This window comes from Maribacter flavus, assembly GCF_008386635.1.
GTDB lineage: Bacteria > Bacteroidota > Bacteroidia > Flavobacteriales > Flavobacteriaceae > Maribacter > Maribacter flavus.
In genome coordinates, this window is the sequence record NZ_VUOE01000001.1 from 1 (window position 1) to 115,343 (window position 115,343).

At 42.2% G+C, this 115,343-nt stretch carries 108 protein-coding genes and 2 tRNA genes (1 of these 110 running past the window's edge); 59 read left to right on the top strand and 51 right to left on the bottom strand.

Going from position 1 to position 115,343, the window contains the following annotated elements; genetic code table 11:
• The first annotated feature begins 658 nt into the window (after positions 1–658).
• The 4 genes from thrS to rplT all read left to right on the top strand — a co-directional run bounded on the left by thrS (position 659) and on the right by rplT (position 4,027).
• A complete protein-coding gene (gene thrS, locus F0361_RS00005; RefSeq protein WP_154916612.1) occupies positions 659–2,605 on the top strand; it encodes a threonine--tRNA ligase in 1,947 nt (648 codons plus the stop codon).
• A gap of 24 nt (positions 2,606–2,629) precedes the next feature.
• Positions 2,630–3,184, top strand: a complete 555-nt coding sequence (infC, locus tag F0361_RS00010; RefSeq protein ID WP_394347770.1) for a translation initiation factor IF-3 — start codon at positions 2,630–2,632, stop codon at positions 3,182–3,184.
• A 156-nt stretch (positions 3,185–3,340) separates the two neighbouring features.
• Positions 3,341–3,538, top strand: coding sequence for a 50S ribosomal protein L35 (gene rpmI, locus F0361_RS00015; protein ID WP_099543236.1), 198 nt, complete (start codon positions 3,341–3,343; stop codon positions 3,536–3,538).
• A 144-nt stretch (positions 3,539–3,682) separates the two neighbouring features.
• Entirely contained in the window at positions 3,683–4,027 is a 345-nt protein-coding gene (rplT, locus tag F0361_RS00020) for a 50S ribosomal protein L20 (RefSeq protein WP_138257704.1), read from the top strand.
• Between the two features lie 65 nt (positions 4,028–4,092).
• Here rplT and F0361_RS00025 read toward each other — a convergent pair whose 3' ends face one another.
• Together F0361_RS00025 and F0361_RS00030 are read right to left on the bottom strand one after the other, a co-directional pair.
• The gene (locus F0361_RS00025) at positions 4,093–4,362 is read right to left on the bottom strand and encodes an EF-hand domain-containing protein (RefSeq protein WP_154916613.1); all 270 of its coding nucleotides are present in this window, start codon (positions 4,360–4,362) and stop codon (positions 4,093–4,095) included.
• 27 nt (positions 4,363–4,389) lie between these two features.
• Positions 4,390–4,812: a secondary thiamine-phosphate synthase enzyme YjbQ gene (locus tag F0361_RS00030; protein WP_154916614.1), complete on the bottom strand. Its 423-nt coding sequence runs from the start codon at positions 4,810–4,812 to the stop codon at positions 4,390–4,392.
• 88 nt (positions 4,813–4,900) lie between these two features.
• On the opposite strand from F0361_RS00030, the gene F0361_RS00035 reads away from it, so the two are divergent.
• Complete coding sequence (locus tag F0361_RS00035) at positions 4,901–5,716, top strand: HAD family hydrolase (protein WP_154916616.1); 816 nt, start codon at positions 4,901–4,903, stop codon at positions 5,714–5,716.
• Positions 5,717–5,935: 219 nt separating this feature from the next.
• Here F0361_RS00035 and F0361_RS00040 read toward each other — a convergent pair whose 3' ends face one another.
• The 6 genes from F0361_RS00040 to tgt form a co-directional block, all read right to left on the bottom strand.
• Positions 5,936–7,198, bottom strand: coding sequence for an asparagine synthetase B (locus F0361_RS00040; protein WP_154916618.1), 1,263 nt, complete (start codon positions 7,196–7,198; stop codon positions 5,936–5,938).
• A 122-nt stretch (positions 7,199–7,320) separates the two neighbouring features.
• Entirely contained in the window at positions 7,321–8,871 is a 1,551-nt protein-coding gene (gene dnaB / locus F0361_RS00045) for a replicative DNA helicase (protein ID WP_138257699.1), read from the bottom strand.
• A 166-nt stretch (positions 8,872–9,037) separates the two neighbouring features.
• On the bottom strand, positions 9,038–9,991 hold the full coding sequence (locus F0361_RS00050) for an acetyl-CoA carboxylase carboxyltransferase subunit alpha (RefSeq protein WP_138257698.1): 954 nt from the start codon (positions 9,989–9,991) through the stop codon (positions 9,038–9,040).
• 89 nt (positions 9,992–10,080) lie between these two features.
• Positions 10,081–11,037, bottom strand: a complete 957-nt coding sequence (locus F0361_RS00055) for a DMT family transporter (protein ID WP_154916620.1) — start codon at positions 11,035–11,037, stop codon at positions 10,081–10,083.
• Positions 11,024–12,106 carry an LptF/LptG family permease gene (locus F0361_RS00060; RefSeq protein WP_154916622.1) on the bottom strand — a complete coding sequence of 361 codons (1,083 nt, stop codon included), beginning with the start codon at positions 12,104–12,106 and terminating at the stop codon, positions 11,024–11,026. The genes F0361_RS00055 and F0361_RS00060 overlap by 14 nt, the downstream gene beginning before the upstream one ends.
• Positions 12,106–13,236: a tRNA guanosine(34) transglycosylase Tgt gene (gene tgt / locus F0361_RS00065; protein ID WP_154916623.1), complete on the bottom strand. Its 1,131-nt coding sequence runs from the start codon at positions 13,234–13,236 to the stop codon at positions 12,106–12,108. The genes F0361_RS00060 and tgt overlap by 1 nt, the downstream gene beginning before the upstream one ends.
• Positions 13,237–13,473: 237 nt before the next feature.
• On the opposite strand from tgt, the gene F0361_RS00070 reads away from it, so the two are divergent.
• Positions 13,474–14,061, top strand: coding sequence for an outer membrane beta-barrel protein (locus F0361_RS00070; protein ID WP_154916625.1), 588 nt, complete (start codon positions 13,474–13,476; stop codon positions 14,059–14,061).
• A 74-nt stretch (positions 14,062–14,135) separates the two neighbouring features.
• Here the strand turns inward: F0361_RS00070 and F0361_RS00075 are convergent, their stop codons facing one another.
• Positions 14,136–15,104, bottom strand: coding sequence for an FKBP-type peptidyl-prolyl cis-trans isomerase (locus F0361_RS00075; protein ID WP_154916627.1), 969 nt, complete (start codon positions 15,102–15,104; stop codon positions 14,136–14,138).
• 76 nt (positions 15,105–15,180) lie between these two features.
• Here F0361_RS00075 and F0361_RS00080 point away from each other — a divergent pair, with 76 nt between their 5' ends.
• On the top strand, positions 15,181–15,564 hold the full coding sequence (locus tag F0361_RS00080) for an RNA-binding S4 domain-containing protein (RefSeq protein ID WP_138257692.1): 384 nt from the start codon (positions 15,181–15,183) through the stop codon (positions 15,562–15,564).
• Between the two features lie 443 nt (positions 15,565–16,007).
• Positions 16,008–16,505, top strand: coding sequence for a phosphoribosyltransferase domain-containing protein (locus tag F0361_RS00085; RefSeq protein WP_154916629.1), 498 nt, complete (start codon positions 16,008–16,010; stop codon positions 16,503–16,505).
• Here the strand turns inward: F0361_RS00085 and F0361_RS00090 are convergent.
• Entirely contained in the window at positions 16,497–17,012 is a 516-nt protein-coding gene (locus F0361_RS00090) for a shikimate kinase (protein ID WP_154916631.1), read from the bottom strand. The genes F0361_RS00085 and F0361_RS00090 overlap by 9 nt on opposite strands.
• A 138-nt stretch (positions 17,013–17,150) precedes the next feature.
• On the opposite strand from F0361_RS00090, the gene F0361_RS00095 reads away from it, so the two are divergent.
• A tRNA-Lys gene (locus F0361_RS00095) sits at positions 17,151–17,223 on the top strand.
• Between the two features lie 220 nt (positions 17,224–17,443).
• On the opposite strand, the gene F0361_RS00100 is transcribed toward F0361_RS00095, so the two are convergent.
• Positions 17,444–19,270 carry a glycoside hydrolase family 2 protein gene (locus F0361_RS00100; RefSeq protein ID WP_154916634.1) on the bottom strand — a complete coding sequence of 609 codons (1,827 nt, stop codon included), beginning with the start codon at positions 19,268–19,270 and terminating at the stop codon, positions 17,444–17,446.
• Between the two features lie 203 nt (positions 19,271–19,473).
• Between F0361_RS00100 and F0361_RS00105 the strand changes: the two genes are divergently transcribed.
• From F0361_RS00105 to F0361_RS00135, 7 genes are all read left to right on the top strand, one after another.
• Positions 19,474–19,557, top strand: a tRNA-Leu gene (locus F0361_RS00105).
• A gap of 113 nt (positions 19,558–19,670) precedes the next feature.
• Positions 19,671–20,570 (top strand): MerR family transcriptional regulator, encoded by a 900-nt coding sequence (locus F0361_RS00110; protein ID WP_154916635.1) that lies wholly within the window; start codon positions 19,671–19,673, stop codon positions 20,568–20,570.
• Positions 20,571–20,573: 3 nt separating this feature from the next.
• Entirely contained in the window at positions 20,574–22,031 is a 1,458-nt protein-coding gene (locus tag F0361_RS00115; protein ID WP_154916637.1) for a phytoene desaturase family protein, read from the top strand.
• An 86-nt stretch (positions 22,032–22,117) separates the two neighbouring features.
• Entirely contained in the window at positions 22,118–22,957 is an 840-nt protein-coding gene (locus F0361_RS00120) for a phytoene/squalene synthase family protein (RefSeq protein WP_138257661.1), read from the top strand.
• A complete protein-coding gene (locus F0361_RS00125) occupies positions 22,958–23,404 on the top strand; it encodes a sterol desaturase family protein (protein WP_154916639.1) in 447 nt (148 codons plus the stop codon). It abuts the gene before it with no gap.
• Between the two features lie 3 nt (positions 23,405–23,407).
• Positions 23,408–24,886 (top strand): 1-hydroxycarotenoid 3,4-desaturase CrtD, encoded by a 1,479-nt coding sequence (crtD, locus tag F0361_RS00130; protein WP_154916641.1) that lies wholly within the window; start codon positions 23,408–23,410, stop codon positions 24,884–24,886.
• On the top strand, positions 24,879–25,514 hold the full coding sequence (locus tag F0361_RS00135) for a carotenoid biosynthesis protein (RefSeq protein WP_154916643.1): 636 nt from the start codon (positions 24,879–24,881) through the stop codon (positions 25,512–25,514). Before crtD ends, F0361_RS00135 begins: the two co-directional genes overlap by 8 nt.
• Before the next feature lie 2 nt (positions 25,515–25,516).
• Here the strand turns inward: F0361_RS00135 and F0361_RS00140 are convergent, their stop codons facing one another.
• From F0361_RS00140 to F0361_RS00165, 6 genes are all read right to left on the bottom strand, one after another.
• Positions 25,517–26,218: a DUF3291 domain-containing protein gene (locus F0361_RS00140; protein ID WP_154916645.1), complete on the bottom strand. Its 702-nt coding sequence runs from the start codon at positions 26,216–26,218 to the stop codon at positions 25,517–25,519.
• 86 nt (positions 26,219–26,304) lie between these two features.
• Positions 26,305–26,859, bottom strand: a complete 555-nt coding sequence (locus F0361_RS00145) for a TlpA family protein disulfide reductase (protein ID WP_317129169.1) — start codon at positions 26,857–26,859, stop codon at positions 26,305–26,307.
• A gap of 198 nt (positions 26,860–27,057) precedes the next feature.
• Positions 27,058–29,331, bottom strand: a complete 2,274-nt coding sequence (locus F0361_RS00150) for an aconitate hydratase (protein WP_154916647.1) — start codon at positions 29,329–29,331, stop codon at positions 27,058–27,060.
• Positions 29,332–29,513: 182 nt separating this feature from the next.
• The gene (locus tag F0361_RS00155; protein WP_154916649.1) at positions 29,514–30,467 is read right to left on the bottom strand and encodes an AAA family ATPase; all 954 of its coding nucleotides are present in this window, start codon (positions 30,465–30,467) and stop codon (positions 29,514–29,516) included.
• A 2-nt stretch (positions 30,468–30,469) separates the two neighbouring features.
• Entirely contained in the window at positions 30,470–31,897 is a 1,428-nt protein-coding gene (locus F0361_RS00160; RefSeq protein WP_138257653.1) for a peptidylprolyl isomerase, read from the bottom strand.
• Positions 31,884–32,762: a peptidyl-prolyl cis-trans isomerase gene (locus F0361_RS00165; RefSeq protein WP_154916652.1), complete on the bottom strand. Its 879-nt coding sequence runs from the start codon at positions 32,760–32,762 to the stop codon at positions 31,884–31,886. Before F0361_RS00165 ends, F0361_RS00160 begins: the two co-directional genes overlap by 14 nt.
• A 192-nt stretch (positions 32,763–32,954) precedes the next feature.
• On the opposite strand from F0361_RS00165, the gene F0361_RS00170 reads away from it, so the two are divergent.
• The 4 genes from F0361_RS00170 to F0361_RS00185 all read left to right on the top strand — a co-directional run bounded on the left by F0361_RS00170 (position 32,955) and on the right by F0361_RS00185 (position 36,538).
• The gene (locus F0361_RS00170) at positions 32,955–33,197 is read left to right on the top strand and encodes a hypothetical protein (RefSeq protein ID WP_154916654.1); all 243 of its coding nucleotides are present in this window, start codon (positions 32,955–32,957) and stop codon (positions 33,195–33,197) included.
• Between the two features lie 136 nt (positions 33,198–33,333).
• Entirely contained in the window at positions 33,334–34,344 is a 1,011-nt protein-coding gene (locus tag F0361_RS00175) for a serine hydrolase (protein WP_246160776.1), read from the top strand.
• Positions 34,345–35,082 carry a 23S rRNA pseudouridine(2604) synthase RluF gene (gene rluF / locus F0361_RS00180; protein WP_154916658.1) on the top strand — a complete coding sequence of 246 codons (738 nt, stop codon included), beginning with the start codon at positions 34,345–34,347 and terminating at the stop codon, positions 35,080–35,082.
• 139 nt (positions 35,083–35,221) lie between these two features.
• Entirely contained in the window at positions 35,222–36,538 is a 1,317-nt protein-coding gene (locus F0361_RS00185; protein WP_246160777.1) for a carboxypeptidase-like regulatory domain-containing protein, read from the top strand.
• A gap of 69 nt (positions 36,539–36,607) precedes the next feature.
• Here F0361_RS00185 and F0361_RS00190 read toward each other — a convergent pair whose 3' ends face one another.
• Positions 36,608–37,120, bottom strand: a complete 513-nt coding sequence (locus tag F0361_RS00190) for a fasciclin domain-containing protein (RefSeq protein WP_138257647.1) — start codon at positions 37,118–37,120, stop codon at positions 36,608–36,610.
• A 118-nt stretch (positions 37,121–37,238) separates the two neighbouring features.
• On the opposite strand from F0361_RS00190, the gene F0361_RS00195 reads away from it, so the two are divergent.
• The gene (locus F0361_RS00195) at positions 37,239–38,294 is read left to right on the top strand and encodes a S66 peptidase family protein (RefSeq protein WP_154916660.1); all 1,056 of its coding nucleotides are present in this window, start codon (positions 37,239–37,241) and stop codon (positions 38,292–38,294) included.
• Positions 38,295–38,299: 5 nt separating this feature from the next.
• Here the strand turns inward: F0361_RS00195 and recQ are convergent, their stop codons facing one another.
• Positions 38,300–40,498, bottom strand: a complete 2,199-nt coding sequence (gene recQ / locus F0361_RS00200; protein WP_154918454.1) for a DNA helicase RecQ — start codon at positions 40,496–40,498, stop codon at positions 38,300–38,302.
• Positions 40,499–40,695: 197 nt separating this feature from the next.
• On the opposite strand from recQ, the gene F0361_RS00205 reads away from it, so the two are divergent.
• The 4 genes from F0361_RS00205 to lptB are packed head-to-tail and all read left to right on the top strand — an operon-like array spanning position 40,696 to position 43,638.
• Complete coding sequence (locus tag F0361_RS00205; protein ID WP_138257645.1) at positions 40,696–41,661, top strand: KpsF/GutQ family sugar-phosphate isomerase; 966 nt, start codon at positions 40,696–40,698, stop codon at positions 41,659–41,661.
• Positions 41,661–42,512: a twin-arginine translocase subunit TatC gene (gene tatC / locus F0361_RS00210; protein ID WP_138257644.1), complete on the top strand. Its 852-nt coding sequence runs from the start codon at positions 41,661–41,663 to the stop codon at positions 42,510–42,512. The genes F0361_RS00205 and tatC overlap by 1 nt, the downstream gene beginning before the upstream one ends.
• Positions 42,496–42,846 carry a carboxymuconolactone decarboxylase family protein gene (locus tag F0361_RS00215; RefSeq protein WP_154916662.1) on the top strand — a complete coding sequence of 117 codons (351 nt, stop codon included), beginning with the start codon at positions 42,496–42,498 and terminating at the stop codon, positions 42,844–42,846. The genes tatC and F0361_RS00215 overlap by 17 nt, the downstream gene beginning before the upstream one ends.
• Positions 42,847–42,897: 51 nt before the next feature.
• A complete protein-coding gene (gene lptB, locus F0361_RS00220) occupies positions 42,898–43,638 on the top strand; it encodes an LPS export ABC transporter ATP-binding protein (RefSeq protein ID WP_138257642.1) in 741 nt (246 codons plus the stop codon).
• Between the two features lie 19 nt (positions 43,639–43,657).
• Here the strand turns inward: lptB and F0361_RS00225 are convergent, their stop codons facing one another.
• The 9 genes from F0361_RS00225 to F0361_RS00265 all read right to left on the bottom strand — a co-directional run bounded on the left by F0361_RS00225 (position 43,658) and on the right by F0361_RS00265 (position 53,833).
• Positions 43,658–45,886 carry a hypothetical protein gene (locus tag F0361_RS00225; protein WP_154916664.1) on the bottom strand — a complete coding sequence of 743 codons (2,229 nt, stop codon included), beginning with the start codon at positions 45,884–45,886 and terminating at the stop codon, positions 43,658–43,660.
• Between the two features lie 397 nt (positions 45,887–46,283).
• Positions 46,284–48,650: a hypothetical protein gene (locus F0361_RS00230; RefSeq protein ID WP_154916666.1), complete on the bottom strand. Its 2,367-nt coding sequence runs from the start codon at positions 48,648–48,650 to the stop codon at positions 46,284–46,286.
• Between the two features lie 200 nt (positions 48,651–48,850).
• On the bottom strand, positions 48,851–49,459 hold the full coding sequence (locus F0361_RS00235) for an arsenate-mycothiol transferase ArsC (RefSeq protein ID WP_154916668.1): 609 nt from the start codon (positions 49,457–49,459) through the stop codon (positions 48,851–48,853).
• 74 nt (positions 49,460–49,533) lie between these two features.
• Positions 49,534–50,340 (bottom strand): DUF4198 domain-containing protein, encoded by an 807-nt coding sequence (locus tag F0361_RS00240; RefSeq protein ID WP_154916670.1) that lies wholly within the window; start codon positions 50,338–50,340, stop codon positions 49,534–49,536.
• 56 nt (positions 50,341–50,396) lie between these two features.
• Positions 50,397–50,795 carry a DUF4345 domain-containing protein gene (locus F0361_RS00245; protein ID WP_154916672.1) on the bottom strand — a complete coding sequence of 133 codons (399 nt, stop codon included), beginning with the start codon at positions 50,793–50,795 and terminating at the stop codon, positions 50,397–50,399.
• Positions 50,776–52,050 carry an MFS transporter gene (locus F0361_RS00250; RefSeq protein ID WP_154916674.1) on the bottom strand — a complete coding sequence of 425 codons (1,275 nt, stop codon included), beginning with the start codon at positions 52,048–52,050 and terminating at the stop codon, positions 50,776–50,778. The genes F0361_RS00245 and F0361_RS00250 overlap by 20 nt, the downstream gene beginning before the upstream one ends.
• Positions 52,050–52,532 carry a GyrI-like domain-containing protein gene (locus F0361_RS00255; protein ID WP_211361128.1) on the bottom strand — a complete coding sequence of 161 codons (483 nt, stop codon included), beginning with the start codon at positions 52,530–52,532 and terminating at the stop codon, positions 52,050–52,052. The genes F0361_RS00250 and F0361_RS00255 overlap by 1 nt, the downstream gene beginning before the upstream one ends.
• Positions 52,533–52,547: 15 nt before the next feature.
• A complete protein-coding gene (locus F0361_RS00260; RefSeq protein WP_154916676.1) occupies positions 52,548–53,084 on the bottom strand; it encodes a DinB family protein in 537 nt (178 codons plus the stop codon).
• A 5-nt stretch (positions 53,085–53,089) separates the two neighbouring features.
• Positions 53,090–53,833, bottom strand: a complete 744-nt coding sequence (locus F0361_RS00265) for a CDP-alcohol phosphatidyltransferase family protein (protein ID WP_211361129.1) — start codon at positions 53,831–53,833, stop codon at positions 53,090–53,092.
• Between the two features lie 135 nt (positions 53,834–53,968).
• On the opposite strand from F0361_RS00265, the gene F0361_RS00270 reads away from it, so the two are divergent.
• The 10 genes from F0361_RS00270 to F0361_RS00315 all read left to right on the top strand — a co-directional run bounded on the left by F0361_RS00270 (position 53,969) and on the right by F0361_RS00315 (position 67,689).
• Complete coding sequence (locus F0361_RS00270; protein ID WP_246160778.1) at positions 53,969–55,114, top strand: lipoprotein N-acyltransferase Lnb domain-containing protein; 1,146 nt, start codon at positions 53,969–53,971, stop codon at positions 55,112–55,114.
• Positions 55,115–55,158: 44 nt separating this feature from the next.
• Positions 55,159–57,024 (top strand): ABC-F family ATP-binding cassette domain-containing protein, encoded by a 1,866-nt coding sequence (locus F0361_RS00275; protein ID WP_154916682.1) that lies wholly within the window; start codon positions 55,159–55,161, stop codon positions 57,022–57,024.
• Between the two features lie 222 nt (positions 57,025–57,246).
• Positions 57,247–57,483 (top strand): hypothetical protein, encoded by a 237-nt coding sequence (locus F0361_RS00280; protein ID WP_154916683.1) that lies wholly within the window; start codon positions 57,247–57,249, stop codon positions 57,481–57,483.
• A gap of 145 nt (positions 57,484–57,628) precedes the next feature.
• Positions 57,629–58,135, top strand: a complete 507-nt coding sequence (locus tag F0361_RS00285; RefSeq protein ID WP_154916685.1) for a hypothetical protein — start codon at positions 57,629–57,631, stop codon at positions 58,133–58,135.
• 457 nt (positions 58,136–58,592) lie between these two features.
• Entirely contained in the window at positions 58,593–59,168 is a 576-nt protein-coding gene (locus F0361_RS00290; protein ID WP_154916687.1) for a cob(I)yrinic acid a,c-diamide adenosyltransferase, read from the top strand.
• Between the two features lie 137 nt (positions 59,169–59,305).
• On the top strand, positions 59,306–59,530 hold the full coding sequence (locus tag F0361_RS00295) for a DUF2795 domain-containing protein (protein WP_027064442.1): 225 nt from the start codon (positions 59,306–59,308) through the stop codon (positions 59,528–59,530).
• A gap of 214 nt (positions 59,531–59,744) precedes the next feature.
• Positions 59,745–63,107 carry a preprotein translocase subunit SecA gene (gene secA / locus F0361_RS00300; protein WP_154916689.1) on the top strand — a complete coding sequence of 1,121 codons (3,363 nt, stop codon included), beginning with the start codon at positions 59,745–59,747 and terminating at the stop codon, positions 63,105–63,107.
• Positions 63,108–63,254: 147 nt separating this feature from the next.
• Entirely contained in the window at positions 63,255–64,649 is a 1,395-nt protein-coding gene (locus F0361_RS00305; protein ID WP_154916690.1) for a Gfo/Idh/MocA family protein, read from the top strand.
• A 108-nt stretch (positions 64,650–64,757) separates the two neighbouring features.
• Positions 64,758–65,972 (top strand): sensor histidine kinase, encoded by a 1,215-nt coding sequence (locus F0361_RS00310; protein ID WP_154916692.1) that lies wholly within the window; start codon positions 64,758–64,760, stop codon positions 65,970–65,972.
• Between the two features lie 130 nt (positions 65,973–66,102).
• Positions 66,103–67,689, top strand: a complete 1,587-nt coding sequence (locus F0361_RS00315; protein ID WP_154916694.1) for an amidohydrolase family protein — start codon at positions 66,103–66,105, stop codon at positions 67,687–67,689.
• A gap of 213 nt (positions 67,690–67,902) precedes the next feature.
• Here F0361_RS00315 and F0361_RS00320 read toward each other — a convergent pair whose 3' ends face one another.
• From F0361_RS00320 to F0361_RS00330, 3 genes are all read right to left on the bottom strand, one after another.
• Positions 67,903–68,160 (bottom strand): hypothetical protein, encoded by a 258-nt coding sequence (locus tag F0361_RS00320; RefSeq protein WP_154916696.1) that lies wholly within the window; start codon positions 68,158–68,160, stop codon positions 67,903–67,905.
• Between the two features lie 226 nt (positions 68,161–68,386).
• Positions 68,387–70,885: an ABC transporter permease gene (locus F0361_RS00325; protein ID WP_154918456.1), complete on the bottom strand. Its 2,499-nt coding sequence runs from the start codon at positions 70,883–70,885 to the stop codon at positions 68,387–68,389.
• A gap of 47 nt (positions 70,886–70,932) precedes the next feature.
• Positions 70,933–71,622 (bottom strand): ABC transporter ATP-binding protein, encoded by a 690-nt coding sequence (locus F0361_RS00330; RefSeq protein ID WP_154916698.1) that lies wholly within the window; start codon positions 71,620–71,622, stop codon positions 70,933–70,935.
• A 58-nt stretch (positions 71,623–71,680) separates the two neighbouring features.
• Between F0361_RS00330 and F0361_RS00335 the strand changes: the two genes are divergently transcribed.
• Positions 71,681–72,406, top strand: coding sequence for an arylesterase (locus F0361_RS00335; protein ID WP_394349860.1), 726 nt, complete (start codon positions 71,681–71,683; stop codon positions 72,404–72,406).
• Here the strand turns inward: F0361_RS00335 and F0361_RS00340 are convergent.
• The 3 genes from F0361_RS00340 to F0361_RS00350 form a co-directional block, all read right to left on the bottom strand.
• Positions 72,403–72,639: a hypothetical protein gene (locus F0361_RS00340; protein WP_154916700.1), complete on the bottom strand. Its 237-nt coding sequence runs from the start codon at positions 72,637–72,639 to the stop codon at positions 72,403–72,405. The genes F0361_RS00335 and F0361_RS00340 overlap by 4 nt on opposite strands.
• Positions 72,640–72,947: 308 nt before the next feature.
• Entirely contained in the window at positions 72,948–73,184 is a 237-nt protein-coding gene (locus tag F0361_RS00345; protein WP_154916702.1) for a hypothetical protein, read from the bottom strand.
• A 387-nt stretch (positions 73,185–73,571) separates the two neighbouring features.
• Positions 73,572–74,252 carry a peptidoglycan DD-metalloendopeptidase family protein gene (locus F0361_RS00350; RefSeq protein ID WP_154916704.1) on the bottom strand — a complete coding sequence of 227 codons (681 nt, stop codon included), beginning with the start codon at positions 74,250–74,252 and terminating at the stop codon, positions 73,572–73,574.
• A gap of 198 nt (positions 74,253–74,450) precedes the next feature.
• Between F0361_RS00350 and msrA the strand changes: the two genes are divergently transcribed.
• The 3 genes from msrA (at position 74,451) to F0361_RS00365 (ending at position 77,943) form a co-directional block, all read left to right on the top strand.
• A complete protein-coding gene (gene msrA, locus F0361_RS00355; RefSeq protein WP_211361130.1) occupies positions 74,451–75,149 on the top strand; it encodes a peptide-methionine (S)-S-oxide reductase MsrA in 699 nt (232 codons plus the stop codon).
• Positions 75,150–75,285: 136 nt separating this feature from the next.
• Positions 75,286–76,611: a 3-keto-disaccharide hydrolase gene (locus F0361_RS00360; RefSeq protein ID WP_246160857.1), complete on the top strand. Its 1,326-nt coding sequence runs from the start codon at positions 75,286–75,288 to the stop codon at positions 76,609–76,611.
• Between the two features lie 3 nt (positions 76,612–76,614).
• On the top strand, positions 76,615–77,943 hold the full coding sequence (locus tag F0361_RS00365; protein ID WP_154916707.1) for a Gfo/Idh/MocA family protein: 1,329 nt from the start codon (positions 76,615–76,617) through the stop codon (positions 77,941–77,943).
• Positions 77,944–77,960: 17 nt separating this feature from the next.
• Here F0361_RS00365 and F0361_RS00370 read toward each other — a convergent pair whose 3' ends face one another.
• The 3 genes from F0361_RS00370 to F0361_RS00380 are packed head-to-tail and all read right to left on the bottom strand — an operon-like array spanning position 77,961 to position 80,494.
• Positions 77,961–79,400: a hypothetical protein gene (locus tag F0361_RS00370; RefSeq protein ID WP_154916709.1), complete on the bottom strand. Its 1,440-nt coding sequence runs from the start codon at positions 79,398–79,400 to the stop codon at positions 77,961–77,963.
• Positions 79,372–79,965: a hypothetical protein gene (locus F0361_RS00375; RefSeq protein WP_154916711.1), complete on the bottom strand. Its 594-nt coding sequence runs from the start codon at positions 79,963–79,965 to the stop codon at positions 79,372–79,374. Before F0361_RS00375 ends, F0361_RS00370 begins: the two co-directional genes overlap by 29 nt.
• Positions 79,949–80,494: an RNA polymerase sigma factor gene (locus F0361_RS00380; protein ID WP_154916712.1), complete on the bottom strand. Its 546-nt coding sequence runs from the start codon at positions 80,492–80,494 to the stop codon at positions 79,949–79,951. The genes F0361_RS00375 and F0361_RS00380 overlap by 17 nt, the downstream gene beginning before the upstream one ends.
• Positions 80,495–80,600: 106 nt before the next feature.
• On the opposite strand from F0361_RS00380, the gene F0361_RS00385 reads away from it, so the two are divergent.
• The 5 genes from F0361_RS00385 (at position 80,601) to F0361_RS00405 (ending at position 84,989) form a co-directional block, all read left to right on the top strand.
• Positions 80,601–81,509 carry an aldose epimerase family protein gene (locus F0361_RS00385; protein ID WP_154916714.1) on the top strand — a complete coding sequence of 303 codons (909 nt, stop codon included), beginning with the start codon at positions 80,601–80,603 and terminating at the stop codon, positions 81,507–81,509.
• A gap of 23 nt (positions 81,510–81,532) precedes the next feature.
• Entirely contained in the window at positions 81,533–82,093 is a 561-nt protein-coding gene (locus tag F0361_RS00390) for a DUF2911 domain-containing protein (protein ID WP_154916716.1), read from the top strand.
• A gap of 36 nt (positions 82,094–82,129) precedes the next feature.
• A complete protein-coding gene (meaB, locus tag F0361_RS00395) occupies positions 82,130–83,119 on the top strand; it encodes a methylmalonyl Co-A mutase-associated GTPase MeaB (protein WP_154916718.1) in 990 nt (329 codons plus the stop codon).
• Positions 83,120–83,188: 69 nt separating this feature from the next.
• Positions 83,189–84,148, top strand: a complete 960-nt coding sequence (locus tag F0361_RS00400) for a glycosyltransferase family 2 protein (protein ID WP_154916720.1) — start codon at positions 83,189–83,191, stop codon at positions 84,146–84,148.
• The gene (locus F0361_RS00405) at positions 84,132–84,989 is read left to right on the top strand and encodes a lysylphosphatidylglycerol synthase transmembrane domain-containing protein (protein ID WP_154916722.1); all 858 of its coding nucleotides are present in this window, start codon (positions 84,132–84,134) and stop codon (positions 84,987–84,989) included. Before F0361_RS00400 ends, F0361_RS00405 begins: the two co-directional genes overlap by 17 nt.
• A 107-nt stretch (positions 84,990–85,096) precedes the next feature.
• Here F0361_RS00405 and F0361_RS00410 read toward each other — a convergent pair whose 3' ends face one another.
• From F0361_RS00410 to mazG, 9 genes are all read right to left on the bottom strand, one after another.
• Positions 85,097–85,849: a LytR/AlgR family response regulator transcription factor gene (locus F0361_RS00410; protein ID WP_154916724.1), complete on the bottom strand. Its 753-nt coding sequence runs from the start codon at positions 85,847–85,849 to the stop codon at positions 85,097–85,099.
• A complete protein-coding gene (locus F0361_RS00415; RefSeq protein ID WP_154916726.1) occupies positions 85,830–86,915 on the bottom strand; it encodes a sensor histidine kinase in 1,086 nt (361 codons plus the stop codon). Before F0361_RS00415 ends, F0361_RS00410 begins: the two co-directional genes overlap by 20 nt.
• Positions 86,916–86,925: 10 nt before the next feature.
• The gene (locus F0361_RS00420; RefSeq protein WP_154916728.1) at positions 86,926–87,801 is read right to left on the bottom strand and encodes a hypothetical protein; all 876 of its coding nucleotides are present in this window, start codon (positions 87,799–87,801) and stop codon (positions 86,926–86,928) included.
• A 40-nt stretch (positions 87,802–87,841) separates the two neighbouring features.
• On the bottom strand, positions 87,842–88,264 hold the full coding sequence (locus F0361_RS00425; RefSeq protein ID WP_154916730.1) for an ABA4-like family protein: 423 nt from the start codon (positions 88,262–88,264) through the stop codon (positions 87,842–87,844).
• Between the two features lie 240 nt (positions 88,265–88,504).
• Positions 88,505–90,169 (bottom strand): ArnT family glycosyltransferase, encoded by a 1,665-nt coding sequence (locus F0361_RS00430; RefSeq protein ID WP_154916732.1) that lies wholly within the window; start codon positions 90,167–90,169, stop codon positions 88,505–88,507.
• Positions 90,166–90,735: a phosphatase PAP2 family protein gene (locus tag F0361_RS00435; RefSeq protein WP_138257605.1), complete on the bottom strand. Its 570-nt coding sequence runs from the start codon at positions 90,733–90,735 to the stop codon at positions 90,166–90,168. The genes F0361_RS00430 and F0361_RS00435 overlap by 4 nt, the downstream gene beginning before the upstream one ends.
• A gap of 2 nt (positions 90,736–90,737) precedes the next feature.
• On the bottom strand, positions 90,738–90,965 hold the full coding sequence (locus F0361_RS00440; RefSeq protein WP_154916734.1) for a hypothetical protein: 228 nt from the start codon (positions 90,963–90,965) through the stop codon (positions 90,738–90,740).
• Between the two features lie 43 nt (positions 90,966–91,008).
• Positions 91,009–92,379 carry an MATE family efflux transporter gene (locus F0361_RS00445; protein ID WP_154916736.1) on the bottom strand — a complete coding sequence of 457 codons (1,371 nt, stop codon included), beginning with the start codon at positions 92,377–92,379 and terminating at the stop codon, positions 91,009–91,011.
• Between the two features lie 57 nt (positions 92,380–92,436).
• Positions 92,437–93,213: a nucleoside triphosphate pyrophosphohydrolase gene (mazG, locus tag F0361_RS00450; protein WP_154916738.1), complete on the bottom strand. Its 777-nt coding sequence runs from the start codon at positions 93,211–93,213 to the stop codon at positions 92,437–92,439.
• A gap of 116 nt (positions 93,214–93,329) precedes the next feature.
• On the opposite strand from mazG, the gene F0361_RS00455 reads away from it, so the two are divergent.
• Genes F0361_RS00455 through F0361_RS00490 form a run of 8 tightly spaced genes read left to right on the top strand, consistent with a single transcriptional unit; the run spans position 93,330 to position 101,202 of the window.
• Positions 93,330–94,160 carry a sugar phosphate isomerase/epimerase family protein gene (locus F0361_RS00455; RefSeq protein WP_154916740.1) on the top strand — a complete coding sequence of 277 codons (831 nt, stop codon included), beginning with the start codon at positions 93,330–93,332 and terminating at the stop codon, positions 94,158–94,160.
• Positions 94,161–95,813, top strand: coding sequence for an N-acyl-D-amino-acid deacylase family protein (locus F0361_RS00460; RefSeq protein ID WP_154916742.1), 1,653 nt, complete (start codon positions 94,161–94,163; stop codon positions 95,811–95,813). It begins immediately after the preceding gene.
• Positions 95,814–95,848: 35 nt separating this feature from the next.
• Positions 95,849–96,733 carry an SMP-30/gluconolactonase/LRE family protein gene (locus tag F0361_RS00465; RefSeq protein WP_154916744.1) on the top strand — a complete coding sequence of 295 codons (885 nt, stop codon included), beginning with the start codon at positions 95,849–95,851 and terminating at the stop codon, positions 96,731–96,733.
• 11 nt (positions 96,734–96,744) lie between these two features.
• A complete protein-coding gene (locus F0361_RS00470) occupies positions 96,745–97,203 on the top strand; it encodes a DUF1569 domain-containing protein (protein WP_154916747.1) in 459 nt (152 codons plus the stop codon).
• A gap of 48 nt (positions 97,204–97,251) precedes the next feature.
• Entirely contained in the window at positions 97,252–97,974 is a 723-nt protein-coding gene (locus F0361_RS00475; protein WP_154916748.1) for an MIP/aquaporin family protein, read from the top strand.
• Positions 97,975–97,984: 10 nt separating this feature from the next.
• Positions 97,985–98,866, top strand: coding sequence for an alpha/beta hydrolase (locus F0361_RS00480; RefSeq protein WP_154916750.1), 882 nt, complete (start codon positions 97,985–97,987; stop codon positions 98,864–98,866).
• Between the two features lie 29 nt (positions 98,867–98,895).
• Positions 98,896–99,576: a GDSL-type esterase/lipase family protein gene (locus F0361_RS00485; protein WP_246160779.1), complete on the top strand. Its 681-nt coding sequence runs from the start codon at positions 98,896–98,898 to the stop codon at positions 99,574–99,576.
• 9 nt (positions 99,577–99,585) lie between these two features.
• On the top strand, positions 99,586–101,202 hold the full coding sequence (locus F0361_RS00490) for a beta-N-acetylhexosaminidase (protein ID WP_154916752.1): 1,617 nt from the start codon (positions 99,586–99,588) through the stop codon (positions 101,200–101,202).
• Positions 101,203–101,681: 479 nt separating this feature from the next.
• On the opposite strand, the gene F0361_RS00495 is transcribed toward F0361_RS00490, so the two are convergent.
• The 4 genes from F0361_RS00495 to ruvX form a co-directional block, all read right to left on the bottom strand.
• Complete coding sequence (locus F0361_RS00495; protein ID WP_154916754.1) at positions 101,682–101,927, bottom strand: hypothetical protein; 246 nt, start codon at positions 101,925–101,927, stop codon at positions 101,682–101,684.
• A gap of 262 nt (positions 101,928–102,189) precedes the next feature.
• Positions 102,190–102,621 (bottom strand): DUF5606 family protein, encoded by a 432-nt coding sequence (locus F0361_RS00500; RefSeq protein WP_154916756.1) that lies wholly within the window; start codon positions 102,619–102,621, stop codon positions 102,190–102,192.
• Positions 102,622–102,685: 64 nt separating this feature from the next.
• Positions 102,686–103,276 carry a peptide deformylase gene (gene def / locus F0361_RS00505; RefSeq protein ID WP_154916758.1) on the bottom strand — a complete coding sequence of 197 codons (591 nt, stop codon included), beginning with the start codon at positions 103,274–103,276 and terminating at the stop codon, positions 102,686–102,688.
• Positions 103,277–103,687, bottom strand: coding sequence for a Holliday junction resolvase RuvX (gene ruvX, locus F0361_RS00510; protein ID WP_154916760.1), 411 nt, complete (start codon positions 103,685–103,687; stop codon positions 103,277–103,279).
• 100 nt (positions 103,688–103,787) lie between these two features.
• Between ruvX and F0361_RS00515 the strand changes: the two genes are divergently transcribed.
• Positions 103,788–104,603: a 2,3,4,5-tetrahydropyridine-2,6-dicarboxylate N-succinyltransferase gene (locus tag F0361_RS00515; protein ID WP_138257591.1), complete on the top strand. Its 816-nt coding sequence runs from the start codon at positions 103,788–103,790 to the stop codon at positions 104,601–104,603.
• Positions 104,604–104,885: 282 nt separating this feature from the next.
• On the top strand, positions 104,886–105,680 hold the full coding sequence (locus F0361_RS00520) for a glycosyltransferase family 2 protein (RefSeq protein ID WP_154916762.1): 795 nt from the start codon (positions 104,886–104,888) through the stop codon (positions 105,678–105,680).
• Here F0361_RS00520 and F0361_RS00525 read toward each other — a convergent pair.
• Positions 105,662–106,492: a glycosyltransferase family 2 protein gene (locus F0361_RS00525; protein WP_154916764.1), complete on the bottom strand. Its 831-nt coding sequence runs from the start codon at positions 106,490–106,492 to the stop codon at positions 105,662–105,664. The genes F0361_RS00520 and F0361_RS00525 overlap by 19 nt on opposite strands.
• A gap of 57 nt (positions 106,493–106,549) precedes the next feature.
• On the opposite strand from F0361_RS00525, the gene F0361_RS00530 reads away from it, so the two are divergent.
• The 5 genes from F0361_RS00530 to F0361_RS00550 all read left to right on the top strand — a co-directional run.
• Positions 106,550–107,632: a glycosyltransferase family protein gene (locus F0361_RS00530; protein WP_154916766.1), complete on the top strand. Its 1,083-nt coding sequence runs from the start codon at positions 106,550–106,552 to the stop codon at positions 107,630–107,632.
• Between the two features lie 3 nt (positions 107,633–107,635).
• Positions 107,636–108,199 (top strand): L-threonylcarbamoyladenylate synthase, encoded by a 564-nt coding sequence (locus F0361_RS00535; RefSeq protein ID WP_154916768.1) that lies wholly within the window; start codon positions 107,636–107,638, stop codon positions 108,197–108,199.
• Positions 108,200–108,215: 16 nt separating this feature from the next.
• The gene (locus F0361_RS00540; RefSeq protein ID WP_154916771.1) at positions 108,216–109,631 is read left to right on the top strand and encodes a CCA tRNA nucleotidyltransferase; all 1,416 of its coding nucleotides are present in this window, start codon (positions 108,216–108,218) and stop codon (positions 109,629–109,631) included.
• 210 nt (positions 109,632–109,841) lie between these two features.
• Positions 109,842–115,304: a T9SS type B sorting domain-containing protein gene (locus tag F0361_RS00545; protein ID WP_154916773.1), complete on the top strand. Its 5,463-nt coding sequence runs from the start codon at positions 109,842–109,844 to the stop codon at positions 115,302–115,304.
• A 2-nt stretch (positions 115,305–115,306) separates the two neighbouring features.
• A protein-coding gene (locus tag F0361_RS00550; RefSeq protein WP_154916775.1) for a PorP/SprF family type IX secretion system membrane protein crosses the window boundary here: on the top strand, positions 115,307–115,343 show its 5' portion. The gene runs 911 nt beyond the window's last position; 37 of the gene's 948 nt are visible here — the first part of the coding sequence; its start codon is at positions 115,307–115,309; its stop codon lies beyond the right edge, outside the window.

Sequence of the window (115,343 nt, forward strand, 5' to 3'; positions counted from 1 at the left end):
CTCGTCCCAACGACCTCCGAAATATGACTCCCCGGCCCCGATTCTCTCGATCTAATTCTTTATATTCTCTACCATCGCACCCCCTTAAAAGGACGCGATTCTCTCCACAATATTTCAATGAACAATTCTGTAACTAGGCCGGCCCCCCGACCCCGTCATCGCCCAGTGTCTCACTAAGCGGGTGCAAATATACAACTGTTTTTTTACCTGACAACTTTTTTAAAAAGAAAAAAATATTTTTTTCAAACCATCAGAAAAAACAAAAAAACAATGAACGTTTTGCACTTTAATCTCATTAATCTTGCTTGAAAAATCCTGCTCGATTAACGGGCTGCAAATGTAAGCCTGTTTTTTAAATAACAAAGAAAAATATGCAGCTTTTTTAAACTTTTTCAACCTTAAACCATCAACCATCTTAAAATGAGATAATTGTGCAGTTTAAAAAAAAGGAAATTCAAATTAATTAAAAAATCAATTCGAAGCAATAAAAAACAAGAATGTTTACAGCCGGCATATACTATAAGGAAGTGCAACCTCTGCTCTTAACTTACTTTTAGTGAAATTGCAAAGAAGATAAGTAGCATTGAAACATTATATAAAGTACTATTGTGGGCATAACCACAACATATTATCTTTGCTGCCCGTATAAAACCAGATTATGATAGAGATTACCTTGCCAGATGGCTCCATTAAGGAATTTGAAAAGGGTGCCACCCCAATGGAAGTGGCAAAAAGCATCAGTGAAGGACTCGCAAGGAACGTAATTTCCGCAAAATTCAATGATATCACCGTTGAATGTTCTACTCCCTTAACCAAAAACGGATCTCTCACTTTATATACTTGGAACGATAAAGAAGGTAAAAAGGCTTTCTGGCACTCTACTTCGCATATCGTGGCCCAAGCTCTGGAGGAATTATATCCTGGAGTCAAACTAACGATTGGACCAGCAATAGAAAATGGGTTTTATTACGATGTTGATTTGCCCGAAGGCAATATATCCGAAAAAGACTTTCCAACAATAGAACAAAAGGCCCTTGAAATAGCTAGAGGAAAGCACGATTTTGAAATGAGAGACGTGTCAAAATCCGATGCTTTAAAATTCTATAAAGAACAAGGGAACGAATATAAGGTGGAATTGATTGAAAACTTGGAAGATGGCTCCATTACCTTTTGCGACCATGATACCTTCACCGACTTATGCCGTGGTGGGCATATCCCCAATACCGGTATAGTCAAAGCTATAAAAATATTAAGTGTAGCGGGTGCTTATTGGAGAGGTGACGAAAACAAGCCCCAGTTGACTAGGGTCTATGGTATTTCCTTTCCAAAACAGAAAGACCTTACTGAATATCTGGAACTATTGGAAGAAGCCAAAAAGAGAGACCATAGAAAATTGGGGAAAGAGTTGGAGCTTTTTACTTTTTCCCAGAAAGTTGGCCAAGGACTTCCTTTATGGTTACCTAAAGGTGCAGCACTTCGGGAGAGACTCGAACAATTCCTAAAAAAGGCCCAAAAGAAAGCGGGTTATGAAATGGTCGTCACCCCGCATATTGGTCAAAAGGAACTTTATGTTACTTCTGGGCATTATGCTAAATATGGCGAAGATAGTTTTCAACCCATACGCACTCCCAAGGAGGACGAAGAGTTTCTATTGAAACCCATGAACTGTCCCCACCATTGCGAAATTTATAATACACGTCCTTTTAGCTACAAAGAATTACCCAAAAGATATGCGGAATTTGGAACCGTATATAGATATGAGCAAAGTGGTGAATTGCACGGACTTACAAGAGTTCGAGGTTTTACCCAAGATGATGCCCATATTTTTTGCACCCCAGACCAGTTAGACCAAGAGTTCAAGGAGGTAATCGATTTATCACTATATGTGTTAGGTTCCTTAGGTTTTGAGGATTTCACTGCTCAAGTATCCGTTAGGGATTTGGAAAATCCCGAAAAATATATAGGCTCCGTAGAGAATTGGGAAAAAGCCGAACAAGCCATTATAAACGCCGCCAAGGAAAAGGGACTCGACTATGTTATTGAAAGTGGAGAAGCTGCCTTTTATGGTCCAAAATTAGATTTTATGGTGAAGGACGCCCTTGGCAGGCATTGGCAATTGGGCACGATACAGGTAGATTATAATTTACCGGAACGATTTGAGCTAACCTATAAGGGAAGTGACAACGAAATGCATAGACCGGTAATGATTCACCGTGCTCCATTTGGTAGTATGGAGCGATTCATCGCCTTATTGCTGGAACATACAGGAGGTAATTTTCCGTTGTGGTTAATCCCCGATCAAGCTATTGTATTGCCTGTAAGCGAGAAACACGAAAAATATGCTGAAAAAGTTTTAAAATCGCTAGAAAATAACGAAATTCGCGCCCTTATTGACAACAGAAACGAAACTGTTGGCAAAAAGATACGTGAGGCAGAAATGAAAAAGATTCCATTTATGCTTATCGTTGGCGAAAACGATGAAAGCTCCACTACGGTTTCCGTTAGAAGGCACGGAGGCGAGGATTTAGGAGCTATATCTATCGAAAATTTTTGTGACTTGGTATCTACAGAAATAAATAGTACCTTAAAGTCGTTTAAAGAGTAATGTTTAATTAAAAAAGAATAAGTCATAGCAATACGTAAAAGATTCAGGCCTCAACCAAGAAGGGAAAATAAAAACCCTCATAATATTAATGAAAAAATTCTTGCTCCAGAAGTAAGATTAGTTGGTGATAATGTAGAAGTTGGTGTATATCCGATAAGAAAAGCTTTGGACATTTCTAAAGAACTCGAATTGGATTTAGTTGAAATTTCACCCAAGGCGGATCCACCTGTTTGTAAGATAATCGATTATAAGAAATTCCTTTACGAACAGAAAAAAAGAGAGAAGGCCATGAAGGCCAAAGCCTCAAAAGTTGTTGTAAAGGAAATAAGGTTTGGTCCAAATACGGATGACCATGACTACGAGTTTAAAAAGAAACATGCGGAAAAATTCCTGAAAGATGGAGCAAAATTGAAAGCCTATGTTTTTTTTAAAGGCCGTTCCATAGTTTATAAGGACCAAGGTGAAATTCTACTATTAAAATTAGCTTCCGAGTTGGAAGAGTTTGGAAAAGTGGAACAGATGCCAAAATTGGAAGGTAAGCGAATGACAATGTTCATCGCTCCAAAAACAAAGAAATAAGGAGTATCGTTCTTTTAGAAAAAACGATGCATTATAATAAGAAACGCTATTAGTTATAAAACTGGTAGCGTTTGACATAAAAGTGACCCTTCTGCTCCGCTCAGGGTTTTACAAATGGAGCGTTGTAAGTGAGATTAATTAAATAAATAGGAGAAAATGCCTAAACAAAAAACAAAATCCAGTGCCAAAAAGCGTTTCAAGCTTACGGGTACCGGTAAAATTAAAAGAAAGCATGCGTTTAAGAGCCATATTCTTACGAAGAAATCTAAAAAACGTAAGCTCGCGTTGACACATGACACATTGGTACACCCAAATGATGTCAACAGTATTAAAGAACAATTACGACTAAAGTAAAAGTTCAAAGGTAGAATTATTAACCATGGAGTTAGGCCAATCAAAAAGAGTTAAAAGTTAAAGTTAAAAGTTAAGAGCCTCTAGAAAAACCTTGACATACTACGGATAACTATTTAATCGCCTACTACAAAAAAACAAGAAGAAATGCCAAGATCAGTAAATGCAGTCGCTTCCAGAGCCAGAAGAAAAAAGGTTATGAAGCAAGCCAAAGGTTACTTTGGAAGACGTAAAAATGTTTGGACAGTAGCCAAAAATGCGGTTGAAAAAGCAATGTTATATGCTTACAGAGACCGTAAAAACAAAAAAAGAACATTCCGTTCTTTGTGGATTACCCGTATCAATGCCGGTGCCAGACAGCATGGAATGTCCTATTCTCAATTCATGGGAAAAATCAAAGCCAATGGCATAGAGCTCAACAGAAAAGTTCTAGCCGATTTGGCAATGAATCACCCGGATGCCTTTAAAGCAATTGTAGAGCAGGTAAAATAAGTCAAAACAAATCTCACTTAAGAAAATCCGACCTCCAAAAGGGTCGGATTTTTTCATTTTAGATATCAAGCTTTAATCTTGGCAATGGCAGCCTTAAATTCTTCCCAATCTATAAGATCATCCCCATTTTTATCGTATCCTTCTATTAGTTTGGTTGATACGATACCCCTTAAAAAACCACTTATCTCTGCATCCTTTAATAATTGGACAATCTCTCCTTTGGTAAGTTTTCCATCACTATCAGTATCAAAAAATTCAAAAGCCTTCTGAGGTGTCTCGAAATGGTTGGTTATTAAAATCTGGATTTTATTTAAAATTGATTCTTCGGTGGTCATACTATTTTATTTTTTAAGAATTTGTATTTATATCCCAAAAATGGTGACAACCAACTTTCTAACGGAAGCACGGTTCCTATGCTCACAAAGGTATATCCCCTGCCAAATTCCCAGATTTAAACGCCCGTTTGAAATGGGAACTTGTACAGATGCCCCCATCAAGGAAGCTTTAATATGGGCCGGCATATCATCGGGACCTTCATAGGTATGTATGTAATATGGTGCATTTTCGGGCACTATTTTATTCAAATGACTTTCAAAATCGGTCCTTACAGTAGGGTCGGCGTTCTCGTTAATCGTCAAGCTTGCGGAGGTATGTTTTATAAAAATATGGCACAATCCTTTCTCAATATTTTGTATTTCGGGACAATTATCCAATACCAAATCCGTAATTAAATGAAAACCTCTAGGATAGGAGGGTAATTTGAACTCCTTCTGAAACCACTGCATGCTAAATTCTTATTAAATAAAGGTAAAACTTTACCCTTTGTCCATTAAATAGATATCATTGAAATATCTTTGTTCCTTACTCAATATTATGGATTTATCTAAGATACGGATGGTGGTTACCGATATGGACGGAACCCTATTGAACTCCAATCACCAGGTAAGCAATCGATTTTTCAAACTATTTGAAGGATTAAGATCCAAAGGGATTCTTTTTGTTGCCGCCAGTGGCCGACAATACAACAGCATCGTGGAGAAGCTTTATCCCATTAAGGACGATATCATTGTCATTGCCGAGAATGGCGGTTTTGCCAAACAAAAGGAAAGAGAAATAATTTCTACTCCTTTGAATAGCGATTATATCTTGGAAGTCCTTAAAACGCTTAAAGAAGTTCCCAATACGCATCCCGTACTTTGTGGAAAGCATATGGCCTACATTTCCGGGGAATCCGATGCCTTTGTAAAAAAACTAAAGGAATATTATACCGAGTTCGATATCTTGGAAGAGCTGACAATTGTTGACTCGGAAATCATAAAAATCGCTATCTATCATTTTGAGAGTTCAGAACAACATATTTATCCACATGTAAAGCATTTTGAGGATATACTGAAAGTGAAAATATCCGGGGAAAATTGGGTGGATATATCGAGTCCTAAAGCCCACAAGGGTTTCGCCCTTGAAAATGTGATGGAACGTTACAGCATAAAACCGGACGAAATTATGGTGTTTGGCGACTACAACAATGATTTGGAAATGTTGGCGCTTTCTGAATTTAGTTTTGCTATGGAAAATGCCCATCCCAATGTAAAAAAGGCCGCTAAATATAGCACTCGCAGTAATGATGAAATGGGGGTGGAAATTGTTTTGGAACAGTTACTCACAGAAAGGTGCAGGGAAATGCATTAGGGGCTGCACGGAAAAGTGAAAGGGTGAATTAGTGTGTTAGCGAAATAGTGGTTTAGTGCTTGCTTGATAATCACTTTTCGTTGCTCGCTAATCGTTGTTCGAAACCGACGAGCAGCCCAGTACTATATATTTCGCCTGCTCAGCATGAATTACTGGTTCTTACTGTGTTTCATTTTGCACTTAAACTTGTATTTGTATTTGAGCTTGTATTTGAACTTATCAAGTTTTCTGCTTTTTCTTTCGTGCAGCGGGGAAGAGGACATTGTTCAAAATCAATCGATAACCCGGTGAGGTTGGATGTAGCTCCAGTTCCGTTTTTGGGTCCCCTACCCTATGCTGGTAATCCTCCGGGTCATGACCCCCGTAAAACGTAAAAAAACCTTTTCCTTTAATACCATGGATGTAGCGGGCCTCCCCGTTCAACTTGTTCTCCCCAAGTACCAGGACCGTTGGTTTGATTTCAGACCGATTAAAGGCGGTGGTCTGGCCCATGAAACCCTTTACCAAGGAAGTATGGTTCTGACATAGCATAGTAGGTACGGCATCCCATTTGGCGGAAAAATCCATCAAGGAAAAGTAGTCCTGCTCCTTGGGAACATTCCCCCTTTTTGAGGTCATATCAATGGACGAAAACTCATATTTAACCGGACTTCTTTCCAAGGTAAAGTCCGTAAAGGCGAAAGTCTTATCAAAATCCAAACTCGCCTGATAATTAGGATCCGATGGATCGCCATCGAACATAGGCTCACAAATATCCACACCATCGGCTGCAAGGGCGATGTCAAAACTATCAGTTGCGGAGCACATGGCGAACATAAAACCTCCACCAATTACGTAATTCCTAATTTTAAGGGCAACTGCCAACTTTTCATCGGAAACCTTATCAAATCCCAATTTACGGGCCAACTTCTCCGCCTCCTTCTTACCTTCAATATACCACGGGGTAGCCCTGTAGGCACCATAGAATTTACCATATTGCCCTGTGAAATCCTCATGATGCAAATGCAGCCAATCGTATAAGGCGAGCTTATCGTCCAAAACCTCTTCATCATATACGGTTACGTAGGGTATTTCCGCATAGGTAAGGGCCATGGTAACCGCATCGTCCCAAGGCTGGTTCTCTTTGGGAGAATACACCGCAATTTTGGGAGCTTTTTCCAATATTACGGCATCCTGATTTTTGGAAGGACTGCTTATTTCATCCAGAATGGAATTTGCCTGATCATCCGAAAGTATTTCAAAAGAAACGCCCCTAATCTGGCACTCCTTGCGTATAAGCTCACCATCGGGCAACAAAAAGGAGCCGCCCCTATAATTGAGCAACCATTGCACTTTTTGCTGCTTGGAAAGTACCCAATACGTTATTCCATAGGCTTTTAAATGGTTCTTTTGGGTGTCCGCATCCATGGGTATCAAAATGGAAGAGGCATACCCAAGATGAGTGATTAAAAATAAAACCAGTAAAAGAAAAATTCTATGCATACCTCATAATTCAATTGGCCTTCTCTCAAAAATAAACGAAAAAAAACGCTCCTAAGTTTTCAGGAGCGTTAAAGATTTTAAAAATAAAGTGTTTGGACAGATACCTTTTAGTACCCTGAACTTTAAAATGGCACATCGTCATCATCATCTATACCCGTTCCTTGATTCATGGAACTACCAAAGGCATCGTCCGCACTTGGAAGGTTCTTTGTAGTGAAAGGGTTCTCCTCATTATCGTTCATTTTGGACTGGAACTCGAAGGGCGAATCGAAATCGTCCAAATTATCGAACTTACCTTGGCTACCAATAAATTTAAGCCTGATGTTGTCCAGCCCTCCGTTCCTGTGCTTGGCCACAATGAATTCTGCTTGGCCTTGGGTTGGGGTGCGTTCCTCATCGTCCCACTCCTCTATTTTATAATATTCAGGTCGGTATATAAAGGAAACGATATCCGCATCTTGCTCAATAGCACCTGATTCCCTCAAATCTGAAAGAATAGGTCGCTTACTACCTCCCCTGGTCTCAACGGCCCTGGAAAGCTGTGAAAGTGCAATCACGGGAACATTCAGTTCCTTTGCCAAGGCCTTTAGGTTCCTCGAAATCGTTGAAATTTCCTGCTCCCTGTTACCCCCTTTTTGACTACCTCCAGCGGTCATCAATTGCAAATAATCTATCATGATCATCTTAATGCCATGCTGAGAAGCCAAACGCCTTGCTTTTGCGCGCAGGTCAAAAATGGACAATGAAGGGGTGTCATCAATGAACAATGGCGCTTTTTCCAATGTTTTTACCTTTACGTTCAATTGCTCCCATTCATGCTTTTCCAATTTTCCGGTCCTTAACTTTTCAGAGGACAACCCCGTCTCAGAGGAAATCAACCTCGTAATCAACTGTACCGATGACATTTCCAAGGAGAAAAAAGCTACTGGCGTATTGGAATTGACCGCCATATTCCGGGCCATGGACAAAGTCAATGCCGTTTTACCCATACCAGGTCGTGCCGCTACTATGATCAAATCACTGGGCTGCCAACCGGAAGTCAATTTGTCCAACTTATCAAAACCTGAAGGAATTCCGCTCAAACCTTCCCTATTGGCAATTTCCTCGATTTTCTTCTTGGCCTGGATTACCAAATTCTGGGCGGTTTCCGCCGATCGCTTTAAATTCCCTTGGGTAACGTCGTACAATTTCGCTTCGGCATTATCAAGAAGGTCAAAAACGTCCGTACTTTCATCGTAGGCATCCTCAATAATTTCGTTGGAAATTTTAATGAGGCTACGCTGAATATATTTTTGAAGAATGATACGGGCATGGAATTCAATATGCGCCGATGATGCTACTTTTTGGGTCAATTTGATCAGGTAAAAATCGCCTCCAACGGCCTCCAATTTACCGGCCTTCTTCAATTGTGCCGAAACGGTTAATAAATCCACTGGTTGCGATTCCTCGAACAAAACGAAGATGGCCTCATAAATAAATCTGTGAGCATCCTTATAGAAAACGTCTGGGTGAAGGATGTCAATAACTTCATCGACCCCTTTTTTGTCAATCATCATCGCACCAAGCACAACTTCCTCTAAATCAACTGCTTGTGGTGGTATTTTTCCTCTTTCGAGGCTAATAATCGTAGATTTGTCAATCTTACGACCAACAAAAGGTTGTGTGTTCTCCATAGTGCGAAAATATACAATTAACCTTTAGTTAACTTTAATTGAGGCAAAACCAATGTTCACAGTTAACTAACATTTGCCTGTTAATAAAATACAATTTTATGTTGATAACATAAAAAAACCGAAGATGAAATTCTTCGGTTTAATGCCACGCTGTTAAAATGGTCGGTTATCCATTAAAAACACCCATGTTCGCATATTTTTCCATCCGCTGTTTCACCAATTCCTTTGGTGATAACTTTTGTAGTTCCTCATAATGGGAGGCAATTTTATTTTTTAGGATTTCAAAAGTCTTTTCCCTGTTGGTATGCGCGCCTCCAGCGGGTTCCTTTACAATTTCATCTATCAATTTCAATTTCTTCATATCGCTAGCGGTCAACTTCAAGGCCTCCGCCGCCCTTTCCTTGTATTCCCAACTTCTCCAAAGAATGGAGGAACACGATTCTGGGGATATTACAGAGTACCAGGTGTTCTCCAACATCAAAACCTTGTCTCCTACTCCGATTCCCAAGGCTCCGCCCGAAGCTCCTTCTCCTATAATTGCAACGATGATAGGAACCTGCAACCGGGTCATTTCCAAAATATTTCTAGCTATGGCCTCTCCTTGTCCCCGCTCCTCGGCCTCAATACCGGGATACGCTCCTGGAGTATCTATCAAGGTAACTACTGGAATGCCGAATTTTTCTGCAGACTTCATCAAGCGCAAGGCTTTTCTGTACCCTTCTGGATTGGCCATACCAAAGTTTCTGTATTGTCTTGTCTTGGTATTATAGCCTTTTTGTTGCCCGATGAACATGTAGCTCTGATCACCAATTTTACCTAATCCGCCTATCATGGCCTTATCGTCTTTTACATTACGATCTCCGTGCAGTTCAAGGAAGGTGTCGCCGCAAATGGCCCGTATATAGTCTAAAGTGTAAGGCCTATTCGGATGTCTCGATAATTGAACGCGTTGCCAGGGAGTGAGGTTTTTGTAGATTTCCTTTCTGGTTTCGTCTAATTTCTTCTCAATCTGTTTACAGGTTTCGGATACATCCACATCGCTTTCCTCACCAATGATCATACACTTGTCCAATTGCTCTTCCAGCTCCTTGATTGGAAGTTCAAAATCCAAATACTCCATAGTTTTCAATAAGATTTCGTTAGTTGCGTAGGCAAAGATAAAACTTTAAAAGGTAATCTGGCCACTGTCACTTACGCAATGGTTGCGATTTATTGGCCTGCCGACGTACCCCTTCTTCCAACTTTTGTTTTAAGTACGCTCTTCCTCGATTTTTCCGAGGCGAGTTTCTTAATGCTTGCCTTATTTTTTAAAATCCCGTTTAGGATGACCGTGCTTAAAATAAGCAACGCCCCTAGGTAAAAAAAGGGATTCATTTTTTCTTCCGAACCAAAAATGAACCATGCCAATAAGATTCCATAAACAGGTTCCAAGTTGGTAGTCAACATTACGGTGTACGGTGTCAAAACCCGCATAATCTTAATGGAGGCAATAAAAGCGTAGGCCGTACATATCAATGCCAAAACGAAAAGATACACCCAATCCATTGGACTTAAATAAAAGAAATCCGACGAATAACTTCCTTTAACACCCAAAATAATGGAAAGGAACAACACCCCTATACCCAGTTCATAGAAGGAAATGACCGAGGGCCTATGCTTTTTTACCAACGTTCCGTTGACCAAAGAAAATACGGCCGCCAAAAAGGCGGAACTTAATGCGACCAACATCCCGTAGGTATAGGAGGACTCCACCCTAAAAATCAATATAAGCCCGATAATGACCAAAATCCCAAAAAACACTTCATATCCTATCACTTTTCGATTAAAAATGAAAGGTTCCATCAATGCGGTAAAAAAGGCCCCCGTGGACATCATGGCCAATGCCACGGATACCGTTGAAATTTTTATGGCATAAAAAAAGGTGAACCAATGGGCGGCCACCACGATACCACCAAAAATCAGCCAGCCTAAGGATTTTCTGTCCACTTTCAAATCAAGGCGAAGCATCCTTATATACATCAGTATAAAAACGGATGCCAAAAGCATTCGGTACCAAACCAAGGGTAGGGAATCAATGGAAATCAATTTCCCCAAAATTGCGGTAAACCCCCATATAAAAACAATAAAGTGCAAATGGAGCAGGTTGCGTATCCTATCTCTTGGCATTTTGCAGCAGATAAAGGGCCAAAAGCCCAAAGAGTACGTTGGGAATAATAACCGCCAATAAGGGCGAGAAGCCGGACTGCTCCGCAAGGGTTCCAAACACCTTGTCAAAGAAGATAAATACAAAGGCGACCAATATTCCAAAGGCCAAGTTTACCCCCATGCCTCCCCTTCTTTTTACAGAAGAAACGGCCACCGCAATGATGGTGAGAATAAACGCCGTCAACGGCAAGGCCCATCGTTTGTATTTGACCAAAATATAGGTGTTGATATTGGAAGCTCCCTTTCTTTTCTGGTCGGCAATAAATTGATCCAGTTCAAACAGGTTTTTCGTTTCGGCTACGTAAGAAACAGGAGTTAAATCATCGATTTTAAACGAAAATATGGTATCCAGGCGACGTTTGCTCTCCAAGATGGCGGAATCCCCCACCATTTTCCGTTTCACATAGGAAGTCAATCTGTAATTGCTATCCTTTTCCACCCAACGTATATTCACTGCCGATATCTTGAAATCCAGCTTATTGTCCTCGTTGAACCTTTCATAGGTAAAATTATGCCCCAGCTGCCTGGCCGGATCAAAACTACTTACGTAAATGAAGTCCGTTTCGTTGAGTTGGTTAAATATATTGTTGGTAATCCTATCCTGCTTGCCGCGTTTCAAGTATTTGAACTTGAATTCATTGAACCCGATACTGGCCTGCGGAACGATGAACATGGTCATAAAGAACATGATTATGGCTATGATAGTGGCCCCAATCAAATAAGGTCGTAAGAACCTGCCATAGGATACCCCGGAGCTAAGAATGGCAACGATTTCCGTATTATTGGCCAGTTTGGAGGTAAAAAAAATGACAGATAAAAATAGGAAAATAGGAAAAAGTAGACTGCCTATGTAAATGGTGAAATTTAGATAATACATCAGTATTTCATTCAACGGCGCCTCATTGTCTATCATCTTCCCGATCTGTTCCGCCAAATTAACCATGATGCCAATGGGTATGAATAGAAGCAGCATCATGGCGAAGGTTGCCAAGTATCGTTTTAATATGTATTTATCTATGATCGAAAGCACTATAGTCTCTTGTCCATTTGTTTCACCATATTATTTTTCCAGCTATAAAAATCGCCCTCCAAAATATGCTTTCTAGCCTCGCGTACCAACCAGAGGTAAAATCCTAAATTGTGGATCGTGGCGATCTGTTTTCCCAAATATTCGTTGGCCACGAACAAATGCCGCAAATAGGCCTTGGAATATTCCCTATCCACAAAAGTAGTTCCCATTTCGTCTATGGGGGAAAAATCGTCTTCCCACTTTTTGTTCTTTATGTTGATGGTACCGTGGGCCGTAAAAAGCATGCCATTTCTGGCATTTCTTGTGGGCATTACACAATCGAACATATCAATGCCCAAAGCAATATTTTCCAAAATATTGATGGGCGTTCCCACTCCCATGAGATATCTGGGTTTGTCCTCTGGAAGGATTTCGCAGACCACTTCGGTCATGCCATACATTTCCTCGGCAGGCTCACCAACGGAAAGTCCGCCGATGGCATTTCCCTCCGCACCTGCGTTGGCTATATATTCCGCGGATTGTCTACGCAAGTCCTTATAGGTAGAACCCTGTACGATGGGGAAAAAGCTCTGGGAATAATCGTAGACAAAGGGGGTCTTTTCCAAATGGGCGATACATCGGTCCAACCACCTGTGGGTCATGTGCATGGACCGTTTTGCATAATTGTAATCACAGGGATAGGGTGTGCACTCGTCAAAAGCCATTATGATATCGGCCCCAATTACCCGTTGGATTTCCATTACGTTTTCCGGAGTGAACATGTGCATTGAACCATCTATGTGGGATTTGAACTTTACCCCTTCTTCCTTTATTTTTCGGTTTCCCGATAATGAATACACCTGATAGCCCCCGCTATCGGTCAATATATTTCGGTCCCATCCCATAAATTTGTGAAGTCCGCCCGCTTTCTGGAGAATATCGGTCTTCGGCCTTAGGAACAAGTGATAGGTATTCCCAAGAATTATATCCGGATTTATCTCCTCCCTCAACTCCTTCTGATGTACTCCCTTAACGGACGCTACCGTACCCACAGGCATGAAGATGGGGGTTTCGATTGTACCATGATCGGTAACCAAGGTACCTGCCCGTGCCTTACTTTGGACATCCGTTTTGTGTAGTGTAAATTTCAATATGCTCAAATAAAGATGCAAAGATAATGAACTCCTTGGCTCCAAAACTTAAGAAAAACCAAAGAAGGTTTTAGTTATCAAGTTAATCTTACTTCTCGATGCGACCACGGAAAAACCAAACCTCTCCTAACTTCGCCGAACAATAAAAGAACTTTACCCTCCGTTCTGATGGTATAACGAGAAAGGAAACAATTGGTATTGTTCTTGATACTAATGTTTCAATAAAATAAGACTATTATGAAAAAAACACTTTTTCTTACTGTTATGCTTTTGACCGGTCTGACCGCAATGGCACAAAGCGGTTCTGGATTCGGAATCAAGGGAGGTTTAAACTATGCAGGAAACGGAAACTATTTTGATTCCACCCGTGACGCTTTTGAGAATCCGGATAAAAACTTGGGGTACCATTTCGGAATTTTTGGAAAATTAGGTGATAAAATATATGTACGACCAGAACTGGTCTATACAAGTATAACTTCCGGTTATGATGATGGAGACTTTAAAATGAAAAAATTGGATGCACCCGTATTATTGGGACTAAAGGTTATAGGTCCCTTACATGTCTTTGCCGGACCTGCATTCCAATATATTTTGGACACCGACTTTGAAGGCGTCACCTTGGGAGATGTTGAAAGCGATTTTTCCGTAGGTCTAAATATAGGTGCCGGGGTCAACTTGGGCAAACTGGGTATTGATTTACGATACGAAAGAGGGTTTAGCGAAAACGAAGTAAATTTCATTAACACGAATGGTGGTATTTCCATAAATGACCGAATCGATACCAGACCAGACCAACTTATTTTGAGTTTGTCCCTGAAATTATAACATAAGGTTTGATTCCTTAAAACAGAAAAGGCTCCCAATATTTGAGAGCCTTTTTTTCTATAAATGTTCCTGAATTAGGAATCCCTATCCAAGTGGTCTGGAGTACCATCCCCATCCGTGTCCTTAAACTCGACAAAATTCCCTTCTTCGTCCAACACAATTTCTTCCCGTGTGGGAATACCATCCGCATCATCGTCCGTATCGTTGTAATTGGCCAGAAATACATTAAACTCAGTATCCCCATCTGTATTATCATTATTTAAATTTCCATCTCCATCTATATCCTCCAAAATAGAGGGGATACCGTCCCCGTCAAAATCGGTATCTTCTTCGAATGTAAAAATGTCCACTTTGAAAATCAATGGTGCGTAAGCTGGTATTGATGAACCAGAACCACGATTAAAATAGGCCAACCCCGATGGGATAAAAATAGCTCCGATACCATAATCAGAATATGATACCGTGCCATCTCCATTCACAATCAAATCTGTTCCAGATTTAAAATATTCTACACCGTTTCCAAATCCTTGTACCACCCCAGATAGATTGAATGTAATTGGCTGATTACTGGAAGCATCAAACAAGGTACCATCCAAGAGAGATCCTTCGTACCTCAATACTACGTTATCACCAATAGTAGGGGTATTTTCTGAAGTTCCTTGTCTTGCAATAAGATAATAAAAAGTATGTTCAGCAACTTCTTCATCACTTACTCCAAAACCTGCAGATGCCACAGTAATCTTTTCCATGCCAAACTCTATACCAGGAAGGGAGCCACTATCTAAAATAGAGGTTTTACCCTCATTATCACCTGCGATTGTATCAAAACGTATTTTGAAGTCGAATCCTTCTTCAACATTTTGAAATTCCTCGTAATTAAAAAAGTGGGTGCTCAAGAATTCCCGTATCTCCGCATCGTCCTCGGCGGCAACCTCTATTATTGATCGTGGAGGTACTATCGTCCCCGGTGAATCATCGTCTTTTTTACAAGACCAAATAATTAAAAAAACAAGCACAAATACCCCTATGTTTTTCAATCTCATCAGCAATAATTTAAGCGTGCAAGATACAATTTTCCCCTATTTTTGTAGAAAACCTTAACAAAGAATTTAGTTTGCCATGCGTATTGACAAGTACCTTTGGAGCACACGTTATTTTAAAACCAGGAACATTGCTACCAATGCCTGTAAAAAAGGTCATGTTAAAATCAATGACCAAACGGTGAAACCGGGAAGGGAAGTTTTTCCAATGGATAAAATTGTCGTTCGCAAAAATCAAATCGATTACCAACTTACGGTTTTGGATATCCCGGAAAGCAGGGTGGGCGCTAAATTGGTGGATATCTACCGAAAGGACACCACCCCTAAAGAAGCCTTTGAACATCAAAATCTTTTACAGTATTCCAAGGACTATTATCGAAAAAAGGGAACGGGGAGGCCCACTAAAAAAGACCGTAGGGAAATCGATGATTATTTGGACACCAATGAAGAAATTGATGAGTGAATAATTTAAAATGAAAAGCGAAAAGTGACCTTGAACAAATAGTGCGGAATGCAAAGTTCAGAGTGAAGAGTGAAGAATTAAGAGTGAAAAGTGAATAGCTGTCAGCTTCTGGATTATAGCTTTTAGCTCAAAATTCAAATTCCAATATGATTTGCGTCTAGCGTTTTGCGAATAGCTCTTAGCGGAAAATGAAAAATGAAAAGTGAATAGCTGTCAACTTCTGGATTATAGCTTTTAGCTCAAAATTCAAATTCCAATATGAATTGCGTGTAGCGTTTTGCGAATAGCGCTTGGCGAAAAATGAAAAGTTAAGTGTGAAAAATGAAAAGTGTTTTTCTGCTAATTGCTAATTGCCGACAATCAAAAACGAACAACCAACAACGAACAACCAATAACAAACAACCAAATTAACCCCTATATTTATCTCTTAGAATTGAATGGCCATGCAGCAACAAATATTGACCCATCAACAGATCCAGCATAAAATAGAACGAATCGCCTATCAAATTTATGAGGCCAACGTTTCCGAAAAGGAAATTGTTGTGGCAGGAATACAGGGTGGCGGACTCCTTTTCGCCAAGAAAATCATGTCCGTGTTAAAGAAAATAACGGAAGCGGAAATTATCCTCTGCACAGTTCTTATGGATAAAAAAGACCCTTTAACAAGCGGTGTATCCACCTCTTTAGCCGAGGAAGCATATGCAAACAAATCGGTTGTACTGGTGGACGATGTTTTAAATTCGGGGACTACCTTGATCTACGGAGTACACCATTTTCTAAAAACGCCGCTCAAACAATTGAAGACTGCTGTTTTGGTCAATAGAAACCATAAAAAATATCCGGTCAAGGCAGATTACAAAGGTATATCCCTTTCCACATCGCTACAGGAGCACGTAAACGTGCTCTTCGAACCTAAAAAAAATAGGGTTTATTTAGACTAGTAACTTCCGTATTTGGAGTACCACGTCTTCAACCGATTTATATTGGTTGCCGATTTTATGATGCGCTTGATTATAAAAAAAACTACGCTCGAACAGGTGTTTTGCAATGAATTCCTGAAATTCTTCAGGAGCAATATCGGCTATTAGGGGTCTCTCATCCCTTTCCTTCATAAGTCGGTCACATAAAACATTTAAATCGGTTTTAATGTAAATCGAGTTTGGTGTTACCTCGTTTATCAACCCTATATTGTCACCAAAACACGGTGTTCCCCCTCCAACGGATAGTACAACATTCTCTTTGCGATTCAAAACCTCCTTCAGATATTCAGTTTCCTTTTTTCTGAAATAGACTTCCCCCTTGTTTTTAAAAATCTCATTGATCGACGACTTTTCCGCGGCTTCAATATAATCGTCCAGGTCTAAAAATTTAACATTCAACTGTTTGGATAAGGCTTTGCCAATGGTGGTCTTTCCACTCCCCATGTAACCGATCAATATGATTTTCACTAGTGCTATTTTTTGTAAAAATCCGTCAAATTAAGCCGATTTCAAAAAAAAATAAATTTATGCACATTTGGACTTGGTAAATAAATAATAGGCCTTATATTTGCACCCGCAAAAGGGAAATCTTTGCAGTTACATTTTGACCTGGTAGCTCAGTTGGTAGAGCATTTCACTTTTAATGAAAGGGTCCTGGGTTCGAATCCCAGCCAGGTCACGAATAAATAGTCGAAAAAGAAAAAACGCCAAGCTTGCTTGAGCGTTTTTTTTTGTTTGAACTATTTTCACCGCGTAGCGTTGAGGGAAGAGCGCAGCCAATCCCAGCCAGATTACCAAAAAACCTTGACTGCAAAGTCGAGGTTTTTTTTAAAGGAGTACAGACTTATATAACCTACCATTGCAAAAAAGCAACAGTGTTTTCACAATAGTGTTGAAAGCTACTTCTCACCAACACTATTTATCACTTCCAAATTCACCTTACGAACTGCCGGAAAATCCATTTTATCCACCTTACGGTCATAGGTCATAAAACCGTTCACTTCCCCTTCAACATCCGTTGTCTGGGTATAAATCGCCCCGGAGAAACCTGCCTTTACCAATTTCTTCAATTCTTCGGCATATTCAATATACTGATTCGTGGTTTCCTTGGAGTTTTTAAACTTTACGTATCCCCAGTTATTATCGGGCTTCCAAAGATGTTTTTCAACCGCCAATCCAATACCTCCGTATTCCCCTAGTACATTTACCCGTTGTGCATCGTACAGATACATGGCAGGCCCTGGATAATTATGAAGGTCGACAATATCGCCGGTCCTGTAAAAATTACCGCCACTGGCAGCATTGACCAACCTACTAGGGTCATAGCTTTTCGTCCATTCCGCAATTTCCTCGGTTTTAAATTGCCCCCAGGCCTCGTTAAATGGGACCCAGACCACGATGCTTGGAACGGAATATAAGTAGTCCATTATTTCCTTCCATTCGGTTCTGTATATTTTTTCCGATTCCGAACTTCTTTTAAATTCGGTTCCATTGAAATAGTCATGGTTCTGCCATTGAGGCCCTTTGTCTCCATTGGGCATATCCTGCCACACCAATATACCAAGCCTATCACAGTGGGCATACCACCGGGCCGGTTCCACCTTGACATGTTTACGGATCATATTAAAGCCAAGTTCCTTGGTTTTGATAATATCATATTCAAGTGCTTCATCCGTAGGGGCCGTGTAGAGTCCGTCTGGCCACCATCCTTGATCCAAGGGACCATACTGAAAATAATTCTTATTGTTCAGTTGCATCCTTACAATGCCAAACGCATCCTTCTTCACACTGATCTTTCGCATCCCGAAATAACTTTCTACCTTATCCGTTTCCTTGGAGTCGGTCATAAGTTTTACTTCCAAGTCATATAAAAATGGCGTCTCTGGAGACCAAAGTTTTAGGTTTTTTACCGGCAGCTCAATTTCCATACCAACCCTGGCCTTCGCCTTTGAAACCAAACTTCCAGCATCCAGAACGGATACTTCCACAATATCGCCATAGACGGCACCTTCGATTTCAGTATATACAGAAACGGTACCCCTATCCAAATTTGGGACTGTCTTTATGTTGCGAATCCTCTTTTTTGGAACAGGTTCCAACCAGACGGTCTGCCAAATTCCAGTTACCGGGGTGTACCAAATTCCCTCCGGATTCTTTACCTGTTTTCCTCTGGGCTGCGGGCCATCGTTCGTGGGATCCCAAACCTTAACGGTTAATTTTTGATCGCCTTCCCCCAAAAAAGGTGTAATGTCAAATTCAAAAGGGGTATATCCACCAGTATGGGAACCCACAAGTATATCATTTATCCAGACATCCGCTTTCCAGTCTACCGCCCCAAAATGAAGCAGCATATTGTTTTCCTTCCAGTCCAAAGGAACCTCAAAGGTGGTTTGGTACCATAATTCCCTTTCACTGCCCACTTCCTTCATAACTCCGGACAGGCTCGACTCCACAGCAAATGGAACCAAAATCGCACCTTCAAAATTAGTTGGGCACGACTCCCCTTTTCTTGTAATTGCATATTCCCAAAGACCATTCAGGTTTTTCCATTGATCACGAACCATCAACGGCCTAGGGTATTCATTCAAGATATTTTTGGTGTCTATTTGTTCGGTCCATTTGGTTTTTATTTTATCACCGGCGGGTTTCCATTGACCGTAGGTGAAGCTCAAAAAACAAAGGCAAAGGGAGATTAAAGCATGAATACTACTATTTTTAGAAATCATTGGACATAAAATTGGTTTATAACAACAATTTAAAAATAATTCCTTGAGCTTGTCCAAATTGGCACTTTTGTCCAATCACAATTCATGAATTATTTGAAGCGAACTGAAATACGATACTTATTTAGTAGCCATAGTCTAAAACTCATCTTAGATTTGCTTTGAAATACACAATACCTTTTTATCTTTATGCCCAATTCTGAATCGCCCACGTGGTGAAATTGGTAGACACGCTACCTTGAGGGGGTAGTGTTCGTAAGGACGTGCTAGTTCGAATCTAGTCGTGGGCACAAAAGCCAGGTACTTTCTACCTGGCTTTTTTTTATTTAGCGAGGTTTTAACATCTTTTCCAACCAACTTTAGATGCAATTCATTAAGTTTGTTTAACGTTTTTCTTCAAACTATGAACAACGTAAAGAAAATATTCAGCATTAGGGACCTTGAGAACTTATCAGGCATCAAGGCGCATACCATTAGAATCTGGGAGAAAAGGTATAACCTGCTAACCCCCGAAAGGACAGATACGAATATACGTACCTATAGCTTGTCCAGCTTACAAAAGCTTCTGAACATCACTCTTTTATACGATAATGGTTATAAAATTTCCAAGATTGCAAAGATTCCCGAATCGGAAATACCAAATACCGTTAAGGAGGTAGTTTCAAAAAAAACCAGTAAATCACAAAATCTGAATGCCTTTAAGTTGGCAATGATGAATTTTGACCAAACCATTTTTTTTGAAACATATGACAAACTTCTAAGTACAAAGTCTTTTAGGGAAGTCTTTAAGGATGCATTTATTCCCCTGTTGAACGAAATCGGGCTTCTCTGGCAAACGGATACCATTAGCCCTGCTCATGAGCATTTCATAACCAGTCTCATCAAACAAAAAATTTTGGTGAATACGGAGAGGATACAACATCAAAAGCCAACTAAAACGGATAAGGTTTTTGTGTCCTTTTTACCCGAAAACGAGATACATGACATTGGTATATTGTACCTAAACTATGAGATTCTTCTAAAAGGTTATAAAGTGGTTTATTTGGGCCAGACGATACCCATTGAAAATTTAACCGATCTCCTAAAGTATTTTGACAATATTTATTTCCTATCTTACTTCACGGTAAAGCCGGACAAAACCGAGATAGCCACCTATCTTGAGGAATTTGAATTATATCTAAGGGATACTTCAAACCCACAACTATGGATACTTGGTCGTCAAATCCAACATTTGGAACGCACCAAACTTCCAAGTTTTGTAAAAACCTTTACTTCAATTGAAGAGGTGGTCCATCATTTATAACCTATGGAAAAAAATATAGCTATCATTGGATCTGGTTTTTCATCCCTTTCGGCAGCTTGCTATCTTGCCAAAGCCGGTCATCAGGTGTCCATCTACGAAAAAAACGAATCCATTGGAGGAAGGGCCGCACAATTGATAAAGGATGGCTTCACCTTTGATATGGGCCCTAGCTGGTATTGGATGCCCGATATTTTCGAGAAGTTTTTCAGCGATTTTGGTAAAAAGACCTCAGACTACTACCAACTGGACAAATTAAGTCCCGCATATAAAATTTTTTTTGCCGATGACGTAATTACCATAGGGGACTGCATGGATAAGATATGTACCGAATTTGAACGTATCGAATCCGGAAGTTCCGTACATCTAAGAAAATTTATCGCCCTGGCACAGGAAAACTATGAAATTGCCATAAACAAAATCGTTTTAAGGCCTGGACTGTCACCTTTCGAATTGGTCACCAAGGAAACGGTTTTAAAGGTTGATCAATTTTTTAAGACAATTAGTTCAGAAGTTAGAAAAAAGTTCAAAAACCCAAAACTTATTGCGACCTTGGAGTTCCCCGTGCTGTTTTTGGGCGCAAAGCCTAGTGATACGCCATCCTTTTACAGCTTTATGAATTTCGCCGATTTCGGTTTGGGCACTTGGCACCCCCAGGGTGGTATGTACCGTATCATTGAGGCCATGGGAAGTCTTGCAGAAGAATTGGGAGTTAAGATTCATACCCATGCCAACGTAGAAAAGATTTTGGTTACAAAAAACATCTGTAATGGCATCATTTGTAACGGTTCCACTATTTTGGCCGATATCGTGGTCAGCGGGGCCGATTACCATCACTCCGAAAGTTTATTGGATGCGGAGTACAGGCAATACAGCGAAGCATATTGGAACAAAAAAACCTTTGCGCCTTCTTCCCTCTTATTCTATATCGCTTTTGACGGGAAGCTCAAGAATGTGGACCATCACAATTTGTTTTTTGATACAGATTTTGAACGCCATGCTGAGGAAATCTATGATAACCCGCAATGGCCAACAAGCCCCCTATTCTATGCCAATTTTCCTTCTATAACGGACGAAAGTATGGCACCCGAAGGATGTGAGACCGGATTCTTTTTGGTTCCCATCGCACCCGGGCTTGAGGATACTGAAGCGCTTCGGGAGCAATATTTTGACTTGATTATGGATAGGTTTGAGGAAAAAACAGGTCAAAAAGTCTTGGATAAAATTCGCTTTAAGGAAACCTTCTGTGTAAATGACTTTGTGGAGCGGTACAATTCCTATAAAGGCAATGCCTATGGAATGGCGAATACGCTATCTCAAACCGCATTTCTCAGACCAAAATTAAAGAGCGGTAAGGTTAAAAACCTTTATTTCACAGGGCAACTTACAGTTCCTGGACCTGGCGTTCCTCCATCTTTAATTTCAGGAAAATTGGTTTCTGAACTTTTAACTAAAAATAACTAACTTAAGGCTATGAAAGTACAGACCTTAATCGGCAAAAGGATTATTTGGGTGTACCATTCCACAGCTTTAACCATATAAATGAACACATGAAAATCACTTTTGACAAGGTATCCTACCAGTGTAGTAAAATCGTTACCGAAAAATACAGTACATCGTTTGCCTTGGCAACAAAAATGCTTCATGGTTCCATACGTGGGGACATATACAACATTTATGGTTTTGTAAGGTTTGCAGATGAAATTGTAGATACCTTCCACGAGTATGATAAAAAGACCTTATTCGATAAATTTGAGGAAGAACTTGCCGCCGCACTGGAAAACAAAATAAGTTTGAACCCCATTCTAAACTCGTTCCAATACACGTTCCATAAATACAACATCCCCATTCATTTAGTTGATTCCTTTATGAAAAGTATGCGGGCGGATTTGACCAAGAACGTTTACAAAACCGAGGCCGAGTATAAAGAATATATTTATGGTTCCGCGGATGTAGTTGGTCTTATGTGCCTTAAAGTATTTGTCAAGGGCTGTGATGAATCCTACGAAAATCTGAAGGAATCTGCCATGGCCTTGGGTTCTGCCTTTCAAAAGGTAAATTTTCTAAGGGACGTAAAGGCCGATTTTGAGGAGTTGAACCGCACCTATTTTCCAAACGCAAATCTCGCTGCGCTGGACGAAGATTCAAAAATGGAAATCGTTCAAGAGATACAACGAGATTTTCAAGAGGGGTACAAAGGTATCGTAAAACTGCCCATTGAGGCAAAATTCGGGGTATATACGGCCTATAGATATTACACTAGGCTTCTTAAAAAGCTACAAAACACCCCGTCCATGGAAATTAAAAGCACCCGTATACGGGTTCCTGATTATGAAAAATTCGGTCTTCTGGCAAGGTCTTATGTTAAATATAAAATGAACTTAGTTTAGATGAATACGTTTCTTTGGATTATTATTTTTTTGGGTACATTCTCTTTCATGGAATTTATGGCTTGGTTTACCCATAAATACATCATGCATGGATTCCTATGGTCCTTGCATAAGGACCATCACCATAAAGATCATGATTCCTGGTTTGAAAGAAACGATGCCTTCTTTATTTTTTACGCCATTGTAAGTATGTCGCTGTTTTACACTGGGGCAAACGGATTTTGGTATGGATACCCTCTTGGTTTTGGAATTTTGGCCTATGGTATCGCCTATTTTTTTGTACACGACATCTTCATACACCAAAGATTCAAAATTTTCCGTAACGCAAATAATTGGTATGCACGTGGTGTACGACGCGCCCACAAAATCCATCACAAGCACCTGGGAAAAGAGGACGGGGAATGTTTTGGAATGTTGGTAGTGCCCTTCAAATATTTTAAAAAATAGCCAATGCCCCATGCTTTGGTAATCGGTGCCGGCATTGGTGGTTTAGCCACTTCCTTAAGACTTCGCAAAAAAGGTTATCGAGTAACGGTTCTGGAAGTCAACGATTACCCTGGAGGTAAACTTCACGCTATCGAGCAGGATGGCTACCGTTTTGATCTGGGACCCTCCTTGTTCACGATGCCCCATTTGGTCACCGAACTTTTTGCACTGTATCAAGAGGATTTCCCAACTTATTTTCAATACAGTAAAAAACAAATTGTCTGTAATTATTTTTGGGAAGATGGACACCGATTTTCAGTGGCATCGGATATAGAAAAGTTTATAAAAGACGCATCTGAGAGTTTCAATGAACCTCCACAAAAAATAAAATCCTATTTAAAAAGAAACCGCGAAAAGTATGATTTGACCGTGGACCTATTTTTGGAAAAGTCCCTTCATAAGCTCTCCACGTACCTATCAACACAAACAATAAAGTCCATCCTTCAAATTGGAAAACTACACTTAAATGACACTTTAGACTCGGTCAATAAGCAGTATTTTAGAAATCCAAAGTTGGTACAACTCTTTAATCGGTATGCCACGTATAATGGCTCATCGCCCTATAAAACCCCAGGCATCATGTCCATGATTCCCCATTTGGAAATGCATTATGGCACCTATTTTCCCAAGGGAGGAATGCACAGCATTAGTCTTTCGTTATATGAATTTGCCAAACAAAAAGGGGTCAGCTTCAAGTTTGGACATCCGGTAGAAAATATCATTGTTAAAAATAAAAAGGCTATTGGCGTACTATCCAAGGGAGTCGCGCATAAGGCCGATATTGTGGTTTCCAACATGGATGTGTATCCTACCTATAAAAAATTGCTGAAGGACCAACCCTATCCAAAAAAAACCCTGGAACAAGAACGCTCAAGTTCCGCACTCATATTCTATTGGGGGATTTCAAAGGAATTTCCACAACTGGATTTGCACAATATTCTGTTTACCGATTCCTACCCCGATGAATTCCAGGCATTGTTTGACAAAAAGACCCTATACACAGACCCTACCATCTACATCAATATTACCTCTAAAGAAGAGGTCAAGGATGCGCCCGAGGGTCATGAGAATTGGTTCGTGATGATAAACGCTCCAGGAAACTATGGGCAGGATTGGCGCGAGCTAAAACAAGTGGCGAGAAAGAACATTGTTTCCAAAATAAATAGGATCCTAAAGACAAACATTGAAGAATTCATAACTACGGAGCATATTTTGGACCCTGTTGGGATTGAAAGCAGTACAAGTTCATTCCGGGGAGCCCTCTATGGCGCGGCAAGTAATGATAAATTTGCCGCTTTTGTAAGGCATGCGAATTTTTCAAAATCGATTGAAAATTTATATTTCTGTGGAGGATCCGTACATCCAGGTGGGGGGATTCCCCTTTGTCTTTTATCCGCGAAAATTGTTTCCGATTTGGTTCCAACCCCCATTCCAAATGCTTGAAACCCTATCCAAATATAAGGTCCTCATCGCTATTGGCATCGTATGGTTATTTCATATTTCGGCCATTATTGGAATCGCTTCGGGGGATTTGGAATGGTTTATTCAAAAAACCCCTTTGAACCTAATAATCAGTTTAACGCTCTTTTTATTTATTTATCCCATCAATACTCCAATAAAGTCCTTTGCCTTTGTATTGTTTTTTTGTGGTGGCATGTTTGCCGAATGGCTTGGGGTACACTATGGAATTTTGTTTGGGGAGTATGCATATGGGAATAACCTAGGCCCAAAACTTGACGGGGTTCCTTATTTGATTGGTACATACTGGGCCCTTCTTACTTTTATCACGGCAAGTATGCTTGATTATACCAAATTAAAATCCATCCCCAAGATTATATTGGCCGCGGGCCTTATGGTTTTACTTGATTATTTTATGGAGCACAATGCCCCAGCATTCGATTTTTGGACTTTTGAAGGTGGTATGGCACCGCTTGAAAATTATACGACATGGTTCGCCTTGGCGATTTTGTTCCAGATACTACTAAGGGTCCTAAAAATAGAGGGAAATAAACAATTTTCAATCCATCTGTATTTGGCCCAACTTGTTTTCTTTGGGTTTTTCCTTTTCTAATTTTATAAGTCATATAGTGGGTTTTTGCCCATCCAAGTGCCTATGGACCTGTAAGGCTGAAACCTGGAAAAAAGTTCTTCCTTGTACCAATTCAACTGCCTTGTTTTTTGAATCGCTTTTTGGTGTTCTTTGCTCGCGTAGGCAAATTGCATAAGGGATTCCTTATCACTCCAAATACTGAATGTTGCCATTTGTAAAAAAGGGACCTCACCTATCCCCTTTGTAAATAAAAGCCCCCTATTACCAGCTAGGGATTTTTGGGATGTTGGAACATATTTCCAAAATTTAAGGAGCATTCTTGTTTTGATTGTCGCCCTGGTGATTACGGCAATGTACGGATTCGCTTCTTCCAAAGATTCACTTTTGATAAAAGGATTATTACCATCCCAATCCCCCTTTGCCGTAGTGTTTTTCATGTAAACCGTCCATCTTTCTTCACTTTTCCCCAAATAACGTTGCATAATAGTCGAGGCATTGAAAAACTCGTTAGCACAAGTTTCATTTTTCCATATCTGAAGCAAGCCATAAACAGACCAATCCGGTAAGGGATTAAAGCCTTCTCTACCGCTTCCCATAAGTTTGTACATTTGAAGACCTTCTACTTTGGAAAGCCCTGCATGTGCAAATTGCATTTCGCCAAAGGCCCATAACTTACTGCTAAAATTGGTATATCTAAAAAAAGTGAGTGTTGTGATTTGGGACATACGATATTCCTGAAAATTGCCATTTAGGAATATCTAAGATACAAAATGAATATTGTTGCTGTTTTTTTATGGAAACCCGTTTCGTTTTATTCCGATATTAGCTCCTCCAACAATGCATCCACAGCGGAATTGTCCCAATCGGCAATCGCATTTTGATGAACGGCTATGAAACCGTTTTTATCGATTATATAGGATCCGGGCGGTTTTAATATAGTAACCGGACTGTCTTCACCCACAATCCTGTACGTAACAGGAAACGTATACCCATGCTCTTCCATAAACAGTTCCACAGGGGCCCGCTCCTCATTGGTAATGATATAGAAATTAACCCTACCCTTATACTTTTCGTATAGACTTTGGATATCCTTTAACTGAGCTTGTGATGGCATATGCCAAGAGGTCCAAAAAGAAATAAACACCACATTGCCTTTAGCCTCCTCAAAACTGAAGAGCTTCCAATCTTCATCCTTTAGTGTCCAATCGTAGCTGGATATTTTACCCCTCTTTTCCGGAGTTATTATGGTAGGTGCCATGGCCAACCATCTATTTAAAAGAATCTTGCTATAATCACCAAGGGGGGTTACAAAGAAGGACAACACAAATGCGATGATCAAAAGTGTGAAAAATGTTTGTTTCTTCATCTTCAGTTTATGGAATACCCAAAACTAAAAAACTCCCGAATAGTTTCGGGAGTTTTCCTAATTTATTTTATTGGCACCGCCAAGGGGTTCAATACTTCAAGGCTTGCCCGCCTGAACACCTGTCGGGCAGGCCTCGAAAAAAAAGTGCATCTACCGCGAATGCCTCATGGGCTCGCCCAGTGGTAGATTACTACTGGATTATGCTGCATTCTGCTTCTTGATAACATTCAAAGCGGATCCTTCCCTAAACCATCCAATTTGTGCATCGTTATAGGTATGGTTTGCCTTTATGGTGTCCTTGGAACCATCGGCATGAACAATCTCAATCGTCAACGGAGTGTCCGGAGCAAAATCGGCTATATCAACAAAATTGAAGGTATCGTCCTCCTGAATCAACTCGTAGTCATTCTCATTGGCAAAAGTCAAAGCCAACATCCCTTGCTTCTTCAAGTTTGTTTCATGGATACGAGCAAAGGATTTTACCAAAACCGCTGCTACACCAAGATGTCTTGGCTGCATGGCAGCGTGCTCCCTGGACGAGCCTTCCCCATAGTTGTGGTCACCAACAACCATGGATTTTATTCCCTTCGCCTTGTAGGCCCTTTGGGTATCGGGCACACCTTCGTATTCACCAGTCAACTGATTCTTTACCAAATTCGTCTTTTGATTAAAAGCGTTTACCGCACCGATCAAGGTATTATTGGCGATATTGTCCAAATGGCCCCTAAAGCGTAACCAAGGTCCGGCCATGGAAATATGGTCCGTGGTACACTTTCCAAAAGCTTTTATCAACAATTTGACGTTTTGTAACGACTCATTCTGGATGGGCTCGAAAGGATCCAAAAGCTGTAACCTTTCCGAGGTTGGGTCCACAACTACCTTTACACTGGAGCCATCCTCTTTGGGCGCCAGATAACCGGCATCTTCCACTTCAAAACCTTTGGGTGGCAATTCCCATCCTGTTGGTTCCTCAAATCGTACTTCCTCGCCATCCTCATTGATCAAGGTATCCGTCATTGGGTTGAAATCCAACCTGCCCGCTATCGCTATGGCAGCGGTAATTTCTGGGGAAGCCACAAATGCATGGGTATTTGGGTTTCCATCCGCACGTTTTGCAAAGTTTCTGTTGAAGGAATGAACGATGCTGTTCTTGGGTGCATTCTTTGGATCACTGTAACGCGCCCACTGTCCGATACACGGTCCGCAGGCGTTTGTAAATATCTTGGCATCCAATTTCTCGAATATGCCAAGGATACCATCCCGTTCCGCCGTGAAACGTACTTGTTCAGAACCTGGGTTAATTCCAAATTCCGCCTTTGTCTTTAGTTTCTTATCCAAAGCCTGTTGCGCAATAGAGGAAGCTCTTGACAAATCTTCATAGGATGAGTTGGTACACGAACCTATAAGTCCCCATTCTACCTGCATTGGCCAATCGTTTTCCGTGGCTTTCTTGGTCATTTCCTTGCCAACGGGAGTGGACAAATCCGGCGTAAAAGGACCGTTCAACAATGGATTCAGTTTTGAAAGGTCGATATCGATGACTTGATCAAAATACTGTTCCGGATTGGCATATACCTCTTCATCGGCAGTAAGATACTCCCGTACTTTATTGGCGGCATCGGCAACATCAGACCTATCCGTGGCCCTCAAATATCTTTCCATGGAGTCGTCATAACCAAAGGTCGATGTTGTAGCCCCAATTTCGGCTCCCATGTTACATATGGTTCCTTTCCCCGTACAGGAAAGCGCCTTGGCACCGGGACCGAAATATTCAACAATAGCTCCGGTTCCTCCCTTCACGGTAAGAATTTCGGCAACTTTAAGAATTACATCCTTTGGAGCGGTCCAACCTGAAATTTTCCCGGTCAAACGAACCCCTATCAACTTTGGAAACTTTAGCTCCCAAGCCATTCCGGCCATGACGTCGACGGCGTCGGCACCACCTACACCAATTGCCACCATTCCCAAACCACCTGCATTCACGGTGTGGGAATCGGTTCCTATCATCATGCCACCTGGAAATGCATAATTTTCCAATACCACTTGGTGAATGATTCCGGCACCAGGTTTCCAAAACCCGATACCGTATTTATTGGAAACGGATTCCAAAAAATCAAATACTTCCGCACTCGTGGAATTGGCCGTCTTCAAATCTGCAGCAGCACCACTTTTCGCCTGGATCAAGTGATCACAATGCACGGTGGTAGGCACCGCCACCTTTGGTTTTCCGGCTTGCATGAACTGTAATAAGGCCATTTGAGCCGTTGCATCCTGACAAGCAATACGATCCGGAGCGAAATCAACATAATCCTTGCCTCTAACAAAGGCCTTAGTGGGAGTACCGTCCCACAAGTGAGCGTACAAAATCTTCTCCGAAAGGGTCAGTGGTTTTCCCACGATCTCACGGGCCTTATCCACCCGCTCAGCCATATTGGCGTACACCCCTTTAATCATATCAATATCAAATGCCATATTTCTCTATTTAATGTTAAAGCAATTCCGTAAAATTAAGAAAATCTAAGGCGCAATTAAAATTTTAAACAAAGGAATAAACCCTTTTTTGCCATTCCCAGAAAATTAGATTTACGGAATACCTAATTTAACGCTCAAAGACGCTTAAATCTTGCGGAAAACAGATTTTCGGGTTTTGGAAATTATAGTAGTTGCTTGATAATTGCCTCTTCGGAAATGCCCTCGGCCTCCGCCTTGTAGTTTTTTATGATCCTGTGTTTTAGGATACCATAGGCAACTTTCTGTACGTCCTCGAAATCCGGTGAAAATTTTCCACTGATGGCGGCATTCGCCTTCGCTGCCAGGATCAAGTTTTGGGAGGCGCGCGGGCCCGCTCCCCAATCAACGTATTGTTTTACATAATCCGAGGCGGATTCCAAATTTGGTCGGGTTTTGTTGACCAATTTTACCGCATACTCCACAACATTGTCAGGAACGGGAATTTTACGGACCAATTCCTGTACTTCCAATATTTGCTGGGCGTTGAACTGCGGCTCAACATGGTATTTGGTTGTTGAAGTCGTATTTTTTACGACCATGACCTCTTCCTCAATACTTGGATACTTCAATTCTATCGCGAACATAAAACGGTCCAACTGCGCTTCGGGCAAGGGATAGGTTCCCTCCTGCTCTATGGGGTTTTGGGTAGCCAAAACAAAATAGGGCAAATCCAATTTATATTGATGGCCCGCAATGGTAACCGCCCTTTCCTGCATGGCCTCCAAAAGGGCAGCCTGCGTTTTGGGTGGGGTTCTATTGATCTCATCGGCCAAAATAATATTGGAAAAAACAGGGCCCTTGATGAACTTAAAATTTCTGTTCTGGTCCAAAACCTCACTACCCAAGATATCGCTGGGCATGAGATCCGGCGTAAACTGGATGCGCTTGAAATCCAATCCTAGGGCTTGGGCAATGGTGTTCACCATCAAGGTCTTGGCCAACCCCGGAACACCGATTAAAAGGGAATGTCCTCCTGTATAGATGGAGAGCAATATTTGGTCTATAACGGCTTCCTGGCCAACGATTACCTTGGCTATTTCCTTCTTTAAGGCATTATGTTTTTCGACCAATAATTTAACGGCAGCAACATCTGACATATTTATTCCTTTACCCAGTTATTGGCAAAATCACAATCCCTGTTGGCATCGCTTACGCTAATATACGTATCTTCAATATGATCTTCCATCCATTCCTTGATGGCATTATATTGCTTTTCTGTTAGGGCAAGTTGTTGAATTTTGGTGTAGTCCTTTGCAAAATCGGCAACGTGTTCGTCATATCGATTGGTCACCTTAAGAATTTTGTACTTGGATGGACCTCCCCTTGGGTCAGCTTCCAAAATGGGATAGGATATTTGGTCGTCCTGCAAATCACGTACCTGATTGTACAAGGTAGGATCCATTTTAGTAAGTTCAAAACGGGAACTGAAATCCTGCGGGTTTCTTAGCAAGCCACCATCGAATTTAGTCTCCTTTTCGTCCGAAAAGTTCAGGGCCGCCTCAGCGAAGGTAAATTTCCCCTCTATAATTTTCTGACGTATGCTGTCCAATTCCGATTTAGCCTCGGCCAAGGCCTTATCCGAAATTTCGGGCTGAATCAAAATATGTCTTAGATCGAGCTCCTGGCCCCTTATTTTTTCAATGTAAATAATATGAAACCCAAACATAGTCTCAAAAGGCTCCGAAACCTCCCCTTCCCTTAGGCTGAAAGCTACATCCTTAAATGTCTTATCAAATCCTGTGTCCTTGGTTATACTATAAAATCCACCTTTGGATTTAGAGCCAGGATCTTGCGAATATAAAATGGCCTTTACGCTAAAACTGGCATCGTTGTCCTCAACATCGGCCTTTATTTCATTGAGCTTGTCTATCACCTTCTGCTTTTCTTCCTGTGAAGGCTCCGGAGCCTTCACAATCTGGGCGATTTCCAATTCGGCACCAAAAACAGGCCGTTCGTTTTCAGGAATCTTGTTAAAGAATTGACGTACTTCCTCTGGGGTTATCTCTATTTCTGAAACAATATCCTGCTGCATTTTTTCGGACAGCATTCGTAGCTTGTTGATCTTGAACAACTCCTCCCTAAAACTTTGCTCGTCCTCCTTTTTATAGTACTTCAAGACCTTCTCCATAGAACCGATCTGCTGCACCAGGGACTGTAATTGACGCTCGCCCGTGGCATTCACCTCGTCATCCGAAACCAAAATACTGTCCTGTACGGCCTGATGTGCGTATAATCGATCTTCCATCAGCTTGCCCAAAAGGCTACAGTGCGTAATATCTTCCGTGGATGCACCCTGACTTTTTAAATCGATGAGGGTTTTTTCGATATCGGAATCCAAGATTACATAATCACCCACTACGGCGGCGATTCCGTCCAATTTGATCCGCTTAAAGTTTGTGGAGTCTTTCTTAGAGGGAGTTTCAACACTTGCCGATGCCTCCGCGCCTTCTTCCGTATTCTCCTGGGCCGTCAAAATTGCACAAAAGATACTTGCCAAAAAGGTCAACAGTCTCCTACTTGTTGTCATTGTAAACCTCAAATTCTTTTTCTCTGATTGCTTCATCTATGATTTCGGTTTCTAGTTTTCGCAGGTAGTCGATTTTTCTGCGACTTAATAAAACTTGCTTTATGGTAGGTGCAATGTATGAAAGTGGTGCGATATCATTGACATCCTTTACTTCCTCTATTTTGCCCAAATATACCCCGATTGAATCCTGTAATTCAAAAAATTGTGAATTTTTTAAGTATCTATCCTGATTATCAAAGGTTATGGGTGGAATTTCCTCAAATATCCTGGAAGAACTCACCCAAATGGAATCGTTAAAATTCAGCTTCTTAAATTGTACCCCAATGGAATCCAAATAAATCAAATCCTCCTCGTCAAAACTTCGCAAGCGCTGCTTAACTTCGTCCTGATTCAAAAAATTAAGGGGCAATTGCACAAAACGAATGCGCACGATACGCTCCTTTAATTTGAAATTTTCCTTTTGTCTGTCATAGAATTCCTGTAATTGGGTTTCGGAAATTAATGTGTCCGTCCCCTGTGATACCAAAGCTTCTTGATAGGCCCTGGTGTACAGGTCTGTTCTATACGCATCGACCAAAGCATCGAATTCCCGTAGCTTTTCCTCCGGTAGGTTGATCTTGGACTTGGAAAGCAGTAGTTGTTTGGAGGCCCAGTTATTGATATAATTGGTTACGAAAGAAGCACTGTCCCCTTTGGACATTCCCTCTTTAAGAAGGGGCTTCACGTCCTCTTTGTACAGATACAACTCGCCCACCCTGGCCAACGGCTCCTTTTCCTCTTTTTTGTTGAAATACCCCTCGCATGAAACGAGGATACAAACAGTTCCTACCGCCATCAACAAATAAAGGACTCCCCGTTGTATCATTTGAGAACTACACATCCTGCAAAAATAGCAAATACAATATCCCGAACAAACGCTATGGGTTTTCCTTAACAGAATAAGGCGATAATCATAGAAAAATTGCATTCAAAAAGTTGGACAAACGCAACAAAATTTTTGAAATCCATGGAAAAACAAGGTCCAAATGTTAATTTTGATACCCATTAGTTTAATATTTTGGAAAGACAGATCAAATTGATTTGGGACTTTAGGGGTCCCGCCGCGCACAAGACCGCAGAGCACCATGAAATTCATCTCAAGGAATTCATTACCTTGGAAAAGGTAGCGGCGATCACAACGGGTTTCATGGAATTGAACGATACGCACAGTATAGCCTTCCTGGTCGTTCATGAACGGGATATGATTGCCATGCGGGATCGATTAAAACCACATAGAGGGGAAGTTTATGTTGAAAATTAATCACACGTTGTATATATCATTAAGGCTCTTGGGCCTTTTGATCATTGGGTTATTTTTTTCTTGTTCGAACGATCCGGTGAACGATAACCTTTTGGAAGTTGCACTAAGTTCCAACAACTCGAAAATAAAGAGGGTCATGGATAGCCTTGATCGGTACGAAGTCCAGATCAGGTATACCAAAATCGATAGGAAAAACGACAGTATTTTTTTTATCGATTATGATTTTCAGGTGGATAAGGACGCTTACTTCTATCCCGCCAGCACGGTCAAATTTCCCATAGCAGTACTGGGCTTGGAACGATTGAACGAGACGGATACCCTGAACAGGGAGGTACGTTATTATGTGGAAGGCGACACCCTAGAATCGACATTCTCCAAGGATGTTGTAGAAATTTTCAGCGTTAGCGACAATTTGGCCAACAACCGATTGATGGAACTGTTGGGACAGGATGCCATAAACGCTTCTTTACGGGAAAAGGGCGTAGAACCCGTCCGTATCTCACATAGACTGGGCTATCACTCGGAAGACCTGCAAACCAAGCCATTGATCATCTATTTGAACGATAGTACCACTGGCATAACGAAACCTAGTATAAATTTGGCTCCAATACGGTTATCCCTGAAAAACATTCGTAAAGGAATAGGCTACTATGAAGACGATACTTTGATGGAGGATCCATTTGATTTTTCATTGAAAAACTACTACCCCATTGAGGCCCAACACGGTGTCCTAAAGCGGGTGATATTCCCTGAACAATTCCGTCCAGAACAGCGATTCAACCTGTCCCCAGATCAACATGCGTTTTTACTGGAAGCGATGAAGATACTCCCAAGAAATGCGGGCTATGACCCTACGGAATATTATGATGGTTATTGTAAATTTTTCATATACGGAGACACCAAGGATACCATACCTTCCCATATGGAAATCTACAATAAGGTGGGGTTTGCCTATGGTACGCTGACCGATTGCGCCTACATCAAGGACACTAAAAACAAGGTGGATTTTATGCTCACGGCGACCATTTTGGTAAACAAGGATGGAATCTTCAATGACGATGCCTATGAATACAATGAAATAGGTATTCCCTTTTTAGCCGAACTGGGAAGGGAAATCCACAGATTGGAACTAGAAAGAAAGAGATAGATGCCAGAAGCACCCAAACAAACCCGTATCAACAAATATCTGAGCGAAGTCGGTTATTGTTCCCGTAGGGAGGCCGATAAGCTGATAGAACAAGGACGCGTAACCATCAATGGAAAAGTTCCTGAAATGGGCACCAAGATATCCGAAGGGGATTTGGTACAGGTGGATGGCGAATCGATTTCCGAACCTAAAGAAAAACCGGTATACCTCGCGTTTAATAAACCCGTTGGAATCGTTTGTACAACGGACACGGGCGTGGAAAAGGACAATATCATCGATTTCATCAATTATCCAAAAAGGATTTTTCCCATCGGTAGGTTGGACAAACCGAGCGAAGGTTTGATTTTCCTCACGAACGACGGCGATATCGTAAACAAGATTTTACGGGCCCGAAACAATCATGAAAAGGAATACTTGGTTACCGTGGATAAGCCCATATCTCCCGAATTTCTAAAGAAAATGCGAAACGGGGTGCCTATTTTAGATACCGTCACCCGAAAATGCGAAGTACATCAGGTCAGTAAATATCAATTTAGGATTATCCTTACCCAAGGCTTGAACCGACAGATTAGGCGCATGTGCGAATACTTGGACTATCGGGTAAAAAAATTGAAGCGAATTCGGATTATGAACGTTACCTTGGATGTACCCGTGGGAAAATGGCGCGATCTTACCGCTTCTGAATTAAAGGAAATTCAAAGATTGGTCAGTCGTTCTTCCAAGACCCACAAAGGATAATACATGCCGTATTCCGACTTCGGCAAAAATTACAAAACCAGTTATTTTAACTAAAATTTATTTTATATCACTCTTAATATCACTATTTTAGGTAGGAAAAAGGGAATTGTTCCCAAAGATTGCTTAAAATCAAATTGATATGAACAAGAAAATAAATCTCCAAAAAATGAAAGACGTTTTCAATCCAAGGATTGGATGGTTTTTTACCTTTATGCTTATAAGTATCGGACTTTTTTCCCAGGAAGAAGGCTTCAAAGAATATCTAGGGGAAGTGTATGACAGCGAAACCAAAAAACCCTTGGTTTTTGCGACCCTTACGTTGGAAAATACCAATATTAGTACAATTACGAACACAGAAGGTGAATTTTCGCTAAAGGTGCCGGATTCCAACACCAGTGAAAATATCATCGTATCGTTTTTAGGTTACAGGACCAAACGAATCCCCATGTTGCAATTTAAATCCGAAGGCAATGAAATTGGTATGACGGAACTCGTCACGCAACTGTCCGAAGTAAGCCTCAGTATACCGAAAGATGCCAGGGCACTGGTTAGGGAAACCTTGAAAAAACGGGGGGAAAACTATATCGATAATCCCACCGTGATGACGGCCTTTTACCGGGAAACCATAAAAAGAAGGAGGCAGAACGTGAGTCTTTCCGAGGCTGTAGTAAATATTTACAAGGCCCCCTACTCCAGTAATAAAAGTGATGCGCTGAAACTTTTTAAAGCACGTAAAAGCACGGACTACAGTAAATTGGACACGCTTGCTTTGAAGCTTCAAGGCGGTCCTTTCAACGCTTTGTTCGTGGATATGGTAAAATATCCCGATTATATTTTTGCGGCCGATATGTTCGAGTACTATGATTTTTCATTCTCAAATTCTACGAGGGTAGACGATAAATTAATCTATGTGATAGATTTCACCCAAAAACCGGGGATAATAGACCCCCTCTATACGGGAAAACTATACATAGATGTGGACAATAAAATATTGACCAGTGCCATTTATTCCCTTAATATAACTGATCGAGATCTTGCCGCTCAAATGTTCGTGAGAAAGAAACCAAGAAATGCGGATGTTTGGCCCACGGAGGTCGCCTACAGGGTAGATTACCGCGAAAAAGATGGGAAATGGTACTATGGTTATAGCAACGTGTTGATGGAGTTTAAAATCAATTGGGACAAAAGGCTTTTTAATTCCGTTTATAGCATGAGCTGTGAAATGGCCATAACGGATTGGGAAGAGAACTTGAGTAACGAGATTCCAAAATATAAGGACCGAATTAAATCCGATATTATCCTGACCGATGAGGCCATAGGTTTTGCCGACCCTGATTTTTGGGGAGAATACAACATCATCGAACCTGAAAAATCCATTGAATCCGCGATTCGTAAAATTCAACGGCAATTGAAAAGAGGGAAAATTGACGGCGGTACCTCGGCCGCATCGCAATAAACCAGATGAATGTTAAGAAAAAAGCCGTTGCAAAAATTTGCAACGGCTTTTTTGTAAGGCAAAATAACCTTATTTAGGCATTACCACGCCATCAATGGCATGTACTACACCGTTTGAGGCATCAACATCGGCCATTACAACTTTGGCCATGCCACCTTTGGCATCTTTCAACATCACATTTCCGTCTGACAAAGATAGGGTAATATCACCTCCCGCAACCGTCTTAACATTGAATTCGCCATTGTTATCGTTTATCGCCTTGATTACGTCCTTGGCCATATACTCACCGGATACTACGTGATAGGTCAATATTCCTTGTAACGTAGACTTGTTTTCCGGCTTCAAAAGACTTTCAACTGTACCATCGGGCAAGGCACTAAAGGCACTGTTCACTGGCGCAAACACTGTAAAAGGACCTTCACTACTTAAGGTTCCTACCAAATCGGCAGATTTAACAGCGGTTACCAACGTGGTAAAATTCTCGTTTCCTGCGGCGACCCCTACGATATTGTCCGATTGGGAAAAACCCGCGGTCAAACAAAGAAGGAAAGCGCATACTGTGGTAATTTTTAAAATTTTCATAGTTCTTTTTTTTAGATTTATCCAAATGTATGCGATTGATTCATAGCATAATCTTAATTTTTGTTTAATTAATTTTTAAAATAGTTAAACATTATTAAATTGTTTTAATACCTAGCCAATGTTACCTAGAAGAAAGTTCCTAACCGCCGCCCTAAGCCTATCAGCCTATCAAATTGTATCCGGAAAAGGGTTTTCCAAAACTGCAGACCCGCTCAAACTAACAGGTAAATTGTATCCGAAGCCCTTAAAAAAAGGTGCCACCATTGGATTGATAGCCCCTGGATACCGATTTGCCGAAGAAACCTTGACCAAGGCCAAGTCGGTGCTACGAAAAATGGGATATAATGTCTATTGTACGGAAAGGCTATCCAAACCATATGGTTATTTCAGTAATACCGATGAAGAACGGGCAACCGATCTCAACCATATGTTCGAAAATAAAGTTGTGGACGGCATACTTTGTATACGAGGAGGATACGGATGCACCAGAATCATGCATTTGATAGATTATGGGGTTATAGCCTCCAATCCCAAGGCCCTAATTGGCTTTAGCGATGTTACCGCTCTTTTGAACGGTATTCATCAAATGACCGGTCTTATCACTTTTCATGGACCGGTAGGAAGTACCCTTGATGATGGTTATTCCCAAAAGGCACTCATCGATATCGTTCAAAAGCCCAAAGAAAATAGGGTGATACGAAATGCCAAGCTTACGAAGGAACAGCTTATAGATGCGGAATATGAACGCTATACCATAAACCCGGGCGAGGCAAAAGGTGAACTTTGCGGCGGAAGCCTTACTTTGATCAATGCCCTCATAGGTACGCCCCATGAAATTGACTTTACGGATAAGATCGTATGTATAGAGGATGTGGAGGAGTCACCGTATCGAATCGATAGGATGTTAACCCAATTAATTGAAGGTAAAACGTTTAAAAAGGCTTCGGGCATCCTTTTTGGAGTATGCAAAGGATGCAATACAAGTAACAATCCCAATTCTTTTACCTTAAAGGAAGTAATACTGGATAGGATAAAACCACTGGAAATTCCCGCAGCTTATGGCTTTAGCTTTGGACATGTGGAACAGAACTTTACCTTTCCCATAGGAATGGAAGCATATTTTGATGCAGACCGTTTAAAATTGAAAATAATTCAAAAACCAGTTACAAAATAACAATCCTAATTCGCCACTTCACTGATAAATTTCAACCTGTAGAGTCGTAATTCCTCATCCTCATATTCACCATCAAATTCCTTCATGGCCTCTTCCAGGTTGTCAGTTTCCGCTTCTAGAAAATATTCGTGGATTTCCTCCTGTTGGTCTTCGTCCAAGACCTCATCTATCCAATAATCCAAATTCAGCTTGGTGCCGCTGTAGACAATTTGTTCCATTTCCTTGATGAGTTCAGGTATTTCCAAACCTTTGGCCGAAGCGATGTCATCCAGCGGTAGTTTCCTATCCACATTTTGGATAATGTACAATTTCAACCCTGAATTGGCCCCGGTACTTTTTACCACAAGGTCATCTGGACGGATGATATCATTTTCTTCTACATACGATGCGATAAAGGACACGAAAGGGGTACCGTACTTTTTGGCCTTGCCCTCGCCCACACCATGGACATTGAGTAGTTCTTCCAAGGAAATCGGATATTTAAGTGCCATGTCCTCCAATGAGGGGTCTTGAAAGACTACAAATGGGGGCACCCCTAGTTTATTGGCCTGGGACTTTCTCAGGTCCTTCAATTGCTTGAGCAATTTTTCATCGGCAACACCACCGCCTTTGGAGGCCCCAACAATCGCGTTGTCATTTTCGGCATTATAAACGTGGTCTTTTGTCATCAAGAAGGAGTGCGGATTATTCAAAAACTCCTGGCCTTTTTCGGTTAGGTGCAGTACTCCGTATTGTTCGATGTCCTTGCGTATATAACCTGCAACCAAAAACTGCCTGATCAAGGCCATCCAATGGCTCTTATCCTTGTCGGACCCAATCCCAAAAAACTCTTTTTCATTGGTTTTGTGGGAACTTATCAATGCGTTGTTTTTTCCTCTAAGGGTATTGACTATTTCCTTTGATTTGAATTTTTCACTGGTTCCCTGGACCACCCTAAGCAATTTAAGGGCATCGTCCTTGGCCTCCACCTTTTCCTTGGGATTTCGGGTGTTGTCATCCATATCGGCACCATCGCCGTTTATCTCATCGAACTCCTCCCCAAAATAATGGAGCATGAATTTTCGGCGGGACATGGAAGTTTCGGCGTAGGCAACTACCTCCTGCAACAAGGCATTGCCTATTTCCTGTTCCGCAACCGGTTTTCCGGACATGAATTTTTCCAACTTTTCAATATCCTTATATGAATAAAAGGCCAAACAGTGGCCTTCGCCCCCGTCCCTACCGGCCCTACCGGTTTCCTGATAATAGCTTTCGATACTTTTGGGGATATCGTGATGGATGACATACCTTACATCTGGTTTGTCTATTCCCATCCCAAAGGCGATTGTGGCTACTACTACATTTACATCTTCCATCAGGAACATGTCCTGGTATTTGGATCGGGTCTTGGCATCGAAACCCGCGTGATACGGAACGGCACTGATTCCATTTACCTGAAGCACTTGGGCGAGCTCCTCAACTTTCTTACGGCTCAAACAATATACAATGCCGGATTTGCCTTCGTTCTGCTTTATGAATCGGATGATATCCGCATCCACATTGTCCGTCTTGGTCCGCACTTCGTAGAACAGATTGGGACGGTTAAAGGATGCTTTAAAAACGGTGGCATCGGTAATACCAAGGTTTTTGATGATATCCTCCTGCACTTTTGGGGTTGCGGTGGCCGTGAGACCGATCATAGGTATATCCTCTCCCAATCTGGCAACGATGGCTTTTAAGTTTCGATATTCCGGTCTAAAGTCATGGCCCCATTCTGAAATGCAATGGGCTTCGTCCACGGCTACAAAGGATATTTTAACCGAACGCAGAAACTCTACGTTCTCGTCCTTTGTAAGCGATTCCGGTGCCACGTAGAGCAATTTAGTGGTACCGTCCGTAATATCCTTTTTAACCTGTTTGATTTCGGTTTTGTTCAAGGAAGAATTAAGTACGTGGGCAATTCCCATTTCGGCCGAAACACCCCGCATGGCATCCACTTGATTTTTCATCAAAGCTATCAAAGGGGAGACCACTATGGCCGTTCCTTCCTGCATAAGCGCAGGCAATTGATAGCACAAGGACTTTCCTCCGCCCGTAGGCATAATTACAAAGGTGTTCCGTCCCTCCAAAATATTTTTTACAACGCCTTCTTGAAGTCCTTTAAACTGAGAAAAACCAAAATATTTTTTTAGCGCGGCATGTATATCAATCTCATTCAAACTTATACAGTATTTCAAATTTACAGCGTCGGATTATGGCGAATGGCCCCGACCCCGAAAGAAATTAAATAATTATTTCAAACAATCTGATAGAACTAAAATATTGATGGATAGATACCCAATCAAATTAAGTTTACGTAATTTTGTAATCTTAAAGATAACACATCTTCACAAGATTACCATTGATAAAATTAAATAATACATTGACATCCAAGAGCACAATTCTTGAGTTGGCGAAAAGGACTATTGAGAAGGAACGGGATGCTATTGGGCACTTGGCAACCTTATTGGACACGAATTTTTCCAATGCCGTCGATTGTATCTTGAATTCCAAGGGACGCGTGATTATTTCTGGTATTGGAAAAAGCGCCATTATTGCCTCAAAAATTGTCGCAACGCTGAACTCCACGGGCACTCCTGCCATTTTTATGCATGCGGCCGATGCCATTCACGGAGATTTGGGAACCATCCAGGATGACGATGTAGTGATTTGCATTTCCAAAAGTGGCAGTACTCCAGAAATTAAGATGTTGGTACCTCTCATCAAAAGGGGCAAAAATACCCTGATCGGGATGACAGGAAACCTGGAATCCTTCTTGGCGAAACAGGCGGATTTTGTCCTGAACACCTTTGTGGAAAAGGAGGCGTGCCCAAACGATCTGGCACCCACAACAAGTACTACGGCGCAATTGGTGATGGGCGATGCCTTGGCCATTGTTCTTTTGGAACTGAGAGGTTTTAGTAGTGCCGACTTTGCCAAGTACCATCCAGGAGGGGCTTTGGGCAAAAGAATGTATTTAAGGGTAGCCGATATTGCCCGCAACAACCAAATACCAGCGGTTCAGGTTTCCGCCGATGTCAAGCAGGTTATCGTGGAAATATCCGAAAAAATGTTGGGGGTTACCGCTGTTCTGGATGATAAAAAAGTAGTAGGCATCGTAACCGATGGTGATATCCGTAGAATGCTGAACAATCATGATAATATCAAGGGACTAACTGCAGCCGATATCATGACCACACAACCAAAAACAATTGAGATGGACACCCTCGCCATTAAGGCATTGGAAGTGATGCAGCAAAAAGGCATCTCCCAATTATTGGCCATGGAAAAAGGCGAATATAGCGGCGTGATCCATTTACATAACCTTATAAACGAAGGTATCATATAATGGCAAAAAGTACGACTTCCCCAGATGAGATGTCCTTCCTGGACCATTTGGAAGAACTAAGATGGCATTTAATACGATCTACCTTGGCGGTAGTAATCATTGGCGTCGTAGCCTTTGTATTTAGTAGGTTCATTTTTGACGTCATCATCTTTGGACCTTCGCAAATGGATTTTCCAACTTATAAATTCTTTTGTAGGGCGGCTACATACATTGGGATTGAATCCGACTTCTGTAAGGATCAATTACCTTTCACTATTCAAAGTAGGACCATGTCCGGTCAATTCTCAGCGGATATTTGGACGGCTATTTGGGCAGGAATTATAATTGGGTTTCCCTATATCCTCTATGAACTTTGGAAGTTCATTAGTCCTGGGCTCTATGAAAAGGAACGCAAACACTCCAAAGGCTTTATTTTAATCGCCTCTGTTCTATTCTTTCTTGGAGTTTTGTTCGGTTATTATGTCGTAGCTCCATTATCAATAAACTTTTTGGGAACCTATCAGGTAAGTGAACGCGTTTTAAACGAATTTGATTTGGATTCTTATATTGGTACCGTAAGGTCCGCAGTACTTGCTTGTGGTGTGCTGTTTGAACTACCCATTATTATTTATTTCCTCACCAAGGTAGGGTTGGTAACACCTGAAATCATGAGGAAATATCGAAAAATAGCATTGGTAATAGTATTGATCCTGTCCGCAGTGATTACACCTCCCGATGTTGCCAGTCAAATCATAGTGGCAATTCCGGTACTTATATTGTATCAAGTGAGTATTTATATTTCCGCCAGAGTACTGAAAAGCGAAGCTAAAAGGGAAGCAAAAAGAGCCAAAAGAAATGTCAAATCCAGTTGAGGAATTTAATGCCTATCGTTCCAAAATGAACGAGAAGCTATTAGCGGACAATAATAAGATAATCAAACGTATCTTTAATTTGGATACCAACGCCTATGCTCCCGGCGCTTTGGACGTAAAGACCAAGGAACTATTGGGATTGGTCGCTTCCGCAGTGCTACGATGCGATGATTGCGTAAAATACCATTTGGAAAGTTCCTTTAAGGAAGGGGCTACTAAAGAAGAGGTCATGGAAACTTTGGGTATTGCCACCTTGGTAGGCGGAACCATAGTAATTCCCCACTTACGAAGAGCCTACGAATATTGGGAAGCGTTGGAGGAAAATCAAGGTTAAAGATTTTATAATTGCTTTTTCCCGCCAGTAAGAAGGGTTAGATTTGAAAAAATGAAGCTAAGAGCAGAAAATATTATGAAGTCCTACCGTGGCCGCCAGGTCGTTAAGGGCATTTCCCTTGAGGTAAATCAAGGTGAGATTGTAGGGCTTTTAGGTCCAAATGGTGCCGGTAAGACCACTTCTTTTTACATGATCGTAGGACTCATCAAGCCGAATGGTGGAAATATCTATTTGGACAGCATGGAGATTACCAATTTCCCTATGTACAAACGTGCCCAGAACGGTATTGGGTATTTAGCACAAGAGGCTTCTGTATTTAGGAAATTGAGTATTGAAAAGAATATCCTGAGCGTTCTCCAGCTTACCAAGCTGAGTAAAAAGGAGCAGCTCATGAAGATGGAATCCCTGATCGAGGAATTCGGTCTGGGACACATCCGTAAAAATCGTGGTGACCTATTATCCGGTGGGGAACGACGACGTACGGAAATTGCCAGGGCTTTGGCGACCGACCCTAAATTCATATTGCTTGATGAGCCATTTGCCGGGGTGGACCCCGTAGCCGTGGAGGATATCCAACGCATCGTAGCCCAATTAAAGAACAAGAATATCGGTATTTTGATTACGGACCACAACGTTCAGGAGACCTTGGCCATTACGGAACGTTCCTACCTCATGTTCGAAGGAGGTATTCTTAAGTCGGGAATACCAGAAGACCTGGCCGCCGATGAAATGGTACGAAAGGTATATTTGGGCCAAAACTTCGAGCTGAGAAAAAAGAAGCTCGATTTTTGAGTTGTTTTATGTAATATACTTATTGACTAGAATCTACTCTAATTATTTTGTTGGTTGAAAATAAAGAACCATCAGAAGCCATGCCCTCGATAAATAGTTCAAATTCCGTCCAACCCTTACCATCAAAAATAATGTCGACCTTCCCATTTTCGTCGAGAATAATACCTGGCTCCCAATGAATGGTTCCAAAATTAATAAAGGCATCGTCTGTAACACTAGCGTAATTGGGAACATGGAAGTCTTTTACCGGAGCAAAGCCATTTTTTACGGTGTGCAGAAAAAACCTTGACTCCTTTTCAACTTTTACATCCTCCCCTTCGCCCCAAATCTTCCGGTACAATCTTATAACACCGCCTCCCGCGCCTGGTTCTGCATTTCCAGACTTATCTATAAAATAAGCCCCTATTTCATCCGTCAAAATATGTTCTATATTATTAAAATCGACTTGAAGAATGTCATCTACATATAAAGCTGGTGAGACGCCATTTCTAAGGTTGACAATGGATACTCGACCCTCATATGAGCTAGTCCAGTCGATAATAACCCTAAAACCATTGGAGCGGATAATGTCCATAAAACGGGGATACATTTTTCTTTCCCGCTCCGTAATCTCGGTTACACGATTTTCGTTAACGACCGGACTGATTAAGTAATCATTTCTCTTTTTCTTCTCAACTACCGTGGCTTCGTTCAAAACTATGGTTTTGTCAGGCATTATAAAATCTTCCAGGTTAAACGCTTCGCTATTGTCCTTAGCAACAATCTCTGTAATATATTTCTCAACACTATTTATTTTATCGACCCTAATGCCATTATCCAGCCTTACATATAAATTGGGCCTTGAAAGTTTTCCATTTGAATTGATTGTGGTGAATTGTAATTCATCACCATTTTCAAAATAATAGTTCTTTAATACAAATTCTTCCAAATCTTGGGACAACTCAATCCTTTTTGGGTATGGCTTGTCACCAATATACAGTAAAAGATTCTCATTTCTTCCCAGTTCAAAATTCAGCTTGCCGTAAAGGTCCACTCCTGTCCTGGAATTATTCTCTTTTCTTGGTGAATTATTGAATATGTTCTTCCAATCGTAACGAGACCAACCTTGCGTTAATAACAATAGGTCCAAATCATTTTCCCTTTTCTTTGAGGTCTCCGTAAAATAATACGAAGGATGCTCAATATTTTCATTTACATAAGGTTCCAATAAAAAAGAACTAGAAATATTTTTCTTTTTTTGATAGGCTTTCGTTCCCAAAGGCAAAATTGAAGCACTTAAAAATTTTAAGCTTTTGGAGCTATTTTTTGCAAATAGGGTTAATTGCACAGAATCAAATTTCTTTGACTTTACGTTTATGTTTAAATCATTATTCTTTTTTGAATCCCCAGAATTAAAGACTAGCCTTTCGACCACAGGAATTCCCGTATTATCAACCAAGGTTACAATATTCATTCCCGGGTGTAACTCTTCGGAATCAAAAATATAGGATACAAAGGTTCCATCCTTTGGAAAGTTAATATCCATATGCTTAAGAAGTCCATCTCTATGGAACAATAAGGAATACGTTTTTTCACCAATCTCACTCCTAGTTAAAGGATTCATGCCCAAAGTAATCTGTATTTTATTTTCAGAAAGCCTTTTGACATTGATGCCTATTCCCCTTTCTTCTATCTCCGGTAGGAAGAATTGCCTTATTCTGCCTTCGCTGTCAATTAAACTTGTACTGTAGGTCTCTTCTTTTCTAGGCAAGAAATTAAACCTGGCCAAACCAAACATATTGGTTTCAAAGCTCGCCACGGTATCACCTTTACTTTCCACCAAATAGCCCTTAAATTTTTCGACACCCTGGCCCGATCGATTTTCAACTTTAACCCCTACCGTCGCAGGAACATCGCTTACTAGGGTACCTCCCTCGAGCAGAAAATTTATGTCCAAAATATCTTTACTATTTTCTAATACAGTCTGTAATCGATTTATAACCCTAAATTTTTGAATAAAAGAATCCTCTTCTTTCAAGTTTTGCAAAATACCGGTTGTTGCCTTTAGGTAATAAAGCCCGGCAGAAAAAATAGAATCTACCTTGATTTGTCCTTTTGATATTCCATTTTCACTAATGAAAAGTTCCTTTTTGATTTGATTGCCTTCTGAATCATAGACACCTACATAAAGATTCAGTCTCTCGTTATAAGGTAAGCAAGTCAAAGGATCATAAATATAACCATTGAACCATAGATATTCCCCCTGCACATAATCGCTTTTATTAGTATGTAAAAAGACTAAAGGCCTCGGCATACCAAAATAATCACCGATTGCAGGTTTGACCCTGTTTTCAATGCTTAAATTCTGTGAATATAAGGTTGCACATGCGAAGACCGACAAAAAAAACAAACAACTTAATGAGCGAATAGTATAATTCATGTTACAAATACGAATTAATTATTGATCTAGCCAAGGTGACTTTGTTATGACAAGTATCTTTTGTTAAAGTTTTTATATTCAGAATTTCAATCCCTTCGAAGTAGCTATTATCAACCTAAAATGTTGATTTAATAGATGTTAATAGCCTTATTAGTTTATAATAATAAATGAAAAGTACATCCTATGAATCTTACTCAAATAACCGGTTATCTAAAAAAACGTTGACCTAATCCGGACTAATTTCAACATCCTCCATTGTGGAATAAAGAGTACCATCTTCACCAATTCCCTCAATGAATATTTTCATGCGCTTGATGTCTAGGTGTTGAAATACGAATGTACCATTACGTCCATCAACTATTTCCAAACTGGGGACCCAGTGAATAGTTCCAAAATTTTTAAAGGAGTCATCACTGACGCTGGCATATTTGGGCACATAGAATTCTTTCACTTGGTCAAAACCATTTTTTACAATATGTTTAAAAAATTCCTTATCGGAATATTTTCTTCCCAAACCTGCAGCATCCTGGTCAACCCCCTTCTTAGTGTATACCCTTATCACTCCTCCTGCGGCACCAGGTTCCCCGTTTCCAGACCTATCAATAAAATAGCTTTCCAATTGGCTAGTGGAAAAATCTGTCAATATATTGAAATCTGAATAAGGTATGTCATCCACGTATAATCTTGGAGAGGGAGGTGTCAAAGAAAGTGCCAAGGGTCTTTTGGACGTAATACGAATGCGGTCATAGCCCGTATTGGGTGCCTCCCACACATTAAATCCACTGGACCGTATCAAATCCAATAGTCTAGGGAAATTGCCTATGGTTTTCTCTGTAACTTTAACGAGTTTATCCGGAGTAAAGTGGGGACTCACATAAACAGGGTCCTCCTGCCTGCTTTCTACGGTTACCTCATTCAATGTGATGGTATTATCTGGAAGTACAAAACTAAAATTGCCACTGTGATCATTTACTTGATAATCAAAGGTAGACATTTGCCTTTTATTAGGCAGTTTATGTAGAACATCCGATTTTGTTCCGTTATCGACCCTGACGTATAAATTTGGCCTGGAAAGCCTTCCATTGGCATCTACTACCGTAAACCTGAGTTCAGTTCCTTTTTCAAGATTGTAATTTTCAAGAAAAAAACTTTTGGAACCTTCTTTTATTTTTATCATTTGAGGAAGAGACCCCTCTCCAGGATATAACATAATCCCTTCATTTTTTCTAAGCTCAAAATTAAGTTGGCCCAAAACATCTACGCCAGTCTCAAAACCATTTCTTTTATCTGGAGCAATCTCAAAAATATTCTTCCATTCATAACGGGACCAACCTTGTGTCAATAGAAGTAAATCCAAATCCTTTTCGGTTTTTTCGGATACATTTGAAAAATAATATTTAGGATTTTCAACACTTCCGGACAAATATGGAGTTAACAAAAAGGTACTTAAAATGTTGTAATCATGTCGATAAGCCTTAGTTTCTGCCGGTAAAACCGAGGCGCTTAAATATAAAAACCCTTTTGATTTTCTTTCCAAATCAATGTGCATGGATACTGAGTCGCGATCAACATATCCAAGTGATGTTTTCAATTCTCCCTGCTTTATGCTATTCCTATTAAATACCAGTCTTTCCAACAGAGGATTTCCATAGCTGTCTATTAGTGTAATAATGTTGGTACCAGGATGTAAGGACTCCGAGTCAAGAACATAGGAAACGTAATTTTTATTCGATGGAAACACCACCTCCATATGTTTTAAAAGCCCATCCCTGTGAAAAAGTAAACTAAATGGCTTACTTCCCATTTCAGCCCTGGTCACGGAATTGGTTCCCAAAAGAATCATTATTCGATCAGAAGAAATTCTCCTTATGGACATTGCAATGCCTTTGGGTTTGGACTTGGGAAGCAAAATTTTTTGTTTTTTCCCTTGAAAATTATCCATTGTTGCAGAATACAGAATTTCCTGCTGAGGTAAAATCTCAAACTTCGCGTGGCCAAAATTGTTTGTAATGAATGCTGTTATGGAATCACCGCGATTATTTCTGATGATCCCTCTTGCTCCTTTAACACCGTTTCCATGAGAATTTATTACCTTAACCCCCACAGTACCCTGTACATCCGAAACCAAATATCCTCCCTCTGGTAAAAATTGGACATCTAATTCTTCGTCTTCGATTCCTTTTATTTTGGTAGGCCCTTGAACGACATCAAATTGGGAAATGAACGAATCATCTTCTTGAAAATTACGCATCCAGCTGGTCGAAGCCTTTATATAATAAGTTCCCTTGTCAAAAGTGGAATCAATCAGTACTTGTCCAAGCGCTAATCCATTCCTACTGATGAAAAGCTCCTTTTTTATAGGTTGGCCCACGGAATCATAAATTCCTATATAAAGGTTAAGCGGTTCCTTTAAAAGATTGTTCTTTAGTCTGTTATATAGGTAACTTTTAAACCAGAGATGCTCTCCTTCAACAAAGGCACTTTTGTTCAAATGCAAAAAAACTGAGGCCCGGGGCATTCCAAAATAGTCCTTAAAGGCAGGTTTTATTTTATTCTCCACACTTAAATTCTGAGCATTAAGTGAAGTAATCAAAAAGGTGGAAATTAAAAACCAGTATTTAATGGACCGGTAAACTATTTTCAGTTTTTCGCAGAGCATACTCTTTAAAGATAATCATGCAGACCCTAATGACAATTTTAGATTGACAGTTTTACCTATATTTAACAAGTCATTTACATCTTTAAAAAGTTGGGAAAAAGGGAAATTATCAAAGGTTGGATTTCCTGAAATTCCTATACCACTTTAGAAAAAACATAGTACAACTGTGCCGCTATCTCCAAACTTCGCTCCATGTATTTTTGAGATTGGAGATTGGTTCCATCAAAAGCTTTTGGATCATCAAAGGTCATTGGAATGCGCTTTTCGGCTCCTGGAATATAGGGACAGTTTTCATCGGCGTGCCCACAGGTCATAATGGCCGCGAAATTGGATTCCGGATTAAAGGCATGATCATAGGTCTTTGAAAAACCGATGATGGGCAGGCTATTATCTCCATATTTGATGGCATACACTGGATTCCCACCCTCCGATAATTTGCTGATTCTAAATCCAGCACCTTCCAACGTATCCAAGACCTTTGGAAACAAAGCCGTTGCTTCCGTACCTCCGGAGTAACAAGCCACTTTAGGAATATCAAAATAGGCGGCTAGGGTCTGTGCCCAAATTTGGGATAAATGGCTTCTTCGAGAATTATGGGTACAAACAAAATTCAGGTTAATGGGCTCATCCTCATCCCTTTTTTCCTGAATGTAATCGATCAACGATTGTAAAATTGGGGTACGGACCGCATCGGGCGTATATCCCTTAAGTTCCTTGATGCCTTTTTTTAGTTCCTTGAACATAGCTCACACAATAATTTAAGGCAAAATTAAAACCTGTTTCCAGAAAAAAGAACATCGGATTAAAAAGCTAACCATTATTTAATCTCAAAGGTCAAGGTGGCCCAGTTGGATTCGTAATCCACGGCATCACCTTCCTTCTTTTCCATGTGAATGGTGGCCACGTACCACTTTCCTTTTGAGGTGGGCAAAATGCTTACCATACCGTTGGCATTGGACTTCACGGAATTTTCGTTCTCGTGAGCATCCTGGCCCGGCACGGAGGTGCTGTAATGAACCGTATGATTGGCCAACGGCTTTCCGTTCCGGAGCAATTTAAAGGCGACCCTGTCCCCCAAGGTAATCTCAAAAGGATTGTTCAAGGGAACGAACTCAATGGGATAGCCCAACGGCTTCATAAAGTCGATGGAGGTATTTTCACCCACCTGTAGCAGTGCCTTTACATGTTTTGAATACCGCTCCTTAGCGCCGTTATTGGTGATTCCGGCCTGTTTTCTATCGGCAATGGTGCCCTCCAGACCTTCATGCTCCAAATATTCATTAAAATCCGCCGCATTCATTTCCAATATCCTCGGCAGGGTGGAAATACCGGCCACATACGTTCCCGATGCTCCGGTAGTATATTTTAGATAGGTGATATTTTCCTCTCCGTAGTAATCAGTATCCGATGGTTCAAATTGATACCCCGGCCCCAAAATTTTGGCTTTTACGATTCGGTCCCTGGTAATTTCATTTTCACTGGTATCAAATGTACCATTGAACAAATAAAGGAGACCCGAGGTATTGGGTTCCAAAAAATGAGAGTCGGACTTTAAAAATAGTTCGTGGGAGGAAAAAAGGACCACAATGGCCAATAAGGAAAGTAAACGAAGTACGGTTTTCATATGTTCATATTTTATTCTATACTATATCTACGAAGGTATAACATTAATGGTTTTATTTATTTACCGACGTAGGACTTAAAGGCTTTCAAGTTATAAAATCCCCAAACCATAAAAATCAGTTCCAAAACCATGGCGACGAAAAATGGTAAACCAAAACCATCCCAAAGCAAGCTGATCAATCTACCTGAAGCGATACCACCCATAAATAGCACGTTGCACAGTGTGGCTGATTTCCACAACTCCTGACGAAATGCGCCCATTAGCCAATAGATACCCAACCCGAGGTAAATGCCCATAATGGCCCTGAAAATATTCTTTAAAGCCAAGGCTTCGACTTCAAACTTAAAGGTCAACGGCATCACATATGACGGATGGAGTCCATAAAACAGACCCGCCAAAATGACAATGATTCCGGATAGGACCAATTGCAGGTTCCTAGGAAATTTTCTTTCCATCCTTTCTGTATAATTTGTAATACCTGTAGGCTGCCAACGCTCCCACAAAGGAAAAGCCCGCGATCATATAAAAAACATGCTGATGTCCCTTCAATCCGGGACTCGCATCCAACAATAGGCCCATGGCAGCGCCAGCGAATATATCTGGGGTATAGCCTATTACCGATATAAGTCCCACCGCGGTTCCCGTCAAAACCAGTGGTATCCTTCCACTCTCCATAACCGCAAAATATAGGGCCCTGGCCGCATAAATTCCTGAGGTGACGATTAATATTGAAAAAAGAAATAGCAACACCGATGTATCCACTACAAAGCCCAAGGCGAATAGCATGGCACCAAAAAAAGAAACGACAAAACTCACAAACAGCCAATAACTAGGTAGGGAACGATCCGCGATGATACCGATGCAGATTCCCACTACGGGCCTCACATAAAACAGAAAAGCTCCGGTCTTGGCGGCATCCACATCATCGTACAGCATGATTTCACTTGCATAGAGCGAAAAAACATCGGTTAGTTTATACCCCACGTAGGCGCAAAGTATGATGACCATCAACAATAAAACCGATGGTAATTTTAGTACTTGTCCAATTTGTGACATGGATATTTTTTCCAGAACGATTTCCCTTTCCAAACGGTCTGGCAGTTTCATAAACACCCAGACCAAAATGCCCACGAATGCCACAATTGTGGATGATACCAAAAGTACCTTGCGGAACGCAAACCGACTATCGGCGAGGTTGGCACTTTCTATATTATCGGCCATAAACCAAGAAAAAACCAATACGCCCAAGGTCCCGAAAAGTGCCCCCACAAGCCCCCTTCCCCCATCCAAAAATCCGTATGCCTTTCCTTGGGAATTACGTCCGCCCCAGACCCTTGTGGCCTTTATCATGGGCGACCAAAAAAGGAAAATAGTGGTAAAACCCCAATAACCGTAGAGTATCTGTAAGTAATGAAATTCGGGAAAGGTGGCAAAATACAATCCGCCTGCGGCCGTTGTCCAAAGGCCTAGGGCGATCAACTTTCTTGGCGGGTATTTATCCGCCAAGGGCCCACCAAAGAAATAAGAAACCAAGGCGACTACCCCATACACGGAAAAGCAAAGACCCAATTCCGTATTGTTCAGTTGAAAAACCTTCAAAACGGTAGGCCTAAATACACGTTGAAGGACGAAGGGCAAAATAAAAACACTTTCTCCAGCCAAAATCAACAATGCCAAATAATACCATGGAGCTCTTTTTTCGGTATCCATTAATAGTCCAGGATTGGAACCCAAATCTGCTCTTCGGAATTGGGATCGTTATTTTTATACTTTTCACCTAGCACCTCAAAATGGGGCCTGTGGTCCAACCGGTATCTAGAAGTCGGCAGCCACTCATTATAGATGTATTGAAATATGCGAGGGTCACTACTTGTCCCTTTGTATTCAAAAACCGCATATTTTCCAGCAGGCAACTCAAAAAACTGCATACCCTTAGGGATATTGGATACCTCCAATACTTCCACGGCGGCCCATTTTTCAAAAGACTTCTTTGGGTCAAAATGCCTGAAATAGTCTTCGGGATAGTTTTGGAGGGAAATAAAATCGGGTGAAACCCTATGGAAAATCTCCGAAACCCTTGGCCGAAAACCGCTCCAGAGTTCAGCCGTCCTATTATTCAAAATGCTCATGTGGCACGACACACCAATTAATTTCCTCGCTTTACTTTCTTCTATTCTTGGTGTAATCTTCACAACTTTTAAAAAAAATTAATTTATCCTCGTACGCTGGGATTTTAACACACTAGCGGTGACCAGTAATTGTCCTATATGGCGCTGACTATGCTCCGCTGCATGAAACAGCAATCCCAAAACCGTAGAAGGTAATTTTTTTCTTCCAACGAATCTTGCTTCTTTTAAGGTATCCTCGGAAAGGCCCTTAAAATACCCAAGCATAATTTCCATTTGTTTTGTAAAATCAGCCATTAAATTGTTTAAGGTCGAATTGTTGTTAGGCACCCCCTCGTTTTTAAGATACTCGAATTGGGCATCCGTGAGCGAAGTTCCTTTGGCGTACGTCATCATTCTATCCAATACGCCCGTCATGTGCTGTATATGAAACCCAACGGATGCCCTATCTTCCAATTTTTCCCAAAGAAATACCTCCGGAAAATCTGCCAAATAATCATAAAGATCCTTGTTGGATTGCAGCAGGGCATGTGAGGCCGGTTGTAAAAGAGAGGGTATTCCCTCCACGGGACCCCGTAACCAATATTCGATGGATTCATTATGATTTGATTTGGACATCCTTTTTATTTTGAAAATTTTTCCTGCACCAAGGAACTGAGAATGTAAAATAGGATGATAAAAGGTATGGCCAAAAATTTCATGGTGATGATCATGACCAAACTTATGGTCAGAAAAATATAGCGTAGCGCATTGTCCTTAAAGCTCCAGTTTTTAAACTTTAAGGCAAAAAGCGGAAGGTTGCAATTGAGCAAATAGGCACTTAAAATGGTGAGGAGCACTAAAAACCATGGATGTAATATAATGGCATTGACACTTTCGCTTCCATTGTAAAAAAGGATTAGTGGAAGGGAAATAATGAGCAGGGCATTGGCAGGTGTTGGCAAGCCTATAAAGGACGATACCTGATTCTCGTCCAAGTTAAATTTGGCCAGACGATAGGCGGACGCCATGGTAATCACAAACCCAAAAAATGGCAAATAGGAAACCCAATCCACCCCAGATTCCCCCAAAAAAGAGGCCCCGTTCAGATTCCAACCGCCACTTTGGGACATGGCCAGCAACTGAAACATAACCACACCCGGTACAAGTCCGCTCGTAATAACATCGGCGAGGGAGTCCAGCTGCAATCCCAATTCGCTTTTCACATCCAAGACCCGTGCCGCAAGTCCGTCGAAAAAATCAAAGAAAATACCTAAAGCCACAAATAGGGCTGCCATTTCCAAATTGTTCAAAACAGCAAAAACGGTGGCCACACAGCCACAAAAGACATTCAAAAGCGTAATAAAATTGGGAAGGTGTTTTTGCATGTCGTTTAAAACCGGTATTTGTTAGCAACTTCGATTTCGAGTAAAAATAACATAAATTGGTTATTATTCGCATCTTTGCGGTAGCATCCATGCTTTTCGACTATGTTTCAAAGGACCGTCCTAATTTTTCTGGTTTTGATTGTAGGTTTTGCTGGACATTCCCAGAAAAACCAACTTTCGCCCCTTTCCAAAATTAGTCTGTTGACCGTAGGAACCGGGGAAGAGCTTGCTGCCAAATTTGGGCATAGTGCCATTCGGTTTCAGGACGCTTCCTTGGGAATCGACGAAGTGTATGGCTATGGCACCTATGATTTTGAGGACCCCAACTTTTATTTGAATTTCACCAGGGGGAAACTGGCGTATACCATATCGAGGATGCCATTTTCTTATTTCAAAAGAAGTTATGAAATTGAAAAACGTTGGGTCCGGGAACAGGAACTGGACCTTGACCTAGAAAAGAGAACAGCCATTGTGGTCTTTCTGGAAAACAATCTTTTACCGGAAAATAGGAAGTACCAATATGATTTTCTTTTTGATAACTGCGCCACCAGAATACCCCTAGTCTTTGAAAAAACCTTAGGCCCTTCACTTCAGTTCAACTTTTCCCACCTTGAGGAAGAATTTACTTTTAGGGAATTGATACATCAAAATTTAGAAATTAACTCGTGGTCGAATTTCGGCATCGATTTGGCCTTGGGTGCCGTAATCGACCGGGAAGCGACACCTTATGAACTTATGTTCTTACCCCTGTATGTGTATGAACAAATGAAACATACTTCGCTGGCGGGAAAACCTATAGTGAAAAGGGAATCTGTTTTGGTGGATATCCCACCACAGTCCTACCCCACCCCATTTTTGCTATCCCCAATTTTTTGGCTCTTACTGCTCTTTTTGGTGGTGGGTTTTATAAGCTATAAAGACCATCGGGCTAAAAAGAGAACAAAGTGGCTCGACTTTGTGTTGTTCCTGCTAACCGGTTTGGCGGGCCTAGTAATCGTGTTTCTTTGGTTCTTTACGGACCACGATGCCACCAAAATGAATTTTAACTTGTTATGGGCCTTTGCTCCGAACCTTTTTGTAGCCTTTCTTTTGATTAAAAATTCGGTGCCAAACCGGATAAGATGGTATATCTTGGCACTCTTGGGATTTCTAGCCCTCACCGTTCTATTATGGCTGATAGAATTTCAGGTGTTTTCCATACTCTTGATCTTTATTTTGTTGTCTTTGGCCCTTAGATATCTATTTTTGTGGTCTTATTTTAATGGCCTGTCCAATTCCTAACCCCTAAAACCTAACTCCTAACTCCTAACTCCTAACTCCTAAAAATGAACCTACTTACCGTTGAAAATATTTCCAAATCCTATGGGGAGCTAGTGCTCTTTCAGGATTTGTCTTTTGGCATCAACAAAAACCAAAAAATTGCCCTTATCGCCAAAAACGGTACTGGAAAGACTTCCATATTGAATATATTATCAGGTAGTGACCAGCCGGATTCAGGTCAGGTGAATTATCGCAAAGGAATAAGGGTTTCGTTTTTGGACCAGGAACCGGTCATGAATGCCGATTTGACCGTGGAGGAGACCATATTCGCTTCGGATAATGAAATCCTTAAAGTAATTGCCAATTATGAAAAAGCCCTTTCAAATCCAGAGGACACCGAAGCCTATCAAAAAGCCTTTGAGGCCATGGATCGATTTGAAGCCTGGGACTTTGAAACCCAATACAAGCAGATTCTTTTTAAGTTAAAACTGGAAGATTTACATGCCAAGGTGGGAAAACTCTCCGGAGGGCAGAAAAAAAGATTGGCCCTGGCCAATGCACTTATCAACAGGCCTGATCTGCTCATTCTGGACGAACCCACCAACCATCTGGACCTGGAAATGATAGAATGGCTCGAGGAATATTTTAAGAAAGAAAACCTTACGCTCTTCATGGTGACCCATGATCGTTATTTTTTGGAAAGGGTCTGCAACGAAATTATAGAGTTGGAAAACGGAAAGCTCTATCCCTACAAAGGAAACTACTCCTATTATTTGGAAAAGAAAGAGGCGCGTTTGGAACTGGAAGCCGTTGAACAGCACAAGACGGAAATCCTTTATAAAAAGGAACTTTCCTGGATGCGTAGACAGCCCAAGGCACGGACCACAAAGTCCAAATCCCGCATAGACGACTTTCACGTCATCAAGGAAAAAGCAAGCCAGCGCAGAAAGGAACATGAAGTACAATTGGAGCTGAATATGGAACGGATGGGCAACAAGATCATCGAAATCCATAAAGTCTCCAAATCCTATCCCAATAAGGTTATTCTGGAAAAGTTCGACTATTCCTTTACCAAAGGGGAGCGTGTAGGAATCATCGGAAAAAACGGAACCGGAAAGTCGACCTTTTTGAATATCCTAACGGGAAGGGACAAACCGGATAACGGCAAGGTGGTTATAGGCGACACTATCAAGTTTGGATATTACACCCAAAAGGGAATACAGATCAAGGAAGGCCAAAAGGTCATCGATGTCATACGGGAATTTGGGGATTATATTCCGCTGATGAAAGGAAGACAAATATCGGCCCAGCAATTATTGGAACGATTTCTTTTTGATCGTAAAAAGCAATATGACTTTGTTGAAAAGCTAAGCGGTGGGGAACGAAAACGTCTATATCTCTGTACCGTTCTGATTCAAAATCCCAATTTTTTAATATTGGACGAACCGACGAACGATCTGGACATTGTCACATTGAACGTCCTTGAAAGTTTTCTCCTGGATTTCCCTGGATGCCTCATTGTAGTGTCCCATGACCGTTATTTTATGGACAAGATCGTAGATCATCTTTTTGTCTTTAAGGGCGAAGGAGTGATTGAAGATTTTCCGGGCAATTATTCAGATTATCGCGCCTATGAAGATAGCAAGGTAATCGAGCAGCGGGAACAGAAGGAGAAATCGGAACCTGTTAAAACTACCTGGAAGGAACCTGAAAAGAACAAGCTTTCCTACTTGGAACAAAAGGAATACAAAAACTTGGAAAAGGAAATAAAGCAATTGGAAGCCAAGAAACTGGAAATCCAGGATAAGTTTACGGACACTTCCCTTAGTGGCGAAGAAATCGAAGCCCTTTCCATTGAACTGGGGGAACTCTCAGATACCATTGACCAAAAAACGGAGCGTTGGTTCGAACTGGCAGACCAATTAGGCTGACAATTCCCTAAAATCAGGAAAACCCTCTTACTCCTAAATGAAATCTCTCGATTAAAAACACCTTTTTTCGATAACCCGTTTTTTGTGCAAGGTACGTTCGTCGAGCGAATTTTACACTTAATCCGGATCGGTGCAGCTTATCGAGAAACACCTGTTTTTCAACGAATGGCAACCCCCTGAAATACGCTTGCGATAGTTATAATAATGTAACAAACGCAAGTCATGAAAACAGTAGCAACCATCTTCTTCATCTTCTTCATAGGAACCGCGGCCAGTGCCCAGGACAGTCCTGAGACCCTAAAGGTAGAGACCATCGAAATGCGCATCGTTACCGAAACGGCTCCGATAAAAAAGATGGAGGTAAAACAGGAAGTGGCCCGTTTGTACCGGTTCAAGAACTCAAGGGTAAAGAAGGAACTTTCCTTTACTACCAAAGCGAACAGTCCTAAAATGGCTTAACCTATTCCAGTATCCCCTCGGTATCCCTACCTGCCCAAAGGGCAGGTTTGGGGCTACCCCATAAAAAAACCGATATTTTAGAATACGAGGCTCCAGTTTTTATCCATCGTTAAAAAACAAAAGGTATTAGTACATTTGGGAAATTTTGCCAAAGAAGGTGTTCCAGTTGCTGTCCTATCTCAAATTTATTATTCGCTCCTCCAATGAACACGGCGTGCATTCACCGTTTGTATATAATTTCCTAACAAAAGGCCTTTACACGAAAAGACAAAGGCACATCCCCCTTGAAGAGCATGTGCTTACCAAGGCAATTTCTTATTTTAATTATAAAAGTATTGGATTTGTGGATGCAGACGACTATATTAAAGATAAGCTAGTCGCTAATTTTGACCATTTGACGTTTGATACCTTACCGTTGGATGTAATTTATGTTGGAGTTAATGGTACCCTGTTCAAGTCAATTTCAAAAGCAAGTTATCATAACGACACTATGCTCATGATAAACGGAATACATAAGAACAGGGAGAGAAAGGTGTCATGGGAACGTATAAAAAAACTGCCGGAAGTGTCGGTAACCATGGATCTGTTCCACTGCGGACTAGTTTTTTTTAGAAAGGAACAGGCCAAGGAACATTTTAAAATTAGAGTTTAAAATATTCAATGACGTATTATGGATAATACAATTTACATAGTATTGGGGGTTGTTTTTGCAATCTATTTGGTAATTACCATTACCAATAAAAGAAAAGCCAGGGAACGAAAGTCGCGCAAGTTTATGGGAGATTACAAACGAAAAAAAAGGAATGAAGACTAACCAATTATGAAGATTGAATGAAGGCAGATAGCTTGAACGTTAAAATAAATTGTATATCCGTAAACCGTCATAAACCAATGTCTCCTCGAGGGCCGTCGAGAGGTCATGGTACCTAAAGCGTTTAAAATGAGGTCTCGACTTTAGTTTATCTTGAGCGGAGCCGAAAGGCTTGACCTGACATTCATGCTGTAATTATAAAGGAGCCTGGACCTTCAAAAAATAATTTATAGCGGAAAGCGAATAGCGTTTGAAAAAAATCAATTTACATTCGGCAACTATAATTAGAACAATTTAAATGAAAATCTATACCAAAACTGGGGATAATGGCACAACATCATTGTTTGGTGGCACTAGGGTCCCAAAACATCATATTCGGATAGATAGTTACGGAACCGTTGACGAGTTGAATTCATGGCTGGGGTTGATTGCGGACCAAAATATTGCCAAGGATTACCAGAACGAACTGCAAGCTATTCAGAAAAAGCTCTTTACGGTTGGGGCCATATTGGCCACCGAACCACAAAAGGCAACATTAAAAAATGGCAAGGAACGCCTGAACATTGAAAGAATCAGTAACGACGATGTGCTATACCTTGAAATGGCGATGGACAAAATGGACGAGGTTTTGCCACAAATGACCCATTTTATCTTACCTGGCGGACATCCCATTGTGTCATACTGTCATATTGCGCGTACCGTTTGCAGAAGGGCGGAGCGAAAAACGACTATTTTGTATGAGAACGAACCTTTTGACGAGACCGTTCTTACCTATTTGAACAGGCTGTCAGACTACCTATTTGTATTGGCACGAAAGTTGTCAATGGATTTGGGAGTGGAGGAAATAAAGTGGATTCCCGAGAAAAGGGACTAATAAATTCACATTTTATGCGTTATCAATTTATCAATGCAAAAAATATGTTGATAACTCGGTCGAAATAATAATAAATTGTCTTGGCCGTTTCCAATTAAAAATTATTTTTGCAAAAATTTTAAAATCAAACAATTACCATGTATTGGACATTAGAATTAGCATCTTATTTAAGTGATGCACCTTGGCCGGCAAGTAAGGATGAGTTAATAGATTACTCTATTAGAACCGGTGCTCCCTTGGAGGTTGTGGAGAATTTACAGTCCATGGAGGAAGAAGGTGGTGAAATCTATGAATCTATCGAAGAGATTTGGCCAGATTACCCAACGGAAGAAGATTACCTCTGGAACGAGGACGAATATTAATATTCCCATATTACAATAACTACTTAAAAGTCTCTTTGGAGGCTTTTTTTTTATGTAATTTTGGCAGTCTAAAAAAGAAATCCGGTGTTTTTCGCACACTGGAACGGCTTTTGAACAGACGATGTATCGATGGTTCCATCGATAACGAATAATAGCTTGTAAACGGGGCGTACATCCTATGGTTCCGGATTGCAGCTCAAATTAGAAACACACTATGAGTATTATAAATTCTATACTGAAGGCTTTTGTAGGTGATAAATCCAAGAAAGATGTAAAGGAGCTTCAGCCTTTGGTAGATCAGATAAAATCCTTTGAAAGCGACTTCGAGAAATTAAGCCATGACGAGCTAAGAAACAAGACCCTAACATTTAAACAAACCATAAAGGATTCCTACAAGGATATTACCGATAAAATCACGGAACTTGAGAAGGAAGTAAAGGAATCCAGCGATATTGATAAAAACGAGGATATCTATACCGAAATCGACAAGCTAAAGGAAGATGCCTATAAATTATCGGAAGAGACCTTGAACAAAATTTTACCAGAGGCTTTCGCGGTGGTAAAGGAAACGGCAAAACGCTTCGCGGCAAACGAAACCTTAATGGTAAAAGCCACGGAGAACGACCGTAAATTATCGGGTGAAAAAGAATATGTATCACTGGATGGGGACAACGCTGTTTGGAAGAATTCATGGGATGCCGCTGGGAAACAGGTTACTTGGGACATGGTACATTATGATGTCCAATTGATAGGTGGTATCGCCCTGCACCAAGGTAAAATTGCGGAAATGCAGACAGGTGAAGGAAAGACTTTAGTGGCTACCCTACCTTTATATTTGAACGCACTTACGGGAAATGGCGCACATTTGGTGACGGTAAACGATTATCTGGCCAAAAGGGACAGTGCCTGGATGGCACCCATTTTTGAATTTCACGGACTATCCGTAGATTGTATAGACCACCACAGACCAAACTCAGATGGTAGAAGGGCCGCTTACAATGCTGATATCACCTATGGAACCAATAACGAATTCGGTTTTGATTACCTAAGGGACAATATGGCCCATACCCCTAAGGATTTGGTACAGCGTCCCCATAATTATGCCATTGTGGATGAGGTGGATTCCGTATTGGTGGACGATGCCCGTACACCCTTGATCATATCCGGACCCGTACCAGAGGGAGACAGGCACGAGTTTAATGAACTTAAACCCAAGGTGAGTGAAATCGTTCAGAAACAAAGACAACATTTGACGGGTGTCCTGGCCGAAGCCAAAAAATTAATCGCGGAGGGCAATACAAAAGATGGTGGTTTCTTATTGCTGCGTGTGTATAGGGGCCTACCTAAAAATAAGGCGCTCATTAAATTCCTTAGCGAGGAGGGTGTAAAACAATTGCTCCAAAAAACGGAGAATTTTTACATGCAGGACAACAACAGAGAGATGCCAAAGGTAGATGAGGACCTCCTTTTCGTAATCGATGAAAAGAACAACCAGATAGAGCTTACGGATAAAGGTGTCGATTATATCTCCGGAGAGCAGAACAGGGATTTCTTTGTAATGCCCGATATTGGTGCTGAAATTGCCAAAATTGAGAAACAAAACCTAGAAATAGAGAAAGAGGCCGAACTAAAGGAGGAACTTTTCAAGGACTTTACCGTCAAGAGCGAACGTATACACACCATGAGCCAACTGTTAAAGGCGTATACCTTGTTCGAAAAGGACGTGGAGTATGTAGTTATCGACAATAAGGTTATGATCGTGGACGAGCAGACCGGTCGTATCATGGACGGTCGTAGATATTCCGATGGTCTGCATCAGGCCATTGAAGCCAAGGAGAATGTGAAGATTGAAGCCTTAACACAAACCTTTGCCACCGTTACCCTACAGAACTATTTTAGGATGTATAGCAAATTGGCCGGTATGACCGGTACGGCCATTACGGAAGCAGGGGAGTTCTGGGAAATCTACAAATTGGACGTCGTTGAGATACCTACCAATAGGCCAATTGCTAGGGACGACAGAAACGACTTGATCTACAAGACAAAACGTGAAAAGTACAACGCCATTATCGATGAGGTCACCAAATTGAGTCAGGCCGGTAGACCGGTGTTGATTGGTACCACATCGGTAGAAATTTCGGAACTACTTTCAAAATTATTGAGCGTACGAAAAGTCCCTCACAACGTATTGAACGCCAAATTACACAAAAAGGAAGCGGATGTCGTTGCCGATGCGGGTAATCCCGGAGTTGTGACCATTGCCACCAATATGGCGGGTCGTGGAACGGATATCAAACTAACACCCGAGGTTAAAAAAGCGGGTGGTTTGGCCATCATTGGTACGGAACGGCACGATTCCAGACGTGTGGACCGCCAGCTACGAGGACGTTCCGGGCGTCAAGGGGATCCCGGTAGTTCACAGTTCTATGTTTCCTTGGAAGATAACCTGATGCGACTCTTCGGCTCTGACCGGGTTGCTAAAATGATGGACAAAATGGGCTTGGAAGAGGGTGAGGTCATCCAACACAGTATGATGACGAAATCCATTGAAAGAGCCCAAAAAAAGGTGGAGGAGAACAACTTTGGCGTACGTAAGCGTTTGTTGGAATACGATGACGTTATGAACGCACAACGGGAGGTGGTCTATAAGAGAAGACGCCATGCCCTGCAAGGTGAACGCCTAAAGGTGGACATTGCCAATATGGTCTATGATACCTGTGAGGTAATTGTAGAGGGTAATAAGGCCGCCAACGATTTTAAAAACTTTGAGTTTGAACTGATCAAGTATTTCTCCATGACTTCGCCGGTCAGCGAGGAAGAATTCGGTAAACTTAGCGCCCAAGAAATAACCGGACGCGTCTACAAGGCGGGGTACGACCATTACAAGGAAAAAATGGAGCGCAACGCCGCTACGGCATTTCCGGTAATCAAAAAGGTATACGAAGATAACGCGAACAACTTCGAACGTATCGTGGTACCGTTTACGGACGGTGTAAAGACCCTGAACGTAGTGACCAATTTACAGGAAGCTTATGAGAGTGATGGTAAGCAATTGGTTACCGATTTTGAAAAAAATATTTCCTTGGCCATCATCGATGACTCCTGGAAAACCCATCTTAGAAAGATGGACGAGTTAAAACAATCCGTGCAATTGGCCGTGCACGAACAAAAAGACCCTTTATTAATCTATAAGTTTGAGGCCTTTGAGCTTTTCAAACAAATGATCGAAAAGGTAAATAAGGAAATTGTCTCCTTCTTGTTTAAGGGCGAACTGCCATCAGGCAATCCAAATGACATCCGAGAGGCTAGAAACATCCCCAGAAAAAAGGAAAATATACAGACTTCCAAAGAGGAAATCCCCAACAGCGATGAATTGGCGGCGCAAAACAGGGCCGTGGGGCAGACACAGCGACAGCGACCTGCCGTAACGGAGACTATCGTTCGGGAGCAACCTAAAATCGGAAGAAATGAAAAGGTTACCATTAAAAATGTAATGTCCGGAGAAAGTAAAACCCTGAAGTTCAAACAGGCGGAACCCCTAATTTCGAAAGGGGAATGGGTTCTAATTCAAGATTAGAACCAAAGATTTTTCAGTATAGAGGCGTTCAATTGAACGCCTTTTTATTTTTGGAAGCTTCCCCAATGCACCGGAAATATTAGACCAATAATCTTCAAACCTTTATAAATTTTAAATATCTTTAAAAGGATAGTTTGAATTTATACCATGAAAAATTCTAGAAGAGAATTTGTTTTTTCCATCAGCATGTTGGCCGCAAGCAGTGCTTTTCCCATTCAGGCATTTGCCTTTGATAAATCGAAAAAACTCAAGGTTGCCCTAGTGGGAACGGGTATCCGTGGAATCACCTTTTGGGGAAAACGCCTAATGGACGAGTATTCAGAGATTTTGGAATTCGTGGGACTTAGTGACATCAATCCTAGCCGGTTGGAATATGGCAAAACCTATATTGGAGCCAGTTGTCCCACCTTCACTTCCTTTGAAGATATGGTTTCCATTACGAAACCAGACCTGGTCATCGTAACCACCAAAGACTCCACCCATCATGAATTTATAATCAAAGGTCTTGGGATGGGCTGCGATGTCCTTACCGAAAAGCCCCTCACAATCGATGAGGTTAAATGCCAGCAGATATTGGATGCCGAAAAAGTGTCCAAGAAGAATTTAATCGTTGGGTTCAATTATAGATGGAGCCCCTATGCTACCAAGATCAAGGAACTGATTTCAAATAAAACAATCGGGGACCTTGTCTCCGTAGATTTCAATTGGTATTTAAATACCTATCACGGGGCTTCTTATTTTAGAAGATGGCATGGAGAAATGGACAGCAGCGGATCACTTTGGGTACACAAGGCCACGCATCATTTTGATTTGCTCAATTGGTGGATCAACTCAGAACCCAATGAAGTTTTTGCCTACGGAGATCTGGAATTTTACGGAAAAAATGGTCCTTTTAGAGGAATAAACTGTAGGACCTGCGATCATAAAAACGAATGTGCTTTTTATTGGGACATCCACAAAGATGAATTTTCGAAGAAATTATATGTTGATCACGAACATGCTGACGGATATATTCGGGATAACTGCTTGTTTCGGGAAGACATTGATATATATGATAAAATGTCGGCACAGGTCAGGTATACGGACAATACCATCCTCAATTATTCCTTAACGACCTATTCGCCATTTGAGGGTTGGCGGGTTGCCTTCAATGGAACAGAAGGTAGAATTGAGGCTTGGTTGGATATTCCGTACTTTGAAAACACCTCTATAGATGAAGCTGAAAAGCACGCCAATGAAATGGCACAGGACGGAGGGGAAATCGTATCCAAAAAACCAATCGTCGTGCATAAACTTTGGCAAGAATTCGAGACCGTTCAAGTAGATATGGAAGAAAGCGGCCATGGTGGTGGCGATAAACGTCTACAGGACAAAATATTCGTGAACCCAGAAGTACCGGACCCATTTGGTAGAACGGCTGGTAGCCGGGATGGGGCCATGTCCATCCTTATAGGAATTGCAGCAAGAAAAAGCATTCAATCCGGTAAACCCATAAAAATATCCGAATTAACGGATTTGGAGCCACAGGTAAGAAGAACCTAAGTCTTGAGGTTGAATTTCTATGTGAAAGCAAAAAATCTTATCATTGTGTTAAAAACATACCTAGATTTACAGTGGAAACTTTGATTACCAATTTTTTAAATTGTTAGTATGCCAGATTCTCATATAGAGCAAGAATACCTAAGGGAGAAAACAAAGCTAGTTCTAAAGGTAAATTACATCACCAGTGCCTTGGCCATTGTTTTCGGACTAATTTGCCTGTTTTTGTTGAACATTACAGAAATTATCCCACATGTACTCTTTATCTATGGCCTTGCCAATCTTGCAAATACCTATATCTACCAAGTCACCAAAAAAATAAGCATAACGTACTACCTCTCATCATTGATGGCCCTTGTGGCCGCTTTGATTGTAACGCTTTACAGTGGGGGCATCAATAGTAGCTTTATATTTATGCTGGCGTTGGTGGTTTTTGCAGGGTATGTGAATACGCGTAAACACGGTAGGTTTTTCCTTTACTTGACCTTTGCCATAATCCTATTCATATTCTCACAAAGTTTTCCCCAATTGAGCTTTACGGAAAATCTTGTTCCCATTGAGTTCAGAAGTATTTTTAGTCTTATTTCTGTGTCGTTTTCCCTCTTTTTATTAGGCAGTATTTTCGGAAAGGACTTATTGAAGTCCCACAACGCACTCTACAAGTCAAAGAAAGAACTCACGCGACAAATGTACGAGAAGGAAATGCTTTTAAAGGAGGTACACCACAGGGTCAAGAACAATCTACAGACCGTGTCCAGCCTATTGAGCTTACAGACAAGAAATGTGGAGGAGACCCAAATGCGAAATCTTTTAAAGAGCACCCAAAACCGGGTTATTTCAATGGCTATGGTCCATGAAATGTTGTATATGCGAAAAGATATTAGTCAGATCGAGTACAAATCTTATGTGCAGGAACTTAGCGAATATTTGATACGGTCTATAAAAGGTCTGGATAGCAAAGTACAGTTAAAAATCGATATTCCAGAAATAAAATTAGGTATAGATACGGCCATTCCATTGGGCCTTTTGATCAATGAGGCCGTTACCAACGCGCTCAAATATGGATTTGCCGATGATCAGGAAGGGGAAATCTATATCGCTCTAAAAAAGGAAATCGACAGACATTATGTACTAAATATAGGGGACAATGGCGTTGGTTTTCCCGATACCATAAACTACAAAAATTCAAAATCCTTGGGCCTTAAGCTAATTCACAACCTTACTAGGCAACTTAAAGGATCCATCCAAAAGGATACAAGTAAAAAAGGAACAAATTATATTATCAAGTTTCAGGAAATAAAGCAGCAATTGTCCCCAGTAGCCTAAATTTCCTCTATCTTATTTACGGTCTTTACAAATTCAATTGAAACTGGGCATTGGCCTGCACCTGATAACCCGATATTTCCTATATTTAAAAAGCCTAATAAATATTTGGCTTTAATCAACCTATAACCAAATGAACAAATTTCTTCTCCCCTTAGTCCTGTTAGTTTTTTCTTTAAACCTAGCCTTTGCCCAATCCTTGGAAGGCGACGGACCCCATTCACAGCTCATTATCCGAGGGGTAATGCTGATCAACGGAAATGGCGCTCCCCCACAAGGACCCATTGACATTGTTGTTGAAAACAATATTATTAAGGACATCCAAGTGGTAGGCTATCCGGGAGTAAAGATCAAGGGGTCGGATAGACCGCAATTGAAACCTGGCGGCAAAGAATTGGACTGTACGGGCATGTACCTAATGCCCGGACTCATAGATATGCACGGCCATATTGGTGGAAAGGCCCAAGGTGCGGAGCCGGATTATGTCTTTAAACTCTGGATGGCCCATGGCATCACCACCGTGCGCGAACCTAGCGGAAGGGGCGTAGACTTCACGATGGACCTAAAAAGGAAAAGTGAACAAAATGAAATTATAGCCCCAAGGATCATGGCCTATACCGGTTTTGGGCAGACTAGCAAGTCCTTCAACCCCCTTAACGATATCCCAATCTCAACTTCGGAACAGGCACGGGAATGGGTGAGGGCCAATGCAAAAAAAGGTGCGGACGGAATCAAGTTTTTTGGCGCGGAGCCGGAAATCATGGCCGCCGCATTGGACGAAAACAAAAAATTGGGATTGGGTTCCGCGTGCCATCACGCGCAATTGAGCGTGGCCCGGTGGAACGTGTTGCACTCCGCTCGTGCAGGCCTGACCTCCATGGAACATTGGTACGGGCTTCCAGAAGCCTTATTTGATGATAGAACGGTACAGGATTATCCTTTGGACTACAACTATCAGAACGAGCAACACCGATTTGAAAATGCGGGCAATCTCTGGTCGCAAGCGGCGGCCCCTTATTCAGAGCATTGGAATAACGTAATGAACGAATTGTTGGAGCTTGATTTTACCCTAGACCCTACCTTTAATATTTATGAGGCGAGCAGGGACTTACAAAGGGCTCGAAGAGCGGAATGGCATGAGGATTATACCCTTCCATCCCTTTGGGAGTTCTATCAGCCCAGCATGATTTCCCATGGCTCATACTGGCATGATTGGGGTACCGAGCAGGAAGTGGCCTGGAAAAAGAACTACGACCTGTGGATGACCTTCGTAAACGAGTACAAAAATAGGGGTGGCCGCGTAACTACGGGCTCTGACTCTGGTTTCATTTTCCAACTTTATGGTTTCGCCTACATCCGTGAATTGGAGCTCTTACGCGAGGCCGGTTTTCATCCTTTGGAGATTATCAGGTCGGCAACATTGAATGGCGCCGAGGCACTGGGCATGGATGATAAAATTGGCAGTGTTGCCATTGGAAAATTCGCAGATTTCGCGATTGTCGAAGAAAATCCGCTTAAAAATCTAAAAGTACTTTACGGAACGGGCGCCATAAAACTCACCGAAGATAATGAGGTCGTTCGCGTTGGCGGGGTGAAATACACCATCAAGGACGGAATCATCTATGACTCAAAGGCCTTGTTGGCAGATGTAAAACGCCAGGTGGATGAGGCCAAGGCCAAAGAAAATTATTCGATAAAGCAACCTGGGGTAAAACAATGATAAAAGGAAGAGGGTACGCTTGACCCTCCCAAAGATTTATCTTTTGTTTTGGTCTACCGGAATCTTAATCGGTCTAAGCGTTCCTTTAGTTTTTGGAAAAACTACCAAATACGTGGCAATCAATAATGTGGCAATAAGTGTGGTGGATACTAACATAGCTTTGTCTTTAAGGTGAACGGTACCAAAAATACCGTATATTAAGTAGATCAATTTTTATGCCAATTTAGGCTTGTTGTTCTTTGTTGTGAAAAATAAAGCACTTTTAACCCTGGAATTTTTGTAACGGTACAACCTGGTAATTCCGGTTTGTCCTTTCATATCCAATCCTTTTACATTCTTGGTTTCCAAATAGGACGCAACCAAAACTACGTCTTCTTGTAGCGTAGCCACTTTTTGATTGATGTTAGCGTCCTGAGCTAAGGAAATTCCTCCGAAAAAAAGTACTAGAGAAAAGGTTAAAATAGCTTTCATAACATCGATTTGGGTTATATAAAGCTAACTCGGCAAGGAAGGTGATATCGTTATAAATCGCTGAAATACAACATTTTTCGGTCATTCGATTTTTGTTGGATAAAGTGTAAAAAAAGGTCGATATACGGAACCGCAGCCATTTTCCACTTACCGATAAAAAGGACGTTTGACCGACCGTTTTTGGGTAGATTAGTGGCCGCCCCGGAACAAATCCGAAGAAATAAAACTAGTTTGTCTCCTTCCTTAAAACCTGTAACGGCGGACTTTTTAACACCGAAATATTATTGGACAAACCAATGGTCAGCACTAATAATGTTATTCCGGGAAGTACAATCAAAAATGGAATCCAAGAAGGTATAAAAGGTGTTTCAAAAATAAAGTATGCGAGCAACTGACTGCCCAATAGAGACAACAAAACCCCGATACCGCTTCCCAAAATACCTAAATACAGGTATTCCAAGGCCGTAATTTTCAGGATCTGATTGCTTTTTGCCCCGATTGTTCTCAGAAGCACACTTTCCCGAATTCGCTGATATTTGCTATTACGCACAGAACCGATCAGGACAATAATTCCCGTAAGGATACTAAAGAAGGCCATAAAGCTTATTACCCATGAAATTTTGTCCAAGATACTCTCTATGAGGGTAATGACCTGACGTAGGTCCAAAATGGAAACATTTGGAAATTTCTTTACCAATTCCCTTTGCAGTTTGGCCGATGTAGACTTGTCCGGAGCATTGGTCGTAAGTACATGAAATTGCGGCGCATTCTCCAGAATCCCGGTTGGGAAAACGATTGAAAAGTTTAATTGCATCCTGCCCCAATCCACCTCTCGTATGCTACCAACAACAGTTTCCATGAGCATACCCTGAACGTTAAAAAGTAGGGTGTCACCCACTACGACCTGGGCATCCCTCGCTACATTATCCGCCAAAGAAATGGGTACGGGACCATTTTGTGGCATTTTTTCAACAAAGGCGCCCGATACCAATTTTTCCGAGCTTATGAGCGAATCCCTATAGGTAACCCGAAACTCATGGTTGAGTATCCATTTATTGATACTTGTGGTGGTATCCAATCGGATTTCATTGACGCTACGGTCCTTGATTCGCTCCATCCGCATGGTAACTATCGGGATGTTGTCCAAAATGGGCAATCCTTTTGGAGCAACGGTATTGATGATATCCTGCTTCTGTCCCGTCTGCACATCGAACATGATGATATTGGGGCTCTTTTCGTTGGAATCCACCACGGCCTTGGCCAATAAGAAATCCTTTGTAAAATACAAGGTACTGATCAAAAAAGTCCCGATTCCAATCGCCAAAATCAATACGGCGGTTTGGTTATTGGGTCGGAATAGATTCAATAGACTCTGGCGTGAGGTAAAACTCCATGATTTTGGAAAATACTTTTTAACCAAGCGCATGAAAAGGATGGAAACTCCGGCCAAAATTGAAAAGGTAATTAGGATTCCAATCACAAAACCCAAGGCGTATTTTAAGTTTTCCAAGAGCCACAGAGCGAACAAAAAGACAAAAAGTACAATGGCCAAAACCACCCAAATCTGTGCCTTTCTTGATTTTGTGCCAATGTTGTCCTGTACCCGCAAAACCTGCAATGGGGAAACGAACCAGGTATTTAGCAGCGGGGAAAGGGCAAATAAAACGGACATGAGCACTCCTAAAATCAAACCGACGGCTATTGCGGAATACGAAGTAGAGATTTCAACCTCAAACGGTAGAAATTCCTGTAATATCATGGGGAAGGTCTGCTGCAGCAGTAGTCCAATGACCGTTCCTATAAACCCTCCCAACAGGCCCATGCCTGCTATTTGGATAAGGTAAATCAGGAAGGTCTGTTTTCTGGTGGCACCCAAACATTTCAATACGGCTATCGCCCTTAGTTTTTCCTTGATATAAATATGTACGGAACTTGCGATCCCTACGCATCCCAGCAGTAAGGCGATGAAGGCAACCAAATTTAAAAAACGCCCCACATTGTTATACCTTCTCCCCAATCGGTCACTGGTAGAGGTATGGGTATCCAAATCGGCATTTTGTTCGTCCAGCAAAGGGTCCACTTCCTTGTCAAGTTGTTCCAGGTCAGCTTTCGGTGATTTGAAGTAATAGGCATATTCCAAGCGACTCCCCTTTTGTAACAAACCGCTAGGTTCCATGTACTCGAACGGTACGATGATCGGCGGCGCTACGGATGTTCCAATGCCCGTACTTCCGGGAGCGGTTATCAAGGAGCCAACAATCGGGAAGGTAATGTTCCCCAATTTTACGCTATCCCCTACCCTTACATCAAATTGAATCATGGCCGTGGCATCCACCAAAGCCCCCCCTTTTTCCTGATAATCAGCAGCAGCCGATGCTGGTTCCGTCTCCAATTCACCGTAAAACGGGAAGTTTCCTTCCACCCCCCGCACCTGAACCAATTTGGTTTCACCGTTCTTTACAAAAGCCGCCATAGAGGCAAACTTTACTTCTTTTGCGCCCACGCCACCCAAGGAATCCATGATTTGTTGTACCCGCTCATTGGCCAGCTCATTGCTGTCGATCAAGAAATCGGCACCCATCAAGGCCTTTGATTGCCCACCGATATTTTCCTTTAGATTTTGACTAAACGATTGGATGGAAACCACAGCCGCTATCCCCAAAATAATACTGCCCATAAACAGGAACAGTCGCTTTCCACTGGCCTTGCCATCGCGCCAAGCCATTTTTAACAACCAAGAAAATCGGGTTTTGGTAGAGGTATCCAATGGGTTCAAGCTAGGGTTTTGGTTTGATTGGAAATAATTTTACCGCCTTTCAGACGGATTATCTTTTGGGTGAGCTGTGCAAGGTCCAGATCATGGGTTACGATAACCAAGGTAGTTCCCATTTCCTTGTTCAGTTCGAACAACAGCTGAATCACTTTTTCCCCGGTTTCCTCATCCAAGTTTCCGGTTGGCTCGTCAGCGAATAAAATATCGGGGGTCGTTGAAAACGCACGCGCCAATGCGACGCGCTGCTGCTCCCCGCCAGATAATTGCGACGGATAATGATCGTATCTGCTCCCAAGACCTACCTTTTCCAATAAATCCTTGGCCACCTTTTGGACATCGGGTTTGCCTTGTAATTCCAAGGGGACACTAACATTTTCGAGGGCCGTTAATGTGGGCAATAATTGAAAATCCTGAAAAATAAAACCCACCTTCCGGTTTCGCAACAAGGCCAGTTCATCCTCGTTCAACTTACTTAATTCCACCCCACAGAGCTCAATACTGCCCTCATCCACATGGTCCAATCCTGCACAAAGACCTAAAAGGGTCGTTTTTCCACTTCCGGAGGGCCCAACAATGGAGAAGGTTTCGCCGGCTTCAATTTCAAAGGAAATCCCATCCAAAACGGTCAATTCCTTGGAACCGCTTTTATAGGTCTTCCTAAGATTGCGTACGTTTAATATCTTTGCCATAAATCATTTGGTACAAGCGAACAAAATAAACAAATGATTTCTATTTTTAGAAGAAACCATGATGTACAAAGTATTAAAGTTTAGTTATTTTTTGGCTTTTTTGGCGATTATTGCCTGTGGTGAAGGTAAGAAACAACAAAAAAATACGGAGGAGAATACGAACCAAAGCGATGTTACCCTTGAACAGGGGGAAACTGCGGATGACAAGGTGATCCTATTTTTTGGGAACAGCCTTACCGCTGCCTATGGACTGGAAACAGAACAGGGATTCCCAAATCTGATACAGAAACGCCTTGATTCCCTGGGATTGAATTACACCGTAATCAACTCCGGACTGAGTGGTGAAACTACCTCTGGGGGACTCAATAGATTGGATTGGGTCTTGAACCAGGAGGTAGATATTTTTGTGTTGGAGCTTGGTGCCAATGACGGACTCAGGGGGATTCCCTTGGACAAATCCAGGGAAAACCTTCAGAAGATTATCGATGCCGTGCGCCAAAAAAATCCGGAAACCACCATCATCCTTGCCGGAATGCAGATTCCGCCAAACATGGGGTTGGAGTATACCTCAGAATTTAGAAGTATGTTCCCCGATCTCGCACAGGAAAATGATATTTTACTGATCCCGTTTTTATTGGAAGGGGTTGCAGGCGAACCTGAATTAAATTTAGAGGACGGCATACATCCAACGGCAGAAGGTCAAAAAATTGTTGCCGGAAATGTTTGGGACATACTAGGACCCGTAGTCCTAGAGGAAAACGTGACCGAAACATCGATGGATTAGGCCAGTTTTTCATTTTTTTCCTCCACGATAAAGGATAGGGCTCTCTTGACCCTAGAATGCTTTAGAACGAAAATACCTGTTACTGCTGGGAACTTTTCACCCAAATTAGTTTGGTCCATGGGTTCAGCTATGGGCTTTGAAATGGTACTCACTTTCACTTCAATTTCCGCTTTCTGAGCTTGGGCAAAAGTCCCCATGCAAATAACAAGCATTAAACTAAGAATAGTCTTCATTTGTAGGTAGATTTGGTCTGTATATAACTCCAATATTGCCGATTTAAAATTTGAGTTTCGATAAAATGTCAGGTTTTACCGATGAAATTCAAACTTTTCGACGAACAACAATCGATAATACGTATTTTCCTACAATTAAAATTATAGTTCACCGATGTTTTTAAGCATTTCATCGGTAAAAAAAACCGATTCTTACACGTCACAACGGAATCATTTATAAAAGCTGAAAGAGCATACGAACTTTTGAAGGGGTAGTCCCAAACCTGCCCTTTGGGCAGGTAGGGATACCGAGGGGATACTGGTATAGGTTAAGCCATTTTAGGGCTGTTCGCTTTGGTAATAAAGGAAAGTTCCTTCTTTACCCTTGAGTTCTTGAACCGGTACAAACGGGCCACTTCCTGTTTTACCTCCATCTTTTTTATCGGAGCCGTTTCGGTAACGATGCGCATTTCGATGGTCTCTACCTTTAGGGTCTCAGGACTGTCCTGGGCACTGGCCGCGGTTCCTATGAAGAAGATGAAGAAGATGGTCGCTACTGTTTTCATGACTTGCGTTTGTTACATTATTATAACTACCGCAAGCGTATTTCAGGGGGTTGCCATTCGTTAAAAAACAGGTGTTTCTCGATAAGCTGCACCGATCCGGATTAAGTGTAAAATTCGCTCGACGAACGGACCTTGCACAAAAAACAGGTTATCGAAAAAAGGTGTTTTTAATCGAGCAGAATAAAAAATTTCTTGAAACCGAGTATTCCCTAGGCAGGTAATAGGGGTATTCCGCCAGTTTCATCCCGATTACCATCGGGAACCGAAATTTTATATTTACCCCACACGGTCCTTATAACTATCGGGAGCGAAAAGACAATTCCCACCTCCCCGAAGGGTAGGTATAATCGGAAACCTCGAGGCAAAGCCATCGAGGAATTATTTAGATTAAATTTTCAATAGCAGATTGGGATCCGGGCAATTCTTCTTGTAAAAATCAAGGTCTACCTGGGCACATACGCCCGGATAATCCCCCTCGTAGCCTTCTAAATCCTGGATAACCTGAAAATGCAGATGCGGGGCGTAATTTACATTGATATCTTCCGTACCCAAGGAGGCCAGTACACTTCCGACCGCAAATTCCTTACCGACCGATAATCCATCCAACGATTCCAAACTTAAATGCCCATACAGAGTGTAAAAGACCAACCCTTGTATGCTGTGCTGCAGAATTATGGTGGGTCCATAATCGCCCCTGGTTGCATTGTTCTTAAAACTATGGACCACCCCATCTAAGGGATTGATTACTTTGGTACCGGCAGGTGCCCAATAATCGATTCCCAAATGGATATTTCTTGGCGATTGTGTTTTCCCGTTGAAGCCGGACTTATCGGCATAGAGATTTCTTTGTTCCAAATAACCGCCATGGGCGACCTTACCTCCCTGCCTTTTTAAAATAGAGTCAATATAGAATTGGCATTCGTTTGGGTCGGTAATGTTCACACCATTCAAATCGGAATTCGAACTGGATAAATCCAACGATACATAATTTGCAATCGGTAAAGCCTCATCCAAGATGGGGATGGACTTTTCGGAATATGAAAAAAGTAATTGCTCCAGTACGTTCACATGTCTAAAATTAGGTTACTAGCTTGATTTTAAACATTTTTTTTACAGAGGTGTTTAAATCAACATGACAAACCCCTCTATGAGGGTTTATGGAATAAATTTAGGTAGTCACCAGCTATCCTTAACATATTTTAACCTTTTTTGAGGTAAGTACTTTGTACTTTTCCTACTAAACATGCGCACAAAAAACCAATTACGATGAAATTCATACAACATTCCCTTATGGCCATGGCCATTCTGTTGGCCACAGGTTGCCAGTCCAAGACCAAACCTGCAACGATTTCGGAGAACGTCTCAGAAAGGACTCCAACATCGGAAAAAATTGAAAAAATGAGTCCGCAGGACCTCAGCAAATACGAAACGGCCTACTTTGCCAGTGGTTGCTTTTGGTGCGTGGAGGCCATTTTTGAAAGTGTTAGGGGGGTAAAGGAAGTAATCTCGGGCTACGCCGGGGGCACAGAAGAAAATCCCACCTATGAAATGGTAGGAAGCGGACAGAGTTCCCATGCCGAAGCCGTTGAAGTGTACTATGACCCTTCCCAAATTTCCTTTGTGGAATTGGTACAGGTATTTTTTGGGTCGCACGACCCCACGACCTTAAACCGTCAGGGACCGGACCGGGGTACGCAATATCGCTCCATTGCCTTTTATAAGAACGAGCAGGAAAAGAAAATCATAGACAGTTATATCCAAGCGCTGAAAGACCAAAATGTTTACGGCGGGGCGCCCATTACCACGGAAGTGACCGCCTTTACCAAGTTCTATGATGCTGAGGACTACCACCAGGATTATGAAAGAAAACACCCTAACAATTCCTACATCCGTAACGTTTCCATTCCCAGGTTGAATCGGTTTAAGGCCAATTTTGGGGATTACTTAAAAAAGGAAGTGCATTAGCAATACAACATAAAATTACTATCTTCAAGCGTCTTTTTTAAGACGCTTTTTTTTGAACCGATTAACAACCACAAGCATCGCCATGACAAAAAACAAGTTGATTTTTTACGCATTCTCCATTGGGGCTTTCCTATGTATGTCCTGCAAGCAGGAACCCACCGATAATACCCCTTGGGTATCCTTATTCGACGGACAATCCCTTGAGGGTTGGACCCAAAAAGGGGGAACGGCAAATTACACGGTCCGTGATAACAGCATCGTAGGAAGTACCGTCCACGATACCCCAAACTCCTTTTTGACCAGCAATAAAATGTACGGGGATTTTATCCTAGAGCTGGATTATAAGGTAGACCCCTCCATGAACTCTGGAATACAAATAAGGAGCAACAGCTTTCCCCATTATATGGACGGAAGGGTGCATGGTTATCAGATTGAAATCGACCCATCGGAAAGGGCTTGGAGCGCAGGTATCTATGACGAGGCCCGGCGAGGATGGTTGAACCCTTTGACCAGAAATCCTGAAGCTCAAAAGGCATTTAAACAAAATGATTGGAACCATTACAGGATCGAGGCCATAGGCGATACTTTAAAAACATGGATCAACGGTGTACCGGCCGCACATTTGATCGATGATAAAACCTCCAATGGTTTTATTGCGCTACAAGTACACAGTATTGGCGATGACCAACAGGAAGGCACCGAAATTAGTTGGAAGAACATTAAAATCCTGACGGATAGTCTTTCCAAATATGCTACCGAAACCCCAATCGACCCGATTATTACCAAAAACGCTTTGGGCATTGACGAGGAAAAAAATGGCTGGCAAATGCTTTGGGACGGCAAGACAACCGACGGATGGCGGGGTGCCCGATTGGATGAATTCCCCGATAAAGGATGGGAAATAGAAAACGGCGTATTGACCGTACTTTCGTCAGGAGGTGAAGAATCAGCGGCAGGTGGTGATATTGTGACCAAGGAGACCTTTGGCGATTTTGAGTTAAAAGTGGATTTTAAAATTACCGAAGGTGCGAATAGCGGCATCAAATATTACGTGGATACTGATATCAACAAAGGTCCGGGCTCTTCTATTGGTCTCGAATACCAAATTTTGGACGATGAACGCCATCCTGATGCCAAATTGGGCAATCATGAGGGTAGCAGGACGGTCGCATCGCTATATGACCTAATCAAGGCCGATGAAAACAAACCCATAAATCCCATTGGCGAGTGGAACACGGCCCATATAATTTCTAAGGACGGACATGTAGAACATTGGCTGAACGGTATGAAGGTTTTGGAATACGAACGCGGTAGCGATGACTATCGAAAATTGGTTTCCGAAAGTAAATATGTGACCTGGCCCAACTTTGGGGAAGCGGAAAAAGGGCATATTCTCCTTCAAGACCATGGGGACCGCGTTTCCTTCAAGAATATAAAAATAAAACCAACCACAAAAGAATAGGCAATGACAACAAGAAGAAATTTTATAAAGAAAACAAGTGCCGGCACGGCAGGTTTGACCTTTGGGGGCATGTTATTTTCATCTGCCTCTTACGGCAAAATTTTAGGCGCAAATGATAAAATCAATTGTGCGGTCATTGGGGTTCGCAGTCGGGCAAAAGCGCATGTAAAGGCCATTCATGCCGACCCAAATGCCACCATTTTGTATAGCTGTGACGTAGACGATGTCATCATTGAAGAACACAATGTATGGTGCCAAGAAAATATTGGTTATGTACCCAAAGTAGAAAAGGATTTTCGGAAAATCCTGGAAGACAGAAAGGTAGATGCCGTATTTATTGCCACCCCGGAACACTGGCATGCCCCTATGGCGATTTTGGCACTTCAGGCAGGAAAACATGTCTATGTGGAAAAACCCTGTAGCCACAATCCTCATGAAAACGAATTGTTGACGGCCGCCCAAAGGAAATATGGAAAGAAAGTGCAAATGGGAAACCAACAACGTTCTGCGATAACTTCCATTAGCGCTATCAAGGATATTAGGGAAGGAATCATTGGCGATGTATACAAAGGCGAAGCCTATTACTCCAACAATAGGGGAAGTATTGGCAAAGGCACCGTAATCGATGTCCCCAAAACCTTGGATTGGGAATTGTGGCAAGGTCCAGCTTTACGAGAAAAATATAAGGACAATGTACATCCGTACAACTGGCATTGGTTCCGGAATTGGGGAACGGGCGAAATCCATAACAATGGAACCCATGAAATTGATATATGCCGATGGGCCCTGGGCGTGGACCTACCCAACAGTGTCACTTCCTTTGGGGGAAAATACACGTATGACGACGATTGGGAGTTTGTAGACAACCAACAGGTCACGTTCTCCTTCGATAATGACAAATTCATTACCTGGACCGGACATAGTCGCGGCATCATGAAACCGGAAAGACCGGGTAGGGGCATTACCATCTACGGCAACAAAGGCTCCATCATGCTAGATCGTAACTTTTATCAGTTATACGATTTGCAAGGGAATCTGTTAAAGGAGGAAAAAGAGGGAGGCGCTAGCGAAACTACGAATACCCGTGGGGAAGGCCAATTGGACGTGAACCATGTAGGCAACTTCTTCAATGCCATACGGCAGGATGAGAGTTTACATGCAGATATTCAAGATGCCAGCATCACGACCATGCTCTGCCATTTGGGCAATATGGCCCAAGATGCCGGGGAGACCTTAAAAATTGATACGGCTACAGGAAAAGTGCTGAACAATGAGATGGCGATGAATTTCTGGAAACGCGAGTATGCTCCTGGATGGGAACCAAAACTGTAGAAAAGAGGCAAAGATACTTATTGGATGGTCACTTCGCTATAATCCGAAGTAATGACCAGGGAACGGTCTTTATTATCGGATAGATGATATCCTTTTAAAATCTTGGTATTTCCATTTTTTGTCTCGGTCAGGGTCAGTTTTTTTGGCAAAACCATTTCCGAAGCATTTCCCTTAATGTAAATCGAAGTCGCCACTGAAGGAAGTGCAAAATGGAATTCTGCGTTCTTCAAGGATACGTCCATCTCTTCAAAGTCATTGTCAATGGAAACAATTTTCAAGGGCCCGAAATCATTCTTGATGAAGGCCCTTTTTAGCAATTTATCTATAGTGACATCGGACGAAGTTGCCTGTAATTGTAAACTTCCCACTTCACGTAACTCAATATCCTTGGAATAGTTGGTCTTTAGTTGCCCAAAGTTCCATCGTCTCACGTTGACCGGGGAATAGGATACGGACACCTGTGTTTCATCTCCGTCAATGGTAGTGGCCCATAGGCTTGAATGCGACAGGGTCGCATTCAAGTTTCTGGTATTTTCCGCCAACTTCACCTCGCCGTGCCGCACGTTCATTTTAATCTTGGTGGATTTTGGCATTTTAATCTTTATGGTCTTTTTGATCTTGAAGTTCTTGTTTTCCCCATCTGTGGAAAAATAAAAAATATTGGGTCCCTCATGTCTGCTTTTTAAACGCATTGCCTCTTGCCGTGCCCTCCGCTCCTCATGTTTTACTTTCTGCATCGCCTCACGTTCTTCAACACGTTGCTCCATGAGCTCCTCACGCCTTTTTTCCATTTCCTCTCTGTGTTTCTCACGTTCCTCCATACGCTTTTCCATATCCTTTCCTCGCTCTTCCATACGTTTGGCCCATTCCTTCAGTTTTTTCTGATGCTTTTCATCAAAGCTCTTTTTGAATTCCTCTTGCCATTCTTTCATATACTTTTCCCCATCCTTTTGATAGGCCTTGTAGTCAAACTCAAAGGCATCGGTAAGGGGCAAAGGGGGCATGGGCGGCATCTCCACGATTTCCGGGAAAGGTGCTATCTCCGGAATTTCCACCACAAAGGGTGCCATTTCGGGAATCTCAATATCAAACTCCCCAAATTCGAACTCAAAATCCTGGGAGCCTATAAACCCGAATTTATTGGAACCGGAAGAAATCTCGATCCTGGAACTATTCCCCATAATCTTTATCGGGGCGTTCGCAAAGTAATTCTCCGCTTCCTCTTTATCCGCTCCTTCCAATTCGACGACCGCGGCCACCTCAACGGAATTCTTGTTCCAGGTTTCGAACTCAATATCGGCGTAACTCGTATTGATATCCAAAACGGCATCCTTATCTACATTGAAACTTTCCGTATAGGTGCGGCTTTCCTTCTGGGCAAAACCTACTAGGGAACCCATACAAAAGCCTAAGACAATGATGAGTTGTTTAGATACTATTCTTGGTGATCTGTTCATTTTTTGATGATTTTAATTGATTTAACTTCTTTTTTAATTTCTGCAATAACTGCAACCTAAGCTGCAAGTTTTCAATGAGCGCCCCAATGGTCTGATCGTTGGGGCCCAATTCGTTCAATTCGGTATTCAGGTTTTGGTATTCGGAATTCAGCTCAGCCAACCGCTCCATAAAACTGTCCACAAGCTCCTTGTTGGATTCCGATATCTCCAATTGGGAAAGTTCCATATTGATATTGGCCACGTAGTAATTCTCCACCTTTTTTAAATCGGGAGAAAGGTCCCCAAAGGAAAAGCCCTTGTTATTTTCTTTGGATTTTTCAGTGTCAACCACCGTGGTGGGTACATCCTCCGTCGTATTGATTTGTACATAGGCAAAAATTCCCACTCCAACAAGTAGTATGACCGAAGCAGCCACCCGCCAGGTATTCCAAAGGGAAGTTTGCTCCCTTTCCTGTGGAAGCGACTCCTCCAGCTTGGCCAAAAAGCGGGCTTCATGTCCCCGCTTCATTTTGAAGGTTTGTTCCTCACGTTCCTTCTCGAACAATTTTTTAAGATCCCGTGCCATATCCTTTTGTTTTTAACAACTCCTTTAGTTGACCTTTACCGCGCAACAATCGCGTTCTGCAGGCGGTTTCGGTTATGTTCAATACTTCTGAAATTTCAATGTGGTCAAAACCTTCTACCAAATACATCATCACGACATATCTATATTTACCTTGCAATTGCCCAATGGCCTCCTTTACTTCTTCAATATCGATATGTTCCTCCACTGTCCAATCATCATCGGTATCCACCGGCCGCATATACGTTTCGTCCAAAGCGATGGTCTGTTCCTTTTTCGACTTCAAGAAATCGATACATTTGTTCACCACAATACGCTTTAACCACGCCCCGAACGTCACCTCCCCCTTAAACTGATGTATTTTTTGAAAAGCCTTGATAAAAGCTTCCTGCAATACATCCTCTGCATCGTCCGCATTTTTTAAAAACCGCATGGCTACACAGTACATTCCGTCACAATACTGCCGGTACAATTGCATTTGTGCAGTGCGGTCGTTTGCCTTACATTTTTCAACAATGTCAATTTGAAACATTGGTAGGTTTGGTGTTTGTTTTTAGTTGTTGTTACTTTAAGGACGAAAGAAAAAAAAGGGTGTTGCAAAAAACTTCTATTTTTACGAATCTTTTTAATATTTCCGCTTGAAACAAGTTACGATTTCCAATGAATTTATGACCTTAATGGTGCTGGACTACGGCGCCATTATCCAGAAACTTCTGGTAAAGGGAAAGGACGGAAACTACACCAATGTGGTAGTTGGATACAACCACCCAAGCCGATATCGTTTGGATGAAAATTGTTTGGGAGCATGCATAGGCAGATACGCCGGGCGTATTTCCAACGGTAGTTTTGTTTTAGATCGGGAAAAATTTTTACTCTACCATGAAGATGGGGTGCATCTTCACGGTGGCAAGGAAGGATTTCATCAAAAATATTGGCAAATTGAGGAGGTGTCCTATGCAGATGACCCAATGGTGAAATTATCTTATAATAGCAAACATCTTGAGGAAGGGTACCCGGGAAACCTGACCGTAAACGTAACCTATAAACTGGTCAAAAATTCTTTACAGGTCATACACCAAGCGGTGACGGACCGCAGTACGGTCATCAATTTGACCAATCATTCCTATTTTAAATTGGATGACAGCCCGTACATTGACAATTATGAGTTACAGCTCAACTGCCCGTATATACTGGAAACAGACGAAAATCTGTTACCTACGGGCGACATCATCCCTGTGCGGAAATCCAAATATGATTTTTTACTGCCAAGGGAAATTGGCGTACAGCGTTTGGACACACCTTATATAAAAGACATGGGTAGTGAAAAAGTGGCGGAATTACATTCGGCTAAATCCGGTATTACCATGCAGGTATTTACAAACCAACCCGCCTTGGTGGTCTACACCCCCTTGGACTTTCCCGGAATTTGTTTTGAAACCCAGAATTACCCAGATGCACCCAACCAACCGGACTTTCCAAGCAGTGTTTTAAGGCCTGGGGAAACCTACAACAACATTACCATCTTTACCTTTGATTTAGTACCTTAGGACTAATTAACACTTCAAAAGACATGAAATTCCTCAAAAGACTGGTAGCTGTACTTATAGTACTATTTGGCCTGTTTTACTTTGTGGGCCTACCCTATTTGCGAAAAGAGACCAAGAAACACAGCCCGGAAAAAACGAGCTCCTATACCCTACAAGGTACCCAACTCGAGGTCCATTATTCCAGTCCCTCCAAAAAAGGCAGACCCATTTTTGGCGGTCTGGTGCCCTTTGACCAAGTGTGGCGTACGGGGGCCAACGAACCCACGACATTTACTACATCAGGAGCCATCAAAATAATCGACAAGCCCTTGCCCGCGGGTACGTATTCCCTTTGGACCATCCCAAATAAGGAAAGTTGGAAGGTGATTTTCAATAAGGAAGTACCGGATTGGGGGGTTAGCATTTTTGGGGGTGGCACACAGACTACCAGGGATGCGGGCGAGGACCTCATCAATGTGGAAGTACCCTCAAGGGAAATTTCGCAACCTGTGGAAAACTTTACCATCGACTTTACTAATGAGGACCAGCTTTATTTAAGCCTCTCCTGGGACCAAACACGTATCAATGTGCCCATCAACAAATAGCCGAAAGCCATTAGACGTTTAGAAAGAAATTTTAAAATGACTCCCGATGTAGCCTACATCAACGACTTGTCAAAAAAGGTCATCGAGAATGACCGGACCGCCCTTGCCAAGGCTATTACCTTAATTGAAAGTACCAAAAAGGAGAATCAGAAAATAGCTGAAGGACTTCTGGAAAAGTGCCTTGAATACCAGAAAGAATCCGTTCGTGTTGGTATCACGGGAGTGCCTGGCGTTGGCAAAAGCACCTTCATCGAGAATTTTGGAATGTTATTGGTCCACAGAGGGAAGAAGGTCGCGGTACTTACCATTGATCCCTCGAGCAACGAGACAAAAGGCAGTATATTGGGGGATAAGGTTCGGATGGAAACCTTATCCAAGGAAAAAAATGCCTTCATAAGACCCTCACCAACGAGTGGCTCACTCGGTGGTGTGGCCAGAAAAACAAGGGAAACCATCATACTTTTGGAAGCTGCCGGATACGACGTTATTTTGATAGAGACCGTTGGGGTTGGACAAAACGAAACCGCGGTACGGGATATGACCGACTTTTTCCTTTTGTTAAAATTGCCCGGTGCGGGCGATGAGCTACAAGGCATTAAAAGGGGGGTCATGGAAATGGCCGATGTCATAGCGATCAACAAGGCCGATGGTCAGAACGTACAACCTGCCGAAACTGCCCAGTTGGAATTCAGCAGGGCACTGCACCTATTTTCGGCCAAGGAAAACGGATGGATTCCGCAGGTTATGACCTGTTCCGCCTTAGAGAACAAAGGTTTGGAAACGATTTGGTCCTGTATTAAAAAATTCATGTTGCATACAAAGGAAAACGGTTCTTTCCATCGGACACGAAAACAACAGAACAAAAAGTGGCTTCGGCAACATTTGAACCACATCCTGCTTCAGGATTTTTATGATAATCCAACCCTTTCACAAGCACTGTCATCCATGGAAGAAAAGGTCATGGAAAGTGAAATCACCCCCTTTGTGGCCGCTGAACGCCTACTTAGAGCGTATAGGAAAGCATAGACAGGAAAACCTTTGCTAACAGTGTTCGAATAAAAACTTAACTTTGCCCCATAATCCAAAAACTGCTTAATGGATATTGTAACCCCTTCCCTACTCTCCGTGGTAGTACCTCTGTACAATGAGGAAGAAAATGTGGTGTTGTTGACCCAAAAGATCCATGAAAGCCTACCTGGATATAATTACCAAATTATCTACATCGACGATTTTTCCAAGGACGGCACCAAAAACGTGGTCAAGGGAATGAAGGACCCAAAGGTACATCTCATCGAACTCAAGAAAAATTACGGTCAGAGCCTGGCGCTAGCTGCCGGTATAGATTACGCCGAAGGGGAATACATTATTACCATGGACGGGGATCTTCAGAACGACCCCAGCGATATTCCGCAGATGCTATCCTATGCCGTAAACGAAGATTATGACCTGGTTACCGGAATCCGTCAAAAGCGTAAGGATTCCTTGGTAAAAAAAATACCATCGAAAATTGCCAATTATATGGTAAGACGGGTTACCAAATTGGATATTAAGGATAATGGTTGCGCACTAAAAGTGTTTACCAAGGACATTGCCAAGGATTTGAATCTTTATGGGGAAATGCATCGCTTTATAACCCTCTTGGCCCATTTGGAAGGTGCGCAAATTAAACAGGTGCCCGTGAAGCACCATGCCCGACATGCCGGAGTTTCCAAATACGGGTTGGAACGTGTATTTAAGGTGGTGGCAGATATGATGTTGTTGCTCTTTATCCGAAAATATTTTCAAAGACCTATTCACCTTTTCGGCATCTTTGGATTTCTTTTGATCATCCTTGGAATATTGATAAATATCTATCTTTTATTAGTGAAGTTCGGTTTGGGCGAGGATATTGGGAACAGGCCCTTATTGATTTTTGGGATGATGTTCATTTTGGCAGGTATCCAACTGTTTACCATAGGCATCGTGATGGAATTGTTGATACGTACCTATTACGAATCGCAACAGAAAAGACCGTACCGAATCAAAAAAGTAAGCATAGGTGGCCAATCCGCGTAAGACCCTTTCCACCGCTCTTAAGTTGTTGATAAGCATTGCGCTTGTTTACTTCATATTTACCAAAATCGATTTCACGGAAGTAGTGAACACCTTGAAAAAAGGCAACCCCCTGTATTTGACCGCAGCTGTACTTTTGTTTTCTTTGTCCAAAATACTCGCTTCCATTCGGCTGAACGCTTATTTCCATCAGCTTGGAATCCCACTCTCCCAAAAAAGCAATTTGAAGCTCTACCTTTTAGGTATGTTCTACAATCTTTTTTTACCTGGTGGAATTGGTGGGGACGCCTACAAGGGCTACCTAATCAAAAAAACCTTCGAGGTGCCTACCAAGCGCGTGGTGAGTGTTTTGGTACTCGACCGACTCAGTGGCCTGCTACTCCTGTTTATCTATGCCTGTGCCCTTTTATGGGTATTGGAATTTGAGCTTTTGAATCCGTATCGATGGTTATTCTTGCTTTTAATACCCATATCTGTGGGGACCTTTTTCTTTTTAAACAAGCGATTTTTCCAGTATGTCCTGCCCATTTTTTGGAAGTCCGTTGGGTATTCCGCCCTAGTACAATTCGCCCAGCTTCTCTGTGTACTCTGTATTATGAAGGCACTATCCATTGAGGGCAATATTATTGCGTATCTGGTTATATTTTTGGTTTCTTCCATCGTATCCGTTATCCCATTGACCCTTGGAGGTTTGGGTAGTAGGGAAGTGACCTTTTTCTATGGTGCCGCTTTACTGAACCTAGAAGAAAGCACCTCCGTTGGGATTAGTGTAGTGTTCTTTTTGATTACGGCGTTGGTCTCCTTGACGGGGATTGTTTTTCATTTTAAGAACATTAAACTTTAGCAAATCATAAATACTACATACGTCTCGTAGTTTTCCCTTAATAGTGTTTTACTGAAATAATGCAAGGTACATTAGATTGATAGTTACTGAGAAATTCGATTCACATATTACATATTCAACCATTCCTTAAAATCAGTGGTTTTTGGTCGACTAACAATGAATTCCTGTTCACGTGGGTTTGTAATGGTGAGTTTCACTCGGTGGTTAAAATAGGAATCTATTTTTTCAATGGCATTTTTGGCAATGATTTGACTACGGTTTATTTTAAAAAATCTGTTTGGGTCCAAAGATTCGAACAGTTCATCAAGCGTTTCATTAATGATGAAACGTTTTCCAGAAGTCACGCCAAAAGTGACACTTTCCTCGGAATAACAGTACAAAAGTTCAGAAACTTTAATCTGAAAAAAACCGCTACCATCTTTGACCAAGATACCTTCCCGTTTGGGAGTCATTTGGAAACTGCTTAGAAGTTGTCTCAAAACACTTGGATCAAGGGTGTTTGGTTTATTAGATCTGTTGAACTTATCCAAGGCCCTTTTCAAATCGGCATCTTGAATAGGCTTTAACAAATAATCCACACTATTCACCCTAAAGGCCTGTATGGCATATTGGTCAAATGCAGTCGTAAAAATAATGGGTGCCTCAATTTCGATTTTCTGAAAAATTTCAAAACTCAACCCGTCGGCCAATTGTATGTCCATGAACACCAAATCTGGTGCGGCGTTGCCTTGAAACCATTGTATACTATCCTCTACAGTGTCTATTATGTCCAAAAGATCGTATTCAAAACCACAAGTAGTTAACATACGCTGCAATTGACTTGCGGCCCTTGCCTCGTCTTCAATAATCAATATTTTCATGGCTAGTTTTTAGTTCTGAAACTTTAATTAAGGGTAGGCTTACTCTAAACCTGTTTCCATCATTATGGATTTCAATGGATGTATCGGAAATCAGCGCATATCTTTTTTGGATGTTGACAAGTCCCAGTTTGGTGGACGGTAGCTGAGTGGATTTGGGTTGAATCTTATTTACTACGATCAATTTATCATCCTTTACAACTACTGCTATGGTTAATGGTTTTGCCTTGGATATTATGTTGTGCTTAATCGCATTTTCAAGCAATAATTGAAGGCTCATAGGGACAACCCTATAATCCATTGAAGTTTCGGGAATATGCCAATTCACCATTAGATTGGTTCCAAATCGCTCTGATTGTATATGGATATAGGCTCTTGCAAACTTTAGCTCGTCTCGTAGTGGGAGAAGATTTTCATTACCGGCCTCTAGTATAAACCGGTACATATCGGATAACTTATCTACAAATTTCTTGGCATCCTCCCTAGGGTTTTGGTCGATAATATCACGTAATGTATTTAGGGTATTAAAAAAAAAGTGTGGTTGCGCCTGGTTTCGTAAAACGTCCAACTGCGCCTGTACTATGGCTTGTTTGGAACGCTCCTCTTGCCTGATGGATTTTTGAAGACGTATATTATAATAAATAGCCTCGTATATCGCCATGGTCATTATGGTAATTAATATAATGGGCAAAAGCATTTTAAGTCTGGATACATTAACGTTATAATTTATACCCGGTATTAAGGATAATAACTTCCCTCCTATATAATCTACAAATACAACCGTGAAGGTTATGGTAAGAAAAAACAATACGATACGCTTGGCATCGTCAGTAAATTCTGGGTATTTCCTTCGTAAATAAATCATCATCCCTCGATTTATCACCCAGTCTATGGCGGAAAACATCAATGCAATCACCCAACTTAAAGCGACTTCTAAAAGCGAAATATCCGATGTTGTGCTACTGAAAAGATATGAGGTAACAATGCTTAGGATAAAAATGCCAACAACAGAAAACCAAAAATCATCAAATCCTAAATATTTTATTCGTTTTTCTTTATTATATATCACTACAAGAAAATTAAAATGCTATAAAAGGAACGCCCTGTTTTGCCTGATAAAAAATATACCCTATCACCAAGGCGAACATTAAAGCAAATAAAGATACGACCCAAATTTGTTTGCCTTGGGGGAATTTCCATCTATGACCTAGCCACATGGCGAATAACGGAATTATCTGTATGCCGTGCAACGCGAAGAAGTGTGCTACCCTTAAATCCCCTCCTTTTACGCTCCAATTGACCAAGGGCAAGCCTTCCTGCCCTTCGGCAACTCCAACATTGTGGCCCAGTTGACTTATCATCTGTCCTCCCACCCAACTTCCAAAAATAACGATTAGCCAACCTAAAAAAATGGCCCATTGAACGGACTTTGCAACCCTTAGCTTTAACCGAATGGCATCAATCAAAAATAAAACCATGGTCAAAACATTAATTCCTACAAATATCCCCATGAACATGAACAGAATGCCATCAAGAGGAGTTGCAACGTTGTAATGACTTTGAACTCCTCTAGATCCTTGATAGAAAATTATCAAGAACTCCAACAGCAGGGTCCATGCAGTAAGATGGTTGATTATTGCCTTCTTTTTCTGGGAGTACGGATATTTTGTAACCAAGTATCCAAGAGTTATCAAATAGATAGAAATAGATATGGAAAACTTTAACGGCTTGAGCCAAACATTGACCCCTAATAAAGTTCTTTCATCGATAAAAAGTCCTACAATACAGAACAGACCCAAGAGGGATATAACTATAGATATCCAATACAAAACAGGACTTTGGTCCTTCACTATTGAAAAAAGACGTTTTAGTTTTATCCCGACCAACGAATGGTTGGTTAGGTTTTCAGAAGAAGACTGGTCATTTTTGACGAATATGGATATTAGGTTTTCCATGATTGATATTTTAAATGTTTAATTAATGTATTTTGTTAAATTATACCGGATTGGACTTAAGCACTTTTAGAATCATAAACAGTAGAAAACCTAAGGGGCCAAACATAAAGGTTAGGAAAAGGCAAGGTGCCATTAATACCTGATGAAGGTTAAGGTCCTTATTTTGATCTATCATCCACATTCCAATCAAGAGGTCAAATGCCAAATAGTGTATCCATCCTGCCAAGGCTGCATTTTCTATCGTAAACAATTCCATCACGCTTTTTAGGCTCCCAAAGTCCATCATACCGTTTGAGATCAGCGCTTGCAGGATGTAAAAAACATATATACCTGATAGGACGATAGGTATAATTTTATTATCAATGAGGAACCTGGTCGGCCTCCATTTTGGTAGAAAAATCATCAAAACCCACATGGGTAAGACTAAAATATTTGCCAGTGAAAAAACAATTGTTGCGGTCATTTTAAGTGTTTTAAGGTTTTATCGATAGGCCAAAGATGGACACACTACACCCAAAATGAAATGACTATGTTTTGAATCGTCTTAAAAGTGGGTTGAATTGTTAGAATTACATTTCGATGATAGAAATGTGAATTTTGCTAGTGCGACAAAAAATTCTAGCTGGAAGTCTCGAGTTGATTGTTTTCAGCGTTGAAGCGGAATTTCTTAAAACAAAAAGAAAAACTTTAATTAACAATACTCCTATTTATGCTTCAAATGCACCAAATGCATCTTACGCACCACTTGGTCCCTCGTGGAGGGATTTAAGAACTTGCCCTGCAATCGGGTGATTCTAAATTGATCCACCGTCAATTGCTTGTCCCAGTCCAGCGGGGATTGTCGTATGGTCTCCAATTCGGCATCGTTTACATAGACCCAAACATCCTTTTTGTTTTTTAGTTCATCCAAGGAACTGATCTGTACGGGAAACTTGTTGTAAAAATCCAAGGCCCAAGTATGGTCATCTCCAATTTTATAAATTTTATCTACGGATATAGTATGTTCCGAAATCAATTCAGACATATTAGATCCACCCTGATAGTTGAGTAGGTTCGGGTAGAAATGAAGGTTCAAAACCGCATTTAACAAAACGGAGGCGCAAACCGAAACGGTAATGAGTTTTGCAAAATAGGTCTCCCTTTTAAGTGCAAAATAAACAATGACCAATCCGGCTACACTCAGTAGTATCGGAATTAACAGACCATCGAACTTAAATACAAAAAAACAGATCAAGGCACTCGCCACGAATACCACCGATAAGATAAAATATTGGCCTCCCAATAAAAATTTGGTCATCCTATTTTTGTCGGACCGATGCACATCGTACGCAAAAGAAGCCGTAAGAACCGAAAACAAGGGGATGGTAACATTCAGGTAATGTGGCAATTTGAATTGGGCAAAACTGATCAGTACAAAGACCAAGGTAATCCCGCCCAAGGTCAAAAATTCATGGCCGGGCTTGTAGGCAAACCGTACTTTTAAAAAGGCCTTTGCCTTACTCCAATAAGCTGCCAACGCCATAAGGGTCCAAGGTAGGAAGACCCATAAAAAGGTATGGAAGAAGAAAAAGTAATCACTGCTGTTCTTCCCGATGCCTTCCCCACTCATGCGCTCAAAACTCTGTTCCCAGAAAATAAAAAAGATGCCACTTCGGTTTCCCCTACCCCGAATCACTTTTTCCGGATGTAGGTCAAATTGCAGGTAATATGCATATAACATGGGCGCAATGGTCAATCCAAAAATTACCAGGGCCAAAAGTACCTTCCAACTTAGAAATCGGTGCCACTTTCGGGTATAGGCCAAATGGCATAAAATCGGCAATCCTATGACCACCAAGGCAATCTGACCCTTGGTGGAAAAGGCCATCCCGGCGCCAAAACCTCCCAAGAGAATTGCCATAAGATTTCCTTTTTCAATGTAGGTCGTTAGTTGCCAAATGGCGAAAATGGTAAAGCCGGTCAAAACAGCATCGGTACGTACGTCTATCGCTCCCAATACTATGGTCTGGGCGCTCATGAATACGAGCGCCGCCAATTTCCCCGTATCCACGTTGTACAAAAGCTTTCCAAGTCCGTAGCAACTATAGGCACCCAAGAGTGTTGCCAAAATACCGGGAATCCTGTAGGCCCAATCGTGGATTCCAAAAATTTTATAGGAGAGTGCCGCCAGCCAATAGTGCATATGCGGCTTGTCCAAATACTCGTTAGGGCCCTTGAACAGATTGATAAAATCGTTCTCGTTCACCATGCGCATGGCCATCACGGCGAACTGAGCGGAATCGTTTTCAAAGAGGGTCACGATACTACCGGCGATATACACCAAAACAATAAGAACTACTAAAAACCAATACCTTAGGTTGGATATCATAGGGAGTATTTCCGATGTGCAAATATATATAACTTCGCAAACAACCACCCCAAGAAACTCCCCATCAGGGCTCCAGTCAAGACATCCAATGGATAATGTACCCCGATGTACACCCGACTATAGGCCACCACCATAGCCCAAAAAACAAGACCGAGACCGATATACCGTAAACCCGATTTCAAAAGCATCCCAAAAAACAGGGCAACGGCAAAGGCGTTGGAGGCATGGGCCGAGAAGTATCCATACTTCCCACCGCAATAGCTCTTTACCAGGCGCATTAGGGAAGAAATTTCAGGGTCATGACAGGGCCGTAACCTACCCACGCCATATTTAAAAAAATTGCTCAACTGATCGGATACCGTTATCAACAACGCAACCGTCACCATCAAAACCAGGGTCCCTTTCAACCCAAATTTCCGATAGGAAAGAATCAGCAGGAAAAGGTACAGGGGAAGGGCACTTAATTTATGCGAAATGAATTGCCAAAAGGTATCCCATGCAGGGGTTCCCAAACCATTCAAATAGATAAATATATCCTTGTCTAACTGCAGTAGTTGGTCGAGCATCCTTATTCCCCGTATCTCGAAACTTCCCTGTCGTAAAAGGCCGTGGCCGCCTCTATCAGGTTTTCGGCTTCGGATTCCAGTTCCTTTTCGTCCTCCTTTGAAAATTCTTCCAGCCATTCCACCTCATCGTCCTCCAAGTTAATGATAAACCTGGGATAATCGGTGTGGATAACATAGATGGCGTTTGGATAATCCGTATTGTCGCCTAATATAAACTTGGGTAATTCCATTCGTTTGATTTTACTAAATTGGGATAAAGGTACGTCCAAAAAATTAGCTAGTCCGAATCAATTTTTGGGTCAAATAGTTAAACCGAATATACAACATAATCGCGGACGCCGTGAGGCCCGTAAGGAGTCCCACCCAAATCCCCACACTCTCCAAAGAGGTATGTAAACCCAGATAATAGGAAATGGGAAACCCAATCAACCAATAGGCCACAAAAGTAATAAAGGTGGGGATTTTTACATCCTGCAAGCCCCGCAAGGCACCCAAAACCACCACCTGAATCCCATCCGAAATCTGAAAGAAAGCGGCTACCAATAAGAGTTGGGAAGCCAAGATGATTACCTCTGTATTGTCCGTAAAATTCATCCTATCGTCCACGTCCAAATACAGGGTGGGAAACCAATCCCTGCCCAGAAGGAAAAGTAGGGCAAATACAATTTCCAACAACAAAGTGAGGAAAAATATGGATTGTGCAATCCGTCTGAGTTCCCTAAAATCCTTTAGTCCTTTTTGGTTCCCCACCCGGATCATGGCCGCGACCCCCAGTCCCATGCCAAACATAAAGGTCATGCTGCTCAAGTTCAAGGCAATCTGGTTGGCGGCCTGCGGATTTTTTCCCAAAACACCGCTCAACCAAATGGCAGCGGTAAAAATGGCCACCTCGAAAAACATCTGTAAGGCGGATGGAAACCCTAAGGAAATTATTTTTCGTAGTACCCGTTTTTCAATGTTCCTTAGGTTGAAACCGGTTACGTAATCGTGGAATTTTTTCTTGTTCTTGAGGAGCATCCACAAATAAAATACCATAACGACCCTTGATATCAAGGTACCCCACGCAGCGCCCACAATACCCAATTTTGGAAATCCAAAGGTTCCGAATATCAAAAGGTAGTTCAAGGTAATGTTCACCACATTGGCCAAAATGGTAGCGTACATGGGATATCTGGTTTGGGACAAGCCCTCGGAGAATTGCTTAAAGGCCTGAAAAACGATGAGCGGCACCAATGAGAAAGCCACCAAATCCAAATAGGGCATGGCAAGTTCCACCACTTCCTCCGGTTGCTCCATTAGATACATCAATGGCTTGGCCAATAGAATTAGAAGAAATAACGAAAAACCCAAAATAGTACAGAGTACCAATCCATGTTTTAGGGCACTTTTGGCATTTTGCTTGTTCCCGGCACCATCGGCTTCCGCGACCAAGGGTGTAATGGCCGTGGAAAACCCGATGCCCAGTGACATGGCAATGAACACAAAACTATTCCCCAACGAAACGGCAGCCAGTTCTGCCGTACCCAATTGGCCTAACATGATATTGTCCGCAAACTGCACAAAGGTATGGCCCAGCATCCCCAAGATGACGGGTACGGAAAGTTTTATGTTGTATGCGAATTCTTTGGTGTAGTTCGAAAACACGGTTGGAAATTTAGAACGACAAAGATACTTTTATAAACCGATTTTAAAGGCAGGGATTCAGTCCATTTCCTTGGCCTTGTTCCAATAGATATCCATCTCGGCCAAACTCATATCCTTTAAGGCCTTTCCCTGCTTTTGGGCCTCGATTTCCAAAAACTGAAACCGCTTTGAGAATTTTTTATTGGTCCGCTCCAAGGCGTTTTCAGGGTTGATTCCCAGGAATCGGGCGTAGTTGATTATGGAGAAAAGTACATCACCAAACTCAGATTCTATCCTGTCCTTATCTCCAGTAGAAACCTCTTCTTGCAACTCCCCCAATTCTTCCTGTAGTTTTTCAAAGACCTGCTCCGGTTGTTCCCAGTCAAAACCTACACCGGCCACCTTGTCTTGAATTCGATTCGCCTTTACCATGGCGGGCAGACTTTTTGGCACTCCTTGTAAAACGCTTTTCTTTCCTTCCTTGAGCTTTATTTTTTCCCAATTCTGTTTTACCTCTTCTTCATTTTCCACTTTTACATCGCCATAAATGTGTGGATGCCTATTGATCAACTTCTCACAAATACCATTAGCTACATCGGCAATATCGAAACTTCCACTTTCTGAACCAATCTTGGCGTAAAAAACGATATGAAGCAGCAAATCGCCCAATTCTCCCTGTACCTCCTTTAAATCATTGTCCAAAATGGCATCTCCCAACTCATAGGTTTCCTCAATGGTCAAGTGCCTAAGGCTTTCCATGGTCTGTTTTCGGTCCCAAGGACACTCCTCCCGGAGCTCGTCCATTATGGTAAGCAAACGATCAAATGCCTTTAGTTTCTCCTCCCTGGTATTCATTTCAAAAGTTTTTGCAAAAGTACAAATCTAAGGGTACAGGCCATGTTGTATATTTTAGTAACTTGGGAAATTGTGATGCTTTCCATAAAACGCATCGGCACAAACTTTAAGAACACATGCATAGAAGAAATTTTTTAGTCCGTTCCTCGCTTTTTTCGGTAGGGTCGGTTCTTTTGCCCGCGGTATCTTTCGCCTTGGAAACCGATCTGAAATTCGGGGTGCAACTGTACAGTTTTAGGAACCAGATGGCCAAAGACCCGTTGGGCACCTTGGAGCAGATTGCCAACATCGGCATCAAAGAAATAGAATCCGCCAGGAGCACTAAAGGGCATTATTACGGGCTCACGCCCAAGAGTATGAAACAGGCCTGCGAAGATCTGGGCATGAAATTGGTCAGCGGACACGTACATCTGGACAAGCACTTCGAAAAAACAATGGAAGAGGCCGCTGCCTCCGGTCAGGACTACCTGATATGCTCCTCCATGCCGTCGGACGGCCAAACGGTGGAGAATTATGAAAAGGTGGCGGAGGAATTCAACAAGGCCGGCGAAGCCTGTCAAAAATTGGGCATCAAGTTCGGCTACCACAACCACGAATACGAATTTGAATCGGATCAAGGGCAAGTGCTTTACGACGTACTTATGGACCAAACCGACCCAAATTTGGTGCATATGGAACTCGATTTGGGCTGGGTGATCGTCGCAGGGAAGGATCCCCTAGACTATTTCAAAAAATATCCGGGCAGGTTCCCACTTTGGCATCTAAAGGACATGGATATGGACAAAAAGGAAAGTACGGAATTTGGCAAAGGGGGATTGGACATCCAAGCCATGATGAATCATCGGGAAGCTTCAGGAGTCAAACATATTCTGATCGAACAGGAGGAATACGCCAGTACGCCTTTGGAAAGTATGCAACACAATATGGATTTTCTTAACAACCTCTAGATGTCAAAACAATACCTTCTCTGTCTAACGCTGCTATGGGCGTTATTCACGGCCTGCGAAAATCCCGAAAAAACAACTTATGATGTCGTTATACGTAACGGGCAGATCTTGGATGGCTCCGGCAAGGCATCCTTTACCGGGGACATCGCCATCAATGCCGATACCATTGCGGCCATAGGCTCCCTTGAAAATACAGTGGGCAAAGCGGAAATAGACGCTACCGGACTTTCGGTCGCGCCGGGTTTCATCAACGTGTTGAGCTGGGCCAATGTGGCCCTGTTGGAAGACGGACGTTCACAAGGGGATATCCGGCAAGGGGTTACCCTTGAGGTATTGGGCGAGGGATCATCCATGGGGCCTTTGAGCGAAGAGATGAAGCAGGAGATGAAGAATGGGCAGGGCGATATCAAATACGATATCCCATGGACCTCTTTGGGAGAATACCTTAATTATTTGGAAAAGAAGGGCATATCTACCAATGTCGCTTCCTTTGTTGGGAATGCAACGTTGCGGGAATACGCCATCGGCATAGAAAAAAGACCTCCTTCGCCCGAAGAAATGGAAACCATGAAAAACCTGTTGCGGCAAGGTATGGAAGAGGGCGCCGTTGGACTTTCCACTTCCTTGATTTATGTGCCCAGTGGCCATGCCGATACCAATGAAATCATAGAACTGGCGAAGGTAGTTGCCGAGTATGACGGCATGTATATTTCCCACATTCGGGACGAGGAAGGCGGGCTTTTGGAGGCAGTGGACGAACTGATTACCATTTCCAGGGAAGCGAAACTCCCAGCCGAAATTTATCACTTTAAGGCATCGGGGAACGCGAATTGGCATTTGTTGGACAGTGCGATTACCATGGTAAACGCCGCCCGTACCGAAGGTCTGGCCATCACGACGGATATGTACATGTACAATGCCAGTTCTACGGGATTGAACGTGGTACTTCCGGCATGGGCCAAGGAAGGCGGACATAAATCGACGATTACGCTGATGGAAAATCCGGCCACCCGAAAAAAGATGATGGACGAAATCGACTTCCACGTACCACCCGAGAATATTCTGTTGGTCGGTTTTAGAAATAAAGAACTGAGGCATTTGATCGGGAAGACCTTGGCGGAAGTTGCCGAAGAACGTCAGAAATCGGCCAACGAAACCTTGGTAGACCTCATCTACGAGGACGACAGCAGGATCCAGGTCGTCTATTTTTCCATGTCCGAAGAAAACGTAAAAAAGAAATTGAAACTGCCGTACATGAGTATATGTTCCGATGCGGGTTCTTATACCAATGAAGGGGTCTTCTTGGAACAAAGTACCCATCCCCGCGCCTATGGCTCCTTTGCCCGATTATTGGGCCATTTTGTGCGCGATGAAAAAGTGATTTCCCTGGAAGAGGCCATCTATAAATTGACAACCTTGCCGGCTACCAATTTAAAATTGAAAAAAAGAGGGGCTTTAAAAGTCGGGTATTTTGCCGATGTGGTCGTCTTCGACCCAAAAACCATCAAGGCAAACGCCACGTTTGAGGAACCCCACCAATATGCCACGGGCGTGCAGCATGTTTTCGTCAATGGGGGACACGTTTTAAAAGACGGGGAACATACGGGAACTTTTTCAGGCCGATTCGTAAAAGGTCCGGGGGCCACTAAGTAAACTAAAAAACTAACAAAATAATTATTGACTAATCGATGAAAACCATAAATGTACTTTTTGCTTTGCTTCTTTTGAACTCCTGCGCTAACGCCCAAGATATTGTAGAAGCGGGTGCTTCACTTACTTTGGTATCTGAAGAATTCAAATTTACCGAAGGTCCGGCGAGGGATTCCGAGGGAAATGTGTATTTCACGGACCAGCCCAATGACCGCATCGTAAAATGGGACGCAGAGAGCAATACCGTCTCAGATTGGATGCACCCCAGTGGTCGTTCGAACGGACTCTATTTTGATCACCAAGGGAACCTGATATCCTGTGCCGATGAAAATAATCAATTATGGAAAATTGATCCGGAAAAGAATGTTACGGTACTCGTAGAAAAATTTGAGGGAAAATTTTTGGGAGGACCCAATGATGTATGGGTAGACCCAAAAGGGGGAATGTATATAACGGACCCTCTGTACAAAAGAGATTGGTGGAAAGATAGGGAACCAGAAGTCGAGAAAAGACGTGTTTACTATTTAGCTCCTGGGAGTACCCAACTGACCATTGTTGAGGAAAACTTGATTATGCCCAATGGAATCATAGGGTCCAAAAATGGCAAAAAATTGTTTATCGCCGATCCGGGCGATAAAAAAACATATGTATATAAAATCAATAAGGATGGAAGCCTTTACGATCGGGAATTATTTTGTGAGATGGGGTCGGACGGTATGACCTTGGACAATAAAGGCAACCTATATCTAACCGGTAATGGGGTAACGGTATTCAACAAAGATGGTAAACAAATAAAACACATTAAGGTCCCTGAAAACTGGACCGCGAATGTCACTTTTGGAGGCCCGGAAAGGGACATACTCTTTATTACGGCCATGGACGCCGTTTATACCTTACAGATGAAAGTAAAAGGCATTAATTAAACACAATCACAATGACCTGGAAAAATTTATTCGACAAGCAGGAATGCGAGGAAACCATTGCGCGCATCAATAACCTGACACCGGAAACCGCTCCCCAATGGGGCAAGATGAACGTTTCCCAAATGTTGGCCCACTGCAACGTGGCCTATGAAACCACCTATACGGACAAACATCCCAAACCCAAAGGACTGCAAAAATTCTTGATCAAGCTGTTGGCAAAAAATACCGTTGTAGGCCCAAAACCGTATAAGAAAAACGGACCCACCTCGCCAGTTTTTAAGATCAGTGATGAACGGGATTTTGAAAAGGAAAAGAACAGTCTCATTGCCAACATGCGAAAGACCCAAGAACTAGGGTCGGCCCACTTTGACGGGAAGGAATCCTATGCTTTTGGAACCTTGACCAAAACGGAATGGAACACCCTATTTTCTAAGCATCTGGAGCATCACTTACAGCAATTTGGGGTTTGAACATGAAATTATAATTCCATCTCTTTAAAAAGTATAAACCAACCAACTATGACAGCGTATATTTTTGAAATCATCGGCACCGGAATGCTTATCCTTATAGGCAACGGGGTCGTGGCAAATCTTGTTTTAAAGGGCACCAAAGGTGCCGATAGCGGATGGGTAGGCATCTCCCTGGCTTGGGGAATTGCCGTCTTCATTGGGGTTTTTATATCTGCTGATGTCAGCGGTGCCCATTTGAATCCCGCCGTGACTATTGGGCTTGCCGCCGCCGGAAAATTTTCCTGGACCTTGGTGCCCGGCTATATCATTGCCCAAATTTTTGGGGCCATGGTCGGCAATTTTTTGGTATGGCTCACCTATAAAAAACAATATGACCTTACCGATGATACCGATGCCGTTTTGGCCACCTTCAGTACGGCTCCGGCAGTACGAAGCTATGGTTGGAACGTGGTTACCGAAGCGATCGGAACCTTCGCCCTGGTTTTTGGGGTATTCTATATCGCTGGTGGGGCCTTGGCCAACGAACCGATTTCCCTAGGGTCACTAGATGCCCTTCCCGTTGCCCTGTTGGTGATGGGCATTGGTTTTGGATTAGGCGGTCCCACCGGCTATGCGATCAATCCCGCTAGGGATTTGGGGCCCCGGATCATGCATGCCCTCCTGCCTTTGAAAAACAAGGGAAAGAGCGATTGGAGCTATGCTTGGGTGCCGGTTGTGGGTCCGGTAATAGGTGCCCTAATGGCAGCAGGTTTATTTTTGTTATTGAATTAATTAGATAGTTATGAAGCATATAATCAACGTTTTAGTCCTTTGCTTTTCAAGCAGCATTTTTGCCCAACAATACATTGAACTGCCCCATGAAACCCCACCAAATGTAAAGTGGGAAGGAGGCGAGAAGGAATACTTTTCCGAAATCTGGCAGACCCAAGTGGTCACCAACGTCTCTACCCCCACTATGGAGGTATTTGCACCCGAAAAGCCCAATGGAACCAGCGTTATTGTAGCTCCCGGGGGAGGCCTATATGCCTTAAGCATAGAAAGTGAAGGCAATCTTGTAGCCCAATGGTTGGCCGAAAGGGGCATTACGGCCTTTGTGTTGAAATACCGTTTGGTTCCCACAGGAGCGGACGGTGTACAGGAAATAACCCAAGAAGGCGCCACCAATCCCATGCAAATTATGCAACGGGTAGCACCGGTGCTTCCTTTTTCGGTTCAGGATGGACTCAACGCCATTGACCATGTACGGTCAAATGCGGAAAAATATGGACTGGACCCAAATAAAATCGGTTTTATGGGCTTTTCCGCCGGGGGTGCCGTCACCCTGGGCGTGGCGTACAACTACAACGAAAAAAACAGGCCCGACTTCCTGGTGCCCGTATATCCTTGGACCACGGCCCAACCCGTTCAGGAAGTGCCACAGGACGCGCCACCCATGCTGGTCATCTGCGCCACGGACGACCCCTTGGGATTGGCCGCCGGGAGCATTGAACTTTATTCCTCATGGCTCAAGGCAAACAAAACCGTAGGGCTGCACATGTATTCCAAAGGCGGACACGGATTTGGCATGAAACAACAAAACCTACCCTCTGATGATTGGATCCAACGGTTTTATGATTGGTGGGAGGTGGAGATAAACTCTGGGGATATTAAGCAAAGTAATTGATAAAGTTGAACCCAAATAATATTCTAATCTTGAAAATTAAAATACCCTTAATAAAAGGTAGTATCCTTCTAATAATTTTCTTTTTAGGCACCACATTTTGGCTATCGGCCCAAGAAAGACCCGCCTTTGCTGAAGAAGTCGAGGCATTGACCCAAAAAAACGATTCCCTTTGGGACCCAAACAAGGAAACCATTGTTTTTACGGGGAGTTCCAGTATACGTAAATGGGACAATTTACAAGCTTCCTTTCCAGAGCATCAGGTACTAAATGCCGGTTTTGGTGGCTCCCAGGCATCGGACTTGCTCTATTATTTGGACACCCTAGTGCTTCGGTACAATCCCACCAAAGTTTTTATTTACGAAGGGGACAATGATATTTCGGCCAAAAAAAGACCACGGAAGATCATCGGCACTACGGAAATGATTATCGGCAAACTCAGAAGACAAAACCCGGACATGAAAATTGTGTTGATATCGGCCAAGCCCAGTATCAGCAGATGGCACTTGCGGAGAAAATACAAACGCCTCAATAGAAAATTCCTAAGATTGACCAAAAAGGACGAATCCCTCCTCTTTGCGGATGTCTGGTATCCAATGCTTAATGGGAAAGAAGTCAAAAAGGATATCTTTGTATCAGATGGCCTTCACATGAACCAAAAAGGATATGACATTTGGTTCCATGCCATGCAACATTTAGTAAACAACCCCTAAACCAAAACAATGATCAAAACTGTTTTCATCAGAAGTCTTTTTTTCCTGTCCCTTGGGTTGGTCATTTTGGCCTGCCAAAGCGAACCTGAAAAACCACGCATCCTAATGCCCGAAACGGATTTGGCCACCGTTAGTCTTATCCCAAAGCCTGTAAAGGTGATTCCAACGAATTCGGCTTTTGCACTGGATCAATTCACCGCCATCTACACTTCCAAAAATGCCACGGGTTTTGACAAGGTTGGCGAATTTTTAGCCGAAAAAATAAAGGCGCACATAGACTTAGACGTACCCGTGAACGGAAAAAAAGCCAACACAGTGGAACGGGTCATTTACATCAACCAGTCGGACAGCCTTGAATTGAACGCTCCCGAAGCCTATCAGCTGTACATCAATCAGGATTCCATCATATTGAACGCCAATACCGCCGAAGGTGCCTTTCGAGGTATCCAGACCTTGCGTCAGTTGGTTCCAAATGTGAGCAATGACACCCTTGCCGCTCAGAAAATTTGGCCCATACCATCGGGGAAAATAACGGACAATCCCAATTTTGGCTATCGGGGTGCCATGTTGGACGTAGCCCGACATTTTTTTAGTGTGGAGGACGTGAAAAAATACATCGACCTATTAGCCTACTACAAGATCAACATGTTGCACCTGCACCTCACGGACGATCAGGGCTGGCGCATCGAGATCAAGTCCTGGCCAAAACTTACCGAGATTGGTGGCAGCACGGAAGTGGGCGGGGGTCCCGGCGGATTTTACACCCAAGAGGATTATAAGGAAATCGTGCGCTATGCCCAAGAACGCTATATGACGATTATTCCTGAAGTGGACATGCCCGGTCATACCAACTCGGCCTCCGTAGCCTATCCCATCTTGAACGGCAATGGAAAAACGCCAAAATTGTACACGGGCATGCAGGTAGGGTTTAGCACCTTTGATACCCGAAAGGATACGGTCTATGCCTTTATTGACGATGTGGTTCGGGAAATCTCCGAAATGACCCCTGGCCCCTATTTCCATATGGGCGGGGATGAAAGCCATGTTACCAAAAAGAACGACTATATCCATTTTGTGAACAAGGTGGAGAAAATTGTGCAAAAACACGGCAAGCTCATGATCGGTTGGGACGAAGTTGCCAATGCGGATATTGACTCCAACGCCATTGCACAATGGTGGGCCAGTGAAGAAAATGCAAAGAAAGCGGTGGCAAAAAACATGAAAGTCATCGTCTCACCTGCGAACAAGGCCTATTTGGATATGAAATACGATACCCTGACCGACCTAGGGCTTCACTGGGCGGCCTACATTCCGGTGGATTCGGCCTACCAATGGTCTCCGGAGGATTACGGAATTCCAAAGGAAAATATTTTAGGAACCGAAGCTCCCCTATGGTCTGAAACCATTACCAATATCAGCGAATTGGAGTATTTGGCGTTTCCACGTATGATTGGATATTCAGAACTTGCGTGGACGGTACCTGAAAACAGGGATTGGGAAAACTACAAAGTCCGATTGGCAGACCAGGCACCATTCTTAGAGCGGAACAATGTGAATTACTACCCTTCCAAACTGATTGATTGGAAGAAAAGCAAATATACGTACGAAACGATAGAAAAGGATTAAGGATTTTTTGATTTAATAGGAAAAAGGGAGTAGGAATCTGAGCGTATGGAAATCCCAACCCTCCCCGTTCCGCTATCGCGTAACTCCCCTCCCTGACCCGGGAGGGGAGCTTTTTTTAGGCAATTGAGATAATCGCACCCAACTCTACAAATGGCGAATTAAAAACCTAAAGATGAATGTGTGGTTCCCTTTCCAGAAGAATACATCGAGAAAGCTCGGGATGGAACCTGTTCCGTGAAGCGGAACGGCCGAGTTTCGAGATGGGTTTTACGAAGTAAAAATTCCTACTGGAAAGTCTTCTTTTTTTTTTGCTTCGTTTTCTTTCAAGAACCAAAGAAAATGAAGGTGGCAACAACTGCCATAAACCCGACCCTCCCCGTTCCGCTATCGCGGAACACCCTTCCCTACCTCGGAAGGGGAGCTTTTTTGGGTTTTAATTGTAGCAGTTAACTTAAATGCATTTTAAGGAGTAAACCGGCCTATTTTGGGATGCATAGTAAATCCGGAAGGCCTTGGAATTGGCCAAAATGAAATCGCCCAAATAGTATTCCGATGTATTCGGAAACGGCCTGGGCGATGCGGGCTAAGGACTTCTTGGATTTCAAGTATCCTAAAATCAGCCTAGCCTTTTTGGATACTTTTTCGGCGATGGAAAAAGTATCGGAAAGAAAACCCCGGCCCTCCCCGTTCCGCTGCTCGGTTTCCCTTTGGGCAATCTTTACCACAACGGATACTTCGCTTTGCTCAATAAGACAAATGGGTGTCCGTTGTCATTCTGATGACGAGCGTAGCGAGGAGGAAGAATCTGTTTACTGCCTCACCATCCCCGTTCCGCTGTCGCGGAACACCCTTCCCTACCCGGGGAGGAGAGCTTTTTTCGCCCCACGACCAAAATTCTATGAAGATTCTAAAGTATTCTTCGATTTCGTATTCCCATAAAAAAAGACCCTGAATGAGGGCCTTTTATAAAATTAGATCTCTAACAATCTACTCTTTTTCCTCTTTTTTCTCAGTGTCCTTAGTTTCTTCCTTAGAGAAATCGGTCAAATCATTTTCTACCAAAAGATTGTACCACTGAATGATTTTCTTGATATCGCTGGTATACACCCTATCCTCATCGTAATTGGGCAATACCTCAAAAAAGTACTCCTCCAATTTTATCTTTTCGTCCTTGTGGCTTACCGATGTTTTTTCACCATTTTCCTTCTCCTGAATCTTTAAGAAAACATCCCGCAATGGTAATTCCTCGTCCAAAGTATAAATGGCTATTTCAGAAAGTACACTGACGTTGCTTCGCAAACCTACACTGATCTTCTTTCCGTCCAATAGAGACTCCGCCACAAAGCCTGTCCGTGTCTGTGTTATCAATTTATACAATCCAGGTTTACCGGCAACCGACAAAATTTTCTCCAAACCCATAGGCACTATTTTTTATTTTTTTTGAGTGGGCAAAGATGCCACTTTTCTTATGAATTAAATCCCTTTACCTTCCTTTTTTTACATTGGGAAAGCGCATCCTGTAATCCACGCTTATTTTCCCTTTGGATATATTGGCCAGCCTTCCCTTTAGCAATCGCTTTTTTAAGGAGGAAAGTTTATCCGTAAACAGAATACCTTCAATGTGGTCATATTCGTGCTGAATGACCCTGGCCAATAGTCCGTCGTAGGTTTCCTGGTATTCCTCGAAATTTTCATCTAAATAGGTAATCCGTATCTGCTCCTTCCTATTGACGTCTTCGCGAACATCTGGAATACTTAGACAGCCTTCGTTAAAAGGCCAATCGGCACCTGTCTCTTCCTCAATTTGGGCGTTTATAAATACCTTTTTGAAACCGTTCAGCTGCTTTTGCTCTTCGGGCGAAAGGTCTTCATCGTCCGAAAAAGGTGTAGTATCCACCACGAACAATCGAATGGGCAATCCTATCTGGGGTGCGGCCAACCCAACGCCACTGGCATTGTACATGGTTTCCCACATATTGGAAATAAGCTCGGATAGTTTTGGGTAGTCCTTATCAATATCTTCCCCTACCTTTCTCAAGACCGGGTCGCCATAGGCTACAATTGGTAATATCATTTAGATTCTCTTTAAATAATCCTGTAAAATGAGCGTCGCACTAATTTCATCGATCAGTTCCTTGTTCCTTCGCTGCTTTTTTTTCAACCCACTATCCAACATACTCTGGAATGCCATTTTAGAGGTAAACCGCTCATCCTGACGTTCGATTTTTATATCGGGAAAGGCTTCGGACAGTTTTGTCAAAAACGGTTTTATAAATACTTCGGATTCCGATGGCTGGTTGTTCATTTGTTTGGGTTCCCCAACGACAAGTACATCGACCGACTCCTCCTTAAAATAGTGGGTCAAAAATGGAATGATTTCATCCGTAGGTATCGTTGTCAGTCCCGATGCAATGATGCGAAACTCGTCCGTTACCGCAATGCCCGTTCTCTTTTGACCATAGTCCAACGCAAGAATTCTTCCCACTTTAAATTTTTGGCAAAAATAAAGGATAATTTGTTATATGAAGATAGACCGATAGGGAATTCCTAGGCTTCCGCTTATATTTGACAAAATTTTAATACAGATGACAGAATTACGGGATACCATAGAAAAAGCATGGGAAAACAGGGACCTTTTAAAAGAAACGGATACCCAAAACGCCATTAGAGAGGTCATTGACCTTATTGATGCGGGAAAATTACGTTGCGCAGAACCTAACGGGGACGATTGGCAAATCAATGAGTGGGTAAAAAAGGCCGTGGTACTTTATTTCCCTATCCAAAAAATGGAGACTTTAGAAGCGGGTATTTTTGAATATCATGATAAAATGCCTTTGAAAAAAGGCTATAAGGAAAAAGGTATCAGGGTTGTGCCCAATGCCGTGGCTAGACATGGTGCCTACATTTCCCCAGGGACTATCCTAATGCCCAGTTATGTAAATATTGGCGCATACGTGGATGAAGGAACCATGGTTGATACCTGGGCGACGGTAGGTAGCTGTGCTCAAATAGGAAAGAACGTTCACCTAAGCGGAGGCGTAGGAATTGGAGGAGTTTTGGAACCCTTGCAGGCATCCCCGGTCATTATAGAGGACAATGCTTTTATTGGATCTCGATGTATCGTAGTTGAAGGCGTTCGAGTAGGTAAAGAAGCCGTTTTGGGTGCTAATGTGGTGCTTACGGCCTCCACAAAGATAATCGATGTTACGGGAGACGAGCCTGTCGAGAACAAAGGATTTGTGCCGCCCCGGTCGGTTGTAATTCCAGGTAGCTATACCAAAAAATTCGCGGCGGGCGAATATCAGGTGCCTTGCGCTTTAATCATTGGCAAACGTAAGGAAAGTACCAACAAAAAAACTTCCTTGAACGAAGCGCTTAGAGAGTATGATGTAGCCGTATAAAGAAATCTGTAAAAAATTTCAAGGGCCGATGTTTTCGATTTTTATACTATTGAAAATATCGGCCTAATATTTTTAAGGGGAATTGAAATTTAAGTGATGTTTTAAGTGAAATCCATTTAAATAAACTTCGAAACGCAACCCTAAACGGGTTTTAACATCTCCTTAAAAACATGGGTCTTTAAAGCAATTTGTAAGAAATCTACCAAGGATTACAATTTTTGCCTTTTTTTTTTGTTATACCTTTGTTAGCCCAATGCTACCGACCCTACTTATTCGAAAAATATGATGAGTAATAGAGAAAAAATTACGGCCCTGATAATCACCTACAATGAGATTGGATACATTGAAAAGTGTTTAGAGTCCGTTTCCTTTGTTGACGAAATCATTGTGGTGGATTCCTTTAGTACGGATGGCACCTATGAATATCTTTTAAAGCATCACAAGGTAAAAGTCATTCAAAATCCATTTGAAAATTTTACCGCCCAAAAGTCCTTCGCGCTCAAGCAGGCGACCCATGATTGGGTGCTATTTTTGGATGCCGATGAAATTGTGCCTACACCCTTGAAAAATGAAATTTTGGAAACGGTTTCCAAACAAACTGAAATCGTGGCGTATTGGTTCTTCAGACAGTTCATGTTCCAAAACGAGAAATTAAGGTTCAGCGGATGGCAAACTGACAAGAATTACCGACTCTTTAGAAAAAGCAAAGCTAAATTTTCGGATAGGAGAATCGTCCATGAGACGTTGGATGTGGAAGGTACTTCTGGTATTCTAAATGAAAAACTTACCCATTATTGCTATAAAAACTACGAGGACTACAAGTCCAAAATGTTAAATTATGGTAGATTAAAGGCAATTGAATGTTTCTACCGCGAACGAAAATTCAATTATGCCGCGATGTACCTAAAAACTGGTTGGAAGTTCTTTAACCATTATGTTCTAAGACTTGGGTTTTTGGACGGCAAAAAAGGTTATGTAATCTGCTATTTGAACGCACTTGGCGTCTTGGAAAGATTCAGGGAACTAAAGCGTCTGGAACAAAAAAACGAGTTGGCCTACTATTTGGTAATGCCGTAAAAGGTCCAAACCCTCTTTTCCTTTTTTGTCTTTTTTCTAATCCCCTGGTTTTTTGCAATGGATTCCGGAGTTTTGTATCCTCTTTTGTGATCTAAATGCACACAAACGGCACTGTATCGCAATTGCTTAGATTTGATCCCGAAATTGAAAAGGCGTTCACCCAGCTCCCTATCCTGACCGCCGTACTGCATTCGCTCATCAAAACCGTTCACGTTCAAAATATCCTGTTTCCACCCCGATGAATTATGGCCGTTCCAACTGGCGTTCGTTGGTGTGACCCAATTCAATACCTTTGAAATAAGGCCGCTGGCCGTTAACTTGTTGTTCTTAAATGTTTTGGGGATGCCCTTTTCCTTGAGCCAATGGATATCAAAACAACGTTGCTGTTCGATATCTTCAAGGCTTATCAATTTGGAAATATTCATCGGCAACATGTAATATCCACCAGAAATAAAATAACCAGGTTCCTTATTGATGTAATGCACATGCACAAAATCCTCCCGGGGAATACAATCGCCATCGGTCATAATAATATAATCCGTCCGGCACGCAACGACCGCTTTGTTTAGGATTCTTGACTTTTGAAACCCATCGTCCTCCTGCCATACATGCACGATTGGGTAAAATACCTCCTTCGACATTTGGTCCAACAACTCCTTGGTCGCGGGTTTGGACCCATCGTCGGCAATTACCACTTCAAAATTCTTGAACGTCTGCTGGTTGAAACCCCAAAGAACCTTCTTGAGCCACTCCTCCGCATTGTAGGTGCTCACAATTACACTTATTTTTAGGTCCTCTGGTGTATTGGTCATAGTTTGGCAAAAATATAAAAGTCTTCCAGTATCTTTGAAAATTAATAGAAGATAAACATGCTCAAAAAGAAAATAGCCCTTATAGAGCTAACCACGTACCATGAAGAATGTTTATACAGTCAAATCCGATTTCTAAAGGACGCCAATTACGATGTTCATTTAATAATACATCCAAAGATCCATAAAAACATAGTTCATTATGGTATAGAAACGAGCAAAACTAGATTTCTAGACCCACGGAGCTCCTCTTTTTTTATAAAAAGAATTTACAATTGGTTTACAACCTACCAATATATTGTTAGAAATGGATTTGATGTGGTAATTTTCAATACGGCCAGTAGTAATAAGGAAACGATTGCACTTACCAGGCTGTTGCCAAAAAGAATCAAATGCTTTGGGAGTATCCATAATTTAAAAAAACTGAACGGCAGTTTTTCACAAAAAATCATTAGTAAACGGATTCAGAACTACTATGTCCTGAACGATTTTTTGGTGGATTCTACAGTACTTAATGATAGGAACATTCGGCTTTTTCCTTACTATCCCATTTATTTCCCGAAGTTCCCAAGTTCGAAAATAATGGATAAAAAGAATGATGTTTGGATTTGTATCCCTGGGGAGGTCAACTATAAAAGAAGAAACTATAAGATAGTACTGGAAGCATTGTCCAGATTGGAATTGGAGAGTACCAACCTAAAGATTATTATTTTGGGAAAAATGAATCCAAAAAATCCGGATGTTGCCCTGTTCTCTTCACAAGTCCAAGAGCTGAATTTAACCCCTTTCCTAATCACTTTCGATCACTTTATAGAAAATGAAATATTTCACGAGTATATAAAAACTTCTGATTTCATTATGGCACCGGTTTCCAATACTGAACAGAATTATTTGAAATACAAGATAACAGGAGCCTATAATTTGGCATTTGCCTATAAAAAACCTTTAATCACACCCCAAGAAATGAGCGTAATGCCCGATTTATACGAAAACTCATATTTCTACGAGGATTCTGAAAGCCTTGCGCAACTCTTCAACAGTATTTCAAACAACAGCTTGGAAACAAAGAAATTATATACCCATAAGAAGTGGAATTACCCATTTCAATTAAAAAAGTATTTGAAATTAATTGAACCGATCTAAAGAATGGATTTCACCAACGAATTAAACAAAGCCCTTAAAGTACTACAAAATGGCGGCCTTGTCCTCTACCCTACCGATACCGTCTGGGGGATTGGTTGCGACGCGACCAATACGGCCGCTGTAGAAAAAGTACTTACATTGAAAGGGTTAGATGACAAAGGCCTCGTATGTCTTGTTGCTAGCGATGCTATGCTGGAACGGCATGTGGAAAAGGTTCCGGATTTGGCATACGACATTATGGACTTGGCCACCAAACCTACCACCCTTGTTTATGATAGACCGAAAGGCTTCGCCTCAAATGTAATTGCCCAGGACAATTCGGTCGCCATTAGGGTCGCTTCCGATAAATTTTGCAAATACCTCATTGGAAAGTTCAAAAAACCCATTGTTTCCACCAGTGCAAATCTTCAAGACCAACCAATTGCTTTAAATTTCAAAGAAATTGACAAGGCCATTTTAACAGGTGTGGACTATGTGGTAAATTTGAAGCCTGAAAATCAGTATGCGGGTCCATCCTCCATAATTAAAATGGGTATCGATGGCCGCGTGAAAGTGATTAGGGAATAATGCCGAAGAATATCCAATGGACTATAAAAAGGCCATAAGCCAACCCATTTTTGAAATTATTGGTCGCACTGCAGACGAACTCAATCTGGATACCTATGTCATTGGCGGATTTGTTAGGGATTACCTCTTAAAGAGAAAAATTCCAAAAGACATCGATGTTGTCGCCGTTGGAAGCGGTATCGAACTGGCTACACAATTGGCATCAAAACTTCCGAAAAAGCCCCAAGTTTCCGTTTTTAAAAATTTTGGTACCGCCATGGTCAAACATGATGAACTGGAGCTTGAATTCGTAGGTGCCAGAAAGGAAAGTTACCATAGGGATAGTAGAAAACCGGTCGTTGAGGACGGTACATTGGAAGAAGATCAAAAGCGAAGGGATTTCACCATCAATGCCTTGGCCATATCATTGAACAAAAAGGATTTTGGCACCCTTTTAGACCCCTTCAATGGATTGGAGGATCTGGAAAACAAACTGATACGGACTCCACTAGATCCAGATATCACCTATTCCGATGATCCCTTGAGAATGATGCGGGCAATCCGATTTGCAACCCAATTGGAATTCAGGATTGAAGCCTCATCCTTGGATGCCATTACACGCAACAAAGAACGCATCAAGATTATTTCCAAAGAACGTATTGTAGAGGAGCTTCACAAAATTATGCTCTGCCCAACCCCGTCCAAAGGATTCTCCTTATTGCATAAAACGGGCCTATTGGACATCATCATGCCAGAATTGACCGCTCTGCAGGGAATAGAGGAAATAGAAGGACAACGGCACAAGGATAATTTTTGGCACACACTGGAAGTAGTGGATAATATTTCCACGGAGACTGATGACCTTTGGCTGCGTTGGGCTGCACTACTCCATGATATTGGGAAGGCACCTACGAAACGTTTCCATAAGAAAATTGGCTGGACCTTCCATGGCCATGAATTTGTAGGCTCCAAAATGGTGTACAAACTTTTTAAACGATTGCGCATGCCACTGAACGACAAAATGAAATTCGTTCAAAAAATGGTCATGATGAGTTCACGCCCCATTATTTTAGCAGAGGAACATGTGACTGATTCCGCGGTACGAAGATTGGTTTTCGACGCCGGTAACAACGTTGAGGATTTGATGACCTTATGCGAAGCGGACATTACAACAAAAAACCCAAAAAAACAGCGGAGGTATAAGAACAATTTTAAACTTGTCCGCCAAAAGATCAAGGAAGTAGAAGAACGGGATAGGATTCGAAACTTTCAACCTCCGGTTTCGGGAGAGGAGATTATGGACACCTTTAACCTAAAACCTTCAAAAGAAATTGGTATAATAAAGGAAGCCATTAAGGAGGCTATCCTGGAGGGTGAAATCCCAAATGAGCATGATGCAGCCAAGAATTTTATGATAAAAAAAGGTATATCACTGGGTTTATGTCCTAAATAGGGAAAAATATTCCCAACTACCAAGGTAGATAATTTTAAAAACTTCAAATCTGTTACCAACAGATAATCTAAGGTTTACCTTTCCTTTTACTGTCTTTACAACATTAAATTTCTAAAGAATTAGGGTCAGATTACTTTTATAAATCAATATAGTGCCACAATTCAACAAAAACCAGGTTGGAAAAGGGAATAAAATTAGGATTGTTAAGTAATGGCCAAACCAATTAAAGACCAATTGACCAAAACAAATCTTGGGAAACGGTTTTTTTTATTTTTATTACTATTAGTCAGTTGTTGTCTTTACTCACAACAAACCACTACCTGGACCCCTATTAATTTAAACACTTGGGAATCCTTAAGTTCTGACGGTCTTGTCCGTGTAGAATGTAGGGTAACAGGGAGTGTACTGATATCTGGAAATGAGACCATGGGCTGTACTTCGGACAACACCTATAACAATCCTACACCGGACGTTTTTGGAAGTCCGTCCCTTGAAATTTCCGTTGCATCTTTATTGACGGGTACTTTGGAGTTTCATTTTTTTGATGCAACCACTGGAAATCCGGTTTACCTTACCAATCCATTGGTAAATGTTGATAAGGTAGGTACCTATGGTATTTTGCCGTTTCCACTGTTGAACGGGACAAATACCGGAGTTTTTACCTTGACCAATGAAACTTGGACCAATATTAGTAGCAATGGACCCATTTTTCAATCAAACAACACACAATTTCAAATTGATGCGGGTGCCCTACTCAGCTCCAATGGCGGCGAGTGTGGAAATGGTGTGGACCAAGGTACAGGAGGAGGGACAATGCGTATGGATGCTCCAGTTCAATCCATCGAAATGGACGTATCGGTTTCCGGAAGCCTAATCAGCTTTAACGAAAACGTAGAATTTGTGCTATCCAATCTGATAATTGCTGAACCTTCCATTGAAGTAACCAAAACAGTAACCGAAAATTATAGCACGCCCGTATCCATTGGTGATGCGGTCAATTATACGATTCAAGTAGAGAACACGGGTAATGTGGAAATCATAAATATCGAACTCACCGATACTTTTACGGATGCCAATGGAAACCCGTTGACGTTAACCAGTGCCCCTTCTTTCATTTCTGCAACTATGGGTTCTGGGGAAGGAACTTTACAAGCAAATGAAATAGCCACCTACGCTGCTGGATATAGTTTTGATGGAAATGCAATTGATGCCGGAGGGGTTATTAATCAGGCAACGGCAACGGGAGACAGTCCATACGGGCCCAAAGACACTTTTGATATTTCCGATGACGGAATTGATTCGGATGGAAATCTATTGGATGACCTTACCGAAAGTTTCTTTCCAGTACCTCGAGACGATACGGCCACAGTTGAAGAAGATGATTCCGTGAATATTTTAGTTACTACCAATGATGATTTTGGTGGGAATGGTCCCAATACGGGTAGTATTATTTTAGTAAGCACACCGACCAATGGAGCAACTGTATTGGATAATAATAGCACACCGACCAATCCCGTGGATGACTATTTTACCTATACTCCCAACACTGATTATTTTGGTTCTGACTCCTTTGTTTACGGAATTTTGGACTCTAAGGGACACACACAATATGCAACGGTGACGATTACCATATTTGCTTGTCCGGATGCTGGTACAGACGGAGTATTAAACATTTGCCAGGGCGATACGTTCGACAACAACGACCTTTTCGCACAATTAGGCGGTTTGCCGGATGCCGGCGGGATATGGACCGACAACGGCGACGGGACACATACCTATACCGTACTTGCGATAGCTCCATGCACAACTGATGACTTCAGTATCGTGACCGTAACCCAACAGGCACAGCCCAATGCCGGGACCGATGGCATTTTGAACATCTGCCAAGGGGACACTTTTGACAACAACGACCTTTTCGCACAGCTCGGAGGTTCGCCCGATACCGGGGGGACATGGACCGACAACGGCGACGGGACACATACCTATACCGTTCTGGCAACGGCACCGTGTTCGACCGATGATTCAAGCATAGTGACCGTAACGCAACAGGCACAGCCAAATGCCGGGACCGACGGAACGTTAAATATTTGTCAGGGTGATACCTTTGATAATACCGACCTTTTCGCACAATTAGGCGGTTCGCCGGATGCCGGCGGGATATGGACCAACAACGGCGACGGGACACATACCTATACCGTTTTGGCATCCGCACCATGTACGACCAATGATTCGAGTACAGTGACCGTGGTGGAACAGGCACCTCCCAATGCGGGCACAGATGGTGTTTTGAACATCTGCCAGGGGGACACTTTTGACAATAATGACCTTTTCACACAGCTCGGCGGCTCTCCAGATACCGGAGGGACATGGACCGATAACGGGGACGGGACACATACCTATACAGTTTTGGCATCCGCACCATGTACGACCAATGATTCGAGTACAGTGACCGTAACCCAACAGGCACCTCCCAACGCCGGGACCGACGGAACCTTAAATATTTGTCAGGGCGATACCTTTGACAATTCCGACCTTTTCGCTCAATTAGGTGGTTCGCCCGATGCCGGAGGGACATGGACCGACAACGGCGACGGGACACATACCTATACCGTTCTGGCAACGGCACCGTGTTCGACCGATGATTCAAGCATAGTGACCGTAACGCAACAGGCACAGCCAAATGCCGGTACCGACGGAACGTTAAATATTTGTCAGGGTGATACCTTTGATAATACCGACCTTTTCGCACAGCTCGGCGGCTCTCCAGATACCGGAGGGACATGGACCGACAATGGTGACGGGACACATACCTATACCGTTCTGGCAACTTTACCTTGTACGACCGACGATTCGAGTACCGTGACCGTAACCCAACAGGCCCCTCCCAACGCCGGTACCGACGGAACCTTAAATATTTGTCAGGGCGATACCTTCGACAACAACGACCTTTTCACACAGCTCGGCGGCTCTCCAGATACCGGAGGGACATGGACCGACAATGGTGACGGGACACATACCTATACCGTTTTGGCATCCGCACCATGTACGACCAATGATTCGAGTACAGTGACCGTAACCCAACAGGCACCTCCCAACGCTGGAAGCGACGGAACGTTAACTATTTGCCAAGGGGACACCTTCGACAACAACGACCTCTTTGCTCAATTAGGTGGCTCGCCCGATAACGGCGGGACATGGACCGATAACGGGGACGGGACACATACCTATACAGTTTTGGCATCCGCACCATGTACGACCAATGATTCGAGTACAGTGACCGTAACCCAACAGGCACCTCCCAACGCCGGGACCGACGGAACCTTAAATATTTGTCAGGGCGATACCTTTGACAATTCCGACCTTTTCGCTCAATTAGGTGGTTCGCCCGATGCCGGAGGGACATGGACCGACAACGGCGACGGGACACATACCTATACCGTACTTGCGATAGCTCCATGCACAACTGATGACTTCAGTATCGTGACCGTAACCCAACAGGCACAGCCCAATGCCGGGACCGATGGCATTTTGAACATCTGCCAAGGGGACACTTTTGACAACAACGACCTTTTCACACAGCTAGGCGGTTCGCCCGATACCGGGGGGACATGGACCGACAACGGTGACGGGACACACACCTACACGGTACTTGCAACTTTACCCTGTACGACCGATGATTCAAGTACGGTGACCGTAACGCAACAGGCACGGCCGAATGCAGGGACCGACGGTACCCTGAACATCTGCCAAGGGGACACCTTCGACAACGACGACCTCTTCGCACAGCTAGGCGGTTCGCCCGATGCCGGGGGGACATGGACCGACAACGGCGACGGGACACACACCTACACGGTACTTGCAACTTTACCCTGTACGACCGATGATTCGAGTACCGTGACCGTAACGCAACAGGCACGGCCGAATGCAGGGACCGACGGTACCCTGAACATCTGCCAAGGGGACACCTTCGACAACAACGACCTCTTTGCTCAATTAGGTGGCTCGCCCGATAACGGCGGGACATGGACCGACAACGGTGACGGGACACATACCTATACCGTTCCGGCAACCGCTCCATGTACCACGGACGATTCAAGCACAGTGACCGTGGTGGAACAGGCACCTCCCAATGCGGGCACAGATGGTGTTTTGAACATCTGCCAGGGGGACACTTTTGACAACAACGACCTTTTCGCACAGCTCGGCGGTTCGCCCGATAACGGCGGGACATGGACCGACAACGGTGACGGGACACAGACCTACACGGTACTTGCAACTTCACCATGTACGACCGACGACTCCAGTACCGTGACCGTAAACCAACAGGCACCTCCCAACGCCGGGACCAACGGCACCTTAAATATTTGTCAGGGCGATACGTTCGACAACAACGACCTTTTCGCACAATTAGGCGGTTTGCCGGATGCCGGCGGGATATGGACCGACAACGGCGACGGGACACATACCTATACCGTACTTGCGATAGCTCCATGTACAACTGATGACTTCAGTATCGTGACCGTATCAATAAATCAGACAGATTTAAATAATAATGGTATTGCAGACTGTACCGAAACAATTCCAGTTCAGATTATCATCAATATTGATTCCATCACTGCTGACAATATTATAAATGAACAGGAGTCTCTTGAAACCATAACTATTACCGGTAACGTATCCGGCGATTTTAACGAAGGAGATATCGTAACGTTATCCATTAATAACAGAAACTATACAGGAGCGGTAGACTCCAATGGCAATTTTAATATTTCTGTATCCGGAAACGATTTGGTGTCGGACATTGATACTAGTGTCCTAGGAACAATCACTACTATAAATAATAATGGAAATACAGGTTCGGCATCCGTACAACATCCATATACCATAGATACGGAGGCACCTTTGGTGGAGAGTTTTACTACGAGGGACAGTTTCCCAATTTTACTAGGTTCCGGAAGCTCGAATGAAATTATTACCATTACCGTTACCATAGACAATATCGCAACTCCTATTATTTATGTCATCAATACGGATATCAATGGTATTTGGGCGATAGATACATCAACCGAAGTTCCGCATAACGGGAGCTTTCCTACTATAGATGCTGAAGCAATATTGAGCATAACCGCAACGGATATTGCGGGGAACACAGGAATTGGAGAGGTTATTATCATATTTGAGAACGTACCATTAACTGCGGATAGTGATAATGATGGCCTGCCGGATGATGAGGAAGTACGAATAGGTACGGACCCTAGTAATCCAGATACCGATGGTGACGGGGTGGTGGACGGACAAGAAGTATCTGATGGAACCGACCCATTGGACCCTTGCGATTCTGTCGGAGGAACACCCCCTACAGGTTCAACTTGTGAACTATATGTAGAACTTGATTTGGTTAAACCTGGAGACAACATCAATGGTAATTTTGAAATAATCAATATTGAAAGATTTCCAAACAACACGGTTAAAATTTACAATCGCTGGGGCGTAAAAGTTTGGGAAACCCAAGGTTATGAAAATATTACCAATGCATTTAACGGTATATCTAATGGCAGAACTACCATTATGCAAAACGAGGAACTTCCATCCGGTGTCTACTATTATGACATTCAATATGAAGCACAAGGAGAACAGAAATTGTTAACAGGATATCTCTATGTAATCAGATAGGTATGAGCAGTAATAAAAGAAATATCCTTTTTTATTTTA

Coding starts and splice junctions, on each gene's coding strand:
- F0361_RS00120 (WP_138257661.1), top strand. CDS start 22,118: ATGAAAATCACTTTTGACAAGGTATCCTACCAGTGTAGTAAAATCGTT.
- F0361_RS00470 (WP_154916747.1), top strand. CDS start 96,745: ATGACCTGGAAAAATTTATTCGACAAGCAGGAATGCGAGGAAACCATT.
- F0361_RS00050 (WP_138257698.1), bottom strand. CDS start 9,991: ATGGAGTATTTGGATTTTGAACTTCCAATCAAGGAGCTGGAAGAGCAA.
- F0361_RS00365 (WP_154916707.1), top strand. CDS start 76,615: ATGACAACAAGAAGAAATTTTATAAAGAAAACAAGTGCCGGCACGGCA.
- F0361_RS00535 (WP_154916768.1), top strand. CDS start 107,636: ATGGATTTCACCAACGAATTAAACAAAGCCCTTAAAGTACTACAAAAT.
- F0361_RS00150 (WP_154916647.1), bottom strand. CDS start 29,331: ATGGCATTTGATATTGATATGATTAAAGGGGTGTACGCCAATATGGCT.
- mazG (WP_154916738.1), bottom strand. CDS start 93,213: ATGAATACCAGGGAGGAGAAACTAAAGGCATTTGATCGTTTGCTTACC.
- F0361_RS00330 (WP_154916698.1), bottom strand. CDS start 71,622: ATGGCAAAGATATTAAACGTACGCAATCTTAGGAAGACCTATAAAAGC.
- F0361_RS00430 (WP_154916732.1), bottom strand. CDS start 90,169: ATGATATCCAACCTAAGGTATTGGTTTTTAGTAGTTCTTATTGTTTTG.
- F0361_RS00165 (WP_154916652.1), bottom strand. CDS start 32,762: ATGATACAACGGGGAGTCCTTTATTTGTTGATGGCGGTAGGAACTGTT.
- F0361_RS00315 (WP_154916694.1), top strand. CDS start 66,103: ATGAACAAATTTCTTCTCCCCTTAGTCCTGTTAGTTTTTTCTTTAAAC.
- F0361_RS00345 (WP_154916702.1), bottom strand. CDS start 73,184: ATGAAAACAGTAGCGACCATCTTCTTCATCTTCTTCATAGGAACCGCG.
- F0361_RS00440 (WP_154916734.1), bottom strand. CDS start 90,965: ATGGAATTACCCAAGTTTATATTAGGCGACAATACGGATTATCCAAAC.
- F0361_RS00475 (WP_154916748.1), top strand. CDS start 97,252: ATGACAGCGTATATTTTTGAAATCATCGGCACCGGAATGCTTATCCTT.
- F0361_RS00525 (WP_154916764.1), bottom strand. CDS start 106,492: ATGACCAATACACCAGAGGACCTAAAAATAAGTGTAATTGTGAGCACC.
- F0361_RS00185 (WP_246160777.1), top strand. CDS start 35,222: ATGAACAAGAAAATAAATCTCCAAAAAATGAAAGACGTTTTCAATCCA.
- F0361_RS00025 (WP_154916613.1), bottom strand. CDS start 4,362: ATGACCACCGAAGAATCAATTTTAAATAAAATCCAGATTTTAATAACC.
- F0361_RS00490 (WP_154916752.1), top strand. CDS start 99,586: ATGATCAAAACTGTTTTCATCAGAAGTCTTTTTTTCCTGTCCCTTGGG.
- F0361_RS00110 (WP_154916635.1), top strand. CDS start 19,671: ATGAACAACGTAAAGAAAATATTCAGCATTAGGGACCTTGAGAACTTA.
- F0361_RS00465 (WP_154916744.1), top strand. CDS start 95,849: ATGAAAACCATAAATGTACTTTTTGCTTTGCTTCTTTTGAACTCCTGC.
- F0361_RS00145 (WP_317129169.1), bottom strand. CDS start 26,859: ATGAAGAAACAAACATTTTTCACACTTTTGATCATCGCATTTGTGTTG.
- F0361_RS00115 (WP_154916637.1), top strand. CDS start 20,574: ATGGAAAAAAATATAGCTATCATTGGATCTGGTTTTTCATCCCTTTCG.
- F0361_RS00175 (WP_246160776.1), top strand. CDS start 33,334: ATGGATAGCCTTGATCGGTACGAAGTCCAGATCAGGTATACCAAAATC.
- F0361_RS00420 (WP_154916728.1), bottom strand. CDS start 87,801: ATGGAAAACCTAATATCCATATTCGTCAAAAATGACCAGTCTTCTTCT.
- F0361_RS00435 (WP_138257605.1), bottom strand. CDS start 90,735: ATGCTCGACCAACTACTGCAGTTAGACAAGGATATATTTATCTATTTG.
- F0361_RS00425 (WP_154916730.1), bottom strand. CDS start 88,264: ATGACCGCAACAATTGTTTTTTCACTGGCAAATATTTTAGTCTTACCC.
- F0361_RS00030 (WP_154916614.1), bottom strand. CDS start 4,812: ATGCAGTGGTTTCAGAAGGAGTTCAAATTACCCTCCTATCCTAGAGGT.
- crtD (WP_154916641.1), top strand. CDS start 23,408: ATGCCCCATGCTTTGGTAATCGGTGCCGGCATTGGTGGTTTAGCCACT.
- F0361_RS00215 (WP_154916662.1), top strand. CDS start 42,496: ATGTCAAATCCAGTTGAGGAATTTAATGCCTATCGTTCCAAAATGAAC.
- F0361_RS00290 (WP_154916687.1), top strand. CDS start 58,593: ATGAAAATCTATACCAAAACTGGGGATAATGGCACAACATCATTGTTT.
- lptB (WP_138257642.1), top strand. CDS start 42,898: ATGAAGCTAAGAGCAGAAAATATTATGAAGTCCTACCGTGGCCGCCAG.
- F0361_RS00100 (WP_154916634.1), bottom strand. CDS start 19,270: ATGATTTCTAAAAATAGTAGTATTCATGCTTTAATCTCCCTTTGCCTT.
- F0361_RS00390 (WP_154916716.1), top strand. CDS start 81,533: ATGAAATTCCTCAAAAGACTGGTAGCTGTACTTATAGTACTATTTGGC.
- F0361_RS00360 (WP_246160857.1), top strand. CDS start 75,286: ATGTCCTGCAAGCAGGAACCCACCGATAATACCCCTTGGGTATCCTTA.
- F0361_RS00540 (WP_154916771.1), top strand. CDS start 108,216: ATGGACTATAAAAAGGCCATAAGCCAACCCATTTTTGAAATTATTGGT.
- F0361_RS00125 (WP_154916639.1), top strand. CDS start 22,958: ATGAATACGTTTCTTTGGATTATTATTTTTTTGGGTACATTCTCTTTC.
- F0361_RS00325 (WP_154918456.1), bottom strand. CDS start 70,885: ATGGCTTGGCGCGATGGCAAGGCCAGTGGAAAGCGACTGTTCCTGTTT.
- F0361_RS00265 (WP_211361129.1), bottom strand. CDS start 53,833: ATGCAAAAACACCTTCCCAATTTTATTACGCTTTTGAATGTCTTTTGT.
- F0361_RS00335 (WP_394349860.1), top strand. CDS start 71,681: ATGATGTACAAAGTATTAAAGTTTAGTTATTTTTTGGCTTTTTTGGCG.
- tatC (WP_138257644.1), top strand. CDS start 41,661: ATGGCAAAAAGTACGACTTCCCCAGATGAGATGTCCTTCCTGGACCAT.
- F0361_RS00035 (WP_154916616.1), top strand. CDS start 4,901: ATGGATTTATCTAAGATACGGATGGTGGTTACCGATATGGACGGAACC.
- F0361_RS00250 (WP_154916674.1), bottom strand. CDS start 52,050: ATGGATACCGAAAAAAGAGCTCCATGGTATTATTTGGCATTGTTGATT.
- F0361_RS00160 (WP_138257653.1), bottom strand. CDS start 31,897: ATGACAACAAGTAGGAGACTGTTGACCTTTTTGGCAAGTATCTTTTGT.
- F0361_RS00280 (WP_154916683.1), top strand. CDS start 57,247: ATGAAAACAGTAGCAACCATCTTCTTCATCTTCTTCATAGGAACCGCG.
- msrA (WP_211361130.1), top strand. CDS start 74,451: ATGAAATTCATACAACATTCCCTTATGGCCATGGCCATTCTGTTGGCC.
- F0361_RS00195 (WP_154916660.1), top strand. CDS start 37,239: ATGTTACCTAGAAGAAAGTTCCTAACCGCCGCCCTAAGCCTATCAGCC.
- meaB (WP_154916718.1), top strand. CDS start 82,130: ATGACTCCCGATGTAGCCTACATCAACGACTTGTCAAAAAAGGTCATC.
- F0361_RS00500 (WP_154916756.1), bottom strand. CDS start 102,621: ATGGGTTTGGAGAAAATTTTGTCGGTTGCCGGTAAACCTGGATTGTAT.
- F0361_RS00340 (WP_154916700.1), bottom strand. CDS start 72,639: ATGAAGACTATTCTTAGTTTAATGCTTGTTATTTGCATGGGGACTTTT.
- F0361_RS00455 (WP_154916740.1), top strand. CDS start 93,330: ATGCATAGAAGAAATTTTTTAGTCCGTTCCTCGCTTTTTTCGGTAGGG.
- F0361_RS00320 (WP_154916696.1), bottom strand. CDS start 68,160: ATGAAAGCTATTTTAACCTTTTCTCTAGTACTTTTTTTCGGAGGAATT.
- F0361_RS00260 (WP_154916676.1), bottom strand. CDS start 53,084: ATGTCCAAATCAAATCATAATGAATCCATCGAATATTGGTTACGGGGT.
- F0361_RS00080 (WP_138257692.1), top strand. CDS start 15,181: ATGCGTATTGACAAGTACCTTTGGAGCACACGTTATTTTAAAACCAGG.
- F0361_RS00240 (WP_154916670.1), bottom strand. CDS start 50,340: ATGAAAACCGTACTTCGTTTACTTTCCTTATTGGCCATTGTGGTCCTT.
- rluF (WP_154916658.1), top strand. CDS start 34,345: ATGCCAGAAGCACCCAAACAAACCCGTATCAACAAATATCTGAGCGAA.
- F0361_RS00040 (WP_154916618.1), bottom strand. CDS start 7,198: ATGCATAGAATTTTTCTTTTACTGGTTTTATTTTTAATCACTCATCTT.
- def (WP_154916758.1), bottom strand. CDS start 103,276: ATGATATTACCAATTGTAGCCTATGGCGACCCGGTCTTGAGAAAGGTA.
- secA (WP_154916689.1), top strand. CDS start 59,745: ATGAGTATTATAAATTCTATACTGAAGGCTTTTGTAGGTGATAAATCC.
- F0361_RS00310 (WP_154916692.1), top strand. CDS start 64,758: ATGCCAGATTCTCATATAGAGCAAGAATACCTAAGGGAGAAAACAAAG.
- F0361_RS00140 (WP_154916645.1), bottom strand. CDS start 26,218: ATGTCCCAAATCACAACACTCACTTTTTTTAGATATACCAATTTTAGC.
- F0361_RS00380 (WP_154916712.1), bottom strand. CDS start 80,494: ATGTTTCAAATTGACATTGTTGAAAAATGTAAGGCAAACGACCGCACT.
- F0361_RS00305 (WP_154916690.1), top strand. CDS start 63,255: ATGAAAAATTCTAGAAGAGAATTTGTTTTTTCCATCAGCATGTTGGCC.
- rplT (WP_138257704.1), top strand. CDS start 3,683: ATGCCAAGATCAGTAAATGCAGTCGCTTCCAGAGCCAGAAGAAAAAAG.
- F0361_RS00370 (WP_154916709.1), bottom strand. CDS start 79,400: ATGAACAGATCACCAAGAATAGTATCTAAACAACTCATCATTGTCTTA.
- F0361_RS00275 (WP_154916682.1), top strand. CDS start 55,159: ATGAACCTACTTACCGTTGAAAATATTTCCAAATCCTATGGGGAGCTA.
- F0361_RS00480 (WP_154916750.1), top strand. CDS start 97,985: ATGAAGCATATAATCAACGTTTTAGTCCTTTGCTTTTCAAGCAGCATT.
- rpmI (WP_099543236.1), top strand. CDS start 3,341: ATGCCTAAACAAAAAACAAAATCCAGTGCCAAAAAGCGTTTCAAGCTT.
- F0361_RS00085 (WP_154916629.1), top strand. CDS start 16,008: ATGCAGCAACAAATATTGACCCATCAACAGATCCAGCATAAAATAGAA.
- F0361_RS00070 (WP_154916625.1), top strand. CDS start 13,474: ATGAAAAAAACACTTTTTCTTACTGTTATGCTTTTGACCGGTCTGACC.
- F0361_RS00190 (WP_138257647.1), bottom strand. CDS start 37,120: ATGAAAATTTTAAAAATTACCACAGTATGCGCTTTCCTTCTTTGTTTG.
- F0361_RS00135 (WP_154916643.1), top strand. CDS start 24,879: ATGCTTGAAACCCTATCCAAATATAAGGTCCTCATCGCTATTGGCATC.
- F0361_RS00410 (WP_154916724.1), bottom strand. CDS start 85,849: ATGAAAATATTGATTATTGAAGACGAGGCAAGGGCCGCAAGTCAATTG.
- thrS (WP_154916612.1), top strand. CDS start 659: ATGATAGAGATTACCTTGCCAGATGGCTCCATTAAGGAATTTGAAAAG.
- F0361_RS00375 (WP_154916711.1), bottom strand. CDS start 79,965: ATGGCACGGGATCTTAAAAAATTGTTCGAGAAGGAACGTGAGGAACAA.
- F0361_RS00530 (WP_154916766.1), top strand. CDS start 106,550: ATGCTCAAAAAGAAAATAGCCCTTATAGAGCTAACCACGTACCATGAA.
- F0361_RS00520 (WP_154916762.1), top strand. CDS start 104,886: ATGATGAGTAATAGAGAAAAAATTACGGCCCTGATAATCACCTACAAT.
- F0361_RS00245 (WP_154916672.1), bottom strand. CDS start 50,795: ATGGAAAGAAAATTTCCTAGGAACCTGCAATTGGTCCTATCCGGAATC.
- F0361_RS00545 (WP_154916773.1), top strand. CDS start 109,842: ATGGCCAAACCAATTAAAGACCAATTGACCAAAACAAATCTTGGGAAA.
- F0361_RS00400 (WP_154916720.1), top strand. CDS start 83,189: ATGGATATTGTAACCCCTTCCCTACTCTCCGTGGTAGTACCTCTGTAC.
- F0361_RS00155 (WP_154916649.1), bottom strand. CDS start 30,467: ATGTCAGATGTTGCTGCCGTTAAATTATTGGTCGAAAAACATAATGCC.
- F0361_RS00055 (WP_154916620.1), bottom strand. CDS start 11,037: ATGCCAAGAGATAGGATACGCAACCTGCTCCATTTGCACTTTATTGTT.
- F0361_RS00075 (WP_154916627.1), bottom strand. CDS start 15,104: ATGAGATTGAAAAACATAGGGGTATTTGTGCTTGTTTTTTTAATTATT.
- F0361_RS00515 (WP_138257591.1), top strand. CDS start 103,788: ATGACAGAATTACGGGATACCATAGAAAAAGCATGGGAAAACAGGGAC.
- F0361_RS00295 (WP_027064442.1), top strand. CDS start 59,306: ATGTATTGGACATTAGAATTAGCATCTTATTTAAGTGATGCACCTTGG.
- F0361_RS00460 (WP_154916742.1), top strand. CDS start 94,161: ATGTCAAAACAATACCTTCTCTGTCTAACGCTGCTATGGGCGTTATTC.
- dnaB (WP_138257699.1), bottom strand. CDS start 8,871: ATGGAGAACACACAACCTTTTGTTGGTCGTAAGATTGACAAATCTACG.
- F0361_RS00235 (WP_154916668.1), bottom strand. CDS start 49,459: ATGTTCAAGGAACTAAAAAAAGGCATCAAGGAACTTAAGGGATATACG.